The organism is Bradyrhizobium sp. BTAi1 (assembly GCF_000015165.1).
GTDB lineage: Bacteria > Pseudomonadota > Alphaproteobacteria > Rhizobiales > Xanthobacteraceae > Bradyrhizobium > Bradyrhizobium denitrificans.
This window is the reverse complement of the sequence record NC_009485.1, coordinates 8,157,187-8,264,687: the sequence shown is the minus strand read 5'-3', so window position 1 is coordinate 8,264,687 and position 107,501 is coordinate 8,157,187. Positions and strand designations below refer to the sequence as shown.

General features: G+C 61.7%; 98 protein-coding genes and 2 pseudogenes. 73 read left to right on the top strand and 27 right to left on the bottom strand.

Features of this window, described 5'->3' with window-relative positions; all coding sequences use genetic code 11:
• Positions 1-784 precede the first annotated feature (784 nt).
• The gene (rpsT, locus tag BBTA_RS36830) at positions 785-1,051 is read right to left on the bottom strand and encodes a 30S ribosomal protein S20 (protein ID WP_012047584.1); all 267 of its coding nucleotides are present in this window, start codon (positions 1,049-1,051) and stop codon (positions 785-787) included.
• A 360-nt stretch (positions 1,052-1,411) separates the two neighbouring features.
• Between rpsT and BBTA_RS36825 the strand changes: the two genes are divergently transcribed.
• From BBTA_RS36825 to BBTA_RS36815, 3 genes are all read left to right on the top strand, one after another.
• Complete coding sequence (locus tag BBTA_RS36825; RefSeq protein WP_012047583.1) at positions 1,412-1,729, top strand: hypothetical protein; 318 nt, start codon at positions 1,412-1,414, stop codon at positions 1,727-1,729.
• A 185-nt stretch (positions 1,730-1,914) separates the two neighbouring features.
• The gene (msrA, locus tag BBTA_RS36820) at positions 1,915-2,571 is read left to right on the top strand and encodes a peptide-methionine (S)-S-oxide reductase MsrA (RefSeq protein WP_012047582.1); all 657 of its coding nucleotides are present in this window, start codon (positions 1,915-1,917) and stop codon (positions 2,569-2,571) included.
• A gap of 347 nt (positions 2,572-2,918) precedes the next feature.
• A complete protein-coding gene (locus BBTA_RS36815) occupies positions 2,919-3,635 on the top strand; it encodes a polysaccharide biosynthesis/export family protein (protein WP_012047581.1) in 717 nt (238 codons plus the stop codon).
• A 187-nt stretch (positions 3,636-3,822) separates the two neighbouring features.
• Here the strand turns inward: BBTA_RS36815 and BBTA_RS36810 are convergent, their stop codons facing one another.
• Together BBTA_RS36810 and BBTA_RS36805 are read right to left on the bottom strand one after the other, a co-directional pair.
• Positions 3,823-4,494, bottom strand: a complete 672-nt coding sequence (locus BBTA_RS36810; RefSeq protein WP_012047580.1) for a dienelactone hydrolase family protein — start codon at positions 4,492-4,494, stop codon at positions 3,823-3,825.
• Between the two features lie 40 nt (positions 4,495-4,534).
• The gene (locus tag BBTA_RS36805) at positions 4,535-4,915 is read right to left on the bottom strand and encodes a hypothetical protein (protein ID WP_148221573.1); all 381 of its coding nucleotides are present in this window, start codon (positions 4,913-4,915) and stop codon (positions 4,535-4,537) included.
• A gap of 258 nt (positions 4,916-5,173) precedes the next feature.
• Between BBTA_RS36805 and BBTA_RS36800 the strand changes: the two genes are divergently transcribed.
• The 4 genes from BBTA_RS36800 to BBTA_RS36785 all read left to right on the top strand — a co-directional run bounded on the left by BBTA_RS36800 (position 5,174) and on the right by BBTA_RS36785 (position 10,681).
• Entirely contained in the window at positions 5,174-5,662 is a 489-nt protein-coding gene (locus tag BBTA_RS36800) for a (2Fe-2S)-binding protein (protein WP_012047578.1), read from the top strand.
• The gene (locus BBTA_RS36795) at positions 5,659-7,941 is read left to right on the top strand and encodes a molybdopterin cofactor-binding domain-containing protein (protein WP_012047577.1); all 2,283 of its coding nucleotides are present in this window, start codon (positions 5,659-5,661) and stop codon (positions 7,939-7,941) included. Before BBTA_RS36800 ends, BBTA_RS36795 begins: the two co-directional genes overlap by 4 nt.
• Before the next feature lie 214 nt (positions 7,942-8,155).
• On the top strand, positions 8,156-9,265 hold the full coding sequence (locus BBTA_RS36790) for an HD domain-containing phosphohydrolase (RefSeq protein WP_012047576.1): 1,110 nt from the start codon (positions 8,156-8,158) through the stop codon (positions 9,263-9,265).
• 114 nt (positions 9,266-9,379) lie between these two features.
• Positions 9,380-10,681, top strand: a complete 1,302-nt coding sequence (locus tag BBTA_RS36785; RefSeq protein WP_012047575.1) for a cytochrome P450 — start codon at positions 9,380-9,382, stop codon at positions 10,679-10,681.
• An 8-nt stretch (positions 10,682-10,689) separates the two neighbouring features.
• Here the strand turns inward: BBTA_RS36785 and BBTA_RS36780 are convergent, their stop codons facing one another.
• Entirely contained in the window at positions 10,690-12,264 is a 1,575-nt protein-coding gene (locus BBTA_RS36780) for an AMP-binding protein (RefSeq protein WP_012047574.1), read from the bottom strand.
• 156 nt (positions 12,265-12,420) lie between these two features.
• On the opposite strand from BBTA_RS36780, the gene BBTA_RS36775 reads away from it, so the two are divergent.
• A complete protein-coding gene (locus BBTA_RS36775; RefSeq protein ID WP_012047573.1) occupies positions 12,421-13,245 on the top strand; it encodes an RnfABCDGE type electron transport complex subunit D in 825 nt (274 codons plus the stop codon).
• Positions 13,242-14,570: a DUF2330 domain-containing protein gene (locus tag BBTA_RS36770; protein ID WP_012047572.1), complete on the top strand. Its 1,329-nt coding sequence runs from the start codon at positions 13,242-13,244 to the stop codon at positions 14,568-14,570. Before BBTA_RS36775 ends, BBTA_RS36770 begins: the two co-directional genes overlap by 4 nt.
• Positions 14,571-14,586: 16 nt before the next feature.
• Here BBTA_RS36770 and BBTA_RS36765 read toward each other — a convergent pair whose 3' ends face one another.
• A complete protein-coding gene (locus BBTA_RS36765; protein ID WP_012047571.1) occupies positions 14,587-14,997 on the bottom strand; it encodes a VOC family protein in 411 nt (136 codons plus the stop codon).
• 112 nt (positions 14,998-15,109) lie between these two features.
• Between BBTA_RS36765 and BBTA_RS36760 the strand changes: the two genes are divergently transcribed.
• From BBTA_RS36760 to BBTA_RS36735, 6 genes are all read left to right on the top strand, one after another.
• Entirely contained in the window at positions 15,110-16,084 is a 975-nt protein-coding gene (locus BBTA_RS36760) for a tripartite tricarboxylate transporter substrate binding protein (RefSeq protein WP_012047570.1), read from the top strand.
• A 140-nt stretch (positions 16,085-16,224) separates the two neighbouring features.
• The gene (locus tag BBTA_RS36755; RefSeq protein WP_012047569.1) at positions 16,225-16,521 is read left to right on the top strand and encodes a DUF3551 domain-containing protein; all 297 of its coding nucleotides are present in this window, start codon (positions 16,225-16,227) and stop codon (positions 16,519-16,521) included.
• Between the two features lie 128 nt (positions 16,522-16,649).
• A complete protein-coding gene (locus BBTA_RS36750; protein WP_012047568.1) occupies positions 16,650-17,267 on the top strand; it encodes a hypothetical protein in 618 nt (205 codons plus the stop codon).
• Complete coding sequence (locus tag BBTA_RS36745; protein WP_012047567.1) at positions 17,254-17,634, top strand: transcriptional regulator; 381 nt, start codon at positions 17,254-17,256, stop codon at positions 17,632-17,634. The genes BBTA_RS36750 and BBTA_RS36745 overlap by 14 nt, the downstream gene beginning before the upstream one ends.
• Before the next feature lie 38 nt (positions 17,635-17,672).
• Complete coding sequence (locus BBTA_RS36740) at positions 17,673-18,416, top strand: di-trans,poly-cis-decaprenylcistransferase (RefSeq protein WP_012047566.1); 744 nt, start codon at positions 17,673-17,675, stop codon at positions 18,414-18,416.
• Positions 18,417-18,499: 83 nt separating this feature from the next.
• A complete protein-coding gene (locus BBTA_RS36735) occupies positions 18,500-20,446 on the top strand; it encodes a tetratricopeptide repeat protein (protein WP_012047565.1) in 1,947 nt (648 codons plus the stop codon).
• A 9-nt stretch (positions 20,447-20,455) separates the two neighbouring features.
• On the opposite strand, the gene BBTA_RS36730 is transcribed toward BBTA_RS36735, so the two are convergent.
• Both BBTA_RS36730 and BBTA_RS36725 read right to left on the bottom strand, forming a co-directional pair.
• A complete protein-coding gene (locus BBTA_RS36730; protein ID WP_012047564.1) occupies positions 20,456-21,634 on the bottom strand; it encodes a hypothetical protein in 1,179 nt (392 codons plus the stop codon).
• Between the two features lie 162 nt (positions 21,635-21,796).
• A complete protein-coding gene (locus BBTA_RS36725) occupies positions 21,797-22,219 on the bottom strand; it encodes a GFA family protein (protein ID WP_041751168.1) in 423 nt (140 codons plus the stop codon).
• 224 nt (positions 22,220-22,443) lie between these two features.
• On the opposite strand from BBTA_RS36725, the gene BBTA_RS36720 reads away from it, so the two are divergent.
• The 7 genes from BBTA_RS36720 (at position 22,444) to BBTA_RS36690 (ending at position 31,379) form a co-directional block, all read left to right on the top strand.
• Complete coding sequence (locus BBTA_RS36720; protein ID WP_012047562.1) at positions 22,444-23,460, top strand: AraC family transcriptional regulator; 1,017 nt, start codon at positions 22,444-22,446, stop codon at positions 23,458-23,460.
• Positions 23,457-23,669: a hypothetical protein gene (locus tag BBTA_RS36715; RefSeq protein WP_041751167.1), complete on the top strand. Its 213-nt coding sequence runs from the start codon at positions 23,457-23,459 to the stop codon at positions 23,667-23,669. The genes BBTA_RS36720 and BBTA_RS36715 overlap by 4 nt, the downstream gene beginning before the upstream one ends.
• A gap of 126 nt (positions 23,670-23,795) precedes the next feature.
• Positions 23,796-24,896 carry an HlyD family secretion protein gene (locus BBTA_RS36710; protein ID WP_041751166.1) on the top strand — a complete coding sequence of 367 codons (1,101 nt, stop codon included), beginning with the start codon at positions 23,796-23,798 and terminating at the stop codon, positions 24,894-24,896.
• A complete protein-coding gene (gene rbbA, locus BBTA_RS36705; protein WP_012047559.1) occupies positions 24,893-27,640 on the top strand; it encodes a ribosome-associated ATPase/putative transporter RbbA in 2,748 nt (915 codons plus the stop codon). Before BBTA_RS36710 ends, rbbA begins: the two co-directional genes overlap by 4 nt.
• 3 nt (positions 27,641-27,643) lie before the next feature.
• Entirely contained in the window at positions 27,644-28,774 is a 1,131-nt protein-coding gene (locus tag BBTA_RS36700) for an ABC transporter permease (protein WP_012047558.1), read from the top strand.
• 224 nt (positions 28,775-28,998) lie between these two features.
• A complete protein-coding gene (locus BBTA_RS36695) occupies positions 28,999-29,250 on the top strand; it encodes a hypothetical protein (protein WP_244424282.1) in 252 nt (83 codons plus the stop codon).
• A gap of 770 nt (positions 29,251-30,020) precedes the next feature.
• Positions 30,021-31,379, top strand: a complete 1,359-nt coding sequence (locus BBTA_RS36690) for a hypothetical protein (protein ID WP_012047556.1) — start codon at positions 30,021-30,023, stop codon at positions 31,377-31,379.
• 29 nt (positions 31,380-31,408) lie between these two features.
• On the opposite strand, the gene BBTA_RS36685 is transcribed toward BBTA_RS36690, so the two are convergent.
• Both BBTA_RS36685 and BBTA_RS36680 read right to left on the bottom strand, forming a co-directional pair.
• Positions 31,409-31,969, bottom strand: a complete 561-nt coding sequence (locus tag BBTA_RS36685; RefSeq protein WP_012047555.1) for a hypothetical protein — start codon at positions 31,967-31,969, stop codon at positions 31,409-31,411.
• A 92-nt stretch (positions 31,970-32,061) separates the two neighbouring features.
• Positions 32,062-33,651: an ATP-binding protein gene (locus BBTA_RS36680; protein ID WP_012047554.1), complete on the bottom strand. Its 1,590-nt coding sequence runs from the start codon at positions 33,649-33,651 to the stop codon at positions 32,062-32,064.
• 264 nt (positions 33,652-33,915) lie between these two features.
• Here BBTA_RS36680 and BBTA_RS36675 point away from each other — a divergent pair, with 264 nt between their 5' ends.
• From BBTA_RS36675 to BBTA_RS36610, 14 genes are all read left to right on the top strand, one after another.
• Complete coding sequence (locus BBTA_RS36675; RefSeq protein ID WP_012047553.1) at positions 33,916-34,377, top strand: nuclear transport factor 2 family protein; 462 nt, start codon at positions 33,916-33,918, stop codon at positions 34,375-34,377.
• Positions 34,378-34,396: 19 nt separating this feature from the next.
• Positions 34,397-34,945 (top strand): TetR/AcrR family transcriptional regulator, encoded by a 549-nt coding sequence (locus tag BBTA_RS36670; protein WP_012047552.1) that lies wholly within the window; start codon positions 34,397-34,399, stop codon positions 34,943-34,945.
• A 137-nt stretch (positions 34,946-35,082) separates the two neighbouring features.
• A complete protein-coding gene (locus tag BBTA_RS36665) occupies positions 35,083-36,279 on the top strand; it encodes an acyl-CoA dehydrogenase family protein (RefSeq protein ID WP_012047551.1) in 1,197 nt (398 codons plus the stop codon).
• A 302-nt stretch (positions 36,280-36,581) separates the two neighbouring features.
• A complete protein-coding gene (locus BBTA_RS36660; protein WP_041751790.1) occupies positions 36,582-36,902 on the top strand; it encodes an STAS domain-containing protein in 321 nt (106 codons plus the stop codon).
• Positions 36,903-37,022: 120 nt separating this feature from the next.
• On the top strand, positions 37,023-39,098 hold the full coding sequence (locus BBTA_RS36655; RefSeq protein ID WP_012047549.1) for a chemotaxis protein CheA: 2,076 nt from the start codon (positions 37,023-37,025) through the stop codon (positions 39,096-39,098).
• Entirely contained in the window at positions 39,098-39,565 is a 468-nt protein-coding gene (locus BBTA_RS36650) for a chemotaxis protein CheW (protein WP_012047548.1), read from the top strand. The genes BBTA_RS36655 and BBTA_RS36650 overlap by 1 nt, the downstream gene beginning before the upstream one ends.
• Before the next feature lie 19 nt (positions 39,566-39,584).
• Positions 39,585-41,690: a methyl-accepting chemotaxis protein gene (locus BBTA_RS36645; RefSeq protein WP_041751788.1), complete on the top strand. Its 2,106-nt coding sequence runs from the start codon at positions 39,585-39,587 to the stop codon at positions 41,688-41,690.
• Between the two features lie 62 nt (positions 41,691-41,752).
• Positions 41,753-43,582 (top strand): methyl-accepting chemotaxis protein, encoded by a 1,830-nt coding sequence (locus tag BBTA_RS36640; protein ID WP_012047546.1) that lies wholly within the window; start codon positions 41,753-41,755, stop codon positions 43,580-43,582.
• A gap of 41 nt (positions 43,583-43,623) precedes the next feature.
• On the top strand, positions 43,624-44,112 hold the full coding sequence (locus tag BBTA_RS36635; protein WP_012047545.1) for a chemotaxis protein CheW: 489 nt from the start codon (positions 43,624-43,626) through the stop codon (positions 44,110-44,112).
• Positions 44,093-44,977 carry a protein-glutamate O-methyltransferase CheR gene (locus tag BBTA_RS36630; RefSeq protein WP_049795537.1) on the top strand — a complete coding sequence of 295 codons (885 nt, stop codon included), beginning with the start codon at positions 44,093-44,095 and terminating at the stop codon, positions 44,975-44,977. Before BBTA_RS36635 ends, BBTA_RS36630 begins: the two co-directional genes overlap by 20 nt.
• A gap of 13 nt (positions 44,978-44,990) precedes the next feature.
• Positions 44,991-46,085: a chemotaxis response regulator protein-glutamate methylesterase gene (locus BBTA_RS36625; RefSeq protein WP_012047543.1), complete on the top strand. Its 1,095-nt coding sequence runs from the start codon at positions 44,991-44,993 to the stop codon at positions 46,083-46,085.
• 640 nt (positions 46,086-46,725) lie between these two features.
• Entirely contained in the window at positions 46,726-48,306 is a 1,581-nt protein-coding gene (locus tag BBTA_RS36620; protein ID WP_041751165.1) for a sugar ABC transporter ATP-binding protein, read from the top strand.
• Entirely contained in the window at positions 48,303-49,295 is a 993-nt protein-coding gene (locus BBTA_RS36615) for an ABC transporter permease (RefSeq protein ID WP_012047541.1), read from the top strand. The genes BBTA_RS36620 and BBTA_RS36615 overlap by 4 nt, the downstream gene beginning before the upstream one ends.
• A 102-nt stretch (positions 49,296-49,397) precedes the next feature.
• The gene (locus BBTA_RS36610) at positions 49,398-50,546 is read left to right on the top strand and encodes a substrate-binding domain-containing protein (protein ID WP_148221571.1); all 1,149 of its coding nucleotides are present in this window, start codon (positions 49,398-49,400) and stop codon (positions 50,544-50,546) included.
• A gap of 72 nt (positions 50,547-50,618) precedes the next feature.
• Here the strand turns inward: BBTA_RS36610 and BBTA_RS36605 are convergent, their stop codons facing one another.
• Positions 50,619-51,413, bottom strand: a complete 795-nt coding sequence (locus BBTA_RS36605; protein WP_012047539.1) for a DeoR/GlpR family DNA-binding transcription regulator — start codon at positions 51,411-51,413, stop codon at positions 50,619-50,621.
• A 221-nt stretch (positions 51,414-51,634) separates the two neighbouring features.
• Between BBTA_RS36605 and deoC the strand changes: the two genes are divergently transcribed.
• The 11 genes and pseudogenes from deoC (at position 51,635) to BBTA_RS39440 (ending at position 65,721) form a co-directional block, all read left to right on the top strand.
• Complete coding sequence (gene deoC, locus BBTA_RS36600; RefSeq protein ID WP_041751164.1) at positions 51,635-52,663, top strand: deoxyribose-phosphate aldolase; 1,029 nt, start codon at positions 51,635-51,637, stop codon at positions 52,661-52,663.
• Positions 52,664-52,665: 2 nt separating this feature from the next.
• The gene (locus BBTA_RS36595; protein ID WP_012047537.1) at positions 52,666-55,053 is read left to right on the top strand and encodes an aldehyde dehydrogenase family protein; all 2,388 of its coding nucleotides are present in this window, start codon (positions 52,666-52,668) and stop codon (positions 55,051-55,053) included.
• Between the two features lie 81 nt (positions 55,054-55,134).
• The gene (locus BBTA_RS36590; RefSeq protein ID WP_012047536.1) at positions 55,135-55,590 is read left to right on the top strand and encodes an RbsD/FucU family protein; all 456 of its coding nucleotides are present in this window, start codon (positions 55,135-55,137) and stop codon (positions 55,588-55,590) included.
• Positions 55,591-55,595: 5 nt separating this feature from the next.
• On the top strand, positions 55,596-56,519 hold the full coding sequence (locus BBTA_RS36585; protein ID WP_041751786.1) for a ribokinase: 924 nt from the start codon (positions 55,596-55,598) through the stop codon (positions 56,517-56,519).
• A gap of 8 nt (positions 56,520-56,527) precedes the next feature.
• Positions 56,528-57,403, top strand: a complete 876-nt coding sequence (locus tag BBTA_RS36580) for a carbohydrate ABC transporter permease (protein ID WP_041751785.1) — start codon at positions 56,528-56,530, stop codon at positions 57,401-57,403.
• Positions 57,400-58,437 (top strand): carbohydrate ABC transporter permease, encoded by a 1,038-nt coding sequence (locus BBTA_RS36575; protein ID WP_012047533.1) that lies wholly within the window; start codon positions 57,400-57,402, stop codon positions 58,435-58,437. The genes BBTA_RS36580 and BBTA_RS36575 overlap by 4 nt, the downstream gene beginning before the upstream one ends.
• A 48-nt stretch (positions 58,438-58,485) precedes the next feature.
• Entirely contained in the window at positions 58,486-59,925 is a 1,440-nt protein-coding gene (locus BBTA_RS36570; protein WP_244424281.1) for an extracellular solute-binding protein, read from the top strand.
• An 83-nt stretch (positions 59,926-60,008) separates the two neighbouring features.
• Positions 60,009-61,100, top strand: a complete 1,092-nt coding sequence (locus tag BBTA_RS36565; protein ID WP_012047531.1) for an ABC transporter ATP-binding protein — start codon at positions 60,009-60,011, stop codon at positions 61,098-61,100.
• Positions 61,101-61,603: 503 nt separating this feature from the next.
• Positions 61,604-62,959, top strand: coding sequence for a site-specific integrase (locus tag BBTA_RS36560; protein ID WP_012047530.1), 1,356 nt, complete (start codon positions 61,604-61,606; stop codon positions 62,957-62,959).
• An 842-nt stretch (positions 62,960-63,801) separates the two neighbouring features.
• A protein-coding gene (locus BBTA_RS39445) for an IS5 family transposase (protein ID WP_085972663.1) occupies positions 63,802-64,559 on the top strand; the annotation gives its coding sequence in 2 pieces (ribosomal slippage) (positions 63,802-64,141 and positions 64,141-64,559; 759 coding nt in all).
• 100 nt (positions 64,560-64,659) lie between these two features.
• Positions 64,660-65,721: pseudogene (locus tag BBTA_RS39440) on the top strand (IS630 family transposase).
• 311 nt (positions 65,722-66,032) lie between these two features.
• Here the strand turns inward: BBTA_RS39440 and BBTA_RS36535 are convergent.
• From BBTA_RS36535 to BBTA_RS36500, 8 genes are all read right to left on the bottom strand, one after another.
• Entirely contained in the window at positions 66,033-66,482 is a 450-nt protein-coding gene (locus tag BBTA_RS36535; RefSeq protein WP_049795450.1) for a hypothetical protein, read from the bottom strand.
• Position 66,483: 1 nt separating this feature from the next.
• Positions 66,484-66,825 (bottom strand): DUF5335 domain-containing protein, encoded by a 342-nt coding sequence (locus BBTA_RS36530; protein WP_041751162.1) that lies wholly within the window; start codon positions 66,823-66,825, stop codon positions 66,484-66,486.
• Between the two features lie 51 nt (positions 66,826-66,876).
• Positions 66,877-68,196 carry a pitrilysin family protein gene (locus BBTA_RS36525; RefSeq protein WP_012047523.1) on the bottom strand — a complete coding sequence of 440 codons (1,320 nt, stop codon included), beginning with the start codon at positions 68,194-68,196 and terminating at the stop codon, positions 66,877-66,879.
• Positions 68,197-68,203: 7 nt separating this feature from the next.
• Positions 68,204-69,496 carry a pitrilysin family protein gene (locus BBTA_RS36520; RefSeq protein WP_049795449.1) on the bottom strand — a complete coding sequence of 431 codons (1,293 nt, stop codon included), beginning with the start codon at positions 69,494-69,496 and terminating at the stop codon, positions 68,204-68,206.
• 127 nt (positions 69,497-69,623) lie between these two features.
• A complete protein-coding gene (locus BBTA_RS36515; protein WP_244424279.1) occupies positions 69,624-71,027 on the bottom strand; it encodes a DegQ family serine endoprotease in 1,404 nt (467 codons plus the stop codon).
• 14 nt (positions 71,028-71,041) lie between these two features.
• Positions 71,042-71,545 (bottom strand): Hsp20/alpha crystallin family protein, encoded by a 504-nt coding sequence (locus BBTA_RS36510; RefSeq protein WP_041751161.1) that lies wholly within the window; start codon positions 71,543-71,545, stop codon positions 71,042-71,044.
• A gap of 19 nt (positions 71,546-71,564) precedes the next feature.
• Positions 71,565-71,948: an Hsp20/alpha crystallin family protein gene (locus tag BBTA_RS36505; RefSeq protein WP_012047519.1), complete on the bottom strand. Its 384-nt coding sequence runs from the start codon at positions 71,946-71,948 to the stop codon at positions 71,565-71,567.
• A gap of 16 nt (positions 71,949-71,964) precedes the next feature.
• On the bottom strand, positions 71,965-72,405 hold the full coding sequence (locus tag BBTA_RS36500) for an Hsp20/alpha crystallin family protein (RefSeq protein WP_012047518.1): 441 nt from the start codon (positions 72,403-72,405) through the stop codon (positions 71,965-71,967).
• A 278-nt stretch (positions 72,406-72,683) separates the two neighbouring features.
• On the opposite strand from BBTA_RS36500, the gene BBTA_RS36495 reads away from it, so the two are divergent.
• From BBTA_RS36495 to BBTA_RS36425, 14 genes are all read left to right on the top strand, one after another.
• Positions 72,684-73,298 (top strand): HdeD family acid-resistance protein, encoded by a 615-nt coding sequence (locus BBTA_RS36495; RefSeq protein WP_012047517.1) that lies wholly within the window; start codon positions 72,684-72,686, stop codon positions 73,296-73,298.
• A 151-nt stretch (positions 73,299-73,449) separates the two neighbouring features.
• Positions 73,450-74,361, top strand: a complete 912-nt coding sequence (locus tag BBTA_RS36490) for a DnaJ C-terminal domain-containing protein (RefSeq protein ID WP_041751160.1) — start codon at positions 73,450-73,452, stop codon at positions 74,359-74,361.
• Positions 74,362-74,712, top strand: coding sequence for a chaperone modulator CbpM (locus tag BBTA_RS36485; protein WP_041751159.1), 351 nt, complete (start codon positions 74,362-74,364; stop codon positions 74,710-74,712).
• Positions 74,713-74,745: 33 nt separating this feature from the next.
• Positions 74,746-76,626, top strand: a complete 1,881-nt coding sequence (gene ftsH, locus BBTA_RS36480; protein WP_041751158.1) for an ATP-dependent zinc metalloprotease FtsH — start codon at positions 74,746-74,748, stop codon at positions 76,624-76,626.
• 3 nt (positions 76,627-76,629) lie between these two features.
• Positions 76,630-77,367, top strand: a complete 738-nt coding sequence (locus BBTA_RS36475; protein ID WP_012047513.1) for a rhomboid family intramembrane serine protease — start codon at positions 76,630-76,632, stop codon at positions 77,365-77,367.
• Between the two features lie 21 nt (positions 77,368-77,388).
• Positions 77,389-78,219 carry an ATP-dependent Clp protease proteolytic subunit gene (locus tag BBTA_RS36470; protein WP_012047512.1) on the top strand — a complete coding sequence of 277 codons (831 nt, stop codon included), beginning with the start codon at positions 77,389-77,391 and terminating at the stop codon, positions 78,217-78,219.
• Between the two features lie 53 nt (positions 78,220-78,272).
• Positions 78,273-78,761, top strand: a complete 489-nt coding sequence (locus BBTA_RS36465; RefSeq protein ID WP_012047511.1) for a phosphate-starvation-inducible PsiE family protein — start codon at positions 78,273-78,275, stop codon at positions 78,759-78,761.
• Positions 78,758-79,198: a thioredoxin TrxC gene (trxC, locus tag BBTA_RS36460; protein ID WP_012047510.1), complete on the top strand. Its 441-nt coding sequence runs from the start codon at positions 78,758-78,760 to the stop codon at positions 79,196-79,198. Before BBTA_RS36465 ends, trxC begins: the two co-directional genes overlap by 4 nt.
• A gap of 33 nt (positions 79,199-79,231) precedes the next feature.
• Positions 79,232-79,888, top strand: a complete 657-nt coding sequence (gene dps, locus BBTA_RS36455) for a DNA starvation/stationary phase protection protein Dps (protein WP_244424277.1) — start codon at positions 79,232-79,234, stop codon at positions 79,886-79,888.
• A gap of 122 nt (positions 79,889-80,010) precedes the next feature.
• Positions 80,011-80,934, top strand: coding sequence for an HPF/RaiA family ribosome-associated protein (locus tag BBTA_RS40490; protein WP_012047507.1), 924 nt, complete (start codon positions 80,011-80,013; stop codon positions 80,932-80,934).
• A 37-nt stretch (positions 80,935-80,971) separates the two neighbouring features.
• Positions 80,972-81,391: an Hsp20/alpha crystallin family protein gene (locus BBTA_RS36440; RefSeq protein ID WP_041751155.1), complete on the top strand. Its 420-nt coding sequence runs from the start codon at positions 80,972-80,974 to the stop codon at positions 81,389-81,391.
• A complete protein-coding gene (gene lon / locus BBTA_RS36435; RefSeq protein ID WP_012047506.1) occupies positions 81,388-83,748 on the top strand; it encodes an endopeptidase La in 2,361 nt (786 codons plus the stop codon). Before BBTA_RS36440 ends, lon begins: the two co-directional genes overlap by 4 nt.
• A 5-nt stretch (positions 83,749-83,753) precedes the next feature.
• The gene (locus tag BBTA_RS36430) at positions 83,754-84,362 is read left to right on the top strand and encodes a MarC family protein (RefSeq protein WP_012047505.1); all 609 of its coding nucleotides are present in this window, start codon (positions 83,754-83,756) and stop codon (positions 84,360-84,362) included.
• 82 nt (positions 84,363-84,444) lie between these two features.
• Positions 84,445-86,133, top strand: coding sequence for a cation:proton antiporter (locus BBTA_RS36425; RefSeq protein WP_041751154.1), 1,689 nt, complete (start codon positions 84,445-84,447; stop codon positions 86,131-86,133).
• Positions 86,134-86,225: 92 nt separating this feature from the next.
• On the opposite strand, the gene BBTA_RS36420 is transcribed toward BBTA_RS36425, so the two are convergent.
• Positions 86,226-87,011: a TIGR00730 family Rossman fold protein gene (locus BBTA_RS36420; protein ID WP_012047503.1), complete on the bottom strand. Its 786-nt coding sequence runs from the start codon at positions 87,009-87,011 to the stop codon at positions 86,226-86,228.
• Between the two features lie 228 nt (positions 87,012-87,239).
• Between BBTA_RS36420 and dnaK the strand changes: the two genes are divergently transcribed.
• Genes dnaK through BBTA_RS39430 form a run of 4 tightly spaced genes read left to right on the top strand, consistent with a single transcriptional unit; the run spans position 87,240 to position 92,788 of the window.
• Positions 87,240-89,126 carry a molecular chaperone DnaK gene (gene dnaK, locus BBTA_RS36415; RefSeq protein WP_041751153.1) on the top strand — a complete coding sequence of 629 codons (1,887 nt, stop codon included), beginning with the start codon at positions 87,240-87,242 and terminating at the stop codon, positions 89,124-89,126.
• Positions 89,127-89,177: 51 nt separating this feature from the next.
• Entirely contained in the window at positions 89,178-91,766 is a 2,589-nt protein-coding gene (clpB, locus tag BBTA_RS36410) for an ATP-dependent chaperone ClpB (protein WP_041751152.1), read from the top strand.
• Positions 91,767-91,777: 11 nt separating this feature from the next.
• The gene (locus BBTA_RS39435; RefSeq protein ID WP_111355638.1) at positions 91,778-92,317 is read left to right on the top strand and encodes a nucleotide exchange factor GrpE; all 540 of its coding nucleotides are present in this window, start codon (positions 91,778-91,780) and stop codon (positions 92,315-92,317) included.
• Positions 92,318-92,323: 6 nt separating this feature from the next.
• Positions 92,324-92,788 (top strand): ETC complex I subunit, encoded by a 465-nt coding sequence (locus BBTA_RS39430; protein ID WP_083780748.1) that lies wholly within the window; start codon positions 92,324-92,326, stop codon positions 92,786-92,788.
• Between the two features lie 289 nt (positions 92,789-93,077).
• Here BBTA_RS39430 and BBTA_RS36405 read toward each other — a convergent pair.
• The 3 genes and pseudogenes from BBTA_RS36405 to BBTA_RS36395 all read right to left on the bottom strand — a co-directional run bounded on the left by BBTA_RS36405 (position 93,078) and on the right by BBTA_RS36395 (position 95,302).
• Positions 93,078-93,618: pseudogene (locus BBTA_RS36405) on the bottom strand (Hsp20/alpha crystallin family protein).
• 103 nt (positions 93,619-93,721) lie between these two features.
• Positions 93,722-94,375: a BON domain-containing protein gene (locus BBTA_RS36400; protein WP_012047499.1), complete on the bottom strand. Its 654-nt coding sequence runs from the start codon at positions 94,373-94,375 to the stop codon at positions 93,722-93,724.
• A gap of 264 nt (positions 94,376-94,639) precedes the next feature.
• On the bottom strand, positions 94,640-95,302 hold the full coding sequence (locus BBTA_RS36395) for a BON domain-containing protein (protein WP_012047498.1): 663 nt from the start codon (positions 95,300-95,302) through the stop codon (positions 94,640-94,642).
• 205 nt (positions 95,303-95,507) lie between these two features.
• Here BBTA_RS36395 and ligD (BBTA_RS36390) point away from each other — a divergent pair, with 205 nt between their 5' ends.
• The 4 genes from ligD (BBTA_RS36390) (at position 95,508) to BBTA_RS36375 (ending at position 99,023) form a co-directional block, all read left to right on the top strand.
• A complete protein-coding gene (gene ligD, locus BBTA_RS36390) occupies positions 95,508-96,509 on the top strand; it encodes a non-homologous end-joining DNA ligase (RefSeq protein WP_148221569.1) in 1,002 nt (333 codons plus the stop codon).
• The gene (ligD, locus tag BBTA_RS36385; RefSeq protein ID WP_012047496.1) at positions 96,510-97,463 is read left to right on the top strand and encodes a non-homologous end-joining DNA ligase; all 954 of its coding nucleotides are present in this window, start codon (positions 96,510-96,512) and stop codon (positions 97,461-97,463) included. It begins immediately after the preceding gene.
• On the top strand, positions 97,423-98,025 hold the full coding sequence (locus tag BBTA_RS39425; protein ID WP_083780747.1) for a DNA polymerase ligase N-terminal domain-containing protein: 603 nt from the start codon (positions 97,423-97,425) through the stop codon (positions 98,023-98,025). The genes ligD (BBTA_RS36385) and BBTA_RS39425 overlap by 41 nt, the downstream gene beginning before the upstream one ends.
• Before the next feature lie 164 nt (positions 98,026-98,189).
• Positions 98,190-99,023 carry a universal stress protein gene (locus BBTA_RS36375; RefSeq protein ID WP_041751148.1) on the top strand — a complete coding sequence of 278 codons (834 nt, stop codon included), beginning with the start codon at positions 98,190-98,192 and terminating at the stop codon, positions 99,021-99,023.
• A 79-nt stretch (positions 99,024-99,102) separates the two neighbouring features.
• On the opposite strand, the gene BBTA_RS36370 is transcribed toward BBTA_RS36375, so the two are convergent.
• The 4 genes from BBTA_RS36370 to BBTA_RS36360 form a co-directional block, all read right to left on the bottom strand.
• Positions 99,103-100,941, bottom strand: a complete 1,839-nt coding sequence (locus BBTA_RS36370; protein ID WP_083780745.1) for an alpha/beta hydrolase — start codon at positions 100,939-100,941, stop codon at positions 99,103-99,105.
• A gap of 133 nt (positions 100,942-101,074) precedes the next feature.
• Positions 101,075-101,623: an NADPH-dependent FMN reductase gene (locus BBTA_RS39420; RefSeq protein ID WP_012047493.1), complete on the bottom strand. Its 549-nt coding sequence runs from the start codon at positions 101,621-101,623 to the stop codon at positions 101,075-101,077.
• 186 nt (positions 101,624-101,809) lie between these two features.
• The gene (locus BBTA_RS36365; protein ID WP_012047492.1) at positions 101,810-102,466 is read right to left on the bottom strand and encodes a hypothetical protein; all 657 of its coding nucleotides are present in this window, start codon (positions 102,464-102,466) and stop codon (positions 101,810-101,812) included.
• A gap of 169 nt (positions 102,467-102,635) precedes the next feature.
• Positions 102,636-103,115, bottom strand: coding sequence for a hypothetical protein (locus BBTA_RS36360; RefSeq protein WP_244424274.1), 480 nt, complete (start codon positions 103,113-103,115; stop codon positions 102,636-102,638).
• Between the two features lie 270 nt (positions 103,116-103,385).
• Here BBTA_RS36360 and BBTA_RS36355 point away from each other — a divergent pair, with 270 nt between their 5' ends.
• The 3 genes from BBTA_RS36355 (at position 103,386) to BBTA_RS41515 (ending at position 106,857) form a co-directional block, all read left to right on the top strand.
• Positions 103,386-103,988 (top strand): BON domain-containing protein, encoded by a 603-nt coding sequence (locus BBTA_RS36355; RefSeq protein ID WP_041751146.1) that lies wholly within the window; start codon positions 103,386-103,388, stop codon positions 103,986-103,988.
• A 119-nt stretch (positions 103,989-104,107) separates the two neighbouring features.
• On the top strand, positions 104,108-105,163 hold the full coding sequence (locus tag BBTA_RS41520) for an HAD-IC family P-type ATPase (RefSeq protein WP_244424272.1): 1,056 nt from the start codon (positions 104,108-104,110) through the stop codon (positions 105,161-105,163).
• A complete protein-coding gene (locus tag BBTA_RS41515; protein ID WP_244424271.1) occupies positions 105,160-106,857 on the top strand; it encodes an HAD-IC family P-type ATPase in 1,698 nt (565 codons plus the stop codon). Before BBTA_RS41520 ends, BBTA_RS41515 begins: the two co-directional genes overlap by 4 nt.
• Positions 106,858-106,968: 111 nt before the next feature.
• Here BBTA_RS41515 and BBTA_RS36345 read toward each other — a convergent pair whose 3' ends face one another.
• Entirely contained in the window at positions 106,969-107,226 is a 258-nt protein-coding gene (locus tag BBTA_RS36345) for a hypothetical protein (protein ID WP_041751145.1), read from the bottom strand.
• On the opposite strand from BBTA_RS36345, the gene BBTA_RS36340 reads away from it, so the two are divergent.
• Positions 107,225-107,449: a hypothetical protein gene (locus tag BBTA_RS36340; protein ID WP_041751144.1), complete on the top strand. Its 225-nt coding sequence runs from the start codon at positions 107,225-107,227 to the stop codon at positions 107,447-107,449. The two genes, BBTA_RS36345 and BBTA_RS36340, sit on opposite strands and share 2 nt — an antisense overlap.
• Positions 107,450-107,501 lie beyond the last annotated feature (52 nt).

The following is a 107,501-nucleotide window of genomic DNA, read 5'->3' as shown; positions in this document are numbered from 1 at the left end:
ACCGGCCATCGCTTTGGAAAGCGTCGCCAACGCGCACACCGCCGCCGATTTGCACGTCCGCCCCGTTTCTAAAACCGCGCTGGTCTCAAGATCGTGGGCGCCGCGAGTGGATTAAAGAAATACATCATCCGCCGGGACTCGCAATCCATTTGATCGGAGCAGTCGTGACGAGTCTTTGCACCGCTTGCCGCATCGCGTCGCGCGTTAAGAAAGCAAGGTTTTGAATCATCGCGAGGAATCTCGGATGTGACAAACAACATCGTCTGCCCAAAATTTCTTCATAATTTTTTTACGTTGCCCCCGAGCGCGCCCGCTTTTCCAATCACTTGGTCGCGCTATGCGCTTAAGTCATTTTCGAAGCGAAGTTTTTTGCGATTACTTCAAGCGGGTAACTCCCGCCGCACAGCGTGCGCGAGTTGAACCTCGGATTGTGTGCTCTTGACATCGATGCGCATGCACAATGCAGATTCGCGATTGTTTCAGGTGAGGCAAAATTGTCACCGCGTAGAACTACGGAACGCAGGCGCGTAGGACTACGGAACGTGTCAGGTCTGCGCGACAGCACCGCTGTTGGGATGCGCGAGCTCGGTGCAGCGTCCCAATCTGGTTCACACGATCGCATTCAGGTGTGACGCGCGCCTGACATGCGCTGGCGGCCGGCTGCAAGGGGGCGAGACAGAGAGTGCGCCAAAGACAGAGTACACAAAGACAGAGAGCGCAAAAGAAAAGCCCGGCGTGAGCCGGGCTGTTGCATCTTGATTAGTTCGTCAGTCGCTCGAACGGTTCACTTCGCGAGCTTGGCGATCTGGTGCGTGAGGCGCGACACTTTGCGGCTCGCATTGTTCTTATGAATGATGTTGCGCTGCGCGGCGCGCATCAGCTGCGGCTCGGCGTTGGCCATCGCCTTCAGCGCAGCTTCGCGATCGCCCTTCTTGATCGCGTCTTCGACGGACCGGACCGCGCCGCGCATCTGGGTGCGGCGCGACTTGTTGATGATGGTGCGGCGGGCAATCTTGCGCGTCGCTTTCTTCGCGGAAGTCGTATTGGCCATGCTCTCAAATATCCTTCGCCGGCGAGCAGTCGCCGCTCTTGCGGGTACGCGCGCGGCCCGCCTGACGCGGTCCCATCGACGCGGTGGTTGTTCGGACGCCTCTCTGAGAATGCCACGACCGAAGCGGATCTGCTCGGTGGACCGGCGCTGCTCAAAGAACAGCGGCGGCGGGATTGCGCCCACCGCCAGTGGGGCACCTTATAGGCGCAGCCCCGCCGAGCGTCAACGGTCTCTGCGACCCCCGCTGCCGCCGAAACCGCGTAAAACGAGCTTCTAAACCCCTGACGAGGTTGAATTTCCCGAGGGGGCCCGCTATGGCCTTGCTGCCCTTCGGGGCAGCTGAGAGAGGGCAGGTGAGGCATGATCCGCGGTTTTTTCCGGCTGGTGGGGCTGTTGCTGCTCGCCGGGAGCTTCATCTTCGTCGTCTATGACGGTGCGCGCTGGGTGGCCGACCAGACCCTGCAATTCACCCGCTTCGGCCAGCTCTGGAACGACGTCCACCAGTCGAGCCAGGCCGCGTTCCGGGCCTGGGTGGACGCCAAGGCCCCGTTCCTGTGGGAGTGGATCGTCAAGGTGCTGCTCGACCAGCCTGTTTTCGCCGTCCTTGGCCTGCTCGGCATTCTCCTGATGCTCCTGTTCCGGCCGCGCCGGCCGTTGATCGGCTATTCGCGCGACTGAGCGCGGCGGTTCGCCGCGTCCGGCGACCGGCGGGCGGGCGGAACCCTGGGCCGCGGCGCTGCGTCTGGCGTAACGGCGCTACTGCCCGGCGCGTAGAGCTCTATATATCCAGAACGATATCGGCCATCCTGCCCGCGGGCTCTCTCTCCCCCTGCGGAAACCCATGGCCATGAGCGGAGACATCCATGTTCTTCATGCGCAAATCCCCTGTCTTGCCGACCGCCGCCGACGCGCTGCCCGGCCGTACCCAGCCGATCCCGACGGCGCCGACCCATTTCGTCAATGGCCGCCGGCTCTTGCCGCCCTATCCCGCCGGCCTTGAGCAGGCCGTTTTCGGGCTCGGCTGCTTCTGGGGCGCCGAGCGCAAATTCTGGCAGCTTGGCGACGGCGTCCACGTCACCGCCGTGGGCTATGCCGGCGGCCACACGCCGAACCCGACCTATGAGGAAGTGTGCTCGGGGCTGACGGCGCATACCGAGGTCGTCCTGGTGGTGTTCGATCCCAAGGTCATCTCCTATGAGCGCCTGCTGAAGACGTTCTGGGAGAGTCATGACCCGACCCAGGGCATGCGCCAGGGCAACGATGTCGGCACGCAATATCGCTCGGCGATCTACACTTTCAGCGATGCGCAGCGCGAGACGGCGGACGCGTCGAAGGCCGCCTATGAGACAGCGCTCCGTGCCAAGGGGCTCGGGGCCATCACGACGGAGATCGCGCCGGCAGGCCCGTTCTATTTCGCCGAGGATTATCATCAGCAATATCTGGCGAAGAATCCGGCCGGCTATTGTGGGCTCGGCGGCACCGGCGTGGCGTGTCCGATCGGCGTCGGTGTCACTGCCTAGACGAACATTTCGAAAGTCTCGGTCCTGTTGAGATGGACATGTCGACCTCCGCTGTCGTCATCCGCGAAGGCCTTCGCGGAGCATGACCGCGTTACAGGCGGCGAGAGCTCAAATCAGCACTGGCCGCCGATCCTGAGGAAACGCTCGTTGCGTTTCAGCGGCGCGTTGCCGTGACATGGGATGCCCTCTCCGGCCTCGTGGAGAGGGTTTTTCTCGTAAGGCCTATTGGCTCGCGTCGCGCGGCCTCGTCCAGGCGCAGTTGCGCGCGGCGCAGACGACACGCGCCAACGATTTGTTAACCTTAACCGCGCATCACTAGGGCACATCCTCCTTCAAGGATTGTTCGAGTGCGCGCGTTTTTCGTTCCAGTCATTGCCGCCTTTTCCGCGATCCTGCTGTCGGGCTGTATGCACACGGCTTCCCCCGTCGCCGTCGGCCAGCCGCACAGTGATCTCGATGCAATGGCCTATGGGATGCCTTCCTCCGACCCGGTTGCCGCCACCGGGCAGGGTGGGGCCATCCCGGCGCTGCGCAACGCGTTCGCCGCCGCCCCGCGCGGTGGCGCCTATGTCATGCCTGCCGGCTACACGCCGCCGCGGTATGATGCTGCGTACCATCTCGATGCCGGCGACCGGCTGCGCGTCGTTGTCTACGGCCAGGAGGGGCTCACCAACACCTACGCGATCGATGCATCCGGCGCGATTACGATGCCGCTGATCGGCAGCGTGCCGGCGCGTGGCCGCACCACGGCCGGCCTCGCCGCCGAGATCGCGGCCAAGCTGCGCAACGGCTACATTCGTGAACCATCGGTCGCGGTCGAGATCGAAGCCTATCGCCCGTTCTTCATCCTGGGCGAGGTGCAGGCGCCTGGCCAATATCCCTACGTTCCCAACATGACGGTGGAGAGCGCGATCGCGATCGCCGGCGGCTTCTCGCCGCGCGCGCGACGCGACGTGGTCACGCTGACCCATACCGATGCGTCAGGCGTGGCCCGCTACGAGGTGCCGTTGGGCACCTCGCTCAAGCCCGGCGATACGATTCAGGTCGGCGAGCGCTGGTTCTGATCTCGGCAGCCATTCGGGGCGACCGCGGAGCGTGAACCGGAAGTGCGTGATCGCGGGTCCCGCTATGCGGCGGCCGTGAGCGACCTCAGCCTTTGCCTTCCCGTTATTCCGAGCGAAGCGCTATAGAGTCAGGTTGAGGCTCTGGAGTGCGTCGTCGCTTCGCCCCTCGCAATGACGGCGGCCGTCCTCAACGCAGATGCTGCGCGAAGAAGGCGAGGCTGCGCGTCCAGGCGAGATCGGCGCTCGGCTTGTCGTAGCTCGCGCGCTCATCGCAGCCGAAGCCGTGCTGGGCGCCGGGATAGACGAAGATCTCGACGTCGGGGCGCTTGGCCTTGATAGCGTCGACGTCGGCCAAGGGAATGCCGGCATCCTTCTCGCCGAAATGCAGCTGGGTGGGGACAGTGGGCTTGTCATCGGCGAAGCGCACGATGGCGCCGCCATAATAGCCGACCGCGGCCTTCAACCCGGTCAGTTTGGTCGCCGCCGCATAGGCGATGCTGCCGCCGAGGCAAAAGCCGATGATCCCGACCGCGGCCACATCCTTCACCGCGTCGATCGCGGCCTGGGTGTCGCGCAGCATGGCAGGCCAATCCGGATTGGCGACGAATTTCCGCGCCACGGCGATTTCATCAGGGGAGTAGCCTGACGTGAAGTCGGGTTCGATGCGGTCGAAGATCGCGGGTGCCACCGCGACATAGCCTTCGGCGGCGAGCCGGTCACAGACATTGCGGATGTGATGATTGACGCCGAAGATCTCCTGGATGACGACAAGGGCGCCCTTTGGCGTTCCCGCCGGATCTGCCCGGTAAGCGCCGAGCTGAAAGCCGTCTGCCGCAGCGAGCTTGATGTCCTGTCCCACGTTCTGTCCTTCCAACTATGAGTCCAAACCTGCGCGGCGTTTACCGCCACATCCAATTGGTGCCGTAATCCTCTTTCCAGCCGCTCAGCCGTCCGTTCCGGAACTTGAGAAACAGGCGATGACGATGCGGCACCAATCCGCTGCCTCCGAGATTCCGCAAGGCGAGATAGGTCTCGTTGCCGGGTGATCCCTTCACGTAGATCAGCGGCTGCGCCAGCGCGCGTGATGTCTCACCGACATCCATTCCGAAGGCAAGCGGCGACAGGTTGGATAACGTCGCTGTGAAAGGCGCGCGGCCGCCTGGCGAGGAACCCGCCTCGTGCGCGTCAGCGGGATTCGCGATTAGCAGATCCGTGAGCAGCACCACGGACGACAGCATGGCGATGCTGAGACGCGGCGGTCTGTGCGCGGGTGTTCTCATGGACAGGCGTCTCCTTCGGCAGAACGCGGCCGACAGCCGCCGTTCTTAGCCTGTGCGGCGTCGCGATCCCAGCGCTTCCGCGCCGCACAAGGCGGATTGCCGATTCATTTCGCACGGCGTTGTTCCAAATTCCGTTGCGTCCCCCTCGCAACGCGATCATTCTTATGATGGCTGGCATCTATCCGGTGGGTGCCAGGGATCTCGACAAACCGAACTTCGCCGTAAGCGAAGTCGCACGCCGGGCGGGGAAGAAACCACATGCCTAATCTCACCATCAATGGGCGGACCATGTCCGTCGACGCGGCGAATGACACGCCGCTGCTATGGGTCATCCGCGAGCAGTTGCAGATGACCGGCACCAAGTTCGGCTGCGGCGCCGGGCTGTGCGGGGCCTGTACCGTGCATGTCAATGGCGAGGCGGTGCGCTCATGCCAGACCATGGTCGGCGACGTCACCAACAAGAAGATCACCACCATCGAGGGACTGTCGCAGAAGGGCGACCATCCCTTGCAGAAGGCGTGGATCGCCGAGCAGGTGCCGCAATGCGGCTACTGCCAGTCGGGCCAGATCATGCAGGCGGCCTCGCTGCTGGCCAAGACCACGAGCCCGACCAAGGAGGAGATCGTCGCGCATATGGACGGCAATCTCTGCCGCTGCATGACCTATTCGCGGATCCAAAAGGCGATCCAGCGCGCCGCATCCGAGATGCGCACCGCGTCGAACACCAGCGACCGGAGGGCGACATGAACCAGCACGTCAAGGCAGCGCCGTCGATGGCGCCCGATCTCAGCCGCCGCTCCTTCCTGGTCGGCACCGCCGCGACCGGCCTCGTGCTTGGCTATGCCGGCCTCGCCGATGGCGCGCTCGCCGCAACGACACCTGCGAGCTTCGAGCCCAGCGTCTGGTATTCGATCGCGCCGGATGGCCTGGTTACCGTGACCTGCGGCAAGGCCGATATGGGTCAGCACATCGCCTCGACGATGGCGCAGATCATCTGCGAGGAGCTCGGTGCGGCCTGGAAGGACATGCGCGTCCAGCTCGCCTCCAACGATCCGAAGTTCAACGATCCCGTGCTCGGCGCCCAGATCACCGGCGGCAGCTGGAGCACGATGATGAACTTCGACGCCATGAGCCGCGCCGGCGCCGCCGGCCGCATCGCGCTGACCGAGGCCGCCGCATCAGTGATGGGCGTCACGGCGAAGGAACTCGTGGTGCGCGACGGCGTCGTGATGCATCCGAAGTCGAAGAAGCAGATGAGCTATGCCGAGATCGTCAAGAGCGGCAAGATCACCAAGAGCTTCACGGCCGACGAGCTGAAGGCGCTGACCTTGAAGACCCCCGATCAGTACACGATGATCGGCGTCTCGGTGCCGCAGCTCGACATTCCCGCCAAGACCAACGGCACGGCGAAATACGGCATCGACACGATGCTGCCGGGCATGGTCTACGGCAAGGTGGTGACGCCGCCGGTGCGCTTCGGCGCCACCGTCAAGTCCGTCGATGACAGCGAGGCCAAGAAGGTCCCGGGCTTCATCAAGGCGGTCGTGCTCGACGACAAGACCGGCTCCACGTCAGGCTGGGTGGTCGCGGTGGCCTCGACCTTCGCCAATGCCAAGAAGGCCGCGGACGCGCTGAAGATCAGCTATGACAAGGGTCCGTATGCCAATGTCAGCACCGACAGCATCATCACCGAGGCGATGCGGCTGCAGGCGCAGGACGATGCCGGGCAGTTCTTCGTCAAGGATGGCGATGCCAATGCGGCACTGGCGGGCGCCGCGAAAGTGCTGGAGGCGGAGTACACCACCAGCATCAACATCCACGCGCCGATGGAGCCGATGAACGCCACCGCCGAGTTCAAGGGCGACATCCTGCACATCTACTCCGGCAATCAGTTCGCGACCCGCTCCGGCGCGATCGCGGCGGGCGCCGCCGGGATCGATCCGAAATATGTCGTGATGCACCAGGCCTGGCTTGGCGGCGGCTTCGGCCGCCGGCTCGATGCCGACATGATGGTGCCGGCGGTGCAGGCGGCGAAGGCCGTGGGCAAGCCGGTCAAGGTGATCTATTCCCGCGAGAACGACATGACGATGGACTACTCGCGGCCGCTCACCTACCAGAAAGTGAAGGCCGGGCTCGACAGCAATGGCAAGCTCATTGCTCTGAGCCACGACGTCGTCTCGGCCTGGCCGACGGCGCGCTGGGGCATCCCGGACTTCCTGACGCCGTCGGTCGACAAGAAGGGCCCGCTCGACTCGTTCACGGTCAACGGCGCCGACTTCTTCTACACCGTGCCCAACCACCATGTGCGCGCGATCAAGAACGAGCTCGCGCATAATGCGACGCCGTCCGGCCAGCTCCGCTCGGTGGCGCCGGGTTGGACGTTCTGGGCGGTCGAGAGCATGATCGACGAGATCGCCGCCGCGTCCGGCCAGGACCCGGCGCAGTTCCGTATCGCGCTGCTCGACGGCAAGGGCAAGAACGATGGCGGCGCGCAGCGGCTGCGCAACACGCTGCTGGCGGCGATGGGCCTGTCCGGCTACGGGTCGAAGAAGCTGCCGAAGGGCGAGGGCATGGGCGTCGCCTGCGTGTCGTCGCAGGAGCGGGCGTCCGCGAGCTGGACGGCCTGCGTCGCCCATGTCGCGGTGGCTGACAACGGCGCGGTGACGGTGAAGAAGCTCACCGTGGCGACCGACGTCGGCACCCAGGTGCATCCCGACAACATCCGCGCCCAGGTCGAGGGCGCGGCGCTGTGGGGATTGTCGCTGGCGATGTACGAGAAGGCGACGTTGAAGGATGGCGGCATCGAGCAGACCAACTTCGACAGCTACACGCCGCTGCGGATGAGCCAGGTGCCGGAGGTCGCGATCGCCGTCATCGCCAATGGCGAGAAGGCGACCGGCGTCGGCGAGCCCGCGGTCACCGTGGTCGCACCGGCGCTCGGCAACGCCATCTACAACGCCTGCGGTGCCCGCCTGCGCTCGCTGCCGATCACCGCGGAAGCGGTGAAGGCCAACATGAAGGCCTAGCGCATCGGGCGTGCACTGCTTGATCTGGGAACCGCCGGAGGCCGTCTCCGGCGGTTCTTGTTTGTCGGCACCGCCGATGAATACTGCGAAAATCGGCCGATGCTCTTAACGTCCCGCTTACCGGAAAGCAGACAGCTTGAACGAACCGGTTAAGCCGCGACGAACCCGCATCCGGATAGGGTGCATGCGCAGCAAACCGCAGGGGCGAGCACGTATGAGCGCGACAGCCAAGCAGACCGCGACCGAGACCGCGACCAGGCGTCATCTCCTGCTCGCCTCCGATCGCGGCGACCAGAGCAGCGAGCTGGCGCGCATCCTGCGCTCGGTGGGCGATGTCGAAATGATGGCGACCACGGAGATTCCGGAAAATCCCGGCAACCGCTTCTCCGGCGTGATCGTCGACATCAATCTGCGCTCGCCGGAAAGCGTGCAGCGCGTGCGCAAGAAGCTTGCGTCGCGCGCCTATAGCGAGGTGCCGCGCCTGTTCGTGCTGGCCGAGGCGCTGCACCATGCCACGATGCAGGCCTGGGCGCTCGGCGCCACCGATACGATCGCACGCCCGTTCAGCCCGGCCGACGTGCTGCAGCGGATCCGCTCGGCTCTGCCCGCCGATGATGGCTATGACGAGACCGATCGCGGCAAGCTGCTCAATCGCGGCGTCGAGGCCGCGCAGGCGGTGATGGTCAAGATGTTCGAGAAGCTGCCGGACGGCGTCGCGCTGACCATGGCGGACATCGTCGCCGCCGAGAGCAAGATCCTGAAGGCCATCAAGCACTCCTCGCTGCGCGAGTGGCTGACCATCGTCGGCTGCCACCACAACGACACCTATCGGCACTGCTTGTACGTGACCGGCTTTGCGGTCGGCTTCTCGATCCATCTCGGGATGCGCGAGGAAGACCAGCGCCGCCTGGTGCGCGCAGCGCTGCTGCACGATGTTGGCAAGGCGTTCATTCCGGTCGCCGTGCTCGACAAGCAGGGCAAGCTGACTGCCGAGGAGATCGCCATCCTGCGCCAGCATCCGCGTCGCGGCTATGAGGCGCTCGCACGGCAGGGCGGCTTCCCGCCGGAGATGCTGGACGTGATCCTGCATCATCACGAATTCCTCGACGGCTCCGGCTATCCCGATGCTCTGCACAATGAGCAGATCAGCGACATCGTGCGCCTGACCACCATCGTCGACGTCTATGCCGCGCTGATCGAGAACCGGGCCTATCGGCCGGCCTTCTCGCATGCGCGCGCGTTCTCGATCATGGAGAGTATGGGGTCGAAGCTCGACCAGCAGCTGCTGCAGGCGTTCCGTCCCGTCGCCATGGGCGCCCACTGACCGGATCGCGCCGCGCGCATCCGTTGACCCTCTCCGCAGCCGCTGGACGCAAGTGCGGCCGGCGCGCGGTCCGTTACTCTTGCCGCAATAAAGACAATAGGCGGGAGAGACGGGATGGGCGCAGCCGCATCGGCCGACGAAGCGATTCCCCAGGACATCGCGGCCGCGCTGGTCGATCCGGCGTGCTACGCCGATCACCGCATCCATGATGCCTATCGCTGGCTGCGCGCCAACAATCCGCTCGGCCGCGCGCAGCTCGACGCGTTCGATCCGTTCTGGGTGGTGACGCGGCATGCCGACATTCTCGCGATCAGCCGCCAGAACGACCTGTTCCACAACGCGGACCGCGCCACGACTCTGACCAACAAGGCCGTGCTGGAGCGCGTCCACAAGATCACCGGCCAGCCCAATCTGGTGCGCTCGCTGGTGCAGATGGATGCGCCGGATCATCCGAAATATCGCGCGCTGACGCAGGGCTGGTTCATGCCCGCCAATATCGCCAAGTTCGAGCCGCGCATCCGCGAGATCGCCCGGGCCACGGTCGATCGCATGGCCGCGAAGGCCGCGGCCAATGGGGGCGTCTGCGATTTCGTCGCCGATGTCGCGCTCGGCTATCCCCTGCACGTCATCATGGAGATTCTGGGCGTGCCCGAGGCGGATGAGCCGCGCATGCTCAAGCTGACGCAGGAGTTGTTCGGTCCGCAGGACCCGGACACGGCACGGGTGCGCGAGGCGCTGTCGGCCGAGGTGTTCGCGGCGATGCTGCAGGCCGTTGTGGCCGACTTCGCCGCCTATTTCCAGCGCATCACCGAAGACCGCCGGGCCCATCCCCGCGACGATCTCGCCACCGTCATCGCCAATGCCAAGATCAACGGCGAGGACATGCCGCTGCATGACCGCACCAGCTACTACATGATCGTTGCGACCGCAGGCCATGACACGACCTCGTCATCGACGGCCGGCGCGATCTGGGCGCTGGCCGAGGACCCCGCGCAGTTCGCGCGTGTCAAGGCCGATCCCGAGCTGATCCCGGGGCTGGTCGACGAAGCGATCCGCTGGATGACGCCGGTCAAGCATTTCATGCGCAGCGCCACCGCGGACACCGAGCTCGGCGGCCGGCGGATCGCCAAGGGCGACTGGCTGATGCTGTGCTACGCGTCCGGCAATCGCGACGAGGCCGTGTTCGAGGAGGCCGACAGGTTCCGCTGCGACCGCCGGCCGAACCGGCACGTGGCCTTCGGCTATGGCGCGCATCTATGCCTGGGGCAGTACCTCGCCAAGCTCGAGATGCGTATCCTGTTCGAGGAGCTGCTGCCGCGCCTGAGCGCGCTGTCGCTGGCCGGTCCGGTGAAGATGACCCAGGCCACCTTCGTCAACGGACCGAAGACGTTGCCGATCCGTGTGACGATGGCCTGAGGCCGCGCTCAGTCGAGCAGCTTGCGCAACTCGGCTTTCGCGACCTTCTCAAGTGTCGAGCGCGGCAGTTCGTCGACCAGCCTGACCTCGCGCGGCACCTTGAAGTCGGCGAGTCCCGCGCGGCAGGCCGCCAGCACCGTTTCAGGCAATTGGTCGCGCGGAATGCCATCCTGCGCGATCACGAACGCGACCGGCACCTCGTCGAGCATCGGGTGCTTTTTGGCGACCACAGCAGTCTCGCGCACGCCTGGCACCGTGATGATCACCTGCTCGATCTCGGACGCCGCGACATTCTCGCCGCCGACCTTGAGCATGTCCTTGGTGCGGTCGCCGAACTTGATGAAGCCGTTCTCCAAACGTGTGACCCGATCCCCGGTGAGGAAGAAGCCGTCGGCATCGAAGCTCGTCCGCGTCGCCTCCGCGTTGTAGAGATACTCTGCAAACAGCGACAGTCCGGGAACGCCCTTGATGGCGAGGTTGCCGGTGCCGCCGACATCCGTCGGCCGGCCGTCATCGTCGGTGATGCGGATGGTGTATTCCGGCGCGGCGCGGCCGATCGACATCGGCGTGTTCGGCTGGTCGATGTCGCCGACAATGCCGTGGGTGATGGTCTCGGTCATGCCCCACCAGCCGATGATCTTGATGCCGAACTTGGCGAACGCCATAGGCTCGGACATCGCGGTGCCCCAGAGCCGGAATTTGTGATCCCTCGGCACCTCCTGGTCGAGCAGGGCCTTCATGCAGAACGGGATCGTCGAGGTCCAGGTGCAGCCATGCTCCAGCGCCACGGGCCAGAACCGGCTGGCCGAAAAGCGCGGCTGGATCACGCAGCTGGCACCGACCCACAGGCTCGCGAGCATCGAATAGGCCAGCGCATTGGTGTGGAACAGCGGCAGATAGGTCTGGTGTACGTCGTGCTGATGCAGGTCCTGATGCACGGCGTTGACCTTGGCGCCCCACAGCGCATTGGCATGCGTCCACAGCACCGCCTTGGGCCGCGATGTCGTGCCTGACGTGTATTGCACGCTGCAGGGGGCGAAGGGATCGACCGGCCGCCGCGGCCGGTCGGCGCTGTCGGCGAACAGCGTTTCGAAACGGTCGCCTACGCCGACGGCGGCCGTTTCCGGCTGCCCCGGATCATGCGAGATCACCGCAAGCCAGCGGATGCCGCGGCAATGCGCCGAGATCATCTCGGCATAGGCTGGCTGGGTGATCGCGGCCACGGCGCGGCAATGCTCGGCGAAATAGCTCATCTCCGCGGCGGCGGAGCGCGTGTTGGTGGTCACGGCAAGCGCGCCAAGCTCGACACAAGCGAACCAGGCGAGCATCGCCTCGACGCAATTGTCGAGATGGATCAGCACGGCATCGCCTGGCTTCACACCGCGCTTGACCAGGCCGGCTGCCAATGCGCCGACCCGTTCATGAAACGCGCCGTAGCTCCAATGGCGCGCCGGGGCATCGAACGGCGCCCAGATCAGGAAGGGATGGTCACGCCGGGTCTCGCTGCGCAGCTTGAGCAGCCACGGCACGTCCATGCCGTCGAACGGCGTCACCGTGCCCCGCGCCATGCTGATTCCGTTCATCTGTCCTCCCGGTCATTGATATGCGGGCACTGCCGGCCGCTTGATGTGGTCTTGCAGCGTCTTTTGCCATTCCCCGCCTCTGCAATCAAATCGGGATTGAACCCGCCTCTCGTCGCGCGCGACCAATGGCGCGGCAAAACGCGCCCGGAGGTTTGCATGCTGACCTGGCCACGACCATGGCGGTTGCCCGATGCTCGCTATTTCCAGATCGCGGCATTGGCGACACTGCTGGCGGTCAATGTCGCGATCATCGATTTCGGGGCGCGTCCTGCGGCAAGCCTGATCGCTGTTGCGACGGCGCTGCTCACACAGGCCGTCGGCTGCCGCCTCTCCGGTGTGCCGTTCGATGCCAAGTCGCCCTTGATCACCGGCCTGTCGCTCAGCCTGCTGCTTCGCGCCGATGCGCTGTGGCTGCATGCCGCCGCGGCCCTGATCGCGATCGGCTCGAAATTCGTGCTCCGCGTCGACGGCAAGCACGTCTTCAATCCCGCCGGCTTTGCCATCGTGGTGCTGCTGTTCACGACGCGCGGCGTGTGGATCTCGCCGGGCCAATGGGGCGCCGAGATCTGGTTCGCAACCCTGGCCGGCTTGTTCGCGATTCTGGTGCTCAGTGCCTCGCACCGTGTCGATATCGCGATCTATTTCTTCGCCAGCCACGCCGCACTGCTGCTGCTGCGTGCCGCCTGGCTCGGCGATCCCATCGCCATTCCGCTGCACCAGTTGCAGAGTGGTTCGCTGCTGATCTTCACCTTCTTCATGATCTCCGACCCGCGCACAACGCCGGATTCGCGCGTGGGCCGCCTGCTTTTCGCGGTCACGGTGGCCGTCGCCGCGCACTATCTGGCTTTCGTTCTGCAGATGCGTCCGGCGCTCTATGTCGCGCTGATCGCGCTGTCGCCGCTCACGCACGTGCTCGACCGGCTCGTGCCGGCCGCGCGCTTTTCCTGGCGTCCTTCCGTTCCGAAAGGAGTTTCGACATGACCCTGCGCATCGACAAGATCTTCCGGACTTGTGTCGCCACGGCTGCGATCCTGGCCCACGCGGCCGTGGTCCCGGCCAATGCCTTCTGCGGCTTCTACGTCGCGCAGGCGGATGCCAAGCTGTTCAACAAATCCTCGAAGGTGGTGCTGGCCCGGGATGGTGAACAGACCTCGATCACCATGGCCAGTGACTTCGAGGGCGACGTGAAGGAGTTCGCGGTCGTCGTCCCCGTGCCGACCTTCATCGAACGCAAGCAGATCGGCGTGGTCGAACCGAAGACGATCGACCATCTCGACAGCTATACCGCGCCGCGGCTGGTGGAGTATCACGACGAGGATCCGTGCCATCCGATCATGTACCGCATGGCTCCTGGCGCTCCGATGCCGTCCGCGGTTGCAAGAGGCGAGGCATCCCTGTCCCGCCAATACGGCGTCACCATCGAGGCGAGCTACGACGTCGCCGAATACGACGTGCTGATCCTGTCGGCGCAGGAGAGCGACGGCCTGACGCGCTGGCTGACCGACAATGATTATCGCATTCCGCAAGGTGCGGAGGCCGTGCTCGGCAGCTACATCAGGCAGGGCATGCGGTTCTTCGTCGCCAAGGTCAATGTCGAGCGCATGAAGGCGGTCGGCAACGGCACCCTGCGTCCCCTGCAGGTGCGCTACCAGAGCGCCAAGTTCATGGTGCCGCTGCGGCTCGGCACGGTCAATGCCGCAGGGCCGCAGGATCTCATCATCTACGCACTCACCAGGAGCGGCCGCATCGAAGCCGCCAACTACCGCACCGTGAAGATCCCCACCGACATCGACGTTCCGCTCTACGTCAAGAACGAGTTCGGCCCGTTCTACAAGGCGGTGTTCGAGCGCGCCGTGGCGCGCGAGAACATGCAGGCGGTGTTCGTCGAATATGCCTGGGACATGGGATGGTGCGATCCCTGTGCCGCCGATCCCATGAGCAACAAGGAACTGGCCGAGCTCGGGGCGCGCTGGATCGGCAGCAGCGACGACACGGCGTTCAGCGCCGTGCGCCGCGGCGGCGGCTCCGATGCCTTCGTGACCCGGCTGCACGTCCGCTACGACGCCAAGACGTTTCCCGAGGACATCGTGTTCACGGAGACCAGGGACCGCAGCAACTTCCAGGGGCGCTACGTGCAGCATCATCCGTGGCGCGGCGAGGCCAAATGCGACGCGGCCAGGTCCTATCAGGACAGACTTACCGCGCGCTTCGCCAAGGAGGCGACCGATCTCGCCGCATTGACCGGCTGGCCGCGCAGCGAGATCGTCGCCAAGATGGCGCAGAGCGGCGAGGGCGAATTGAAGTGACGCGCAGCCCTCGGGCTCAGTCCTGGTACGACGAGATTTCGATCAGGCTGCCGTCGGGATCGCGACAATAGACCGAGCGCAGGGTGCCGCGGGCTCCCTGCCGGGCGATCGGGCCCTCCTCGATGGTGATGCCCAGCGCGTCCAGATGGGCGACGACCTCCTCGGGAGTGCTGGTGGTCAAAAAGCAAAGATCGTCACTGCCGGCCATCACGTGATCGGCGGTGAACCAGTCCACCTTGTCCGCGTCCTTCGGTCGCACGTTGATCTTCTGGCTGCCGAAATGCAGCGACGTGCGCTTGGCCCGGCCAGGGCCCGGATCGGACACCTGCAGTGTCATGCCCAGGACTTTCTGATACCAGGCGGTCGTGCGCTCCACATCGGCGACATTGATGACCAGATGGTCGAGTGCGTCGATCTTGACCGGCATGGCCTGCTCCTCCCCTGGTGACACGTCGAACTCGCCGTCGTCGCGGGAGTCTGTTACACCATTCTTCGGCGGTCCGCGAATGGACGCTCAACGATAAACGTCGAGGAAACGCATGATTTCACGTCGCCGCGCATTAGGCCTGCTCGCTTCCGCCGTCCCATCCGTCGCTGCCGTACGCTTCGCATCGGCCGCGGAATATCCGGCCCGCCCGGTGCGGTTCGTGGTGGGTTATCCGCCGGGCGGGGCGACCGATATCCTGGCGCGGCTGATCGGACAGCGCCTGTCCGAGACGCTTGGTCAGCAATTCGTGGTCGAGAACAAGCCGGGGGCCGGCAACAATATCGGAACCGAGTCGGTGGTGAATGCGGCCGCCGACGGCTATACGGTGCTGCTGGTCAACCCGGCGAACTACATCAATGCCAGCCTCTACACGAACCTGAAGTTCAACTTCGTGCGCGACATCGCGCCGGTCGCCTCGTTCAATCGCGTGCCCAACGTGATGACCGTCAACAACGATATCAAGGCCAAGACCGTCGCCGAATTCATCGCCTATCTCAAGGAAAACCCGGGCAAGGTGAACATGGCGTCATCCGGCAACGGCACCTCGGTGCATCTGTCCGGCGAGATGTTCATGGCCATGACCGGCACCAAGATGCAGCATGTGCCGTATCGTGGTGCGGCGCCGGCCATCACCGACATGCTCGGCGGCCAGGTCCAGGTCATCTTCGACAACATGCCGTCGATCATCCAGCATATCCGCTCAGGCTCGCTGCGCGCCCTCGGCGTCACCACCCAGGAGCGCTCGGCGCAATTGCCCGACGTGCAGGCGATTGCCGAAACCGTGCCGGGCTACGAGGCGAGCGCCTTGTTTGGAATGGGCGCGCCGAAGAATACGCCGAAAGAGATCATCGAGAAGCTGAACAAGCAGGTGAACGTCGTTCTCGCCGAGCCCGAGATCAAGAAGAAGCTGGTCGATCTCGGCGGAGAGCCGTTGATCCAATCGCCCGATCAGTTCGGGGCGCAGATCGTTGCCGAAACCGACAAATGGAAAAAGGTCGTCGAGTTCGCCGGCCTGAAGCTTGACTGACGCGACGGGAAGCTGGCTCGAAACATGGCGTGCCGCATGCGCGACACGTCATCGCCTTGTTTGACGACGCGCTCCGCCGATTTGTCGTTTTTTAACCATGCCGATGTGTTGCAACCTGCTCGCCTCAGGAGGAACAGATCATGCGCAAGGTGATGATGATGGCGGCCGGCCTCGTCGGCGTTGCATTGGTCAGCGGCGGCGGTGCCGCACCGGCCTTTGCCGGCCACGATTATCCCTGGTGTGTGCAGGGCAGGGGCGTCGGCTATCCCGGCGAATGCTCCTACGAAACCTTCGAGCAATGCCGCGCCAGCGCCTCGGGACGCAGCGCCGGTTGCGGCATCAATCCGCGCGTCGCGTTCGATCCCGCGCGCCGTGGCCCCTCCGTCTATGTCGACATGCCGCCGCCGCGCCGTGTCCACCGCTATAATTATTACTGAGGTTCCGAATGCTGTGCGACGGGATGATTCCCGGCGGTCGGCCGTGACGACGGGCTTGCCTCAACTTTGCGGTCATGTATACTTTGTATTGCAAAGTTAATCGCGCCGGCCACGGCTTCAGGTGAGACATGCGCGACCTCGACAAGGCGCTGGCGGATATCATCGCGATCCGCAGCCAACTGGCAGCAGGCACCGCGTTTCGCGGCTACGGGCCGGCGACGATGGCCGCCACGGCGGTGGTGGCGCTCGCCACGGCCGCGATTCAGCAAGTGGTGTTGCGCGACTCGGCCGCGGATCCACTGCTGTTCCTGCTCGGCTGGGCGGCGGCTGCCTGCATTTCGCTGTCCATGATCTGGGTGGAGATGCGCGCGCGCTCGCGCCGCCATCATTCCGGTCTCGCCGACGCGATGATCCATCAGGCGGTCGAACAGTTTCTGCCCGCTGGCATCGCCGGGGTGCTGCTGGCCGTGTTGTTGTGGAAGTTCGCGCCCGAGGCGCTGTGGATGCTTCCCGGCCTGTGGCAGATCCTGACATCGCTCGGCGTGTTCGCCTCGGTGCGCTCGCTCCCGCGCACGGTCGCGCTGGCCGGCGCGTTCTATTTCCTGGCCGGCTTTGCGGTGTTGCTGCTCGGCAGCGTGAGCCACGCGTTGTCGCCCTGGACCATGGGCCTGCCCTTTGCGGTCGGACAGGCGCTCATGGCCGGCATTCTCTATTTTGCGACCGGAGATTCCGATGTCGAAGACTGACGGCGGTGCGCCGTTTTCCTATGACGGCCTTGATCGTGTCATCCATGAGAAGGCGCGACTCGGCCTGCTGACGTCGCTGATGGCGCATCCGAAGGGCCTCGCCTTCGCCGATCTCAAGCAATTGTGCGGGCTGACCGACGGCAATCTTTCGCGTCATCTGCAGGTCCTGCAGGAGGCCGGCCTCGTCGAGGTCACCAAGGGGTATGAGGGCAACCGTCCGCACACCACGTGCCGGCTGACCAAAGCAGGCCGGCGCCGTTTCCTGGACTACCTTGCGGTGCTCGAAAGGCTCGTTCGCGATGCGGCGGCTGCGGCCGGCAAGGAGCCTTCGCCATCCTCGGTCGGGTTCGTCCCGGGCCGCGCCTGAATCTCTCATTTGCGTTTTTTTTGACCTGGAGCTTTGCAATGCAAAGTCGGCTGCAACTCAAATCGCCTGCTGTGGTGGACGGCCTTCACGTTGGCATCATCATGGACGGCAATGGCCGGTGGGCGACACGCCAAGGGCTGTCCCGGCTGCGCGGACACGAAGCCGGCGTCGAGGCGATCCGCCGTGTCGTCGAGGCCGCCCCGGATCAGGGCGTCGGCACGCTGACGCTCTATGCGTTCTCCAGCGACAATTGGCGGCGACCCCGGACGGAGGTCATGGGTCTGATGGCGCTGCTGCGGGTCTATCTCGCCAGCGAGGTCGAATCGCTGGTGCGCAACGGCGTCCGTCTGTCCGTGATCGGCCGTCGCGACCGCCTGCCCGGCGGCATTGCCGATGCCATCGGCCGCGCCGAAGCGGCCACGCGCGACGGCACCACCCTCCATCTGCGTATCGCCGTCGACTATTCGGCGCGCGACGCGATCCTGCATGCCGCGGCAAAGGCGCGTGACGTCGATGCGCTCACGCGGGAGGCCTTCTCCGATCTCGTCACCGGCGAAGCCGGCCTGCGGGATGTCGACCTGATCATCCGGACCTCCGGCGAACAAAGGTTGTCGGATTTCCTGCTCTGGGAAGGCGCCTATGCCGAGCTGCACTTCACCCAGCGGATGTGGCCCGATTTCGATGCCGAGGATCTCGCCCAGGCGCTGACCTCGTTCCGGGGCCGCGAGCGCCGGTTCGGGGGTCTCGACGCGGTGCCGCTTGCGCCCGCGCCGACTCTTTGATTGCGCGCGAGAGCGCAATCCACAATCTTTCCGCGCATCGGGGAATCATCTACCGCTGGTCCCGCGAGCGCAGAGAATCCGAGATGAAGCACAAGCCGCGGCGGCCCGTCGGCAAATCTCCGGGCAAACCCGGGTCGTCCCATTCCCAGACGACGGCTGATGCCCTGTGCGCTGCCGCCGTGCGGCTGCTGCGAGCTGGCGACCTGGTGCAGGCGGAGGACTCCTGCCGTCGCGCGCTCAGCCTCGATGCCGGCTCCGTCGATGCGCTTCGCGCGATGGGCCAGGTCTGTCTCGCGCTCAAGCGCTTCGATGATGCGATCGAATGGTTCGCTCGGGCGATCAGGCTCGACATCTCCGTACCGGAGTCCCTGATCGGTCTTGCCGAGGCGCTGCGGTCGGCCGGCCGGCTCGACGACGCCATCAAGGCGTATGATCGTGTGCTGCAGCTGCGGCCGGATGCGCAGGACTGCTGGGACGCGCTCGGCGAGCTGCTGCAGCGGACTGGCCGGTATGCCGAGGCGGCGCTGGCCTGCGATCGCCTGTTGCAGCTCGCGCCCGATCGCGCAACGACGTGGTTTCGTCTCGGCGAGGTGCTCGAAGCTCAGGACCGCCGTGACGAGGCGGCCCTGGCGTTCGATCAGGTGCTGAAAGCCACGCCCGATCATGTCGACGCCGCCAACAAGGCCGGCGCGGTTCATTTCGATGCCGGACGCTATGACGAGGCGATCGCGCGGTTCGACCGGTCGCTCGCCGTCCGTCCGGACCAGGCCGGCGTGCTCTGCCTCAAGGCCATCGCGCTGCGGCGGCTGCGCCGCTACCAGGATGCGCAGCCCTGCGGGCAGCGCGCGCATGTGCTGGCACCGCATGATCCCGACATCGCCAACAGCTATGGCTGCATCCTGCAGAATCTCGGCCGGCACGACGAGGCCGTCGCCGTGTTCGACAAGGCCATCGCGCTGCGGCCGCAGACCGCGGAGTTCTATAATCACCGCGGCACCTCGCTGGCCGAGCTGCATCGCTTTGATGAGGCGTTCGCGAGCTTCGATCGCGCCGTGGCGCTGAAGCCGGATCTTGCCGATGCGCATTGGAACGCCGCGTTGTTCCGGCTGCTGACCGGCGATTTCGCTCGCGGCTGGGCCGCGCGCGAATGGGGGCGCCAATGCCGCGCGGTCGGCTTCGTCGAGCGCAGCTTCGACGTGCCGCTGTGGCTGGCTGACGCGCCGCTCGCGGGGAAGACGATCCTGCTGCATAGCGACGAGGGGCTGGGCGACACGATCCAGTTCGCGCGCTACGCCACGCTGGTCGCCGCGCAGGGCGCGCGCGTCGTGCTCGAGGTCGACGCGGTGCTGCAGCCGCTGTTGTCGGGGCTGAATGGCGTGGCCCAATGTCTTGCCCGCGGCATCGATGCCGTGCCTGCGATCGACTATCATTGCCCGTTGTCGAGCCTGCCGCTCGCGTTTGCGACCGGCCTGGACACCATCCCGGCCGTGCCGCGCTATCTGCCGCCTGCTCCGGCAGAGCGGCTGGCGGCGTGGGAGCAACGGCTCGGCCGGCACGACAAGCTCCGGGTCGGCTTGGTGTGGTCCGGCAATCCCGCCCATCTCAACGACCACAATCGCTCGATGCCGCTGGCCACGTTGGAGCCGTTGCTGGACCGCGATGTGCGCTTCATCAGCCTGCAGAAGGAGCCGCGCCCGCACGACAAGGTGCAGCTCGAGCGGCGTAGCGACATTCTCGATCTCACCGCCGAGATCCGCGATTTCGTCGACACATCCGCGCTGATCGACAGCCTCGACCTCGTCATCACCGTCGACACCAGCGTTGCGCATCTCGCCGGCGCGCTCGGCAAGCCGACCTGGATCATGCTGCCCTATACGCCGGACTATCGCTGGCTGCTCGGGCGGGACGACAGTCCCTGGTATCCGAGCGTACGGCTGTTCCGCCAGGACGCGCGCCGCGACTATGTCGATGTCGTCGCCCGGATCGCTGAGGCGCTTGTGGCGCAGGCCGCAGGCTTCACCCCCGAATAGATCCGGCGGTCAGTTCGTCCGCAGCCCGATCGAGATCTCGTGGACGCGCCGCGTCAGCTCGGCGACGCTGCGCCATCCGGTCTTCTCCCGTGTTCGTTTCAGATGGGTGTAGACCGTGGTGACTCTGACGCCGCGCCGCGCGGCGTATTCGACGGCCGTCATGCCGGTGCTCAACGCGCAGGCGAGCTCCGCTTCCGCTCTGGTCAGGCCATGGAGCTCCTGGAGCATGCGTGCAGCAACACTCTCCCGCAAGGGGTCGTGCACCAGCATGATCACGGCGGCGTCGGAGCCGTCGGCGCGCAGCCGCGGATGCCGCAACGCGCGCAGCGAGACGGTGCAGGGCGGCAGCCCGTCGGCGCGCGCGGCCACAAAGTCGGTCACCGCGTCTGTCTCAGCACGTTCGCTGGCGCGCGCCGCCGTGGCGAATGCGCGCGCATAGCGGCTGCGGAGATCTGCGGAGCTGAAATGAATTCCGCGCTTGTCGACCCGGAACAATCCGCTCTCGGCCGAGATCGCCTGCAGGCTCGGATTGAGGTACACGGTCTCGCCCTTGGCGCCGAGCAATGCGACGCCATCCTTCAGAAGATCGAGCGCGCTCGTCGTGGCATCGCGGCCATAGGCGGCGGCAAGCCGGCTCCGCATCCGGTAAGCGCGCTGCAAATGAGGCGCCAGGCGCTGCATCAATTTGATCTCGGCCGCACTCACATGACCCTGCGCCGCTGTCCTCTGCACGGTGAAGGCGACGAGACTTTGCGGCGATTGCTCCAGCACCACCGAGAGGAAATAACGAAGCCCGGCGCGCGGCAGGAACTCGGCATAGAACGGATCGCGGTTCATGGCACGCTCATCCATGACCTGATAGTCCCAGCACAGTCCGCCTTGCTGCTGGCTCAGCGCCACCGGCAGGCGCGGATTGCGTGGCGCGAAATGCGCGAGATAGTCGTCGCCTTCGGCCGATGCGACGCCGCTGCTCTGAAACGTCACCGGCCGGCGTGCCGCCTTGTCGATCACTTCGAGGGTCGCGCCTTCGGCGCCCATCAAGATCTTGACCGACTCCAATGCGGACTCGATTCCGTCCGGCTCCGTAAAGCCGTGATAGATGGCGTCCAGCGCCTGCGCATAGAGTTCGCTCCGCACGGTGACCTCGCTGCGCTGGCCCAGGCCAGCCGTGCCGGTCTGAACGGTCAACCCTGTCGCGATGAGTTCATTCCCTTCATGGGTCGCCAGGGAGCGCGCGAGGGTTCAACGAATCCCGATCGCGGCACGCGGTGCGATGGCCAGGCTTGTCCAGGTCATCCGTTGTGAGGCCCCGGATGCGATCGTGCCTCGGAGCCTCCAGCTTGCGCCCGGCTATTCTGTCATCGTCTCGCCGGAACCGCCAAATTCGCGCGGAAAATCCTTCAATTTCGGCAAGCCATCGCGCACCGGCAATACGGTCTCCGCGTAGTTGACGTGCACCGCCGGCTGAAATTCCAGCTCCGGCAGCGTCGCCGCGAACACGTCGATCAGTCCGAGCGGCGGATGCGTGGTCATGAGATGGCCGCCGCATTTGGCGCAATATTGCCGCTGGCTCAGCGGCGTCTTCTGGAACATCGCGAGATGTGTAATCCCGGACGTGATTCTGACAGCTTCCGGCTTCCAAAGGCTGAAAGCGTTGACCGGTCCGCCGGACCATGACCGGCAGGAGCGGCAGTGGCAATAGCCCATCGCCTCGGGCGCGCCGGACACTTCGATTTCGACCGTTCCGCAAAAGCATCGTCCAGACAGCATCATCCTCGTCCTCATCAGTTGTGAGACGGGCGAACGGCATCATTCCAGGGCGGATGCGTCTTGGGCCGCAACGACCATCATCAGGGTTCGCACGACCGCACGTGATCCAGTTCACATTCGACGCTCGTGTCACGTGAGCCGTCCCCTGATCGGAGGACGCCCGTTGCATCGCCTCGGCGCTATCGATCCCCGCATGGCATTTCAGTGCAAAGGTCGCGGGTGATTGCATGTCAGACCTCAATTCTCGCATTGTCGAATTCTCGACCGACCATGTTCCGGAGCATGAGCGGGCGGCGCTCTGGCGCGAGCACTACGGTCAGGTGATGCTGCGCGTCGATTTCGAGCCCGCGCCGCAGGTCGTCTTCAAGGCGCGCAATCGCGCGATGACATTGCCCGGCCTGCAGCTGTTCGATGCCTGGGCCACTCCGGCGCGGGTCTCGCGATCCGGCTGCTACCTGGCCCACGGCGCCGACAACGTCATTCTCGCGATCAATCGCAACGGCGTCGCCTTCGTGGCATCGGGGAACGAGAGCTGCGAGTTGCGCGAAGGGCAGGCCGTCCTCCTGAGCGGTGCCGATCCGTGCGCGTTCCATCGCGCAAGCCCCGGCCGATCGTTCACGCTGCTTGTTCCACGTATGGCGATCGAAGCCGCCGATGTCAGCGTCGAGGACGCCATCATGCGACCGATTCCAGCCGACCGGGGCGCGCTGCAGTTGCTCGACCATTATGCGAGCTTGCTGATGAGCAGCGGGGACGCAATCGAGACCCAGCTGCTCAATCTCTCGATACGTCATGTGCAGGATCTGCTGGCCTTGGCGATCGGTCCGACGGCTGATCTGGGCGACACGATGCGTGCGAGAGGCTTGCGCGCCGCGCGGCTGAAGCTCGCCAAGGCCTTCATCCTTGCCAACAGTGCCCGTCACGATCTCTCGATCGTCGTCGTGGCGGACAAGCTGAATGTGACGCCGCGCTATGTGCAGCGCCTGTTCGAGATCGACGGCACCACCTTCTCCGCCTTCCTCTCCGGGGTCCGGCTGACCAATGCGCATCGCATGCTGTGCGATCCCGCCTGTCGTTCGCTGGCGATCGCGAGCATCGCCTATGACGTCGGCTTCGGCGACCTGTCGCATTTCAATCGCTCGTTCCGCCGCCAATACGGGCTGACGCCGCGCGAGGTCCGCGGCGATCGCGTCTGCGGCCGTGCCCTTCGTTTGAACGCATGCTCTGGCGGAGCCGTCGAATGACCTCCAAGACGATCGCGTTGAAAATTCTCGACAGTATCTTCATTGCAGCCAGCACCTTTCTTCTGCTGCTGGTCGCGGGTCTGCCGGCCGAGTGGATCATGGCTCTGCTCGACATGTCGCTGCGCGAATTCCAGGCATTTGCGCTGTTCGTCATCTTTGGCAGCCTGATCCTGATCCATGCGATCGCGACCTCGGACTCCGCGCCCTAACTCAAACGTGATCACGATCGCTGCGGCTGGACCGCAGCGGCGCGATCGCTGTTGAGCTGTATCAATGGAGTTCCCTTCGGCTGTGGCAAACGAAGCGCCTGCTCCGGGAAAGAGAGGCGTTGGTGCATGGATCAGCAGGAAACCGAGAAAGTGGCCGATCTGGCGCCGCTGAACCGGCAGCCGGCTAAGCCGCTGGCATCGGCGCATGGCGCCGCATTGCCGGTGGTCGCGGCCCATGCGGTCCCGCCGAAACGAAGATGGTGGCCACTTCTCGTGCTGATGATTGTGATCGGTGGCGCTGGAGGTGCCGGTTATGTCTGGTGGCAGCGTCTGCATCCGCCGCTGCCGATCGGCATCAGCATGAGCAACGGCCGGATCGAGGCCGACGAAATCGACATCGCCACCAAATATGCCGGACGTGTCGCCGAGCTGCGCGCCGATATCGGCGACCTCGTCGAGGCTGGCCAGATCGTCGCACGGATGGACACCAGGGAGCTGCAGCAATCGCTGTCGAAGGCGGGAGCCCAGGCCGAGCAGGCGCAGCACGTGGTGGATCAGGCGCGCGCCAATCTCGTCCAATTGCAGACCCAGAAGACGCTGGCCGAGCAGGAGATGGAGCGCACCCGCAGCCTGCTGCAGAACGGCTGGACGACCAAGGAACTGGCCGATCAGCGCCAGCAGGCGCTCGGCGCCGCCACCGCCGGCCTTGCCGGTGCGCAGGCCAAGGTGGCGGAAGCGGAGCGGGCTCTCGAAGCGGTCCGTCACGACGTCGCGCTCTACACGGTTCAGATCGCCGACAATTCCCTGATCGCGCCGAAGGCCGGCCGCATCCAATATCGCCTCGCCAATATCGGCGAAGTGCTCGGCGCCGGGGGCAAGGTCTTCACCATGCTCGACGTCAATTATGTCTATATGGACGTGTTCCTGCCGACCGAGGAGGTCGGCAAGATCAAGGTCGGCAGCGAGGCGCGTATCGTGCTCGATGCCTATCCTGATCGTCCCATTCCGGCCAAAGTGTCGTTCGTCGCAAGCCAGGCGCAGTTTACGCCGAAGACCGTCGAGACCCGCAGCGAACGCGACAAGCTGATGTTCCGCATCCGCGTCCGCGTCGATCAGGACAGGCTGGCCGCGCATGCTGATGCCGTGCGAAGCGGGTTGCCCGGCGTCGCGTATGTCAAGTGGAACGCTGACCTGGCGTGGCCGGCGCGCCTGCAAGCCGCGCCATGACCTCTGGCGAAAGCCCGGTCGCGGTCGTCAGAGAGGTCTCGCAGCGCTACCGGGATGTCGTGGCGCTCGATAACGTCTCGATCGCGATTCCCGCGGGATACGTGGTCGGACTGATCGGACCGGACGGCGTCGGCAAATCCTCGCTGCTGTCAATCCTGGCCGGCGCGCGGGCGATCCAGAGCGGCCAGGCGGTCGTGCTCGGCGCCGACATGGCCGACCGGCGCGCGCGCGAACAGGTCTGCCCGCGCATCGCCTACATGCCGCAGGGGCTCGGCAAGAATCTCTATCCTGATCTGAGCGTGCGTGAGAACATCGCGTTCTTCGCCCGTCTGTTCGGCCAGACCAGAGCCGAGCGCGACTGGCGCATCGCCGAGCTGATGGAGGCGACGGCGTTGTCCGACTTCGCCGACCGGCCGGCGAAAAAGCTCTCCGGCGGCATGAAGCAGAAGCTCGGCCTGTGCTGCTCGCTGATCCACGATCCGGACTTCCTGATCCTGGATGAGCCCACCACCGGGGTCGATCCGCTGTCGCGGCGCCAGTTCTGGGATCTGATCGACCGGCTGCGCGCGCGCAGCGCCACCGGCATGAGTGTCATCGTCGCCACCGCCTATATGGAGGAGGCCGAGCGGTTCGACTGGCTGATCGCGATGAATGAGGGGCGCATTCTGGCGACCGGTACGCCGGCCGAGCTCAAGGCGCAGACCGGTGGAGGCTCGATCGAGGCGGCCTTCGTCGCGCTGCTGCCGCAGCGGCCGGATGGTCGCTCCGCCGACATGCCGGAGAAATCCGAGCTCGATGGCAGTCAGGAGACGGTCATCGTCGCGCGCGACCTGACCTGCCGGTTCGCCGACTTCACCGCCGTCGACGGCGTGAACTTCCAGATCCGCAAAGGCGAGATCTTCGGCTTCGTCGGATCGAATGGCTGCGGCAAGACCACGACGATGAAGATGCTGACCGGGCTGCTGCCCCCGAGCGCCGGCGAGGCGCTGATTTTCGGCCGCTCGATGGAGGCCGGCAATCATGAATCGCGCAGCCGCGTCGGCTACATGTCGCAGGCCTTCTCGCTGTATGGCGAGCTCACCGTGCGGCAGAACCTGGTGCTGCATGCGCGGCTGTTTCATCTGCCGTCGGCGGAGGCCGAGCGGCGGATCGCGGAACTGATCGACCGCTGCGATCTGACCGAGCACATCGACGGTCTCGCCGCGGACCTCCCGCTCGGCATCCGCCAGCGGCTGTCGCTCGCGGTGGCGATCGTCCACAAACCGGACCTGCTGATCCTCGACGAGCCGACATCGGGCGTCGACCCCGTCGCGCGCAATCAATTCTGGCGGCTGCTGATCGAATTGTCGCGCCAGGACGCCATGACGATCTTCGTCTCCACGCATTTCATGAACGAGGCAGCCCGGTGCGACCGCCTGTCGCTGATGCATGAGGGGCGCGTGCTGGCAACGGACACGCCCGACGGCTTGATCCGGGCCAAGGGCGTGCAGACGCTCGAGCAGGCGTTCATCGCCTTTCTCGAACAGGACGCCGGCGTTGCCGACCCGCCGGTCACATTGACGCAAGCGAAGGCGGATCCTGATCCGATCGATCGCCCCCGGGATGGCCAGCGTCGGTCGGCCTTCAGCCTGCGGCGGCTGCTCGCCTATACGATTCGCGAAGGTCTGGAGCTGGTTCGCGATCCGATCCGGTTGATGTTCGCGTTGTTCGGAACGGCGTTCCTGATGATCGTGATCGGCTTCGGCATCTCCACCGATGTCAATAATCTCACCTTTGCCGCGCTCGATCGCGACCAGTCGCCGGAGAGCCGGGCCTATCTCGCGGAGCTGCGCGGCTCGCGCTATTTTGTCGAGAAGCCGCCGCTGGCCGACTATGCCGAGCTGGAGCGCCGCATGAAGAGCGGCGACATCAAGGCCTCGATCGAGATCCCGCCCGACTTCGGCGCTGACATCAAGCGCGGCCGGCCGGCCTTCGTGTCGGCCTGGATCGACGGCGCGATGCCGTTCCGGGCCGAGACCATCCGCGGCTATCTCGAGGGCACGCATCAGCTCTATCTCTCCGACCCCGCGGTCAAGACGACGCAGCCGCAGGCGGCCTCGCCGGTCAATGTCGAGATCCGCTTCAAGTACAATCAGGCCTTCGACAGCATCTATGCGATGGCCCCGAGCACGATCGCGCTGTTGCTGGCGCTGTTTCCGGCAATCCTGATGGCGCTCGCCGTGGTCCGCGAAAAGGAGCTCGGCTCGATCACCAATCTCTATGTCACGCCGGTGACACGGCTCGAATTCCTGCTCGGCAAGCAGCTTCCTTATGTTGCGGTCGCACTGGTCAACTTCGCCGTCATGTATGTGATGGCCATCGTCCTGTTCAGGGTTCCCCTCAAGGGCGCTTTTCTGCCGCTGCTGGTCGGCACCTTCGTCTACGTCTTCACCACCACCGGCTTCGGCATGCTGATATCGACCTTCTGCCGAACCCAGATCGCGGCGCTGTTCGGCACCGCGATCCTCACGGTGCTGCCGGCAACCCAGTTCTCGGGCATGCTGGTGCCCGTGTCGTCGCTGTCCGGCGTGGCCCGGGTGATCGGCATGGGCTTTCCGATGACCTACTATCGCCCGATCACCGTCGGCACCTTCACCAAGGGGCTCGGCTTCGCCGACGTCGGCGCCGACATCCTGGTGCTGCTCGTCTTCATTCCGGTGCTGACCGGGCTCAGCCTTCTCATGCTGCCCAAGCAGGAGCGCTGAACCATGGTTCGCTCGCTGTCCAATATCTTCTGGCTCGGCACCAAGGAGCTGCGCAGCCTGTTCGGCGACGTCGTGCTGATCGGGCTCGTGATCTACTCGTTCACGGTGGCGGTGATCAGCCAGGCGCAGAGCAGCTCCCAGGAGCTGCACCGCGCCTCGATCGCCGTCGTCGACGAGGACAATTCCGAGCTGTCGCGCCGCATCGCAGCTGCATTCCTGCCGCCTTATTTTCAGCGCCCCATCTCCATCACCCAGCGCGAGGTCGAGCCGCTGATGAACAGCGGCCGCTTCACCTTCGTCCTCGACATTCCGCCGAATTTCCAGCGCGACGTTCTCGCCGGGCGCAAGCCGTCGGTGCAGGTCAATGTCGACGCCACCGCGATGATCCAGGCCGGGATCGGCTCGGGCTATGCGCTCCAGATCATCACGACCGAGGTGGCCTGGTTCGTCGCCCGCTCGGAGGTCCCGGTGCAGGCGCCGGTCAATCTGGTGACGCGGATCGCCTTCAATCCCAACATCACCACCGCCTGGTTCGAGGGCGTGATGGGCATCATCAACAGCGTCACCATGCTGGCCATCATCCTGGCCGGCGCGGCGCTGGTGCGCGAGCGCGAGCATGGCACGATGGATCATCTCCTGGTGATGCCGCTCTCGCCCTTCGAGATCGCGATGTCGAAGATCTGGGCCAATGCGCTGGTCATCGCGGTCGCCGTTGCAGTGGCTCTCTACGTCGTCGTGCGTTGGTATCTGCAGGTTCCGATCAACGGGTCTGTTCCGCTCTTTCTCTCCGGGACAGTGCTCTATCTGTTCTTCGCCACCGCCGTGGGTCTTTTTCTCGGCACCATCGCGCGATCGATGCCGCAACTCGGCCTGCTCTACATCCTGGTGGCGGTGCCGATGAACCTGTTGTCCGGTGCGATGACGCCGGTCGAAAGCCAGCCGGTCTGGCTCGCCACGATCATGCAGGCGTCGCCGTCGACCCACTTCGTGTCCTTCGCGCAGTCGATCCTGTATCGCGGCGCCGGGCTCGATGTGGTCTGGCCGCAATTTCTGGCGGTGGCCGGCATCGGCGCGCTGGTCCTGGCGCTCACCTTGCGCCGCTTCCGGGCGGCCATCGCTGCGGCTGGCGCGTGACGGGAAAGCCACGACGGCGATTGCCAGCGCGACAGGGTTTCCAGCGCGTAAACGCTCCGGCTCCGCCGACCCTGCGGGGCGATCGTCCAGCGCAATTTCCAGCGGATCTGGCGGCAACGCTTCTCCAACCATGCCGATTACCTGCCTGCGCCGATAACGATTTGGAAAATCGCGCTGGTGCACCGTCGGCACGTCCTGAGGGGGACGGAGAGGGGAGAGCCATCATGATGAATGGGGAAGCGGTTCTGGAAAACGTGCGGCGCTATCGCACCGTCGCCTCCTTGTATCGGCAGACCGCGGCGTTTCGGCCGCATCAGCGCGACTCGCTGCTGGCGCAGGCCGCAGAATGGGAAGGCCGCGCCGTCGCCGAGCTCGAGGCCTATTTCCTCGCGCGTCAGGCGCCGCTGCAAGCACCGGCGAACATGAACCATCATGCGCCGTCCTCCGCGCCATCGCGCTGGCACATGGCTGCGTAGCTCCCAGGCGAAAGCATTTCACTCCCGCGGCGCGCTCCGCGCCCGAGTTGTGCTGACGATGGACCCTCCGCAAACGAGAGGGGCAGGGAAGACCAGGCACCGACCGGTGCCTGTGGCCCCCGTGCGTGAAGACATGCACGGGGCAGGAACCACAGGTTCAGCCGGCAATCCCGGCCCTCCCTGCGCGATCGGCTACGGCTTATACGTGCTCTCCTCGGTGCACCGGGCTTTCTGGCCACCGTATCAGCGACGACGCATGCGTGTTGCGCTGAAGACACCAGCATCGGGGTGCCAGGACCACACGACTTCACCGTCCGCAACGAACCGTTCGTCGGCAATCCCGAAGGGACTGCAGCGATCCGTCGCGGCCATCGCTCCCCGCCTCGCGTGTCGTGACGACCGCGATACGCCCTCTGCCCGAGGCGGTCTGGGCCCAGCAGACATTAAATTCCGGAAAAACGAAAGAAGAATGTTTCCGTGCTGCCGTCTGGACAGCAGTCATGGACTTGAGCCGGAATGCAAAATCAGGGTTTTGCCGCATGCGCCTTTCGTCCTTGAAACGGCCGAGCAGACGCGCGGCAGCGCTTCGGACGGCCCGACGGGCGACTCACTTGCGCGGCAAGTACCGAAGCGGGTTGTTCGGCGGCCTCGTCGCAGGGCGTGGGTCGTTTCGCGCCGGCAAGGCTGGCGCGAGACTTGCTCAGACTGAGCCGGCCGGCGGCTCCGGCGACGCAGGGACTCGGATGAGATCGCTCGGGCGCGACCGCAGCATGTGTGCATGGGACGATTTCACCCAGTCGGCGACGGCCGCGCGGCGCTCGCTGGCGCAGGCGCGATCGGGGCAGATTCCGCCGTTCCTGATGCTGTCGGTGCCCGGAATGAGCGCGCGCGAGCATCGTCGCTGTTCCGAGCTGTGGGTGCGGGATCGCGTCGCGGCCAGCGTGCCGGAACGAACGCGGCTGAACTTCCGCTTCGACCTGGGGGTTCGCGACAAGCTTCGTGTCGGATACCTTTCAAACGACTTCCACGACCACGCGACCGCCCATCTCCTGATCGAGGCGCTCGAAGCCACTGACCGGACGCGCTGCGAGCTGCACGCCTTCTCGTTCGGGGGCAATGATCATGGCGCGATGCGCAGCCGGCTCAGCGGCGCGTTCGAGGTCTTTCACGACATCACGGCGTCCACCGACAGTGACGCCGCCTCGGCGGTTCATGCGGCGGCCATCGACATCCTGGTCGACCTCAAGGGCTTCACCCGGGGCGCGCGGACCGGGATCATGATGCTGCATCCGGCGCCGGTTCAGGTGAACTTCCTCGGCTATCCCGGCACGCTCGGCAGTGGCATCTGCGACTACATCATCACGGATCCGTTCCTGACGCCGTTGGCAGCGGCCGCCGATTACGCGGAGAGCTTTGCCTATATGCCGCATTCCTATCAGCCGCATGGCCGGGCAGCGCTCGGCCGGCTGCCGAGCCGCGCCGAGGCGGGTCTGCCGGAGACAGGCTTCGTGTTCTGCTGCTTCAACCAGGCCTACAAGTTTACGCCTTCCGTGTTCGACCTGTGGTGCCGCCTGCTCGCAGCGACCCCCGACAGCGTGCTGTGGCTGCTGGCCTCCGACCAGGCGCAGGGCAATCTGCGCGGCGAGGCGCTGCGCCGGGGCGTGTCGCCGGATCGCCTGGTGTTCGCGCCGCAGATCGGCCAGAGCGAGCATCTGCGGCGGCTGCAGCTCGCCGACCTCGTGCTCGATACCGCGCCGTACGGGGCGCACACCACGGCGAGCGACGCGCTCTGGGCCGGCGTGCCGATCGTCACCTGCGCGGGCGACACGCTGGCCTCGCGGGTGGCCGGCAGCCTGCTGCATGCGGTCGGTCTTCCCGAGCTCATTGCGTCCGACGAGGCCGATTACGTCGCGGTCGCGCTGACGCTTGCGGCTGAGCCGGACCTGCTGCTGGCGGCCAAGGCCCGGCTCGCGCGCAACCGCCTGACGGCCCCGTTGTTCGATGCGGCCGCCTACGCCCGATCGCTGCACGACCTCTACGAGCAGATGTGGAACCGGTGGCGGCGCGGCGCTGGACGAGAGCCGATCTGGGCCGCGGCGGCGCCGCCAGGATCACCGCGGCCCGGCTGATCTGAGATGGGCCGCCTCCAAAGGACGGCTCACTCCGTGGCCATGCGCGCCGCGGCGAGCAGGCCGATCAGGGCGGTGAGGGCGGCGACGCTCATCGCATTGATCGACACCAGCGAAACGTAGCTGGCCTCGGCGACGCGCATCACCGGCTCGCCGAGCCGGGAATCGATCAGCAGATAACACACGAACGGGAGCGCGAGCAGCGGCAGCGATCGGATGCGTTCGTCGGGACGAAATAGCATGGCGCCGAGCAGGGCGCAGGGAATAAGAAACAGCTCGACCCCGCTCTGCGCGCCGAACAGCTTGACGCAGAACACGGTGTTTGCGGTGCCGGCCAGCACCATCAGGGCGCGGCCGGCAAACGGGTTGCGTCGCGCCAGCACAGGCACGGCGGCGAAGAACGGCGTCGTGAGCAAGGTCACCCAGGCCGGCCACGCTGCGGCGCCGGCGATGGCATGTAGATATAGCGGATAGAATGGCTGGTTGGAGACGATGACCAGCGCCACCTTGGCGGCGATGTCGGATTGCGGATCGTCGGCTGATGCATAGGCCTGAACGGCGGCCAGCCAGCGTCCGAACAATTTACCCATTCACGCTTACCTCAGGTCTGCAGATCGTCTTGGAGCCGCGGTTTGGAAACGGGTCCGGATGCCAGCCGGATCATCCGTCGCCGGAATGGCAATCATGAGTTCAACGCGGTGCGGATCATACGCGCGAGATCGGCGCTCTGATAAGGCTTGGTGAGCAACAGCACGCCGGCATCGAGGCGGCCGTGATGGACGATCGCATTCTCCGTATAGCCTGAAGTGTAGAGCACCCTGAGATCCGGGCGTCGCCTCACCGCCTCGATCGCGAGCTGGCGGCCATTCATGCCACCGGGCATGATGATGTCGGTGAACAGCAGGTCGATGCGCGTGGCACTGTCGATGATGGCGAGCGCCTCGTCCGCCTTGCTGGCGGCCAGCGTGGTGTAGCCGAGCCGCTTGATCTGGGCGGTGACGTATTCGCGCACAAGCGAATCGTCCTCGACGATGAGGATCGTTTCGTCGCCACGCTCCATCCCCGCGGTGCTCGTCTCGGACAGCAGCAGATCGGAATCGGCGGTGGCCTGCGGCAGATACAGCTTGACGGACGTGCCATGTTCCGGCTCGCTGTAGATCTTGATATGGCCGTTGGATTGCTTGACGAAGCCGTAGACCATGCTCAACCCGAGACCGACGCCCTTGCCGACATCCTTGGTGGTGAAGAATGGCTCGAACACCTTGTCGAGCAGATTCGCCGGGATGCCCTCGCCGGTGTCGCTGACCGCGATCATCACATAATTGCCCGGGACCACTTCCGGGTTCATGCGCGCATAGGCGGCATCGAGCAGCACGTTCTTGGTTTCGAGGGTCAGCTTGCCGCCATTGGGCATCGCGTCGCGGGCGTTGAGCGCGAGGTTGAGGATCGCGGTCGACAGCTGGCTCGGATCGATCATGGCCGGCGCCGAATCGTGCGCCAGCATGGATTCGATCTCGATCTGCTCGCCCAAGGTCCGCCGCAGCAGGCGCGCGGTATCAACCACCAGGCCGTTGATGTCGACGCTGCGCGGCTGCAGCGGCTGACGACGGGCGAAGGCGAGCAGGTGCTTGGTGAGATCCGCGCCGCGGGCGGCGGCCGAGTTGATCAGGCTGGTGATCTGCACCAGCTGCGGACGGTCCTTCACGGCCTCGGCCAGGATCTCGATGGTGCCGGTGATCACGGTCAGGATGTTGTTGAAGTCGTGCGCCACGCCGCCGGTGAGCTGGCCGATCGCTTCCATCTTTTGCGCCTGCCGCACCTGGGCTTCCGTCGCCTCGATTTCCTGGAAGCGCTTGACCATGGCCTCGGCCGTGCGCCGCTGTCGCGTCTCCTCCTCCAGCTGCGCATAAGCGAGCCGCAGCTCGGCGCGCGACGGCATCGTCAGGACGCGCGGCAGCATCAGCAGCAGCGCCGCCGCGATGCCGACCGAGATGAAGGCGAGAAAACCCTTGGTCGCGGCCTCCAGCACGTAGGCCGGGATCCAGATCGTCAGGACCTCGATCAGTCGCGTCATTCCGCAGATGCTGACGAACAGGGCAAAGGCCCAGAAAATGTAGCTGAACTGAAAATCCCGGCGCCGGTAGACGATGTAGGCGAGCACAAACGCGATCGCGAAGAAGGCGAATGAAATGAGGAGATCTGAGACCGCATTCACCCAGATCAGTTCTGGCGTCCACAGCAAGCACTCGCCGTGCGGCGTGAGCGTCGTCATCTCGAGCCATCCCCATACGTGCGATCGGTAGGTCGTGTCGTCCCCGCGACCCAGCCGGTTCCCTCAGCAGATCAGCCAATTTCCGTTCAGCACACAAGCGTGCTCAGCGCCGTCGCCGCAGATTGGTAGAGCGGCACCGCGATCAGGGCCGGCGCGTTCGTCACGCGACCGAAGCGCGCCCATCAACCGCACATTGTCTGCGGCGGCTTGACGCAGTGTACCGATTGGTACATGATATCCCGAATAGTACAGAAGGAGACGATGATGGCCGCTCTTGCCCCACCTTTCACCCTGCAGACCGCCACCCAGAAGGTGCGCTTGGCGGAAGACGGCTGGAACAGCCGCGACCCCGAACGCGTGTCGCTCGTCTACACGCCGGATAGCCGTTGGCGAAACCGCGCCGAGTTCGTCAACGGCCGCGCCGAGATCGTCGCGTTTCTGACCCGCAAATGGGCGAAGGAGCTCGACTATCGGTTGATCAAGGAAATCTGGGCCTTCACCGACAATCGGATCGCAGTGCGCTTTGCCTATGAGTGGCACGACGACAGCGGTCATTGGTATCGGTCCTATGGCAACGAGAACTGGGAATTCGATGCGCACGGGTTGATGCAGCGCCGCTTCGCCAGCATCAACGATCTGCCGATCATGCAGAGCGAGCGCAAATTCCATTGGCCGCTCGGACGGCGGCCGGACGACCATCCCGGTCTGACGGAATTGGGATTGTAGACCGCGAGATCGCCGCGCCATGCGGACGCTCCATGAGCGCGCCGACGTCATCCCGCTGATCGCCGAGGTGTTTCGCGAGTTCGGCTTCGAGGGCACCTCGCTCAGCCGCATCACCGAAAAGACGGCGCTGGGCAAGGGCAGCCTGTATCACTTCTTTCCCGGCGGGAAGGAGGAGATGGCGGGCGCCGTGCTCGCGCATGTCGACGCCTGGTTCGAGCGCGAGGTCTTCGCCCCGCTGCGCGACGATCCGCCCGATGTGGCGATCGCTCGCATGTGGCGCGCCGTCGATGATTATTTCCGCTCGGGGCGACGTGTGTGCCTGGTCGGCGCCTTTGCGCTCGACGAAACGCGAGACCGTTTCGCCGCGGTCATTGCCGGCTATTTCACGCGCTGGATCGCGGCCCTGCGCGATGCGCTGGTGCGACGCGGCTGGGAGGCGCGGGCGGCCAATGACAGCGCCGAAGAGGCCGTGCTCGGCATCCAGGGCGCGTTGGTGCTGGCGCGCGCGATGCGAGACGACGCCGTGTTCGGCCGCGCGCTGGCGCGGCTACGGGCGCGGCTCGCATGATCCGCGGCCGCCAGCGGCCCTGACCGTGGGCGCTTTGGCTTGACAGACGGATTTTCGCGCGAATATTTTAGGTTTAAAATAATTGCCCGGAATGCCGCCTGCGGCGGTACGGGTCCAATCCAGCAGCGAGGCAGACCATGAGTTCTTCGGCCAAGGTGATTCCGCGCGACTGGCTGGACTGGCCGTTTTTCGAGCCGCGTCATCGCGCGCTGTGCGAATCGCTCGACCGCTTCGTCATGTCCGGCAGCCTCGATGAGGTTGATCACGGCGATGTCGATGCCTCTTGCCGCAAGATTGTGCGGGCGCTGGGCGCGGCCGGGCTGCTCGACAGTGCGGTCGTGGCGCCCGATGCGGACGCTGCCGCCATCGACTCGCGCGCGATCTGCCTGTCGCGTGAAACGCTCGCTTATGCCGACGGCCTCGCGGACTTCGCCTTCGCCATGCAGGGGCTGGGCTCCGGCGCGATTGCGCTCGGCGGCTCGCCCGCATTGCGCGCGCACGTTCTGCCCAAGGTGCGGGCCGGCGAATGGCTGGCCGCCTTTGCGCTGTCGGAGAAGGACGCCGGCTCCGACGTCGCCGCGATGGCCTGTGCGGCGCGGCTCGACGGCGATGATTACGTCATCGACGGCGAAAAGACCTGGATCTCGAATGGCGGCATTGCCGACGTCTACACGCTGTTCGCCCGCACCGGCGAGGCGCCGGGCGCGCGCGGCATTTCCGCCTTCGTCGTCTACCCGGATGATCCCGGTTTCTCGGTCGCCGAGCGCATCGAGGTGATCGCGCCGCATCCGCTGGCCACTCTGCGGTTACGGAATTGCCGCATCCCCGCGAGCCGCCGCCTCGGCGCACCCGGCGGCGGCTTCAAGCTGGCGATGCAGACGCTCGACATCTTCCGCGCCTCCGTCGCCGCAGCCGCGCTCGGCTTCGGTCGCCGCGCGCTCGACGAGGCGCAGGCGCATGCGCAGACCCGGCGCATGTTCGGTGGCACGCTGTCCGACCTGCAGATGACCCAGGCCGCGTTCGGCGAGATGGCCACCGACACCGATGCTGCCGCGCTGCTGACCTATCGCGCGGCATGGCGTCGCGACGTGCAGAAGCTGCCGACCACGCGCGAGGCGGCCATGGCCAAGCTCGCAGCCACCGAAACAGCTCAACGCGTGATCGACCGCGCCGTGCAGATGTTCGGCGGACGTGGTGTGCGCAAGGGCGAGATCGTCGAGAGCCTGTATCGCGAGATTCGCGCGCTGCGCATCTATGAAGGCGCGACCGAGGTGCAGAAGCTCATCGTCGCCCGCGAATTCCAGAAAGCCCGGGCGGGGCTCGTTCGCACGTGATGCGTCGAGCTCCGGCCGTCGGTCCGCCAACGGAATAGTCCGCCGGCGCGCCCATCCGATGAGATGTCGACCGGCCCGTATTCGATCTCTCGCGTCGAACTGATAGCCATCAGCGATGCGTCCCACCGGTGAGGCGGCGTGCGACAGCGCTGCCGAATGCACGCGAATGAGCATAGTTCGCTGTTGGATCACCCGTGGTATTCCGGGGAAGAGCGATTCTCGCCCGGAATCGCGAAGCATTTTAGCGAATCCCTAAGTTCCGCCTTCGCACGATCCCGCCGCAATGTTCGCGCTGTGAGGTGATCGTGTCCGAGTACCTGAAATCCAAAGAGGCCGTAAAACTACCGGCCGACTGCAGCATTTCAGCGATCCGCGAAGTCTATGAGATGATCCGGACCGCCCTCGCGCAGCGAGGCGAACTCGAGATCGACGGCTCCTGCGTCGATCGGGCCGACGTGACATCCATTCAGTTGCTCATCTCGACAGCCAAGACCGGACGTGAGCGGGGACAGGCCGTGGCCCTCATGGCGCCGTCGCAGGTTCTGCGCAGCGTCATTCGGCGCGCCGGCTTCCCCGGTGACGCCGAAGCCGGCCATCACTTCACGACGAAGGATGTCGGATGATGGCATGCGGCACACTCATCGTCATCGCGCCAGGCGCCAGACGCGCAGGCTCGGCCCATTCGACCGTCACTCCCTGCGTGCCGGACCACGTTCTGTCAGCTCCAGCCGGCCGGTGCGCGCATGAGCAAGCCTGATTGGACGCAGGCCTTTCGCCTGGAAGCAACCGAGCTTCTCGAGACGCTGGAAGGTGCCCTGCTGGACCTTTGCGAGCGCCCCGACGATCGTGATCTCGTCGACTCCGCCTTTCGCGCCCTGCACACGATCAAAGGATCGGGCGCGATGTTCGGCTTCGAACGGGTCGCGGCCTTCACGCACGAATTCGAGACCGCTTTCGACAAGGTCCGCAAGGGCGAGATCTCGCCCACGCGCGAGCTGATCACGGTGGCCTTGTCGGCCAAGGACTATATTCGCTCGCTGATCGAATCGCCCGACGGGACCGATGCGATCATCGGCGACGCCATCCTCGACGATCTGCGCAAATTCGTTGCGCCGGCTGAGCCGCACGAGGCGAGCGCGGTGCCGCCGCCCAGCGCGCCGCCGGTCGCTGCCGCTGCGGCCGCTGAAAGCGGCGCCGCCGCGGTCGGCTGGCGTCTTCATCTGGAGTTCGAGTCGCATATCCTGAGGAACGGCTCCAATCCGCTCAACTTCCTCGACGATCTCAGCAAGCTCGGTCCCTGCTTCGCCGTTGCTCTGACCGACGAGATCCCGCTGCTCGATGCGCTCGATCCGGAGGAGTGCTATCTCAAATGGGACGTGACCTTGCATTCGGACTGCAGCCGAGAGGTCATCGACGACATCTTCATGTTCGTCATCGACGAGATGGTGCTGTCGGTGACGCCGCTGGCGCAGTCCGAGCTGCCGGCCGCCGACCAGCATCCGACGACGGCGCCAGACGTGAACGTCTCCACCGCTCCCGCCGCCACCGCTCCGTCGCGGTCGCCGGCCTCGCATTCGCCTCCCTCGATTTCGTCTCCCTCGGAGCCGCGTCGCGACGAGCAGAAGCGCGGTGACGACCGCGCCACCGCGACCGTGCGTGTGCAGGCGCGGCGCCTGGATGAGATGATGGACCGCGTCGGTGAGCTCGTCATCGCCCAAGCGCGGCTCAGCCAGCTGGCCGCGACGAGTTCGGATCCATCCGTCAAGCTGATCGCCGAAGAGATCGAGCGCCTCGCCGGCAGCCTGCGGGATACGACCATGGGCGCCCGCATGGTACCGATCGGCTCGGTCTTTGGGCGTTTCCGCCGACTGGTCCACGATCTTTCGCTGGAGCTGTCGAAGCCGGTCGACCTCGTCACCTCGGGCGAGGACACCGAGCTCGACAAGACCATGATCGAATGCCTGGCCGATCCTTTGGTGCATCTGATCCGCAACGCCATCGACCACGGCATCGAAGCGACGGCGGCACGCGTGGCCGCCGGCAAGACGGAAAAAGGGCGTATCGAGCTGCACGCCGTCCATTCCGGCGCGCAGGTTCTGGTCACGGTTCGCGACAATGGCGCGGGTCTCAACACGGCGCGCATCCGCGCCAAGGCCGAGGAGCAGGGGCTGATCGCACCCGGCGCCGAGCTGCCCGATGCCGACATCCACCAGTTCATGTTCCATCCGGGCTTCTCGACGGCGCAGACCATCTCCGCGCTCTCGGGGCGCGGCGTCGGCATGGATGTGGTCAAGCGCACGATCGAGACCATGCGCGGGTCGATCGATCTCTCGACCAGGCCGGGCGAGGGTACGACCGTCACGCTGCGGCTGCCGCTGACGCTCGCCATCATTGAGGGCCTGCTGATCCGCGTCGGCGAGGCCCGCTACATCATCCCGCTGTCGGCCGTGGAAGAGTGCGTCGAGCTGACCGCCGAGGACCAGCGCGCGCGCGGCCGCCACTTCCTCAACATCCGCGGCGATCTCGTGCCCTATCTGATGCTGCGCGACATTCTGCAATCGACCGTCTCGCCCGACACCTACCAGAAGACGATCATCGTCTCGACCGGCGAGACCCGCGTCGGGCTGGTTGCCGACCAGATCATCGGGAACCATCAGACCGTGATCAAGTCGCTGTCGAAGCTGCATTCCGATGTCACGATCTTCTCCGGCGCCACCATCCTCGGCGACGGCACCGCCGCGCTGATCCTCGACGTCGCCCAGCTCGTGGGGCTCGCCCAGGCCCATGCCGACAAGCACCATCTGAACGAGGCCGCCTGATGACGGGACAAGCCGAACACGCCTCAGCCGATCACGCGCGGATCCTGCAGGTCGTGATGATCGGTCTCGGCGACGAGAAATTCGCTCTCGACGCCGCGATTGTTCGCGAGATCATCGATCCTGTTCCGGTCACGAAGGTCGCCGGGGCCAAGCCGTTCGTGCCGAGCATCATCAATGTCCGCGGCAACATCGTCCCGCTGGCTGATCTCCGGCTTCGCTTCGGGATGCCTCTGACCGACGCCTCGGCGGATACCAGGATCGTGGTGATCGAGATCCCGATCGACGATGAGCCCGTCCTGGTCGGACTGATCGCCGACAAGGTCTACGAAGTCACCGAGATCTCCCACGCCGACACGCAGCAGACGCCGCGCGTCGGTGTGAACTGGAAGCCCGAATTCATTCGATTCATCACCAAGTGGCGGGACGAGTTCGTCATCGTTCCCAACATGGAACGCATCCTCCACTAGAGCCCAAATCGAGGCAATGATGAGATTTACGATCAAGGCAAAGCTTGCCAGCGCCTTCGGTGCGATCATCGTCCTGTCGGGGGTCACCGGCGGGCTGGCCTATATGAAGCTGACGCAATTTGCGGAGACGACGTCCAGCCTCGTGCACCGTGCGGAGCGCATCGACAAGATCGGCCAGTTGCAGAACTACGTGCTCGATCAGACGCGGCAGGAGCGGGATGTCGTTGCGGCGGTCACCGAGGCCGAGGTCACGAAAATCACCGAGGAGATCAAGCGTAATCGTGCCGAGGTCAAACGGCTTCGCGACGAGGTCCATGCGACCGCGACCGAGACAGGACGGAAGCTGCTCGACAAGTTCTCGGCAGCCTATGACAAGATGGACGCGACCGAAGACGAGGTCATCAAGTTTTCGATCATGAACTCGAACAATCGCGGCTTCCAGCTGTGGACCGCGGAAGGCGTGCCGATCCTGAAGGAGTTCACCGCGGTGCTCGACGGCCTGGCGGCCGAGGCGGGCCGCGCAGCTCCGTCGATCGAGCGCAGCAACGCTCTTCTGGCTCTGGAAACCATCCGGACCCAGAGCGAGGCCGCCCAGAAGCACCTGTCGCTGTCGTACTACGTGACGAGCCTGGATGACCTCAACGCGACGATCAAGGCGCTGTTGATCGACATCGATGCGTTGCGGGCCGCCACGCAGCGCGGCAGCGCCGCGCTGAGCGCCGCCGGCCTGTCGCCCTCGGCCCTCACGGCCCAGACGGATCGTCTGGCCAAGATGTTGACCCAGGTCGGCAATATCGTGAAGGAAGGCGGCAATATTCGCGGCGGCATGCTGGCCTCGACCGATGGCAAGGCGAATGCGGATGCCGCGATCGCGACCTCGGGCGACTACATCACTTATCTGCGCAAATCCATGTCGGAGCAGGCCGCCGAGGCTGACCAGGAGGCTTCGCGCGCCAAGATGCTGATGATGGGGGCCGTCATCGTGTCGCTGCTGGTCGCGGTGGGCTCGGCGCTGTGGATCGCGCTCGGCATCAGCCGCGCGCTCGGCCGCGCCGTCGGGCTGGCCAGCGCGGTCGCCGGTGGCGATCTGACCCAGACCGCCCAAGTGTCGAGCAACGACGAAGTCGGTGATCTCGTCAACTCGTTGAATCAGATGGTCGAGAAGCTGCGCCAGATCGTCAGCGATGCGCTGACGGCCGCGGACAACGTCTCCGCCGGCAGCCAGCAGCTGTCGGCCAGCGCAGAGCAGTTGTCGCAGGGCGCCAGCGAGCAGGCGTCGTCGGCTGAAGAGGCATCCTCCTCGATGGAGGAGATGGCCGCGAATGTGAAGCAGAACGCCGAGAACGCCAGCCAGACCGAGAAGATTGCGGCGCAGTCAGCCGCGGATGCAGAGGCCAGCGGCGCTGCCGTCGGCCGTGCGGTCGAGGCGATGCAGACCATCGCCGGCAAGATCACCATCGTGCAGGAGATCGCGCGGCAGACCGACCTGCTGGCGCTCAATGCGGCGGTCGAGGCCGCACGTGCCGGAGAGCACGGTCGCGGCTTTGCAGTGGTCGCATCAGAGGTTCGTAAGCTTGCCGAGCGCAGCCAGGCCGCGGCGGCCGAAATTGGCCAGCTCTCCAGCGAGACCGTCAAGGTGGCGCAGGACGCGGGAGCAATGCTGGCGAAGCTCGTGCCCGACATCAAGAAGACTGCGGAACTGGTGCTCGAGATCACCGTAGCCTGCCGCGAGCAGGATCTCGGCTCCGCCCAGATCAATCAGGCCATTCAGCAGCTCGATCAGGTCGGGCAGCAGAACGCCGGCGCCTCGGAGCAGGTGTCCGCGACATCAGAGGAACTCGCGTCGCAGGCCGAGCAGTTGCAGTCCGCCATCGCGTTCTTCCGCATCGACTCCGCGACATCACCGCCGAGGGCGTCCCGGCCGCAGGAGGAGCCGATCGAGCGTGCGGTCGTTCAGCTGCGCAGCAAGGCATCGGCGATGGCCACGGCCGAGCGCGGCGTGCAGACGCCGGCACCGAAACCCAGGCGGGCTCGCGCCGTGCGCGTGGCCGGAGGCGGCTCGGGCTTCGCATTCAACCTCAACAGCGGCACTGATGATCGAGATGATGAGTTCAAGCGCTTCTGAGAAATCCGGCGCAACCGTACCAACCATGACATGAGCAGAGTGAATTCCCGAGGGGGTCAAAGATGAGATTCACGGTCAAGGCGAAACTGGCGGCGTCGTTCGGCGCCGTGATCCTGCTGTCGATGATCGCAGGCGCAGTGGGCTATACGAAACTGTCCGACACGATCGCGACCACGGAGAGCATCGTCGCGGCGGCCGGCCGCATGGAAAAAGCCATGGAGCTGGAGACGACGCTGCTGCTCCAGGTCCGGGCGGAGAAGAACGCGCTGCTGACCGCGACGGATGCGGAATTCGATCGCTTCACGACCGAAAACGCGACGCTGCGCGGGACGATGAACAAGGTCAAGGATGAGATCTACGCCGGCGCGACCGAGAACGGACGCAAGCTGCTGGATCAGTTCGCCACGCAATATGCGGTGTTCAACGCCACGCAGGAAGAGACATTCAAGGTGGGCAAGGCCGATCGCGCGAAGGGCGCGGTTGCCTCGATGACGGAGGGTCGCAAATCTGTCGGGCAGGCCACGAACGCGCTCACCGACTATGTGCATTATGTCCAGGGACTGATGTCGTCGCGTGCCGAACAGGCGCGGGCGGATGGCGCCCGTGCTCAGATCCTGCTGATGAGCGTGGTCGGCGTCGCGCTCGTTCTCGGCGTCGCGGCCGCGCTGTGGATCGCCATCAACGTCAGCCGCGGCCTCAGCCGTGCCGTTGGTCTCGCCGAGGCGGTGGCGATCGGCGATCTCAGCCAGACGATCGCGCATAAGAGCAACGACGAAGTCGGCGACCTCATCACCTCGCTGAACGCCATGACATCGAACTTGAAGCAGATGGCGCACGTGGCGGACGAGATCGCCAACGGCAATCTGATCATCGAAGCCAAGCGGATGTCCGACAAGGACACGCTCGGCTTGGCGCTGGAGCGGATGGTCAGCAAGCTGCGCCAGATCGTATCGGAGGCATTGACCGCGGCGCAGAACGTCTCCGCCGGAAGCCAGGAGCTCTCGGCCAGCGCGGAACAATTGTCTCAGGGCGCGACCGAGCAGGCGTCTTCGGCCGAAGAGGCATCGTCCTCGATGGAGGAAATGGCGGCCAATGTGAAGCAGAACGCGGAGAACGCCAGCCAAACCGAGAAGATCGCCGCGCAGTCCGCCAAGGATGCGGAGGCCAGCGGCACCGCCGTCGGCCGCGCCGTCGAGGCGATGCAGACCATTGCCGGCAAGATCACGATCGTGCAGGAGATCGCGCGCCAGACCGATCTGCTCGCGCTCAACGCGGCGGTCGAGGCCGCGCGTGCCGGCGAGCATGGCAAGGGTTTCGCGGTCGTCGCCTCCGAGGTCCGCAAGCTCGCCGAACGCAGCCAAGCTGCGGCCACCGAGATCGGCCAATTGTCCACCGAGACCGTCAAGGTCGCGCAGGATGCCGGCGCGATGCTGGCGAAGCTCGTTCCCGACATCAAGAAGACTGCGGAGCTGGTGCTTGAAATCACCGTCGCCTGCCGCGAGCAGGATGTGGGTGCGGCTCAGATAAACCAGGCGATCCAGCAGCTCGACCAGGTCGGCCAGCAGAACGCCAGCGCCTCGGAGCAGGTGTCGGCCACATCGGAGGAGCTTGCGGCGCAGGCCGATCAGCTGCAATCCACCATCGCTTATTTCCGCATCGACGGGCGCACCGTGGAAAACGACGCGGACAGCTCTGCGCCGATCGATGCCGCCGTCAGCCAGCTGCGGACCAAGGCCGCCAGCATGGCTGCGGCCGACCGGGGCGCCAAGAAGCCTGTTCCAGGGCGGGCCAAACCGGCGCGGGCGGTGAAGGCCGCCGCCGCCGGCGGTGGCGGCTTCACCTTCAGCCTGGATGACGGCGAAGACGAACGCGACGCGGATTTCCGGCGTTAGTCCGGAGGGCGTGTCGGAGAGGACAGGGAACAGGACACAGCATGGCCGAGACCTCACAATATCTCACGCTTGGTCTGGCGGGAGAAACATTCGGCATCAGCATCCGCAATGTCCGCGAGATCCTCGATATGCGGCCGATCTCGCGGCTGCCCCACGCACCGCATTTCCTGCTCGGGATGATCGACGTGCGCGGCAGCGGGTATCCGATCGTCGACCTCCGGCTGAAGCTCGATTTGCCGAGCACGGCCGCGACCGAGGCGACCCGGATCATCATCCTCGATGTGCCCGTCGGCGACCGCCTGGTTGGCGTGGGCTTCGTCGCCGATTGCGTGTTCGAGGTGACCGACATCGACGAGAGCTCGGCCGAACCCGCGCCCGAGGTGGGAGGCCGCTGGAAGTCCGACTACATCGCCGGGATCGGACGCAAGGGCGACAAATTCGTCATTCTGTTCGATCTGGCCAAGCTGATGGCCCATACCAGCCTGCCTGCCGCTGCCGCCCGCGATGATCATGCCCCAGCCGCAGCTTGAGGTCCGCTGGGCGGAGACATTCGATAGCTTCGGGTCGCTGTCTGAACCGCATTTCCGTGCGCTGTCGCAGCTCATCGAAGCGCAGGTCGGCATCAAGCTTCCGCCCGCGAAGCGGTTCATGCTCGAAGGACGGCTGCAGAAGCGCGTGCGCGCGCTCGGTCTCTCCAGCATCGGCGAGTATGTCGATGCATTGTTCCACGAGGATCAGTTCGAGGACGAGTTGGTCCATCTGATCGATGTGGTCACGACCAACAAGACCGACTTCTTCCGCGAGCCGGCCCATTTCGATTTCCTGCGCCACACCGCGATTCCCGAGCTGATGAAGCTGCGGGGAGGCGCCGGTCGCGTGCACGGCCTCAAGCTCTGGAGTGCCGCAGCCTCGACCGGGATGGAAGCCTATACGATGGCCATCGTGCTCGATGACATGGTGCGCAGCGGATTGCGTGCCGAGTTCCGGATTCTCGGAACCGACATTTCGAATCCCGTGCTGCGGATGGCACAAAAGGCGATCTACGACATCGAGGCCCTGACCCCGGTGCCGGAGCCGCTGGCCAAGCGCTATTTCCTGCGCTCGCGGGATCCCTCGCGGGCCGAGTGCCGGGTGGTTCCGGAATTGCGCAGCCGCGTCAACTTCCAGCGCATGAACCTGATGGATGCGACCTATCCGGTGGATCGCGACGTCGACGTCATCTTCTGCCGCAACGTCCTGATCTATTTCGACAAGCCGACTCAGCGTAAGGTCGTCACCCGGCTGTGCTCGCATCTGCGGCCGGGGGGGTTCCTGTTGGTGGGACATTCCGAATCGATGGTTCAAAGCATTGTCCCGGGCCTCAAGCAGGTTCGGCCGACGATCTTCACGGTCTAGGCGAGGCGATCACATGACCAGGCAAAAGGTGCGTGTGCTGATCGTGGACGACTCCGCGTCGGTCCGCCAGATCATGACGTCGATCCTCGGCGAGGATCCCGACATCGAGATCATGGGCACCGCGGCGGATCCGTTCGCCGCTGCGCGTCGGCTGGAAAAGGAGCTGCCGGACGTCATCGTGCTCGACATCGAGATGCCGCGAATGGACGGCCTGACCTTCCTGCGCAAGATCATGGCGCAGCGGCCGATCCCGGTCGTCATCTGCTCGGCCGGGACGGAGGAGGGGTCGCAGTTGACGTTCGAGGCGCTCGAGGCCGGCGCGGTCGACATCGTGCCGAAGCCGCGCGTCGATACGCGCCAGGCGCTGGTCGAGGCCTCGGCACGGCTGCGTGACGCGGTCAAATCGGCGGCGCGCGCACGGGTGCGGCCGCGCAACGAACGCCGCCCGGTGATCGAGAAGAAGCTGACGGCGGATGCGATCATGCCGCCGCCGGTGGAGATGCGCGCACGCCCGAAGACCGAGCGAATCGTCTGCATCGGTGCATCCACGGGCGGCACGGAAGCTCTCTCCGATGTGCTGGAAGCGCTGCCGGCGGACTGTCCTGGCATTCTCGTCGTCCAGCACATGCCGCCCGGCTTCACGGCTGCCTTCGCCCGCAGGCTGGACGGCATTTGTGCGATCCACGTCAAGGAAGCCGAGGATGGCGAAGCGGTGCAGGCCGGCTGCGCCTATATCGCGCCCGGTGCCCGCCATATGCTGCTGCAGCGCTCGGGCCTGCGCTACCACATCGCGATCAAGGACGGCCCCCCGGTCTCGCGTCACCGCCCCTCGGTCGACGTGTTGTTCCGCTCCGCTGCGCAATATGCCGGGCGCAATGCGCTCGGCGTGATCATGACCGGCATGGGCGACGATGGCGCGCGCGGCCTGTTGGAGATGCGCAAGCTCGGCGCCGCCACACGTGCGCAGAACGAGGAGAGCTGCGTGGTGTTCGGGATGCCCAAGGAGGCGATCGCCTGCGGAGCCGTCGAGAAGGTGGTGGGGCTCGATCAGATCCCGCGCGAGATCATGGCCTGGCATCACGCCGGGCAGGTGGCGTCGGCGGAATAGAGCGGGCGCGGTCGGCGAGCCGAGCGAGCGCCGAGCCTGTCTGGCAAAAATCAGTCGTCTGCCGTGCGCAGACGAGTGTGCCAGGCGCGCGGCGTTCGAAAGACAGCGATGCGACGTTCAACGAACCAACAAGAGATCCGCTCCGCCTGAGAGGTCGGTGCCGACCTGGCTCTCTTTATCGGCGCCGCTCGAGGTGACCCTCGGCGGCGAGCACCTTGCCGTCAAACGACCAAAGATCGCCCGATCACGCGCCTCGCAGCAGCCGAGGTGATCCGTGACAGGGGCGCATCGTCCCACATCGTCACTTGCTGGCTCTGCAGGTTCCGGGTCCTGGGAGTTCCGGCTTCAGCCGCTGTCAGCGCGCAAGAGGCTGGTGGCGCCTCTGCAGGGTGACGCGGCAGGCCCGTAACGACAAGCCTCCCGGAGGTCGCTCGATTCCGGCTCGGCTGACGTCGGCTCCTCCCCCCTGAGGCGGCATTCGCAAACGCACAAACTGCATGGAGCCCGCGGTCAATCGCTGCGGCGATGCGATCGGCCATTGACAGGCCATCCGATATGATAGAATTATAACATATAACGTTGTAAAAATAACAATATGTCACCATCGTACCAGCATCGCGCGGGGCGGCGGGAGGAAAGCGTGGAATTGTCCGGTTCGGTTGCAGCAGACTCTCTGCCGTCGACCGCGCTTGTGAGGGTGAGTGCCATCAACAAGCGCTTCGGCGGCGTGCGAGCACTTCGCGACGTCAACCTGGAGGTCCGGGCCGGCGAGGTGCATGCGCTGCTCGGCGAGAACGGCGCCGGCAAATCCACGCTGATCAAGATTCTCAGCGGTGTTCATGCCCTCGACAGCGGCACGATCGAGATCGCCGGCCGGCGGGTGGAATTCGACAGCCCGGCGAAGTCGCGCGCCGCGGGGATCGCCGTCGTCTATCAGGACCTCAGCCTCGTCGAATCCTTGAGCGTTGCGGACAATTTGTTGCTGGGGCGCGAGCCACGCGCGGCTCTCGGCTTCGTCAGGCAGCGGGCGCTGATGGCCAGGGCCGAGGCCTTCCTGACAGAGCTCGGCATTCCCCTGGATCCGAGAGCGACCGTCGGCTCACTCCCGTTCGCCTACCGTCAGATGACGGAGATCGCAAAGGCGCTGCTGGGCGACGTTCGGCTTCTGATCCTCGACGAGCCGACCTCCTCGCTGACATCGGATGAAGTCCGGATCCTGTTCGACGCGATCGGAAAGGCGACGCGCCGCGGCGTCGGCGTCATCTATGTGACCCATCGGCTCAACGAGGTGTTCGAGATCTCGCAGCGTGTGACTGTGCTGCGCGACGGCGCCGACGCCGGCACCTTCGTCACCGCCGAGACAGACATGAAGCGGCTGGTCAGCGCCATCGTCGGAACCGCTCGTTCGGCATCGATGAGCTCGCGCGCCGAGCCTGCCGCGCCGCGCAAGATAGATCCGTCGCCGGTGTTGTCATTGTCGAACGTCTCCAACGATCGGCTTCGCGCCATCGATGTTTCCGTGCTGAAGGGCGAGATCCACGGACTCGCCGGATTGATCGGCAGCGGACGTACGGAGATTCTGGAGACGGTGTTCGGCCTGCGGCCGCTCGAGAGCGGCACGATCGAGATCGATGGCCGGCGATGGCGGCCGAGCGGGCCAGCCGATGCGATCGAACAGGGCGTCGCGCTGGTGCCGGAAGACCGGCACGTGCAGGGGCTGGTTCTCGACCATTCGATCGAGCGAAACGTCACACTGCCGCGGCTTCCGCATTTCTCGCGCTGGAGCTGGATGCAGCGGCGCGCTGCAGCCAGACGTGCGGAAACCGCGGTCGCCAGGCTTGCGGTGAAAGCGCAGGGCACCTCTAGCCCGGTCAGGACGCTCTCCGGCGGCAACCAGCAGAAGGTCGTGTTCGGAAAATGGAATGATCCGCGGCCCCGTGTGCTGCTCCTGGACGAACCGACGGTCGGCGTGGACGTCGGTGCACGCGAGGACATCTACGCCGTGATCCGGAATGCCGCCCGCGACGGCAGCGGGGTTCTGGTCGTCTCGTCCGACCTCGTTGAATTGATCGCGCTCTGCGACCGCATCTCCGTGATCGTCAACGGGCGCGTCGCTCGCACGCTCACGCGCGGCGAGATCGATGATGCCGAGGAGCTGCACCATCTCCTCCAGATGTACCAGGCCTCCGCGCCGGGCCACTTGCAAGAGCTTCCCGCATGACCGAACTGACTGCACCCAACATCGTCGCTTCGTCGACCCGGTCCGACCGGCGCCGCAGGATTCTGCAGAGTCTGCTGCGGGGCGAGCGGCCCTACATGCTGTACATCGCCTTCGTGATCCTGCTGGTCGTGTTCAGCCTGTCGTCGCCCTGGTTCCTCTCGGTCGACAACTTCCTGAATATCGGACGACAGACGACGCTGGTGTCGATCATTGCGGTCGGGATGACCTTCATCATCATCGCACGTCAGATCGATCTCTCCGTTGCATCGACGCTGGCGCTGTCGGGCATGGCGGCCGCTCTGGCGATGAGCCAGATCAACAACAGCTGGATCGTGGGGGCCGTGGCCGGGCTCGGCACCGGCGCGCTGGTCGGACTGCTCAACGGCATCCTGACCACGCAGCTATCGATCCCGTCCTTCCTGGTGACGCTGGGGTCGCTCAGCATGGCACGGGGACTGGCGATGATGGTGACCAACACCAAGCCGGTCATCATCACCAACGAAACCTATTTCGCGATCTTCGGCGAAGGCACATTGCTCGGCATTCCGGTTCCGATCGCCTGGACCTTGGCAGCAATGATCGTCGGCATCCTGCTGCTGCATTACAACGTGTTCGGCCGCCGTATCTATGCGGTCGGCGGCAACCCGACCGCGGCGCTCTATTCCGGCATCAACACCAAGCTGATCACGACCGCCGCCTTCGTCCTGACCGGCACGCTGGCGGGGCTCGCCGCGCTGGTGCTCTCCGCGCGTTCGCATGCGGCGCGGCCCGACGTCGTGCAGGGCATGGAGCTCGACGTCATCGCGGCGGTGATCCTCGGCGGCTGCAGCCTGTTCGGCGGGCGCGGCTACATCCTGGGGACGCTGTTCGGCAGCTTGATCATCGGAACGCTCAACAACGGCCTGGTCCTGCTCGGCGTGAGCTCGCCGATGCAGCTCGTGATCAAGGGCGCGATCATCGTGGCCGCCGTTGCTTTCACGAAACGCTAATCAAGGTCTCGCGCTGCGTCTGAGCCACAAGCTCATCGCGCGGCGTGGGGAGGGGCAAGGTCGCTCGCCCTCCGACAATCCGCGACCAACATGGAGGAAACGATGACACCAATCTTGCGACAAGCCTTGCCTTTGACCGTGTTGATGGCTGCGGCCGTCTCCGCGATCTCCCCGGCCCGCGCCGACGTGCCCGCGACCTGCGTCAAGGGCGTCGATCTCGCAAAGCTCGGGCCGAAATCGATCGTGGGCCAAGGGCCGCACGGCGAGAAGGCGGCGTCGCCCGAGGTGCTGGCGCTGTCGGAGGCCGATGCCGCGAAGATCAAGGAGAAGCACTTCAAGGTCGGCATCTCGATGCAGACGGTCAACCTCGACTGGTCGCAGCTCCAGATCCAGGGCATCACGGATACGCTGAAGAAGTACGGCGTGACCGTGACGGGCGTCGCCTCCGCCGAATATCAGGTGGATAAGCAGATCGCCGATATCGAGAACACCATCCAGCAGCATCCGGACGGGATCATTTCGATCCCGGTCGATTTCACCGCGACGGCGCCGACCTACAAGAAGATCGCCAAGGCGGGCATCAAGCTCGTGCTGATGGACAGCATCCCGACCGGCCTGAAGCACCCCGAGGAATATGTCACGATGGTCTCGGCCGACAGCCAGGGCAACGGCCAGATCGCGGCCCAGATTCTGGCGTCTTGCGTGCCGCAGGGCGCGACGATCGGCCTCGTGAATTTCGGCGTCGACTATTTCAGCACCAACGAGCGCACCAAGGGCGTGCGCGAGTGGATGAAAGCAAACCGGCCCGACATTAAGATGAAGCAGGTTGATTTTACCGATCCGCCAAAGGTCTCGCAGATCGCGGGCGACTTCCTGACCGGCAATCCCGACGTCAAGGGACTGTACGCGGTGTGGGATCAGCCGGCACTCGACACGCTGAGCTCGATGCGGGCCCAGGGCATCGACATTCCGATGACGACGGTCGATCTCGGCCTGCAATCGGCAATCGAGATTGCCAAGGGCGGTCCGCTGAAGGCGACCGGCTCGCAGCGTCCCTATGACCAGGGCGTCGCCGAGGCACTGGCGATGATGAATGCGCTGTTGGGGAAGGAAACGCCCGGCTGGATCGGCGTGCAGTCGCTGCCGGTCACCCAGTCGAATGTGCTGGAATCCTACAAGACCGTCTTCAAGAAGGAACCGCCGCCCGAGCTGGTGGACGCTTGCAACAAGGCAAAGCCGGCCTGCAACTGAGTTCGCAATAGCGATGCGCGGTTCTACGGAGCCGCGCATCATTCAGCAGAGCTGATCGGGCGACCCGCCGCTTCAGGCTGCGCCGGTGACGTATTCGACCGGAAGGCCGCGGAAGTGCTTGCGTGTCTCTGATGGCACCGCGCCGCCGACGATGATGCGCGAGAACGAGCTCACGTCCGAGAAGAATGCCGGCTTGAGGCTGCCGAGCTTGCTGGCGTCGACCACCAGGATGCTCTCCATCGCAGTGGCGATCACAGCCTGCTTGATGGCGACCTCGTGAAAGTTCGAGCAGCTCGCGCCGCGGGTCCAGTGCAGGCCGCCGGCCGAGATGAAAGCCTTGTTGACCCCGAGCCGCCGCAGATAGGACAGGCCGTCGTCCGACGAGAACGACTGCGACGACGGATGGTAGAGCCCGCCCATCAGCATCACCTGCGTTGCAGGCCGGCGGGTGACGATCGTGACGACGTTCAGCGAATAGCAGATCACCGACAGGGGCATGTCCTCGGGCAGGCAATCCGCCAGCGACTGCATGGTGGTGCCGCAGTCGATGAAGATGGTGTCGCCTTCCTTGATCGAGGCGGCTGCGGACCGGCAGGCCAGGCGCTTGTCCTGCGTGTGCTGGTCGATTTCCTGCTCGAATGCGTACTTGATGCCGGTCGGCGACGCCGCGTTGACGACATAGCCGCCGAGCAGGGCGAGCGCCGCCTCCGGACCGGCAAGGTCGCGCCTGACCGTCATCTCCGACACCTTCAGCAAGTCGGCGGCGTCCTTCAGATGCAGTGCGCCGCTTGTCTCCACGGCGCGCCGCAGCCGTTGCAGACGCTGGACGCGGGACTCGCTGGAACGTGCGGTCGGTGTTTCAGCCATCTTCTTCGTCACCGCGCTTGCTTATCTGGTTGACAATGATCTTACAATGATGTGAGTTTAGCAACGTCGAAATGTTACAATAATAACATATGGTCCGGCAGCCAGGTCCTGCGCGCGATGGCGGGCAGCAGAGGCGAAGGATGGGAGGAGCGCATGTTGCAGTGGGCACATTCAGTCAATCCGGCGCTTCTGCCGATTCGCTAGCACCGCACGGCGTACCGATGGCGCAGGGCGTCTTGAGACCAAATCCATCCGCAGTGCCGGTGCAGCCGCATGGGCGGGATCATAATCACACGCATGCCATTGCGCGCAACAGCGGCCGCGCGCTGGAGATGGATTGGGTCGACGAGATCAGGATCAATCTGTCCGCCGCCGAGCGCCGCGTTGCGAGTCTGCCCGGCCGGCGTACCGTCAAGAAGGATGCGCAGGCAGCCTGGCTGCTCAAGGCGATCACCTGCATCGACCTGACGACGCTCAACGGTGACGATACGACCGAGCGCGTGAAGCGTCTTTGCGCCAAGGCGCGCGCGCCGCTGCGCGGCGATCTCCTCGCGGCCCTCGGCTTTGCCGGGCGCGGGCTGCACACGGGCGCGATCTGCGTCTATCACCGCTTCGTCGCGACCGCGGTGGAGGCGCTCGACGGCTCCGACATTCCGGTCGCCGCGGTCTCGACCGGATTTCCTGCAGGTCTCATCCCGCACGATCTGAAGCTCAAGGAGATCGAGGCATCCGTCAACGACGGTGCGCAGGAGATCGACATCGTCATCACGCGCGAGCATGTGCTGACCGGTGATTGGCGCGCGCTCTACGCCGAGGTGCGGGATTTCCGCGCTGCCTGCGGCGCTGCGCATCTGAAGACGATCCTGGCGACCGGCGACCTGAAGACGCTGCGCAACGTCGCCAAGGCGTCGATGGTCTGCATGATGGCCGGTGCCGACTTCATCAAGACCTCGACCGGCAAGGAGGGCGTCAACGCCACGCTGCCGGTGACATTGGCGATGCTGCGCATGATTAGGCTCTATGAGGAGCGCACCGGATTCAAGATCGGCTTCAAGCCCGCCGGCGGAATCTCGACCGCGAAGGACGTTCTCAACTACCAGTTCCTGATGAAGGAGGAGCTGGGGCGCGACTGGCTGGAGCCGGAGCTGTTCCGCATCGGCGCATCCAGCCTGCTTGCCGATATCGAGCGCCAGCTCGAGCATCACGTCACCGGCCGCTACTCGGCCTTCAACCGTCATCCCGTGGGCTGATCATGAGTATCGCGCATTACTTTGACACCATGGACTATGGTTCGGCGCCCGAGGCGGACGGCGAGGCGCGCGCCTGGCTGAAACGGCACGAGGCGACGTTCGGGCATTTCATCGCCGGCAAATTCGCAGCCCCCGCTTCGGGCAAGCATCTGGCGACGATCGAGCCGGCCACCGGCAAGCCGCTGGCCAGGATCGCGCAAGGCGTCGCCGCCGATGTCGAGGCCGCCGTCGGCGCCGCGCGCGCGGCGCAATTGCCATGGGCAAAGCTCGGCGGCCATGGCCGTGCCCGCCATCTCTATGCCTTGGCGCGCATGCTGCAGCGTCACGCGCGACTGTTTGCGGTGCTGGAGTCGATCGACAACGGCAAACCGATCAGGGAAACCCGCGATCTCGACGTGCCGCTGGCCGCGCGCCATTTCCTGTATCACGCCGGCTGGGCGCAATTGCAGGAGCGCGAATTCGCCGATCATGTCCCGGTCGGCGTCATCGGCCAGATCATCCCGTGGAATTTTCCGCTGCTGATGCTGGCCTGGAAGATCGCGCCGGCGCTGGCGGCCGGCAACACCGTGGTGTTGAAGCCGGCCGAATTCACCTCGCTTACCGCGCTGCTGTTCGCGGAGCTGGCGGCGGATGCGGGCCTGCCGCCCGGCGTCTTGAACGTGGTGACGGGAGACGGCGCCACCGGCGCCTTGCTGGTGGACAATCCCGGCGTCGACAAGATCGCCTTCACCGGCTCGACCGAGGTCGGTCGTCTGATCCGGCAATCGACCGCAGGCAGCGGCAAATCGCTGACGCTCGAACTCGGCGGCAAGTCGCCGTTCATCGTGTTCGAGGATGCCGATCTCGACGGCGCCGTGGAGGGCGTGGTCGATGCGATCTGGTTCAACCAGGGGCAGGTCTGCTGCGCCGGATCGCGGCTGTTGCTGCAGGAGGGGATCGCAGAAACGTTCCGCAGGCGTCTGATCCGCCGCATGGAGACGCTGCGCGTGGGGCCACCACTCGACAAGACGATCGACATGGGCGCGGTGGTTGCGCCGGTGCAACTCGAGCGGATCAAGGCGCTGGTCGAGACCGGTGTGAAGGAGGGGGCCGAGAAATATCAGGCATCCGGAGCCATCCCCGCTGAGGGCTGCTTCTATCCTCCGACTTTGCTGTGGAACGTGCATCCGTCCTCGACCGTGGCCATCGAGGAGATCTTCGGACCCGTGGTGGTCGCGATGACGTTCCGCACGCCGGATGAGGCGGTGATGCTCGCCAACAACACGCGCTACGGGCTTGCGGCCAGCGTGTGGAGCGAGACCATCGGCCTGGCGCTCGATATCGCGCCGAAACTTCAGGCCGGCGTGGTCTGGGTCAATGCAACAAACTTGTTTGATGCCAGCGTCGGCTTCGGCGGCTGCCGGGAGTCCGGCTTCGGCCGCGAGGGTGGCCGGGAAGGGATCTACGAATATCTCAAGCCGAAGGCATGGAGCGGCCGGACAGCGCGCGCCAAGCTGCCGCCGCTCCCCGAAGCTTCGACGGAGGGCGCTGGGTTCGGCACGCCGTCGATCGACCGCACCGCCAAGCTGTTTCTCGGCGGCAAGCAGGTCCGCCCCGATGGAAATTATGCGCGCGCGGTGCTGTCTCCGAAGGGGAAGCCCCTGGGTGAAGTCGGCGAGGGCAATCGGAAGGACATCCGTAACGCCGTGGCCGCCGCGCGTTCGGCCGAAGCGTGGGCGCGGGTGACGGCGCATAATCGCGCCCAAATCCTCTACTACCTTGGCGAGAATCTGTCGGCGCGCAGCGACGAGTTCGCGCGGCGGATCGGCGAGTTGACCGGCGTCTCGCCGGCAAAGGCGCGCGCGGAGGTCGAGGCGAGCATCGAGCGGCTGTTCAGCTATGGCGCCTGGGCCGACAAATATGAGGGGACGATCCACACACCGCCGCTGCGCGGCGTCGCGCTTGCCATGCACGAGCCGATCGGCGTGGTCGGCGTGGTCTGTCCTGACGAGGCGCCGCTGCTGGGCTTCATCAGCCTGGTGGCACCGTTGATCGCGATGGGCAACCGCGTCGTCGCGGTGCCGAGCGAGCGGCACCCGCTGGCAGCCACCGATTTCTATCAGGTGCTGGAGACATCCGACGTGCCGGCAGGAGTCGTCAATATCGTGACAGGCGAGCGCGATGCACTGGCAAAGGTTCTTGCCGAGCACGACGATGTCGACGCACTCTGGGTGTTCGGCTCGCAGGAGGCCTCGACAATGGCGGAGCGGCTGTCGGTCGGAAACCTCAAGCGGACACTGGTCGACCACGGACTGGCGCTCGATTGGTACGACAGGGCGGCCAGCGAGGGCCCGATCCTGCTGCGCCACGCGGTTCGGGTGAAGAATATCTGGATTCCCTATGGAGACTAGAATCGTCACCTTGCGGTGAGATGGATTGGCATCCGGACCGTCAGAGTCCGGGCAATTTTTAAAGACGAGGGAGGACACACCATGCTCAAGGGCATCAATCCACTGCTCAATGCCGACGTGCTTTACGCCTTGCGCGCGATGGGGCACGGGGATCGTCTTGTCGTCTGTGACACCAACTTCCCTGCTGACTCCATTGCGCGCCAGACCACATTCGGCGAGTTGCTCCGCATCGATAACGTCAGCACGGCGAAGGCGATCGAAGCCATTCTTTCGGTGATGCCGCTCGACACCTTCGTGGACGATGCCGCGATACGGATGGAGATCGTCGGCCAGCCCCAGGAGGTGCCTCCGGTCCAACGCGAGGTCCAGGCCGTGATCGACCGCGCCGAGGGACGCTCCTGGCCGCTGGTCGGGGTCGAGCGCCACGCCTTCTATGAGCAAGCCAAGCGAGCCTATTGCGTGATCGCCACCGGCGAGCGGCGCTTCTACGGCTGTTTCCTGTTCTGCAAGGGCGTCATTGCCCCGGACGCTGAGTGACGATCATGAGCAAGAGTGGCGTCGCCGTTCTCGGCATCTTCGTCGTCGATCTGGCCTTCCGGGCCGGCAACATGCCTGCGATCGGCGAAACCATCGCAGGCTCGGGATTTGCCATGGGACCGGGCGGCAAGGGATCGAACCAGGCCGTCGCGGCCGCGCGCGCGGGCGCGGAGGTGACCTTCGTCTCGCGGATCGGCGCCGATGCCTTCGGTGAGCTTGCCGTCAAGACGTGGGAAGCCGAGGGCATTCGGCCGCGCGTGTCCAGGACGGCGGACGCGCCGACGGGCGCCGCCTTCATCTATGTCCACGAGACGCGCGGCGACAACGCCATCATCGTGGTGAGCGGAGCGGCCGATGGTCTCGGCGCGGCGGATGTCGATGCCGCGGCGGAGGCGATCCGCAGCAGCCGCGTGTTCGTGACCCAGCTCGAACAGCCGGTCGCCGCAGCGCAGCGCGGGCTCGAGATCGCGCGGGCTGCGGGCAGCATCACGGTGTTCAACCCGGCTCCGGCGACCGCGTTCGACGACCGCCTGTTTGCATTGTGTGACTACGTTGTTCCCAACGAGACCGAAGCCGAGGCGCTGACGGGGATCGCGGTGAGCGATCTTGCCGGCGCGCGCCGGGCGGGAGACGCGCTGCTGGCCAAGGGGGCCGGGACCGCGCTGATCACCTTGGGTGAGCGTGGCGCACTGTTCCATGGGCGAGATCATTCGTTGCACGTGCCGCCATTTGCCGCCGGTAAGGTGGTCGAGACGGCCGGTGCAGGCGATGCCTTCGTCGGCGGCTTTGCGGCCGCGCTGGCGGGCGGCGCCGATCCGCTGGAGGCCGCGCGCTTCGGTTCGGCGACGGCCGGAATTTCCGTGACGCGTGCCGGGACTGCGCCTGCCATGCCGCGGCGGGCGGAGATCGAGGCCTTGTTGCAGAAGTGATCGGCGCCATGCTGCGGAATGATCCCATCAAGCATGTCTTCATCTGGCCGGCGGTGCTCGTCGTGCTGGCGATTTCGATCTTTCCGCTGATCTACTCGTTGACCACGAGCTTCCTCAGCTATCGGCTGATTCCGCCGATTCCGCCGCGCGTGGTGTGGTTCGGCAATTATGCCTCGCTCTTGCAGGAGCCGCGTTTCTGGAATGCGATCCTGACGACGACGCTGATCGCCTTCATCGCTGTCGGGTTGCAATATGTGATTGGTTTCGGCGTCGCGCTCGCGCTGAATGCGCGTGTGCCGGGCGAACGGCTGTTTCGCGTCGCCCTGCTGCTGCCGATGCTGCTGGCCCCTGTTGCCGTCGCACTGGTGGCCCGCATGATCTTCAATCCGACCATGGGACCGCTCAACCAGCTGCTGTCGATGTTCGGCCTGGCGAACCTGCCGTTCCTGACCAATGGACATTGGGCGCTCGCCTGCATCATCGCGGTCGAGATCTGGCAGTGGACGCCGTTCATCATCCTGATGATGTTGGCCGGCCTGCAAACGCTTCCCGAAGACGTCTACGAGGCCGCTGAGCTCGAGAATGCCAGCGCCTGGCAGCAGTTCTGGGGCATCACGTTTCCGATGATGCTGCCGATCTCCGGCGCGGTCGTGTTCATCCGCCTGATCGAAAGCTACAAGATCATGGACACCGTGTTCGTGATGACCGGCGGCGGACCTGGCGTGGATACCGAGACACTGACATTGTTCGCCTATCAGGAGGGCTTCAAGAAGTTCAATCTCGGCTACACGTCCGCGCTCAGCTTCCTGTTCCTGATCGCCATCACGATCATCGGCGTCACCTATCTGGCCCTGTTGCGGCCGCATCTGGAGAAGCGGCGATGAGCCGGCGGGGCCTCACCGGACTGTCGAGCTGGAACCGGCGCCTCGTCGCGGTCGGCGTGTTTGCATGGTGCCTGATCACGACGTTCCCGCTCTATTGGGTGGTGGTGACCGCCTTCAAGACGCCGCCGGGAGTGGTCGGCGGCCCGACCTACATCCCCTTCGTCGATTTCACGCCGACCCTCGAGCCCTTCATCGATCTCTACCAGGGGGTCCGGGGTGAGTTCTTCCGGACGTTCCTGAACTCGACGATCGTCGGCCTGTCCGCCGCGGCGATCGCCACCGCGATCGGTGCGATGGCGGCCTATGCTCTGGTGCGGTTCGAGTTCAAGGTTCGGTTCGGCGCAGGCCTGATCTTCTTCCTGCTCGCACTCGGCGCCTATCTGCTGTTCAACAACACTCTCGGATTCACCCGGCCGCAGGCGCTGCTGCTGGCGTTTCCGATCGCGCTGGTCGCTGCCATCATCGCCAACCGGCTGCCGTTGCCGGGCCCGATCCTCGGCAATGAGGACATCCTGTTCTGGTTTGTGAGCCAGCGCATGTTCCCGCCGATCGTCACGGCCTTTGCGTTGTATCTGCTCTACAGCGAAATTGGCCGGCTCGGCTTCCAGCTCGTCGACAGCTATCTTGGCCTGACGCTGTGCTACGTCGCGTTCTCGCTGCCGATCGTCGTCTGGCTGATGCGGGACTTCTTCGAGGCGATCCCGATCGAGGTGGAGGAAGCCGCGATGGTCGACAACGTGCCGAGCTGGCGCATCTTCCTCGGCATCGTGGTGCCGATGTCGATGAACGGGCTGCTCGCGACCTTCATGATCACGCTCGCCTTCGTCTGGAACGAGTTCCTGTTCGCGCTGTTCCTGACCAATTCCAGATGGCAGACGCTGCCGATCCTGGTGGCGGGACAGAACAGTCAGCGCGGTGACGAATGGTGGGCGATCTCCGCCGCGGCGCTCGTCGCCATCGTTCCGATGATGATCATGGCGGGCCTGCTCAGCCGCATGATGCGGTCGGGCCTGCTGCTCGGGGCAATCAAATAGCAAAAATCATCTAGGGAGGACTGGACGATGTTACGACGGACGTTTCTGATGCTGACCACCTCGCTCGCGATGGCTTGCGCCGCGAGCCAGGCGCATGCGGCCTGTAGCCCGGATTACTCCGGCGTCACCCTGACGGTGGCGACGCAGACCGGACCGTATATCGCCTCCGCGCTCAAGCTTGGCGCGGACGAATGGACCAAGAAGACCTGCGGCAAGGTCAATGTCGTCGAGTTTCCGTGGTCTGAGCTCTATCCGAAGATCGTCACGTCGCTGACCTCCTCGGATGCGACCTTCGATCTGGTCAGCTTCGCCCCGGCATGGCTGCCTGACTTCGTTCCCTATCTCAGCGAGATGCCCAAGGACATGCAGTCCGGCAAGGATTGGGACGATATCGAGCCGGCCTATCGCGAGCGCCTGATGGTGTGGGAAGGCAAGATCTATTCGCAATCGATGGACGGTGACGTCCACACCTACACCTATCGCACCGACCTGTTCAGCGATCCCAAGGAGAAGGACGCGTTCAAGGCCAAATACGGCTATGACCTGGCGCCGCCGAAGACCTGGAAGCAATATCTCGACATCGCGGAGTTCTTCCAGCGTCCGGATAAGGGACTTTGGGGCACCGCGGAAGCCTTCCGTCGCGGCGGCCAGCAGTTCTGGTTCTTCTTCAGCCACGCCGCCGCCTACACCAACAATCCGAACTATCCGGGCGCGATGTTCTTCGACCCCGAAACGATGGATGCCCAGATCAACAATCCCGGGTGGGTGAAGGGGCTGGAAGAGTATATCCGCGCGTCCAAGCTCGGACCGCCCAACGCGCTGAACTTCTCGTTCGGCGAGGTCAACGCGGCGGTCGCCGGCGGCCAGGTCGCGGAATCGATCGGCTGGGGCGACACCGGCGTGATTGCGGCCGACCCCAAGCAGTCGAAGATCTCAGGCAAGGTCGGCTCTGCGGTGCTGCCCGGCTCCGACGAGATCTGGAACGCGAAGACGAAAAAGTGGGACAAGTTCCCGGCGGTCCTGCCGGCGCCCTTCATGGCGTTTGGGGGCTGGCAAGTCGGCGTCCCGAACGCGGGCAAGAATCAGAAGGCGGCCTGGGATTTCGTGAAGACGCTGACGAGTCCCGAAGTCTCCGGTCAGGCGGCGATCACCGGCGGCACCGGCGTCAATCCCTACCGCAAGTCGCACACCGCGAATCTGGAATTGTGGAGCAAGATCTTCTCGCCGGCGGAAGCGAAGGAGTATCTCGGCGCGCAGGCCGAATCCATCAACGGCAAGAATGTCGCGCTCGACATGCGTCTGCCCGGCTATTTCTCCTACACTGAGGTTGTGGAGATCGAGCTTGGCAAGGCGCTTGCGGGCCAGACGACGCCGCAGGCCGCGCTGGACGCGATTGCGAAGGAATGGAATCGCCTGACCGACGAGTTCGGCCGCGCGAAGCAACTTGCCGCCTATCGCGCGGCGATGGGGCTTCCGCCCAAGAAGTAGTGTTCGCTGAGGCCTGCCCGGATGACGCGTGAGCCTCATCCGGGCGGGTTGGCCGTCGACAGAGAGGACGGAAAAAGGATTCCATGGCGCGCGTCGAGATCGAGAACGTCAGCAAGGCATACGGGCCCTACAAGATCATCGAGGGGCTCGATCTGAACGTGGCCGACGAGGAGTTCGTCGTGCTTGTCGGCCCGTCGGGCTGCGGCAAGACCACGACGTTGCGGATGATCGCGGGGCTGGAGACGGTCACCGGCGGAACCATCCGTATCGGCGAGCGCGATGTGACGCAGCTGCGTCCCGGCCTGCGCAATTGCGCGATGGTGTTCCAGAACTATGCGCTCTATCCGCATATGACGGTCGGAGAGAACATCGGTTACGGCATGAAGGTACGCGGCGAGCCACGCGCCAGTATCGCGAAAGCCGTCCAGGAGGTGGCGCGGGTGCTCGAGCTCGAGCAATATCTCGACCGCCGGCCCAAGCAGCTCTCCGGCGGGCAGCGCCAGCGCGTGGCGATCGGCCGCGCCATCGTGCGCAGTCCGGACGTGTTTCTGTTCGACGAGCCATTGTCGAACCTCGATGCCAAGCTCCGCATCGAGATGCGGACCGAGATCAAGTCATTGCATCGCCGTCTCGCCAAGACGATCGTCTATGTCACGCATGATCAGGTCGAAGCCATGACCATGGCCGATCGCGTCGTGGTCATGAATCGCGGCCGGATCGAGCAAGCGGCCGATCCGATCACGATCTACGAGAAGCCCAGCAATCTCTTCGTGGCGGGCTTCATGGGCGCGCCCAGCATGAATTTCGTTCACGGCGAAATCCTCGCCCGCGATGGCGCGCTGGTGTTCACCGAGCCGTCCGGGACGGCGTTGACACTGCCGAAATCCCGGGAGGCCGCCTATGCAGGCAGCGTCGGCAAGCCGGTCGTTCTCGGCGTGCGCCCCGACCACGTGCTGCGGCAGGACGCCCCGGCGGGCGCTTCCATCCGCCTGCTGGTGAAGGACGTTGAGCCGCTCGGGCCGCATACGCTGGTGATCGGCACTCTCGGCGCCTTTCCGTTCACGGCGCAGATGCCGGTGGGGGTGGCTGCGGCGCCCGATCAATTCATCGACGTCGCTCTCGACCTGGAGCGAACGCACCTCTTCGACAAGGCGACGGGGATGGCCATTCCCTGAACGGCGGCACCGACGCGGCGGTCCACATCGCCATCGCTCGCGAAGAACGCCGTAAGGGGTTCTGCGTGGGGCGCTGGGCGCCGGATCTGGCCTGGAACGACTTGGCCGGCGCTGCGGGACCGTGGTGTCTGATCTGGACTTGGCTCATGCCGTGTCTGGACGCAGGCTCGCCATGCAAACGGCTCCTCCCGTGTGACCAGGGTGTGACCGGCTGGTCTGAGGAGCTTTTGAGGAGCTGCCGCCAACGCTCTAAGGCGTTGGCAAATCGAGAGAAACACTGGCGCACCCGACACGATTCGAACGTGTGACCTTTGCCTTCGGAGCAATTTAGGCTGCCTATCCGAAAAACGCGATAGGGCACGCCATGATACGCCATACACTTGAAGCTGCTGGATTTTTTGAAACGGCGGCACGACACATGTATCCGAATGTTTGCCCTGGCTTTCCTCCTGCTGCTTACGTGATGCTTACGCGGGAGCGACCGCTCATCCGGGAGGAGTGCCTTGCCTAAACTCACGAAGAGAGTCGTAGACGCGGCAGAGGTACGCGAAAAGGACTACGTCATCTGGGATGACGAACTGCCCGGCTTTGGGCTGCGATTGTTCACCACCGGCAAGCGAAGCTACGTCATTCAGTATCGCGCTGCAGGCCGTTCGCGCCGCTACACGATTGGACTCCATGGCGTCTGGACGCCCGAGACAGCGAGGCAGGAGGCGAAGGTCCAACTCGGCCGCGTGGCGAAGGGAGATAATCCCGCTGAGGAGCGCGAGCTTGACCACAGGGCCATCACGGTCAAAGAACTGTGCAATTTATATCTAAATGACCTCAGCGCCGGCCTGATTTTGGGTAAGCGAGGACGTCCGAAGAAGCCAACGACAATCGTAACTGACACAGGGCGTATCCATCGGCACATCGTCCCGATCATCGGAACGCGGCGAGTCAAGGACCTGACCAAAGCTGACGTCGGTAAGGTCTTAAAGGACATCATGGCTGGAAAGACACGCACCACAGTCAAAACAAAGAAGCTGCGGGGTAAGTCCATCGTACGCGGAGGGGTCGGCACGGCAACTCGAACTGTCGGTCTGCTCGGAGGCATCCTGACGTATGCCGTCGAGGCCGGCATTATCGAGACCAACCCGGCTCACGGTATCCGCAAGCCTAAAGACAGGGTACGAACGCGCCGCTTGTCGGAGGCGGAGTACCGGACTCTTGGCCAGCTCTTGCGAGAGAAAGGCGAGCAAGAGAAGTATACGACGACCGTGGACATTGTTCGTCAAATCGCGCTGACGGGATGCCGGCGCAGCGAGATCATTCAGCTGAGATGGTCGGAGGTCGATACCGAGGCAAGCTGCTTGCGGCTCGAGGACAGCAAGGAAGGCGAATCGATCCGGGCTATCGGCTTGCCCGTCGTGGAATATCTCGAACGTCGGCGTGCATGCGCGGTCGGCACATACGTTTTCCCTGGGCAAGGCGAGGACAACGCATTCGGCAGCTTTCCGAACCATTGGAAGCAAATCTTCAAGAAGTCGCCGCTTGCCGACATTACGCCGCACGTTCTGCGCCATAGCTTCGCGAGCATCGCAAATGATCTGGGCTTCACCGAAGTGACGATAGCCGCGCTCGTAGGGCACGCCAAAGGATCCGTTACGAGCAAGTACATTCACACACTAGATACGGCGCTGATCATGGCTGCGGACACCATCGCAGGCTATATCCAAGGCCTCCTGGACGGGGTGACTTTCAAGCAGACGGCTTACGCAATCGATCGTGATTCCCGGAAGGCGTCGCTTGCGCGCTTCTTCCATGCGGCTGTAGGCGATTGTCGGATGAAGAATGAGGAAGCGCCCCTGGCGGCGTAAGGTGAATGATGGCGAGCTTGTGGGGCCGGTCTAGCTAGTCGCCGCTCGCATTTCTCGAATTGGACCAGAGCCGCGAGCCGTTGCCGCTCTCAATAGCACTGCATCAGTTTCCAGCAGCGGACAAAATGCCGTGCGGCAAAAGTCATTGCCGCACGTCGGCATACGCTATCAGTTCGGGATCCACCTTTGCCGGGTAATCGAAAGTACCCTGACAGGCGTCTCCGTGAGCGGCGAGCGTGACTTTGCCTAACCCCGATATGGTTCAAGCGCGAGGTGAGCGGGGGGGCCTAGGGTTCATGCTTAGGCCGCCAGCAGCTTGGGTATACGGATGAGGTTGTAGGCAAGGATTGAGAAGATAAAGATGCGAATCGATCTCGTTAAATCGAGCCGACAACGTGCCGAGCACCTTATTCACCAGCACCAGGATCGCCCTCAATGGGTGATCCAGCGCGAACCGCTCCTCCAGCCGAATATACGAAAAAAGCCCCTCCGACCTTCGTTGCTCGCCCCGCATCGAAAATCACCCCGTCGTTTCAAACAACGGAATCAGGATCAGCCCTCGCAGTCGAGACAGTTTTTTCAGCAGCCTGCTAGTGCAAATGCGAGCCCTGAACTAACATTCCAACCGGACCCCTCCACTGGAGGCCGGTCAAAATCAAATCCGCGCTCCTCTGAAAAAGTGGATTGGTAAGTCAAGAGCGCCGCACTCCTTTGCCGTTTGTCGCCTCTGGTGGTCATGTTGCTCATGGGGCGGTATGCTTATGATAACTAGGGTCAAAACTCATTAATTCTTGTGCGCTGACAATACGAGCCTGATTCGAATTTGAAAGGGGATCGGGATCATGCGCGGCAATCCTTTTTGGCTGAGCGACGAGCAGTGGAAGCGGATCGCCCCCTGTCTGCCGACAGATGTGCGGGGTGTTGAACGCGAAGATAATCTCCGTGTCATCAGCGGTATTGTGCATGTGCTGAAAAGCGGCTGCCGCTGGTGCGATTGCCCGCCCGAGTACGGCCCTTCGACGACGATCTATAATCGCTTTGTGCGCTGGGCCCGGCGGGGCATCTGGGAAAACATGTTCCGGGAGCTTGCTGCGAGCGGACGTTCCGCCGACACGCAGATGATCGATTCCACGCACATCAAGGCGGATCGCTCGGCGGTGGACGGAAAAGGGGGGAGCAGAAGCAGGCTATTGGCCGCTCGCGCGGAGGGCGCAACACGAAGATTCATGCACTCGCTGATACTAAAGGACGCCTTCTCGCCATCCTCCTGACGGGAGGCGAAGCGCACGATTGTCCGGTTGCGGAACGCCTGATCCGCCGCGTGAAGCCACCCAAACGGATGCTCGGCGACAAGGCCTATGACAGTGCCGAGCTGCGCGAAGAGCTGGACGAGCACGGAACCAGGCCGGTCATCCCCAATCGCTGCAACAGAAAGCAGCCATTCAGCTTCAGCAAACGGCTCTACAAGCTTCGCTGGCGCATCGAGAGCGCCTTCAACAGGCTGAAGGACTTCAGACGCATCGCAACCCGCTACGACAGGCTGGCCAGAAATTATCTGGCATCTGTATGCCTCGCTGCAGCTCTTGTATGCTGGATTTAATGAGTCTGAACCCTAATACCGGGTCCCTGAAATTATGACTCTTGGTCGATTCCCAGATTGAGGCGGGTCAGATTCACTGGGTGAACCAAGGAGGTCCGTCATGTTGGCTCCGATACCGTTGCGCCGCGATTTCGATGGCTCACAGCTTCGCGCTCTGGCTAGGAAGACCAAGGACGGGCCTGAAGCTCGGCGGCTTCTGGCGCTTGCCACGATTTATGGTGGCGCAACACGCACCGAGGCGGCCAAGACGGCGGGGTCGGCCTTCAGATCGTCCGGGACTGGGTGTTGCGCTTCAACGCGCGAGGGCCTGACGGTCTCCTGGGACGGCAAGTCGCTGGGGCAGCCATCCAAGCAACGACAGCCAACGCCAGGCGCTGGTCCGCATGATCGAAAGCGGTCCGATCCCGGCGGTCCATGGCGTGGTGCGTTGGCGGCTGATCGATCTGGCGCAATGGATATTCGAGGAATTCCGCATCACGATCGCCAAGCAGACGCTCAGCCGGGAGCTGCGCGCTATGGGCTACCGCAAACTCTCCGCCCGACCGCGCCACCAAGCGCAAGCAGCGGGCGCCATCGAGGATTTTAAAAAAGCTTCCCCACCCGTCTGGAGACGGTCGCGCGCCAGAAGGGCGTCGGCTGCGACACGATAGGAATCTGATTCGCCGACGAGGCCCGCATCGGCCAGAAGAACAAAATCACGCGTCGCTGAGCCAAGCGTGGCACCTGCCCCAGCGCGCCACGCGACCAGCGGACTGCTTCCACCTATATCTTCGGCGCGATCTGCCCCTAGGAGGGCAAGGGCGCGGCCTTGATCCTGCCGGCCTGCAACAGCGAGGCGATGAACCTGCATCTTGCGGAGATCGCCAAAACCGTTACGCCTGCTGCCCATGCCATCCTTCTGGTCGACCAAGCTGGCTGGCATGTGTCGAAGCGCTTCGTCGTGCCGGCCAATATCACCATCATTCCGCTGCCGCCAAAATGCCCTGAACTCAACCCGGTCGAAAACATCTGGCAGTTCATGCGCGACAACTAGGCTCTCCAACCGCGTCTTCAAATCTACGACGATCTCGTCGACCATTGTTGCGCGGCCTGGAACAAGCTCGTCGATCAGCCCTGGCGCATCATGTCAATAGGACTGCGCCAATGGGCACACGAGTTCTGATCAACGAGACTTGGTATAACTCCAAGGAGATAAGGAAATAATCATGAGTGCCCATGATCATATCTCGCTCCGCGCTCTTCCACGCTGGGGGGCTCCGTCGCGATGATGGCGGCAGGCAGGCGAAGAATTAGCGCAAACCGTTTTTATTCGATCGCGTACTTAGTTGAAAGCTAAGCCTTGTATCTGGCCGCAATTTTCGTGCGCGCCGCCAGCTATCGGTTCACCATCCTTGCTCCGTTGTGCCATTATTTTTACCTTCGCGTGCGCAAGTCTCAAAAAGAGATCGCGGCGACGAACGATTGGCCACCATGCTATAAAAAGGTCTCGATCGGCTTCCAGTTGGCAACCCAGCCGAAAATAATCAGACTTTCCTCGAACACGCGGTTGAATGGTGTCGGAGCGTTGGCGTGAATCGCCTGACTTGCCACGATCGCGGCCGTGAGCACGGTTAGTCCGACTGCGAGCGATCGCCACCCAATTCGAAACGTCTCACGAAGCTCAAATGCAGCTTGTTCGGCACGATGGGCAAAATGCTGGTTGATTCCAATCGGAATCTCTTGGGCAAGTGGCTGACTGAATCCGGCTTGGGACAAATAGATCAAAATATGGACGGTCGCCGACCGGGGCAGGTCGCGCGCCCAACTCACGATAAAGTCTTCGGCGTCTCGATCAAGATCCCTCTCGCGAAATGGAAAGGGATCAAGGGTGTGAAAGAGCTGCGAGATATCCTCGACACGAACCTCTATCGTGTTGTCCGGCATGTCATCTTTCCGGCGGAGGCAACATCAGCGGATCCATCAGTTTGACGATTTGCTTTCGGCCTTCTCCATCGACAATTTCCAAGTTTGCAAGGCCGGCTGCTCCCTCGTCCGCAGCTAAGCTCCGGGGCTTATGGATGATGTGATCGAGGCCTTCGAGCGCCACTTCAATGATATCGTCCTTCGGATCATAAGTAATGCCAAAGATGAGAATCTGCTTGGCGACGATTTGGTCCCCTATCGGAAGACCCGCAACCTCAATTTCTGCCCGCTTTCCCTCTAGGCCATTGGAGATTCGATCGCAGTAAGATTTCCATTCGCTCTTTTGAAGTTGACGGACAGGCATTTGTTTCATGCTCCTCTAGCGGCGACACTCTCGTTTATTTTCGACATCAAATCAAAGGCCATTAGGTTCGCCCGCAACGGCGAAAGTCAGGGCATCAGTCGAAAACACCTTTCTGGCCGTACGTCTCACTAATTCCGGATCAATTGACTCGATCCTATTGCGCCATTGCTGAATGTAATCGATACCTTGCATCATACGTTGGACAGCAAGAAGTCTTGAAGAAATAGCGGACGTGCCGTCCATCGATACGGGCAACATGTCCTTGAGATAGGACTTCGCCGCTGTGATTTCTTTGTCTGAAATCTCTCCTTGGGCCATACGGCGCCACTCCGCCTGAATTGTTTCGATCGCTGGCTGTGTCTTGACGTTTTCCGTCGCGAACCGACCGATGAGAAGATCGGCTTGCGAAAGTGTCTCCGGGGCGGTGCGAATTGAGTACACGAGTCCCCGTCGTTCTCGCAGTTGAACGAACAATCGCGATGTCAGTGTCCCGCCTCCCAGGATGTGATTTAGCACGAGCAGGGGAAGGTATTCGGCCGAGGTCGGAGAAATGCCCGGTTGGCCGAAAACACATGCGGATTGGGGAAAGGGCAGACGCACAATGGCAGGCGCAAATGTTCGATACTCGGCCTTTGCACGAGCGTCGATTCCTCGACCCTTCGACCCATTTGGGAAACCACGATCAAGCAAATCCGATAATTCAGCGGCATTCACGTCGCCCGCTGCTGCCACAACGAGTTTCGAGTTCGTTAATCGAGACTGAAAGTTTTGCAAATCAGCCGACGTGATGCGGCCATTTGCTTCACGAGAGCCGAGCGGAGGATACTTATACGGATGTTCCGGGAAAGCAGCCTCCCACCACGCGCGTGAGGCGACATAAGCTGGATCGTTGTCAAGGCGCGCGAGATCAACGTCCCGTTTGATCCTGACCCGCTCGATGGCTTCAAGATCGAAGCGCGGCTGCAACAAAGCCAATCGGAGCAAATCGAATGCACGATTTCGATGCTCGCGTGCGACCTCGAGGTGTCCGACCAGCGCATCTCGGTCTGCGGCAAAGGATAGCGTAGCTCCGATATCCGCGAGTTGTTCCTGAAATGCCTTGGCATCAAATACACCGGCGCCCTCGGAAAGCATCTGAGCACCGAAATTGGCGAGTCCTCGTTTGTCATCAGGGTCAGACGCAGAGCCGGCTCCGATGAGGGCAAAGTCGACGACAATGATGGGAAGCTGCCGAGAGTCCGACAGCCAAGCCACGATTCCGGAGGAACTGTTGACGGTATGTATGTCCAAGGGAAACGCCTGGTGAGTTTGCAAAAACATAAAAGTGGTCACCCATAGGAGATGCGAGGCGCTTTTTAGCCGCACAGACATGCTTCATTCACCTTTCGGTCAACAAAAACGATGTTACCGAGCGCGTTGGTTGGAAGAGATCGTGAGCGACAACTGCGATCTCTTCGGCGGTGACGGAGGAAATCAAATCTTGTCGTTGTTCGATGTCATTTAGCGCCGCTCCAGTCATGAGAGCAGATCCAACTGTAAGTGCGGCTTTGTAGGTTCCATCGCGGGCTTGCAAGCCAGCCATGATGAGCTTCTGTTTTGCGCGCGTCAGATCGGCAGGGGCCGTTGAAAGAGTCTTTGCGACAGTATTGATCTCCTCGTCGATTGCGCCCCCCAACTGTTCCATTGTAACACCCGGCTTAGGAATCGCGTTGATCGCGAACATCGTTTCGTCGATCGCAGCGGGGTCGTAGCTCGCGGACACGTCAGTCGCCAATCCGCGCTCCATCACCAGACGACGATGAAGAATACCGGTCGCTCCGCTGCCAAGGAGTTCAGCCAGAACTTCGATTGCAGCGGTCTTGGACCGATTTTCCGTTCCATAGGACGGAGCCAAATACAGACGAAGCCATAAGGGACGGCCCGCTCGCTGGTCCTTCATGATGACGCGCCGTTCCGCGAGCGAGGGCGGCTCGGTGGCGCGCTTACGCGTTACGGCGTGAGCAGGTAGCTTCCCATAGTGCTTGGTCGCGAGACGCCTGAGCTGCTCAAAATCGATGTCGCCGGAAACGACGAGCAACGCATTACTAGGCCCATACCACCGACGATAAAAAGAAAGTGCATCCTCTTGAGTCCAAGAGCGAATTTCATGCATCCAGCCAATGACAGGAATTCCATAACGATGGTTGAGAAAAAGCGACGCAAGGGCTTGTTCGAGAAGCAATGCTTCCGGTTTGTTATCTGTACGCAAGCGCCGTTCTTCGACGATCACCTCCCGTTCGACAGCGACTTGTTGCGGAGTGAGCGCGAGATTGACCATGCGGTCGGCCTCAAGCTCCATGACTCTCTCAAGGTGAGCAGAGCCTACGGTCGCGTAGTAGGCGGTGAAGTCATAAGACGTAAATGCGTTCAGCTCGCCTCCAACCTCACCGATGAAACGGGCATAGGAGTCACCCGGATTGGCTGGCGTCCCCTTGAACATCAGATGCTCGAAAAAGTGAGCAAGACCCGATTTGCCCGGCTCCTCGTCGGCTGAGCCGACGCGATACCAAAGCATATGAGTGACGATCGGGAGACGGCGATCGGGGACATAGATGACCTTCATCCCGTTCGGCAGTTCGAAGGTCTGGGCATTTAGCGATTGTGCCTGAGCGATTGTCTGCAAGCTGCTCATGGTCGCATCGCCAATTGTAAGCGCCCAAACACAAACGACAGCCGTAAGCGACAATTTTCGAAGCGCAACGATAGCGCGCCAGCCTCTCGCCGATAACCTCCAAGAGGACATAGCCGATGCGCTCTGCCTACGTGATCAAGATAAAGAGCGACATGTCTCCACGCAGCACATCGAGCGCGGCGACACGGCCTGCCTCCTGCAGGGCGGCCTGGAATTCAGCCACATTGCGGACGGGTTTGCGGTTGACGGCGACGATCACATCGCCGGCGCGCAAGCCGCGCGCGGCTGCCGGGCTTCCGTCCTCAACCTCGGCGACCACGACGCCCTGGACCTTGCCGTACATAGGCATACCCGGACCGATGTCGCGAACAACCGCGCCGCGTAAACGCGGGATCGTTGTGCCCTTGTCGGTCTGTAAAGCGGCCGTTTGAGGAGAGGCCGAGCTTCGCTCGACGCGCGCTCGCAGCCGCCGCTCTGCGCCGTTTCGGAGGACTTTCAACTCGACGTCCTCACCGACGCGGGTCAGTCCAATGCGGTTACGCAGGTCGGATGCGCCGCGCACCGGCCGCCCGCCGAGGGCGGTCACGACATCTCCGGCCTTGACGCCGGCTTTGTCGGCCGCCGAACCCGGCTCAACCTGCACGACGACCGCGCCTTCAGCCGTCGCGGGTACGCCTATCGCCTTCGCAATATCCGGCGTGATATCCTGCACCACGAATCCGAGCCTACCGCGTTGGACTTCGCCGTAGCGAATGAGCTGATCCATGACGGAGCGAGCCATGTTGCTCGATACCGCAAAGCCGATTCCGACATTTCCGCCGGAAGGTGCAATGATGGCCGTATTGATCCCGATCAGTTCGCCACTGAGGGACACCAGGGCCCCACCGGAATTGCCCGGATTGATCGAGGCGTCGGTCTGAATGAAGTCCTCATAGCCTTCGGCATTGATGCCGCTACGCCCGAGCGCGCTCACAATGCCCATAGTAACGGTCTGCCCGAGGCCGAAGGGGTTGCCGATGGCGAGGGCGTAATCTCCGACTCGGACCTTGTCGGAGTCGGCAAGCGGGAGCTGGGTCAGCCGATCAGCTTCGATTTGCACCAGCGCAATGTCGGTTGCGGAATCGCTGCCGATGAGCTTTGCCTTGAACTGTCGGCGGTCGCGCAACGTAACGACGATTTCGGTCGCCTTGTCGACCACGTGATGATTAGTGATCACGTAACCCTTACCGACGTCGACGATGACGCCTGAACCCGCGCTCATCTGCGGAGGAATCTTGTCGGGATCCGGCAACTCAAAGAAGCGACGGAAGAACGGATCCCGGAGCAGTGGATTATCCTGCACCGGCGACCGCGACAGCACGGAAATATTGACTACCGCGGGCGCCACTTTTTCGACCAGCGGAGCGAGGGTTGGCTGCGACGGAACGAGTGCTGCCTGTTGCGCGACTGCGGGAGCACTCCCGATCACGGCGGCAAAGCACAGGGTCAGAAGGACAGTTCGCACGTGCATTCTCATCGCAGCCACCTTCATTGAGGGCTTCTGGATCAAGCGCGCCGCACAGTAATCCGCTTTGTGGCGGCCGCAGCTTCCGGCTTTTTTGCAAGCTTGACGGTCAAGACACCATTCTTGAACGTGGCGTTGGCGGAGTCGAGATCGATGGTATCGGGCAGCGGCACGACTCGTTCGATCGAGCCAAAGGTCCGTTCCTGGAGATAATAGTCTTTCTCCTTCTTCTCGACCTCTGATTTTTTCTCGCCGCGAATCGTCAGCACGCCTTCAGCGAGGCTGATATCGATGTCTTTTTCGTCTATGCCGGGGAGTTCCGCCGTCACCTCGATTTCCTTGTCGCTCTCCGAAACATCAACGCTCGGCATTGAGATCGACCACGCGGACGACGTGGACGGCCAAGGCAGATCGAATCCCCGCCAGAAACTGTCGAAGGCCCGATTGATATCGTTTTGCAACGATTGGAGCGGCTGGCTTTGCTCGCGCCGAACCGGCACCTGCCGTTTGCCCCAGTTCCAGGGGATAAGATCGCGGATATTCATTGGAGTCCTCCTTGAACGGTCACGCCGCGCGGACATTGATCTTTTTGGCCGGGGATGGCGTAGCCTTCGGCAGCGTCAAACGCAGCACGCCATCCTTGAATTCGGCGTCGATCCGATCGCCGTCGACCAATTCCGAAAGCGTGAATGCTCGTTCGTAGTTACCGTCCTCGTACTCGGCATGGACCAGCGTATACCCTTGAGGCGCGAAGGGCTTGGAACTCGCGGTGATGGTCAACGTCCGCTTGTCCAGCGTGACGTTGAGGCTCTGCGGATCGGCACCCGGCATTTCCAGCAGCATGACCACCGCATCGTTGGTCTCGTAGATATCGGCAGCCGGGAGGAATGTCGGAGCCTGGCTTACAGTCTCGGTCTGCGCTTTAGCGCCTGATGTGTTGTCGGTCATGGAGAACCTCCCTCGTTCACGCCGGGTTGATCTTGATCTGGCGGGGCTTGTCGGCAGGCGGCCGCGGCAGTTCGAGAATGAGAACTCCCCGCTCGAAGCGTGCGGAGGCCTTTTCGGAGTCGACGCGGAAAGGAAGAACCAGTGTTCGGGCGAATGCACCCACCGTGCGTTCTTCCCGGTGAACCGTCGCGTCCTTGCCAGGCGCCGCAGGCTCGCGCTTTCCGCGCAGCGTCACCGTATCCTGGTGCACCGTAATGTCGATTTGGTCGGGCGCGACGCCCGGAATTTCCGCGGTGATGATGGCGCCGTCCGCCCCCGCCCAGACGTTGACGGGCGGGTACTCGGCCGGGACGGCAAACCTGAAGCCGCCGAAGGTGCGGTTCATTTCTTCCTGAAGTCGGCGCATATCGCGGGCCACGTCGGGCCACCGGCCGCCGAGCGCTAGATCAGTGAGCATGGCTAAAACTCCCTTTATCCCCTTCAGATCAACCGATAGCGCCCTCACGCATCGGCGCCTTGACATCAAGGCTGCATTTGCGTGGCTCAGCATTGACGGTCGTCAATGTGGCGCACCGAACGGAATGCCATCAATGATCAATGGCCAAGCGCATCAGGCTTGCATATTGTAGCACTTCGCCAGTCCGAGGGTGAGCCGGCTCACGATCACTCTAGCAACGGTCAAGTCTGGCAGCTTCGATGAGACTATTCGGCAGGTTGGTTTGAAAGGGCCTAATCATGAGCTACCAGAGTTTCGCAGAAAAAGACGTCAACTATGACGACTCCGGCCGTCGGCTGTTGTGCTCGTTGAGCACCAATTGGTGGGCATTTGTAATTCGCGGCGTTTTGGCGTTGATTCTCTCTGCTCTGGCATTCTGGATGCCAACACAGGCGTTGCTGGCGTTTACGCTCGTTTTTGGTGCTTTCTCGTTTGCCGACGGTGTGTTGGTCTTGATCGCGGCAGTGTACAATGTCCGCAAAGGCGAGCGCTGGGGATGGCTTGCCTTCAGCGGCATCCTGGGCGTTCTAACTGGCATTGTGGTGATCGTCTGGCCGCTCACGGCTACCTTGGCGCTCGCGTCGTTTTTATGGGCGAGCATTGCGGTCTGGTCGATTTTCACCGGAGCCTTTGAAATTTTCGCCGCTATACGCCTTCGTCATGAAGCCAGGGGCGAAATCTGGCTAATTCTTAGCGGAGCGATTTCGGTTGTCCTCGGAGGCATTGTCGTTTGGCTCTTCTTGACCAAGCCTGTTGAAACTTTTGTGGCCGCCGGTTGGCTGCTGGCGACCTACGCTTTGTTTTCTGGCATCATTCTCACGATCCTGGGGCTGAGGCTGCGCCGACTGCGCTGATGGATTAGGTCGAGCCCGCGGATCCCCGGAGTGCGCCGCTCGTCTGGCGGCTTTGCGTCGAGCCCCCGACCGTAGCAGAATTAGCTTGTGCGCATCGGCTCTGCAGACCGGGCCGGTCACGGAAAACCACATATTGGTTCGGGGGCCCCGATTGAACGCAGATCCCTACAACGTCCTCGGCGTCAAGAAGGACGCTAGTCAGGACGACATTCAGAAGGCCTACCGCAAGCTTGCCAAGAAGCTGCACCCCGACCTCAACCCCGGCAACAAGCAGGCAGAGGAGCAATTCAAAGCCGTTTCAGCGGCTTACGATCTCCTGAGCGATCCGGAAAAGCGCGCGCGATTCGATCGTGGCGAGATCGACGCCTCGGGCCAGGAGCGGCCGCGGCAGCGCTACTATCGGGATTTTGCCGGCGGGGCGGCCGGTGACCATCCTTATGCATCATCAGAAGGATTTTCCGATTTCAGCGACGAGGGTGATCTTTTTTCCAGCCTGTTCGGCCGGGGCGGCCGGATGAACCTGAAGATGCGCGGGCAGGATGTGCATTACCGCCTGCCCGTCGAGTTCCTGGAGGCGGTCAATGGTGCGACGCGACGCATCACGCTCTCGGACGGCTCCACCGTCGATGTTACCGTCCCGCCCGGCGCGCGTGACGGCCAGCTTCTGCGGCTTGCCGGCAAGGGGGGCGCGGGGATCGGCGGCGGTCCGCCGGGCGACGCGTTTGTTGAAATTGTTGTGAAGCCACATCCGCTGTTCACGCGCAAAGATGACGATATCCATCTGGAATTGCCGGTCTCGCTCACCGAAGCCGTGCTGGGCGGTAAGATTTCCGTTCCCACACCGACGGGAGCCGTGTCGATGAACGTCCCAAAGGGCTCCAACACGGGCACGGTTCTGCGCCTGCGCGGCAAGGGTGTCGCGCGTTCGAACGGGACGCGGGGGGACGAGTATGTGAAACTAAAGGTGGTCCTGCCGGAGAAGCCCGATCCCGAGTTGGAGAAGTTCGTTCAAAGTTGGACCGCTGGCAAAGCCCACGATCCCCGCCGCGGCATGGAGGCGTAGATGCTCCATATCCCAGAATTTGTTTTGCGCTTGAAGGTGAGCCAGGACGTTGTCGAGACCTGGGTTGAGGAAGGATGGCTACGCCCGCAAAGAACCGACCAAGGACTGGCCTTTACGGAAATGGACATGTCCCGCGCGCAAATGATTCGCGATTTGCGCGAAGATCTGGGCGTCAACGAAGAAGGCATCGCCATCGTTCTCGATCTGATCGACCAGATGCACGGTCTCAGAAAGACGCTGCGCGAATTGTGCGAAGCCGTCGGCGTCCAGTCGCCCGAGCTGCAACAACGTATCCTTGCCGATATGCGCAGCCGGCGGCCGATACCGATGAAAGGCCCGGAGACCCCATGAGCACGCTCGATCCGTTACCATTTGGGACGCGCCATGCAGTTCAGTAAGGAAACGACTTTCAACATCTGGTATGTGGTTGCGGCCGTTTTCGGCGTTCTGTTGATTCAGCATTTCTGGATCGAGAGCCAGCGCGTCGAGCCGATCCCCTATAGCGAATTCGAGCGTTATCTCGATGATGGAAAGATCAACAACATCGTCGTCGGCAATCAGTTCATCCGCGGTTACTTCAAAGAGCCGCGCGACGGTCGCACGCAATTTGTGACCACGCGGGTCGATCCGGCTTTGGCCCAGAAGCTTGCTGAAAAGGGCGTGCGCTTTACTGGGGCCGTCGAAAGCACCTTACTTCGCGATATCCTCTCATGGGTTCTGCCCATCCTGCTCTTCTTCGGCCTGTGGATGTTCGTGTTTCGGCGAGTAGCGGAGAAGCAGGGGCTGGGCAACTTTCTGCCGATCGGCAAGAGCAAGGCCAAGGTCTATGTCGAGAAAGATATCAAGGTCACGTTCAACGACGTCGCTGGCGTCGATGAAGCCAAGGAAGAACTGAAGGAGGTCGTCGCCTTCCTGCGGGCGCCGCAGGAATACGGCCGGCTTGGTGCGCGTATCCCGAAGGGCGTCCTTCTGGTGGGACCGCCGGGTACGGGCAAGACGATGCTGGCACGCGCGATCGCGGGCGAGGCCGGCGTGCCGTTTTTATCGATCAACGGCTCCGAATTCGTGGAAATGTTCGTCGGCGTTGGTGCGGCGCGCGTGCGCGACCTGTTCGAGCAGGCAAGAAGCATGGCACCCTGCATCATTTTCATCGACGAGCTGGATGCGCTGGGCAAGGCGCGCGGCGCATTTCCGGCCGTCGGCGGTCACGACGAGCGCGAACAGACGCTCAATCAGCTTCTGGTCGAGCTCGACGGCTTCGATCCGGCGCAGGGCATCGTACTTCTGGCCGCCACCAACCGCCCGGAAATCCTCGATCCCGCTCTGTTACGCGCCGGCCGCTTCGATCGACAGGTTCTCATCGACCGTCCCGACAAGACCGGCCGCGTCCAAATTCTGAAGGTGCACATGCGGAAAGTGACCTTGGCCGAGGATGTCGACCCAGAAAAGATCGCAGCTCTGACCACGGGATTCACTGGTGCCGACCTCGCCAATCTGGTTAACGAGGCCGCCCTCCTGGCCACCCGCCGGGGCGCGTCGGCGGTTGCCATGCAGGATTTTACGGCCGGCATCGAGCGCATCGTCGCCGGTCTGGAAAAGAAGAATCGGCTGCTCAACCCGAACGAGCGAAAGGTTGTTGCCTATCACGAGATGGGCCATGCGCTGGTTGCACTCGCGATTTCCAAAACTGATGCCGTTCACAAGGTCTCGATCATTCCACGCGGGGTAGGCGCGCTTGGCTATACGATCCAGCGGCCGACCGAGGACCGCTATTTAATGACCCGCGACGAACTCGAAGCCAAAATCGCTGTTCTGTTGGGCGGGCGTGCTGCCGAGAAATTGGTGTTCGGAAAGCTTTCGACCGGCGCCGCCGACGATCTCGCCAAGGTGACCGACATTGCCCGCAATATGGTGGTGCGCTACGGCATGGACGAAACCCTCGGCTATGTCGTGTACGAACCCGAACGGCCTTCCTTCTTGGGCAATGTGCCAGGACAGGCGCCGAGCGAGCGTCAATTCAGCGAAACGACGGCTGAAGCGATCGACGCTGCCGTGAAATCGATCGTCCATGCCGTGTTCGATCGGACAACCGTAATCCTTACCGCCAACCGTGATGTTCTGGAGCGCTGCGTCAAATCCTTGCTCGAAAAAGAGACGTTGAACGAAGACGAACTGCGCGAGCTTACCCGCGATCTGCGTTCGCCTGGCACTCAGGCCATGGCCGCGCCGGCCATGACGGCCGCCGCTCAAGCCGCGAGGGCATGACCGATGTTTCCGATCCAAAATGGCGTTCCGCACCGCAGCGCACCTTTTGTCACCTGGAGTCTGATCGCCACAAACGTGGCCGTGTTCCTCTACCAAGTCAGTCTCTCGCCGCCAGCACTCGATCGATTTCTCGTGGACTACGCGCTTATTCCGGGACGTTATTTCGTTCCTCTGCCTTTCGTGCCCGAACCCACGCTTTCGGATTATCTGCCGTTTGCAACCAATATGTTCCTGCATGGCGGATGGCTGCATCTGATCTTGAACATGTGGACCCTGTTTCTGTTCGGGCCGACGGTCGAAGATCGAATGGGAGGAGCCCGTTATTTGCTTTTCTATTTGTTTTGCGGGATCGCGGCCTCGACAGCGCATGCGTATTTTAATGCAACATCGTTTGTTCCGGCTTTGGGCGCCTCCGGTGCGATCGCCGGCGTCATCGGCGCCTTCGTCCGTCTCTTTCCGCTGGCGAATTTGATCGTCGTCATTCCGATCTTCTTCTTTCCGTTCTTTTTTGAAGTTCCGGCACTCTTGTTCGCCGGACTGTGGTTTTTGATGCAATTCGTGCAAGGAACGATCGAACTTGTCAGTCCTTCGGCGGGCGGAGGTATCGCGTGGTGGGCGCATATCGGCGGATTCATCGCGGGGGTGTTGCTGACATCCGTTTTGACGCAGCCGCGGCGAACTTATCGGAAATACTACCTTGACGAGGGAATCTATGGTTTCACGCCCAATGGCCGACGCTGAGCAATCCGGAGATCTGCCTTCATGAGCATCAACGACATCTTCTGGCTGTTCTTCATGTTCACTATGCTGCAGCCGTTGCTTCGGCAACGCATGCTGGAGGCCATGCGAACGCGAAAGATCGCGCAGATCGAGCGGGATCGGAACTCGCGCGTCATCCTGCTTGTGCATCGGCAAGAAACAATGCGGCTGCTCGGCTTCCCGCTGATGCGTTACATCGACGTGAACGACTCCGAGGATGTGCTTCGCGCCATTCATATGACCGATGACGATGTGCCGCTCGACATCGTGCTGCACACGCCGGGCGGACTGGTGCTGGCTGCGTTGCAGATCGCGCGCGCCATCCGCGCGCACAAGGCGAAAGTGACCGTTTTCGTGCCTCATTACGCGATGTCCGGCGGTACGCTCATTGCACTCGCAGCCGATGAGATCGTCATGTGCCGGCACTCTGTGCTCGGCCCGATCGATCCGCAGCTCGGGCAATCGCCCGCGGCCTCTTTGCTTAAGGTGATCGAGCAGAAGCCGATTGCGGAGATCGACGACCAGACCCTGGTTCTTGCCGATGTCGGCCGCAAGGCGATTGCCCAGGTTAAAGCTGCTGCCAAGGAACTCCTGACGGATAAAATGCCCGAGGATAAGGCCGAAGCGCTCGCTGAAAAATTATCGACCGGACAATGGACGCACGACTATCCGATTTCGCCGACGGAGGCCAAAGACTTGGGCCTGCCTGTCAGCACGAACATGCCGGACGCAGTGCTCGAACTGATGACGCTTTATCCCCAGCCGGTACGGTCGCAAGGGGGCGGCGTCGAATATCTTCCGGTGCCGCGACAGAAGGAAGCGTTGCGAAAGTAACTTAAACAGGCGTGGTCAGAGAAAAGCCGGTGGCGCAGCGGACGGAGTCAACTATGAAATTGCTCGAACATTTGGACATCAAGACCACGCAATGGGAGGTCGCCAGCGTCTACGAGAAATTCGAGCAAGTGGTCGTTCTCATTCTGACCGGCTTGATCATCGTCGTTATCGCCTCCGCGGTCTGGCATCTGGCAATTAAGATCCTATTCGGCCTCGTCCTGGCCAGTTTTGATCCGACAGATCCTGCTGTTTTTCAGACAGTGTTTGGCATGATGTTTACCGTCATCATCGCCTTGGAATTCAAACATTCCATCCTAATCATGGTGAAGCGGGAACAAAGCGTCGTGCAGGTGCGCACGGTCGTCCTGATTGCCATGCTCGCGGTGATCCGGAAATTCATCATCATCGATTTGTCATCCGCTACGGCCAATCAAATGTTTGCGCTGGCGGCGGGCGTCATCGCTCTTGGCGCCGTCTATTGGCTCGTGCGCGATCAGGACCGAAAGGCCGAGATCGCAGAGCGTGAGAGGCCGGCAACATGAGTCAACACGTCACGCATATCGTTTGTCCTCATTGCGATGCCGTCAACCGCATCCCTGCGGACAAGCCGGCCAAAGAGGCCAAATGCGGCCGCTGTCATCGTGCGCTCTTCGACGGTCATCCGGCGGAGGTCATCGGCGAACGGCTGGAGAAGCATATCAAGTCAAATGAGATACCGGTCGTCGTCGATTTCTGGGCGCCGTGGTGCGGACCATGCCGCATGATGGCGCCGGCCTACGAGCGCACTGCGGGACAACTGGAGCCGAACGCGCGGTTGCTGAAGTTGAACACCGAGAATGATCCAAGCGCTGCGGAGCGTTACGACATAAGATCGATTCCCACCCTGATTATGTTTCGTAACGGCCAGATCGTAGATCGCGTGAGCGGCGCCATGGATGAACGCCGCCTTCAGCAATGGATCGTGTCGCACGCGCATTGAGTGCCTTAACGCGCTAAAAATGAGAGTATGCAGATGGCAAGGAAACCTGAACCGGATCCTCCTGAAACCGATGACGATCCTGTCCTTGAAGCGGACATCGAGTCGTTTCCCGCCAGCGATCCGCCGGGCTGGATTCCGGCGCGAATCGGTCCTGCGGTGCCCATCCCGGCCGAAAAGTTGTCAAGCAAGCGACTTCAGGAGGTAACCATGCATGACACCCGAATCGATTTTCCATCCAACGTTCGTGGAACCGCCATCGGATTGCTTCAGGCACGATTGACGGACGCCGTCGACCTCGCAAGCCAGGCCAAACAGGCTCATTGGAACGTCAGGGGACCAAGCTTTATAGCGCTGCACGAACTGTTCGATCAGGTCGCAACGACCGTGCGTGAGCATGCAGACATAATTGCCGAACGAATCGTAGCGCTCGGCGGCACGGCAGAGGGCACGGCGCGCGTTGCCGCCAAACAATCGACGCTTAAGGAATACCCACTCGAGATTATCGATGGGCGCGCCCATGTTTCCGCACTTGCTGATGCACTCGCTGCGTTTGGCGCGAATGTCCGTCGCAACATCGACGAGGCGGTTGAGGCGGGCGACCAGGGGACGGCCGACTTATTCACTGAGGTCTCCAGAAGTATCGACAAAACATTGTGGTTTGTCGAGGCCCATGGTCAGGCCAAGGCGTGATCTTTCGTGAAAAGACTGCAGGCGCTGAAGGAGACACCGTGCGCCTGCCCCTTGCGGCTCAGCGCCGCCAACAGGTGATATGACTGTTTTCGTTCAACCGGCCAGCGGAGACGCCCCTGTCCATGACAGCAGACTTAGGTCAAAACGCCAGTCACTTCAGCTGGAATATCGTCACGCGCAACCTGCACGGACACCCGTTTTTGCGAGAGAAACTTTACAGCAAAATTCGCGCTCTCGAACAGCATCTGCAACGTTTTCCCCCGGATGCTGTGCATCTTCTTATTGAACTCGACCGGCACGCGCGCAAGGAGGAGCATCGGGCCGTTCTTACGCTCCGGCTGCCGTCGCACATCTTGCATGCTGACAAGTCGGCAAAGTCAGCTATCACCGCATTGACGCATGCGGTAAAGGCGCTTCTGCAAGAACTAAAGGCTCTCAAAGAGAAGATGCGGGAAGAGCCGCAATGGAAACGCAAAGCGAGGCGCAAGAAGCTGTCATTTGCGTCCGGACCAAGCGAAGGTGGCGCGGTACCGCAAAGCGCCGCCGAAATCCGCGAAGCTTTCGTTGAAGGTCACCGCAGCCGGTTGACACGGTTCGCGCGCAGAGCTGTCAATCGCACTCCTAGCCAAGATGAGTCAGTCACCGATCGAGAGCTTGCGGAATTGGTTGGGGAGGCAAAAGACAAGCTTGCGGCTTTATCGAAGCGCCAAAAGCTGACAAATGATCGCGCGCAGCTCTATCGCCTCGTCCGCAAGGCCATCGCACAGCGCGGCAGCGGCTCGCGAAAAGGGCATCCTCCGATCGCGCCCTCATCGCTTACCGGAGAAGCCTCTCCGAAATCCGGTTTGTTGTCGGCGATGGATCAGGTGCTAGCTACGTTATCCCCTTTCGAGCAAGAAGTGTTCGATTTGCATTACGTCGAAGGCTTTGAGACGGACGAGATCGCGATGGTCACCCGAAAGCCAGAGAAACAAGTCAAGGATGCTCTTGATGTCATCGAGAATCAAATTCGTCGGAGTCTGCGCTCGGAGCCGGTTGAGACATAGGAAGACAGCACCGAAGCGGTGTTAGGGGGTCAGATCCATGGCATTTGGCGAAATCGAGCGGTGGATGTGGGCGGATGCTTGTGAGCTCCTGGCTCGCGCGGAGCGGCTTCATCGTCAATTTTTCACGCCTCTTGCCGTCGAAGGCACAATCGGTTGGTCGCCGCCCGTTGACTTATATGAGACGGAAAGCGAATTCATTGCACTGATCGCGTTGCCCGGGGTGGCTCCGGGCGACGTCGAGATTGGGCTTTTCGGGCGGACGCTTGAAGTTCGCGGGCATCGCCGAATGCCGGCATTGGTCAGAGGCGCGGCCATTCATCGGCTTGAGATTCCTCAGGGACGTTTTTTGCTTCGATTCACGCTTCCCGAAGCGGGCGCAGCACTCGCGGCGCAGGGTTTTGAGGATGGCTGTCTCCTTCTCCGTCTCGCCAAATCGGCACAAGGCGCAAAAAGATGAACGAACAAGTCTCGCCATCAAGCCAGAGCAACACCAAGCTCCCGCCGGGCGCACTGATCTTGCTGCCAGTGCGCAATATGGTGTTGTTTCCCGGCGTCGTGATGCCGCTGACGGTGGGGCGGCCACGCTCCCAGGCTGCCGCCCAGGAAGCATTGCGCGGTGAGCGGCCGATCGGCATCGTGTTGCAAACCGATCCGACAGTCGACGAACCGGGCGATGAGCAGCTTCATCGTATCGGCACAGTCGCGGAAATTCTGCGCTACGTGACGGCGCCGGACGGCACCCATCATCTGATCGTCCGCGGCACTCGCCGGTTTCGCATTCAAAGCTTCTTGCCAGGATATCCCTTTCTGACCGCGCAGGTGGAGGAAATCGGGGAATCCGAAGTTCTGACGCCGGAAATCGAGGGCCGGGTGCAATTGCTGCGACAGCGGGCGCACGAGGCCATGCAGCTCTTGCCGAATGTCCCGGCCGAGCTTGTCGCAGGACTTGACGGGGTTCAGTCGGCCTCGGCGCTGGCCGACTTCGTCGCCAACCTGATGGACATCAAGCCGTCTGACAAGCAGGACATTCTCGAAACATTCGACGTCAAAACGCGGCTTGAAAAAACGATTCGGTTCCTGACCGAGCGTATTCAGGTGCTCCGTATCAGCAAAGAGATTGGCGAGCAGACGCAGGAGACACTCAGTACGCAGCAACGCGAGCACATCCTGCGCGAGCAGATGCGGCAGATCCAGCGCCAGCTCGGCGAGTCCGACGATCGTTCCGCCGAGCTCGAAGAACTGAAGCGCGCTATCGAATCGGCAGGCATGCCGAAGGAGGTCGAGGATCAGGCCAAGAAGGAGCTGCGGCGTCTCGAACGGATGCCAGATGCCGCCGGCGAGTATTCCATGATCCGCACCTATCTCGACTGGCTCATCGAATTGCCCTGGTCAAAACTGGCCGACGAGAGGATCGACATTCAAGAAGCGCGCCGCATCCTCGACGAAGACCACTACGATCTCGACAAGGTCAAGAAGCGCATTCTCGAATATCTTGCGGTGCGCAAGCTTAATCCGGATGGCAAAGCGCCGATTCTCTGTTTCGTCGGCCCGCCGGGCGTCGGCAAGACCTCGCTAGGTCAGAGCATCGCCCGGGCGACCGGACGTCCCTTCGCGCGCCTGAGCCTCGGCGGCGTTCACGACGAGGCGGAGATTCGCGGGCATCGCCGAACCTATATCGGTGCGCTTCCTGGGAACATCATTCAGGCTATTCGCAAAGCGGGCGCGCGCAATCCGGTCCTGATGCTCGATGAGATGGACAAGCTTGGCGCCGGGTTTCACGGCGACCCTTCGTCGGCCCTGCTCGAAGTGCTCGATCCCGAGCAGAACCGCACTTTCCGCGATAACTATCTGGGCCTACCCTTCGACCTATCGAAAGTGCTGTTCATCGGAACCGCCAATATTCCGGACAGCATTCCCGGCCCCCTGCGCGATCGCATGGAGATGATCTCGGTCCCCGGTTATACGGAAGATGAAAAACTGCAGATCGCCAAGCGCTACCTCATCAAGCGACAGCTCGATGCTGCCGGCTTGAAGGCCGAGCAATGCGACATTTCCGACGAGGCGCTCCGGGGGATCATCCGGTATTACACGCGCGAGGCCGGCTGCCGCAACCTGGAGAGAGAAATCGGCGCGCTCTGCCGCCACGCCGCGATGCGTATTGCCGAGGGCAAAGACACCGCGGTCAAGATCGGCGAGGCGGACCTGCCAACGATTCTCGGGCCCCATCGCTTCGAGGACGAGGTCGCGATGCGCACCAGCGTCCCGGGCGTCGCCACCGGACTTGCCTGGACGCCGACCGGCGGCGACATCCTGTTCATTGAGGCAGCGCGCGTGCCCGGAAGCGGCAAGCTCATTCTGACGGGGCAACTTGGTGACGTGATGAAGGAGAGCGCGCAAGCCGCGCTCAGTCTTGTCAAATCGCGCGCCGAGAGCCTCGGCATCGATCCTGCCCAGTTCGAAAAGTCGGATATTCACGTTCATGTGCCGGCAGGCGCGATTCCGAAGGACGGCCCGAGCGCGGGCGTTGCCATGTTCATCGCCTTGACCTCGCTTCTGACCGCCCGTACGGCACGAGGCGACACCGCGATGACAGGCGAGATTTCGCTCCGTGGACTGGTTCTGCCGATCGGCGGCGTCAAGGAGAAGGTCCTCGCTGCGGTGCGGGGCGGCATTGAAACGGTCATGCTTCCCGAACGAAACAGAAAGGATCTCGAAGATATCCCTCCTGATGCGCGACAACGGATCAAATTCGTTTGGATGCGGACCGTCGATGACGCAATCGCGGCGGCGCTTGAACCGCCTAAGGGGAAATAGCTCGCGTGCCGTCGACGCTGGAATTCGTCATTACGACCTTCGTCACATTTTTTGTGGTGATCGACCCACTTGGCATTCTCCCGATCTTCATGGCCTTGACCGGAAAAAAGAGTGTCGCGATCCGACAACAAATTGCAGTTCGCGCCGTCCTTCTTGCTGGCCCGATTTTGATCGTGTTTGCGTTCGCCGGCGATACTGTTTTTCGCTTTCTGGGCATATCGCTCCCGGCGTTTCGAATTGCCGGCGTCCCAGCGGACTACGGACTGCAACCGAGGCCGAAGAAGACGAGGCAGAGCAAAGCACGGACGTGGCGGTTTTTCCACTTGCAGTACCGCTCTGCCGGTCCGGGCGCAATGACCTCCGTCATTCTTATTATGGGAAAGGCAGGCAGCGATTTCCTGATTCAGCTTATCGCAATGTCTACCCTCCTCTCTGTGTTGCTGCTTTGCCTATTGGTCTTCCTTTTTGCATCGCGACTGATGGCCGTGCTCGGATTGACGGGCGTCAATGTCATAGGGCGCGTTTTTGGGATCGTGCTTGCGGGACTCGCCATTCAATATATGCTCGACGGGTTTGCCGCTTATATTGCAATTCTGAAACCATTTGACGCGTGAAGCCTATCGGCCAGCGGTCAGTCTGCAGATCGATCGCAGGCTCACAATTCGTCGTGGAAGCACGGCTTGTGCGATAAAACGTATGCAAGACCTTCTCGCTATATCGGTCGTGTTGATCGCCGCAGCTGCGATTGCGGCTGGTCTATGCGCTCGAATGCGAATTCCAACCCTCCTTGGTTATATTCTAGCCGGGGTCATAATTGGCCCATCGGTCGGAAGGCTCGTGCAGCCCGGCGACGCATTGACGTTTCTCTCAGAAATCGGCGTCATTTTGCTGATGTTCACGGTCGGTCTCGAACTGTCAGTCGCCGAACTATGGGCAACACGCTGGCGTGTTCTTTCGGCCGGCGGGCTACAGTTTGCTTTGGGTAGCGTCGCATTCGGAGGAGTAGCGTATTTGCTCGGCGCCTCTCCAAGTGCGGCCGTCATGGTCGGGGCGGCCGCAGCGGTGTCATCGACGGCGATCTGCGCCAAACAATTGGCTGATCAGGGCGAGCTTACCACGCGCCATGGCCGAACCAGCGTGGCCGTTCTGCTATTCCAGGACATTGCAACCGCTCCTCTTCTCGCGGCGCTTCCATTGCTAGCCAGTAGGACCGAGGCTGGCACCCAAATTGCGATTGAAGTGGTTCGAATTCTGGCGATCCTCGGCATCATCGTCCTGGTGGGAAAACCGATTCTTTATCGGTCGTTGGCATGGGTTGCCCGTCACGGTCATTCTGAAGCCTTTCTGCTCGCTTCAATCTTGCTCGTTCTGATAACAGCGTGGATCAGCCATTATCTCGGAATTGAGCCTGCTCTGGGGGCATTCATTGCGGGTCTTGTTCTAGGGGAGAGCGACTTCCGACATCGCATCGAAGACGACATTCGTCCCTTCCGGGATTTAATGGTTGGATTGTTTTTTATCACGACTGGAGTGCAACTCAATCTTGCTCTTGTCACGCAATCTCCGCTCAGCGTGATTTTTTGGCTGTTCCTGCTGGTGCCAATCAAAATTGTTATCAGCGCGATAGCACTACGTCTCGCGAAGCTCGGTTCGCTTGATGCCGGACGAGGGGCAATCATCCTGGGCCACGGGGGCGAATTCGGATTGCTGCTCGTGAGCTTGGGAATCAGCGCAGACTTTCTGCCCGCAACCATCGGACAGCCAGCGATGATCGCGATCGCAATATCCATGGCGCTGGCGCCGCTTTTGATTCGAGAACATGATCGGTTAGTGCAACACATATTCCGCGCCCACCGGCAACCACACCACCCTCAGCTCGAGGAGCTGGAAGGATTTGATCAGTCGAAGGACCTACAACAGCACGTGCTCGTTTGCGGTGCCGGCTCCCTTGGCCGGATCGTATCGAGAGCGCTCTTGAAAGCCGGCATATCTCATCTTTTGTTCGAAACGCGCTACGAGCCATTTGTGCAAGCGAAAGAGTTGGGATTGCCCGTCATTCTCGGAGATGCGAGCCGGCTCGCGACTCTGGAAGCGGCTGGTGTGGAGCGCGCCCGGGCGGTTGTCGTCACCTTCCACCAGCACCGACCGGCATTCAGGATACTTCGTGCGTTGCGGCATCGCTTTCCAAACCTGGCTTTGATTGCCAGCGCGAGAACCGAAGCAGCGGCGGAGGAGCTTCAGCTCATCGGGAACGTCAACGTGTTTCATGAACATATTGCCGCTGGGCTGGCGCTTGCGAGGCAATGTTTGCAGGAAGTAGGATTGCCCCGCGATCGTCTTGAGGTATTATTCTCGCAAATGCGCCGGGAGCTCCACACCGAATGAATATCAGTCGGGGTTATCGCGCAACTGAATAGGACTTGTTGCTCATCCCAATGGGTGCCTCGCGACCGGGTGTAGAGGCCGCAAAGAAATTGTCATGGAGAGTCCTGACGTGGCGAAAAGGCGCATAACAGATGCTCCTTGAGCAACGCCCACGCTTCTTCCGCATCGTCGGCGAACATAAACAGGCTCGTGTCCTGAGGCGCGATCATGCCTTCCGACACCAAGACATCAAGATTTAGAAGCGAGCGCCAGTAAGAGTGATCGAAAAGAAGAATTGGAATTTGTGAAATTTTGGCGGTTTGCTTCAACGTCAATATTTCAAACATCTCATCCAGAGTGCCAAATCCTCCGGGAAAGATTACGAGCGCATTCGCTCGCATCGCGAGATGCATTTTGCGTATAGCAAAATACTGGAATCGAAATGTCAGCTCGGGTGTCGAATAGGCATTGGGCTGTTGTTCGTGAACGAGCGTGATGTTGTAGCCGATGGAAGGGGCATCGGCATCACATGCGCCTCGGTTGGCGGCCTCCATCAAGCCCGGTCCTCCACCGGTCGCAATTACGTTATCGCGGACCGGGCCATTTGATCTCTTTGCGCCGCCACGTTCCGAAACGATGCGGGCGAATTCGCGAGCTTGCCGATACCAGGTCGCATGCCGGGGAGGCCCATTTTCACGCACGCGTGCACTGCCGAACACGACGACCGTCGAGCGCACGCCCCACGCGCGCAGAGCCTCTTCCGCTTTGGCGTACTCAAGTTGAAGCCGGATACCGCGTGTCGACTCTCCAAGAATGAAGTCCTGGTCGAGCGCGGCGAGCTGATAGGTCCGAGACTGAAGCTGTTTTCTATTGTCGATAGGGGTCGTTTGCGCTGTCATCCGGTAGTCCTTCTTAGTGGCACGATGAAATTCGCGTTTTTGCCGAGCCCCGGTCCGGAAATCCGGTTGCCGTCTCGGGAAATCCGACGCAGGATGCTGATCGAAAGATCGGAATGTTGATATCCGTCAACGTGATCGGGCAGCATGTCGGTTGAAATACAAGTAACGCCGAGATCCGGCTAGGCGTCGGGCTGATTTAACTCGTCCCCGGAACGAGAGGAGAACGTGATGGCAAAGGCGATCGGGATCGATCTGGGAACGACCAATTCCTGCGTTGCCGTGATGGAAGGCAACCAGGCGAAAGTGATCGAGAACGCAGAAGGCGCCCGCACCACTCCCTCCATGGTGGCCTTCACCGATACGGGGGAGGTTCTCGTCGGGCAACCCGCCAAGCGCCAAAGCATCACGAATCCCGAAAATACGATCTTCGCCATCAAGCGCCTGATCGGTCGCCGGTACGACGATCCGATGACGCAGAAGGACAAGGGCATGGTGCCCTATAATATTGTGCCAGGCCCCAATGGCGATGCCTGGGTGGAGGTCCGCGGCAAGAAATATAGCCCGAGTCAGATCAGCGCATTCATTCTTACGAAGATGAAGGAAACCGCGGAGGCCTACCTTGGCACCAAAGTAACCGAGGCGGTCATTACGGTTCCTGCCTATTTCAACGATGCTCAGCGCCAAGCCACCAAGGACGCGGGGCGTATCGCCGGACTCGACGTGCTGCGCATTATCAACGAGCCGACCGCGGCAGCATTGGCCTATGGTCTTGAAAAGAAGGGAACCGGCAAGATCGCTGTGTACGATCTCGGTGGCGGAACCTTTGATATTTCAGTTCTCGAGGTTGGCGACGGAGTATTCGAGGTCAAATCGACGAACGGTGACACGTTTCTGGGAGGCGAAGACTTCGACAAGCGGATCATCGATTACTTGGCGGATGAGTTCAAAAAGGAGAACGGGATCGATCTTCGCGGCGACCGGCTCGCCCTCCAGCGCCTAAAGGATGCCGCCGAGAAAGCCAAAATCGAGCTATCAAGCGCGACGCAGACCGAGGTCAATCTGCCGTTCATCACCGCCGACCAGCACGGTCCGAAGCATCTCACGATCAAGCTGTCGCGCGCCAAACTGGAAGCGTTGGTTGACGATCTCATTCAGAAGACGGTGCCACCATGTCAAGCGGCACTGAAGGACGCCGGGATCGCAGCCTCTCAAATCGACGAGGTCGTTTTGGTTGGCGGCCAAACACGCATGCCTAAGGTTCAGGAGACGGTGCAGAAGCTGTTCGGGCGCGAACCGCACAAGGGCGTCAATCCGGATGAGGTCGTGGCGGTCGGTGCGGCGATTCAGGCGGGCGTTCTTCAAGGCGATGTTAAGGATGTCCTTCTGCTTGACGTGACGCCGCTTTCGCTTGGCATTGAGACGCTTGGCGGTGTGATGACTAAGCTAATCGAGCGCAACACGACCATTCCGACCAAGCGCAGCCAGGTATTCTCGACCGCCGAGGACAACCAGACTGCGGTGACGATTCGCGTTTTTCAGGGCGAGCGTGAGATGGCGGCTGACAACAAGCTGCTTGGACAATTCGACCTGGTCGGGATTCCGCCTGCCCCACGAGGATTACCTCAGATCGAGGTTACTTTCGATATTGATGCCAATGGAATCGTCAACGTGTCCGCTAAGGACAAGGCAAGCGGCAAGGAGCAGACAATTCGCATCCAGGCTTCCGGCGGACTGACCGAAGCCGACATCCAGCGTATGGTCAAGGAAGCCGAAGCGCACGCCGAGGAAGACAAGCGCCGCAAGGAGCTGGTGGAGGCACGCAACCAGGCGGATGCCACTATCTACGGTGCGGAAAAGCGTCTCCAAGAGGTCGGCAATCAAGTTGCCCCGGATGCAAAGACCGCAGTCGAACAAGCAATTTCGGCTGCCAAGGACGCCATGGCTGGCGAGGATGTCGGCGGCATCCGGCAGGCGACCGAAAAGCTTGCGCAAGAAGCCATGCGCCTGCAGCCGACAGGCGGTGGAACCAGTACCTCCTCTGGTGCTTCTAGTGCCCCGGAGTCAGATGTTGTCGATGCCGAATTCGAGGAAGTGGACAAGCGAAAATCCGGTTAGCCGAGAGGTTTGTCTCTCACGAAACGTGTCGACAGGAACAAGAGTACCGCCATGCAGATCGAGAAATATACCGACCGGCTTAAAGCGCTGGTGCAATCCGCACAATCGCTCGCGCTACGAAGCGGGCACCAGCAACTCACGCCGGTTCATGTGCTGAAAGCGTTGCTGGACGATGAAGACCGGCTAGCCCTCAATCTGATCGATGCCGCTGCGGGCGCTGGGGCGAGTGCCCAGGTTAAACAAGCGGCCGAACAGGAGCTGCAAAGGCTGCCCAAAGTCGAAGGCAGCGGCGCAGGCCAGATTTATCTCGCTCCGGAGGCGGCGCGGTTGTTCGATCAAGCCGAACAGCTATCGCAGAAAGCCGGCGATGCCTACGTCACCGTCGAATATATGTTGATGGCTCTGGCGATGGCGAGCGGCGCCGTTGGCGACCTCCTCAAGCGCGCAGGTGTCACGCCTCAGGCGCTCAACAAGGCGATCGGTGACATCCGGAAAGGGCGAACCGCGGACACGGCATCGGCCGAACAGGGCTATGACGCGCTCAAGAAATATACGCGTGATTTCACCGAGGAGGCGCGTCAGAACAAGCTCGATCCGGTTATTGGTCGTGACGAAGAGGTCCGGCGCACCATTCAGGTGCTTTCGCGACGGACCAAGAACAACCCTGTTCTGATCGGCGAGCCAGGAGTCGGAAAGACGGCGATCGTGGAAGGCCTGGCGCAACGCATCGTCAAGGGTGATGTGCCGGAAGCCTTGAAAAGCCGTCGGCTGCTGGCGCTCGATCTTGGAGCGCTGCTGGCTGGGGCCAAATATCGAGGCGAATTTGAAGAGCGCCTCAAGGCCGTGCTGCAGGAGCTTAGCAGCGCGGGCGACGTCATTCTGTTCATTGACGAACTCCACACCCTGGTTGGCGCCGGCAAGGCGGAAGGGGCGATGGATGCTTCCAATATGCTCAAGCCTGCGCTTGCGCGTGGCGAACTGCACTGCATCGGCGCAACGACGCTGGACGAGTACCGAAAGCATATCGAGAAGGACGCGGCGCTCGCTCGACGCTTCCAGCCGGTGTTTGTTGGCGAGCCGTCGGTCGAGGAGACGATTTCGATCTTGCGCGGTCTCAAAGAAAAATACGAGGTCCATCACGGCGTTCGCATTACCGATGGTGCGATTGTCGCCGCCGCGACCCTGTCCAATCGCTACATCACCGATAGATTTTTGCCGGACAAAGCCATTGACCTTGTGGACGAGGCGGCTAGCCGCGTCCGCATGGAAGCCGATTCCAAGCCGGAGGAGGTCGACGAAATCGACCGCCGCATCATTCAGCTTAAGATCGAGCGTGAGGCCCTGAAGAAAGAGACAGATGAAGCGTCGAAGGAGCGCCTCAAGAAAGTCGACCAAGAAATCGCCGAGTTGGAAAAGAAATCGGCCGATCTCACCTCGATTTGGAAGGCGGAGAAGGAAAAGCTCGCCTCCGTGCAGAAAATCAAAGAGCAACTCGATCAGGCACGCAGCGAACTGGAGAGCGTGCAGCGGCGCGGCGATCTCACGCGTGCTGGCGAGCTTATGTATTCCATTATCCCGCAACTGGAGAAGAAGCTCGCCGAGACCCCCGCGCAAGGACGGATGTTCAAGCAGGAGGTAACCGCCGAGGAGATCGCAGAAGTCGTGTCGCGGTGGACTGGAATTCCGGTTGACAAGATGATGGAGGGCGAGCGCGAAAAACTGCTTCACATGGAAGATAAGCTGCGTGAACGCGTGGTGGGGCAGGACCAGGCCATTGTCGTCGTCGCGGATGCCGTGCGGCGAGCACGGGCCGGTCTTCAGGATCCCCATCGGCCGATCGGCTCATTCCTGTTCTTGGGCCCCACCGGCGTCGGCAAGACGGAGCTTTGCAAGGCGCTTGCGGAATTCCTGTTCGATGACGAACAGGCAATGGTTCGCATCGACATGTCCGAATACATGGAAAAGCATTCGGTTGCCCGACTTATCGGCGCGCCTCCCGGCTATGTCGGCTATGAGGAAGGAGGTTCCCTGACGGAAGCCGTCCGCAGGCGCCCGTATCAGGTGATTTTGTTCGATGAGGTCGAGAAGGCACACAGCGATGTTTTCAACATCTTGCTGCAGGTGCTCGACGACGGGCGGCTTACCGACGGACAAGGCCGCACCGTCGATTTCCGCAACACGATCATCGTGCTCACCTCAAACCTGGGGGCCGAATATCTGGCCGCGCTTCCCGAAGGAAAACCGGCCGAGGAGGCGCGCGAACAGGTGATGGAGGTGGTGCGGCGCTCCTTCCGACCGGAATTTCTCAACCGTCTCGATGAGATCATCTTGTTCAACCGGCTCGGTCGCAGCGAAATGAAGCGGATTGTCGACATTCAGCTTCGGCATCTGCAGTCGCTGCTGGCGGATCGCAAGATCACGCTCGAAGTCGACGACAAGGCGAAGACGTGGCTCGGCAACACCGGTTACGATCCGGTCTACGGCGCGCGACCGCTCAAACGCGTCATTCAGCGACAACTCCAGAATCCGCTCGCCAGCATGCTTCTGTCAGGAAAAATCAAAGATGGCGATACGGTCAAGGTAACCGTGCTTGATGGCCAGATTGCAGTGAACGGCTCCAAATTGGCGCAGGCAGCATAGGATCTGTGACGATGTCATCACCGCATAGCATAGAAGACGAGGCGGTTGCCACCGAAGCCACCGATGTCGCCACGCTTTTGTCCGAAAATGCTTCGTTGAAGGATCGTCTTCTGCGCGCGCTCGCCGACGCCGAAAATGCGAGGCGGCAAGCTGATCGGAAGGCTGAGGATACGCGCAAATTTGCCGTCGCAGAATTCGCACGCGAGTTATTGCCGGTTATCGATAATCTTCAGCGTGTGATCGAAGCAAGAAAAACGGTGCCATCTACACAGCATGATGCGTTATTGGAAGGCGTCGAGACGACCTTGCGACTATTTCTCCAGACGCTGGAGCGATTTGGCGTCAAGAAGATCGCTGCGTCCGGGCAACGATTCGATCCATCCCTGCATGAGGCGCTAATGGAAGCAGAGGACGCATCGCATCCACCGGGAATAATAACGCGAGTGCTGGAAGATGGTTATATGATCCATGACCGCTTGTTGAGGCCAGCACGAGTGGTCGTGTCAAAAAAGCACCCACCCACCGACCACGGGTCCATATTGCAAGATTGATACTTCATGTCGGCGGATCGCGATCACAATCGCTGCAAGGGATGGCCAAAGCTGCCTGGCACTGACATGGCCGTGCCGGGAAGCGTGCCGCCAGTGCTGATATACAGAACCGAACGCTCGGTGACCCAGTCTGCTCCGGGTCGGCGCCGTTGGATACTGGAGTTTGAGCGAAGCGCGGCGCCGTTCATCGAGCCGTTGATGGGATGGACCGGAAGCAGTGATCCCTTTGCTTCGATTCGTCTGGAGTTCCCAGATTGCGAAAGTGCCGTCGGTTTTGCGGAAAAGAATGGGTGGGACTATCGGGTGATCGATCCTCCAGCTCGAAAACCGCTGATCAAAGGTTACGCGGATCGGTTCAAATATGAGCTTGCCGATGCGATGGCTCGCGCCGCTCACGGCAGATCAAAATGCTCGGAACAATCGAGCATAACCAGGACAGAGTCTCCGAGCGGCTGGCCGAACCGGAAGTAGCCGCGTAGTCAGCCCGTTATTGCGATACTGAGCAGGAACAAGCCACGTCGATGTTTTATCGGTGTAGCCCGATGATAGGCGCAAGGCGCGTGAGAGCGGTTGCGGCTGTTCCGCCGGCTCACGAGCCCCGTTTGTACCGGGGCCACGATGTTCATGGACCATCAGCGGAGGTCCGTCGATCCGCGGAGGCGGCGTGCACCTCATCCGTGATTGGCAAGGGCACGCCAATGAGCCGCCGCGGCTTGCTCCGATCTGCCCAGAAAACACGGACAATTTGCAGGGATCGCCACTAAACGGCCTTCACTTCAATCTTCTTTTCCGGCTTCTGCGCCCCGGGTGCCTTCGGGCGCGTTACGGTGAGCACGCCCTTTTTGAAGCTGGCATCGATTTTGTCGGCGTCAACGCCCTCGGGTATTCGGAAGTGACGCTCAAACGAGCCGAAATGCCGCTCGCGTAGATGATATCCCGTTCTTTTCTTCCTTGTCCTCTTGTTTTTCGCCGCGGATGGTCAAGGTATTGTTGGACACTTTGACCTCGATATTCTTCTCATCAAGTCCGGGAAGCTCCGCGCTGATTTCGTAGGCATTGTCTTTTTCGACAACATCAACGGCCGGAGTTGCGGCCAAAGTCAGCTCCCGCCGCCAAAAAGGATCGGCATCGAAAAGCGAACGACGGAAGGGAAGGCGCCAGGAACCTCGATCAAACTCGTCGAAAAGGCGGTCAACCTCGCGGCGCAGGCTCTCAAACGGTCTCCACGTTTGAGCCAACGCTCCCTTCTCACTCGTTTTCGTTTCGCTTTGAACCGTCAGACTTTTTTCCGTTTCAGCCATGACTGAGCCCTCCTACGATGGTTGAGTATCTTGGTGTGTCATTGCAAAATAGACCCTCGGCCCACGTCCGCGTCGCCACAACTCAGCGTGCCGGCCGCCATACTTAATTGCTAACCGTGATGTGGTTTTCGACGTCGGTAACTGCCGGAGCGGCCCACGCGGCTCGTTCTGCTTCCTCTCGCTCCGCCCAGGAACGAACAGTACCTCTGAGAACGACCTTGCTTCCGCTTGTATCGACCGTAATGCGCTCAGCATCGACCTGGGCACTCCTGTGTAGCGCGGAAACAATGCGTCTTTTCACCTCCTTGGGAGCGATGTTGCCCTTCAGCGTGATCAGGTTGCTTATGCCCTTGACGCCGCGCAACCGGCGGATTGAGTTCGCCGCAATGCTTCGTTGGTAATCCCACCTGACCTCACCTTCGAGTGTGACCCAGCCCGCCTTTACGACAATCTTGATGTTCTCCCAGGAACCCGGCAGTTGAGCCTTGATTGCCGCGACGGCATCCCGGGCGATTTCCGGATCAGGCCTCTCCGTGATGCTCGGCAATCGCACCTCGATATCATTGGCGACTGCATGGACGCCTGTTACGCGCTTCGCTGCCACTTCAGCTTCCAGCTTTTCATTGTAGCTTCGCACAAAGCCCGTGAGCGTCACAACGCCATCTTTGACCGCAACCGCGATGTCTGTTGCTTCGATGGCCGGATCCCACCGAAGTTCTTCCTCGACGTCCCGTTTAACCTCGCGGTCATCGCGCATGGATAGCCCCTCTGAATACCGGTGCGGTAAAACTCTTAAGCATACGCTTTTTGTCAGACATTGACGCTAATCAATTTCATGATGGGCGCCGTTTTTACAAATCAGCGACGGGCGTTTGCCCCGCGGGGTCGAGCGCATCATTTGATTGGCGGCCATTCACTGTTCGGTCCGATCTCGCCCCAATCGCCCCAACTGACGCGCGCAGTTTGATCAAAATCGCTCCCGCCCCGTTGTCTCGGGACGGGAGCGACAAAGAAGCGCACACTACGGTGAGATCACGATGTTGTTGGTGACGCTGCTGACCCCAGGAGCGGCCCACGCGGAGCGCTCCGCTTCCTGCCGTTCCGCCCAGGATCGCACCGTTCCTCTCAAGGTGACCTTGCTGCCGTCGACGTCAACGACAATCTTGTCAGCGTCGACTTTGGCGCTGCGGACCAGCGCGTCCTCAATCTTGCGTTTGACATCGCTTGGACTTACGCGCGGCTTGACGTGAATGAGATTCGAAATTGACTTGATGCCCTTGATCGAGCGAACCGCACGCTCAGCCCATTCCTTTTGATAGAACCATTCCACGTCACCTTCGAGTGTCAGGTAACCGTTCTTTACGACGACCTTGATATCGTCGCCGGTGGTCGGCAAATCCCGCTTGATCGCCTTCACAGCCTCTTCGGCAATTTCTGGGTCGGTCCGTTCGCTGGCTAGCCGCACCTGAATGTCGTTGGCCACTCCTTTGACGCCGGACACCCGCTTTGCCGCTTTCTCGGCGTAGTAGGAGTCCATGTAGCTCTTCGTGAACCCCGTAAGGGTTACCACGCCATCCTTGACAGTAACGGCAATATGGCTGCTGTCGTCGATTGAAGGATCGTACTTGATCTCATCTTCGACATCACGCTTGATTGTTGAATCCGTGTGAAAAATGGAAACCATGGTGGCGTCTCCACGTTGAACCGGACAGGATTGTCCCATACGTTTTTTCACACAGCTTCGCAGCCAACCGGCTCTCCTGGTCAATATTATGCGCTCGAATAGGTGGATGATTTGCCACATGTCGTGACACCGCGGCCGGATCGCGGCGATCATGCAACTCATTCCTGGTGAGCACGGGCGCTGCCGCTGCATAGGATTAGATGTCATGGCAGGCATGCTTTCGGCCGCGCTACCTGAAGAGGTAAGGACCGGGGCACGCAAGAGGCGGCAACCAAGTTGGATAGCGCCGATGCTGGCGAGCTTGACGCAAGAGCGATTTTCCAGGGAGGACTGGCTCTTCGAACCGAAATGGGACGGCGAGCGCTGCCTGGTGTTCAGTCACGGCACCGAATTGGAATTGTTGTCACGTAACAGGACACGTCTGAATGAAAGATATCCCGAGCTTGCACCGGCATTCAATCAGTGTGCGATGAACTCTTTCATTGCTGATGGTGAAATCGTTGCATTCACGGGCGGCATAACGAGCTTCATGCAGCTCCAAAAGCGCATGCAGGTCGAGAATCCATCTCGCTCCTTGTTGCGACAGGTGCCGGTCTATATGTACCTGTTCGACCTTCTGTACTGGAACGGTTACGATTTGCGGCGCGTACCCCTTCGGCATCGTAAAGCACTGCTTCACGACGCATTCCCATTCGGGCGCCGATTGAGATTCACCGCGCATCGTGAGAAGGATGGCGAAGCCTATTACCGCGAAGCGTGCCGCAAGGGCTGGGAAGGGATTATCGCTAAGAATGGCAACAGCCAATATGTCTCAAAACGAACGCGAGACTGGCTGAAGTTCAAGTGTGAGCAAGGTCAGGAGTTTGTTGTCGGCGGATACACAGAGCCCCAGGGACATCGGATTGGCTTCGGGGATTTGCTGCTAGGAGTGTACCGAGACGAGCGACTTCATTATGCGGGAAAGGTTGGAACCGGATTCGATAGCGCGATGTTGAAAGTTCTTGCGCAGCGACTTCGAAGTATCGAAACGAATGTCTCGCCATTTGCCGACTACGATATCCCGCAACGAGGCGTCTACTGGGTCAAACCGGAGCTCGTCGCACAGATTGCCTTCACGGAATGGACCAAGGATGGCCGGCTCCGCCATCCACGGTTTCGCGGTTTGCGTGACGACAAGCTGCCGTCAGAAGTGATACGGGAGGGTTGAGTGGGCGCGAGCGAATTGCGATTGCGTGTTGAAGGACACGAAATAGCGGTTACAAACCCGGCCAAGTTGCTGTTTTCGGACGATCATATCAGCAAGTACGAGCTCATTGACTATTACCGGTGGGTGGCACCGCGGATGCTTCCGTTTCTGCGTGATCGGCCAATTGCCTTGGAGCGATATCCGAATGGCATCGGACAAGTTGGGTTTTTTCAGAAGTCTGTGCCCTCCTATTTTCCTGACTGGGTCAAAACGATTGAAGTTGAAAAGAAACAAGGAGGCGTAACCCGTCATGTGATCTGCAATAACGGGGCCGTGCTGGTGTATTTGGCAAATCAGGCATGCATCACGCCACATATATGGATCAGCCGGGTCGACAAGCTCGAATGCCCAGATCAAATGGTGTTTGACCTCGACCCTTCAGCCGATGCGTTCGACTGGGTTAGGGCAGCGGCATTAGCTCTCAATGAACTCCTTCAAGAATTGACGCTGTCGGCCTATGTCAAATCGACCGGTTCGCGAGGATTGCATGTCATCGTGCCTCTTAAGCGGACTGAGTCATTCGAGTCAGTGCGCGCCTTCGCTCGCGCGGTCGCGATGCGTGTTGTCATGGAGGAACCAAGTCAGCGAACTCTGCAGCAGCGCACTGGCTCGCGGCATGGACGCGTGTTCTTCGACATCAACCGCAATGCTTACGCACAGACCGTTGCGCCGCCGTATGCGGTGAGAGCGCGGCCCAACGCTTCGTTGTCGATTCCGCTCTTCTGGGAAGAGGTGCGCTCCAAAACATTGCGGCCGGATGGCGTAACTCTTCGAGACATACGCAAAAGGCTCGATGGAATGATTGATCCATGGGCTGACTTTTGGCGCCGCGCAAGCGCACTCGGGAGTGCACGGCGTAAATTGGAGTTGCTCGGTGTCTCTGTCAGAGTACCGCAAAAGGCGAAATTTCGCTAAAACGCCAGAACCGGCGGGGCGTTTGCGCGCCCGGCGCCGCGGGCGCCTATTTGTTGTACAGAAGCATTGTGCAAGCCGTCTGCATTACGATTTCAGGCTTGAGGTCGGCGGTGTGTTGGCATCATGGGCGATCCCCAAGGGCCCCTCGATGAACCCCAGACAGAAACGTCTTGCCCTCAGAACTGAAGATCATCCTCTGGAATATGCGACATTTGAAGGCGTAATCCCGGAGGGTGAATATGGTGCCGGCGTAGTGATGGTATGGGATAAAGGCGACTATCGCCCGCAACACGACAAGTCGATTGAGGTTCAGTTGGCTCGCGGCAAAATTGATCTTGTGCTTAGCGGCGTCAAGCTCCGGGGCGGATTTACATTGATACAGATTGCCGTCCGGTCCGGCAGACCTAATCAAGGAGATGCTTGGCTGCTGATTAAGCAAAAGGACGAATTCGCCGCCACTTCGTGGAATATCGAACAGGCGGCTCCTGATCGCTCAGTGATGACCGGACGCACTCTTGAGGAAATTGCGGAGGGTCGTTCGCGCCGACAGCGGGGACTTTGACCTGCCAAATATGTAGGTTGCAGTGGGGGTTGGCTAGCCCCCAAGACGAGCGGAACCGGCGGACCCCCGTCTTGACAGTCATCAAGGACTCGCGCTCGGCTCTCATGCCATCATGTTGTTGTCCTCAGTGGGGTGTGTTAACGCATCGATTCACGAGAACCCTGATGATCAAAGATGTATTCACTTGGCTCGACGGAAGCGTCTCGGACGAAATTCGTATGAGCGCCGCTCTCGATATCGTCCGGCAATTCGAAGGTCATGCGACAGGCTTGTTTTTTAGCGTATTACCTCCACCTCCAGCACCCATTGAAGGCGACCTCACAGGCGCACTTGGCATCGCGGCCCTGATGGATCAGGCGCGTGCCTCAGGCGATAAAATGGAAAAGACCATTGTCGACCGGTTAAAGCGGTACGGCGTGGCCATCGAGCTTCGCAGGTTCGACGTTCTAAGATCAGACATTGCAGATGTTGCCGCTCGCGAAGCGAGGTGCGCCGACGCCTTCGTCTTGATCAGACCAAACGGCTCGCAAGATCCCGATCGCCTCGTCGAGGGCATTCTGTTTGGATCAGGCCGGCATATTTTGTTGGTCCCCGAAGTCGAGCGCCCGAAATCCATTGTTTTCAACCGGATTTTGGTCGCGTGGAACGCGAGCCGCGAATCGACGCGGGCTGTGGCCGAAGCAATGCCCTATTTGCGGATAGCGAAGGACGTCTCGGTCGTGATGGTTACCGAAGAGCCTCGCAAACAGATGGAAGGATCCGTGGGTGACGCGATCAAAAAGCATTTGAAGCATCACGGCGTTGCGGCGGAACTCCATCGGGTCAAATGCCGGAACGGTAATGTAGGCGAAACATTGCTTGCGGAAGCCAAGAAAGCGAGAAGTGACCTGATCGTTCTAGGTGGATACGGCCATACTCGCCTTCGCGAGATGCTTCTCGGCGGTGTAACCTATCATTTGATGCACAATTCGCCGGTGCCGCTTCTCATGGCGCACTAATTAAACGAATACAAATTCAGGACGCAAGAGACGATCAAATGTTCCACACTCACGTTGTGGCGTTGTGGCAACAGTCGATCTAGCGTTCAAGTACATAGGTGCCGGGCGCATCGGCAATTGGCGCAAGGCCGGTTGCCGGGTTCCCGAGTGGAGGCGGCGCGATCCGCCCGGTCGAGTGACGAGCCAGCCAGGACTGCCACACAGGCCACCAGCTCCCTTCAAAGCGCGGTGCGGTAGTCCGCCATGTCTCAGGATCAGTATCGCGGTCGGCTGAATTCTTTGTCGCCATCTGGAAACTGCGATTCTTATGGCCAGGTTCACTGACGATACCGGCATTGTGTCCGCCTGTCGTAAGCACAAACGTAACATCCGTATCGGTCAAATGGTGGAGTTTAAACACAGACCTCCAAGGTGCGACATGATCTTTTTCCGTTCCGACTGCGAAAATCGGAACGAGAATGTCCGTCAGGAAGATCGTCCGACCGCCAACTTTATAGCGGCCGCTGACGAGATCATTATCCAGATAAAGATGGCGGAGATACTCAGAATGCATGCGATAAGGCAGTCGGGTCGCGTCGGCGTTCCATGCCATTAGGTCGTTCATCGGCGGCCTTACGCCCAATAGATAGCTCCGCAGCGCCCGCGACCAGATCAAATCGTTCGATCGGAGCAGATGGAACGCACCGGCCATCTGATGCGTGTCGAGATAGCCTTGCTCCCATGTTATGCCCTCAAGAAACGCAACTTCGCTCTCGCTGATGAACAATCCTAGCTCGCCAGGATCTGTGAAATCGACCAGCGTTGCCAGCAATGTGATGCTTGCGAGCTGATTGATCCCGCTTCGCGTCATCGCGGCCGCAGCGATCGCCAATAATGTTCCGCCAAGGCAATAGCCGACCGCGTGCGTTTTGCGATGATCGCAGATTTCGTCGATCGCCCTGAGTGCGGCGACTATGCCAAGTTCGCGATAGTCGTCCATACCAAGATCGCGATCCGATCCGGCCGGATTTTTCCATGAGATCATAAAAACCGTGTGCCCGCGCTCGACCAAATATCGAACAAGGGAATTGTGCGGGGAAAGATCGAGGATATAGTATTTCATGATCCATGCCGGGACGATGAGTACGGATTCGGCATAGACATCATCTGTAGTCGGCGAATATTGAATGAGCTCAATTAGGCGATTGCGATAGACCACTTTTCCCGGCGTAACGGCGACGTTCACGCCCACTTTGAATTGCTCGGCTCCGACCGGAGGCCTGCCGTCGACCAAACGCAGCCAATCCTCATGGAAATGCTGCATCCCATTAACCAGATTCAATCCGCCCTGCTGAATTGTAGCAGCGCTAACCTCCGGATTGAGCCATGGAATATTTGAAGGCGATATAACGTCAAGGAGCTGGCGAGTAACGAATTCGACCACCCGCTCGTGATGTTTGTCGACTCCGTCAATGTCGGTGGTGGCGTTGTGCCACCATTGCTGGTGCAACAAGAAGTTCTGATAAATCAATTTGTGCGGCCACTGTTGCCATTCCTCGGCAACGAAGCGGTCGTCCTGCGGAAGGGGATCGATACAGGGCGAAGGGTTGGATGCACTGATACATCGCATCCAATACAACCCGATTCTGCCCGCCTTCCGCCACGCCTTTTCGACAAGCTGTGCCTGTTTCCCCGGCGACATCCAAAGATGCCCGAACCAATCAAAGTACGCTTCCGATAACCCAACCGGACTTATGCCGGCGGTAAGCCGCCCAATACGAGCTTTAAAGACACGGTCGATACTTCGCCAGGCAACATCAGATGCTCGATCCTTGTCGTGGCTTGCATCCGCAGGCCGTGTGTGAAAATCCGCCTGGACAGGCTCCGTTGTCACCCGAGCTTCACCCTCAAGCGAAGGCGTTTTACTCGTGTCGTTCATGGCTAGCGCCCTAACAATCGTCAAGTCCTGGTTATCAAGGATGACTATAGCGACATATTCTCATTGGGACGATCCGAAGCGAGGCAATATTGATAGATGAAAATAGCATCATTCTGTCTATTTGATCGTACTTTCAATTGTATTTTGAAATCCATTCAGCGTAACGATTCATGAAAGTCTGAAGGAAGCTTTTTGTTGTTTCGTTGTTGATGTTGCCGTGCTCATCGATCAAACCCTGGGAGAAATGAATATACACTTCTGGCTGTCCGAGCGTCGGAACGTCAAGATAACCAAGCACACTGCGTAGATGGGCTTGAGCTACCGCGGTGCCGATCGCGCCTATCGAAGCACCCGCTATTCCGGCTGGCTTGCCAGCCCACAAATTTTTTCCATATGGCCGCGATACCCAATCTAGAACATTCTTAAGCGCGGTCGGAAGCGAGCGATTATGCTCAGGTGTCACGAACAGAAGGGCATTTGCTGCGGTGACTTGCAATTTCGCGCGCGATACCGATTCGGGCGGCGATTGATCGAGATCTTGATTGTATAGCGGCAGATCATCGATTCGGACGAAGTCGCAATCGAAGTCGCTCGGTGCGAGTTTTACCAAAGCCTTTGCGAGCTTCAGATTGATCGAATCCTTGCGGATACTTCCAACAATGATTGCAACTTTGCGAGCCATGAAAGCGATCCTCGTCGAATTTACAAGTCAATTGCCTCGGCTTATGTCCCATTTGGTCACTTCTCTTAAGCCGCCAGTCTACTCCTGCTCAAATAGAACTATATGACGCGGAGCAAGCATTGAATTGACAACAGTCAATGTTTCTCGTCAAAGAATCTTTTGTGAGGTCACACATTGACCTGCCAATCAAGTGTCACTTCTGTCATCGCCGAGCCACGGGTCAGGATTGATGGAAGACAGTGGAACGTCGGCCAAGGTCTTCTTCAGTTCCACCTCGTGAACGTGAACGTGCTCCGCGCCACACCGGCGCATGATTTCCTGCGCCTTATGTTCTGCTTCTGGGTCGCGAACGCGCACCAATATGACTAGACCGCTCATCTTCAACTCGTCCTCCAAGTCAATACTTTCCCCGGTACTGACAAGGCGATTTTTGATGATCTTGGCCAGCCCAGCCGCAGCAGCACCGCCGGCAAGCGCCGCAGCAGCTGCGGCAGCCAAAGCTCCACCTGATGCCACGATTGGGAGCGCGGCTCCCACGGTGCCAATCGTTATCAGGGTTCCGAATACCAAGGCGGTCGCGGTGGTTTCATCATCCGGTTTGATCAACTCACGTCGGGGGGCATCGGGATGCTCCGCCGCAACGACCGGCGCGGAATAGTACGCTCCCAGGGCGCGCATGACCGTCATTCGGCTCGCCATAAGGTCGATATCGCCTCGGTCGAATCCGGATCGAGTTAGATCATCCACGAGCCGATCAAGGCCTTCGCGGTTCTTAACCGTTCCCACCACCTCTCGAACACGGATCGTGTCTAGAACTTCATCCGCGGAACGATTATCGGTCATGAGATTACGTCCTGGTTATACTACAATTGGCCATCTCGGCCTGGCCGTACCAAGGATGTTCGGTTTGGCACATACCGCCATGACAACGATCAATATTGAGTCGCCTCAGCCTAAAGAAACAGCCGCAACAAATTGTCAGCGACGTGAATTGAGCTGAGGTTCGTGCCGCTCAATGCAACCGTGTGCGCTGATCGGCAGATTGCAAGACAAGCGCCTTGTATATCAAGGCAAAACCCTGCATCGCAAGCAGATACTGGCGCAACCGCGTCGCGAAATTGTGCGCCATCTGAAGCAGCTCCGGATTGCTGCGTTCAAATTCCGCAATCGCTTCCATCGTGAACGCTTCAGTGCCTTGTGTGTCGATTTCCCGCACCAGCCGCGCACGCGTTTCCTCGCTGACAGCAGGAAGCGGTGATAGATCGCCTGACGTCGGCAATCCCGGGACCAGCAGACGGAAGAATATCGCAAATCCCAACATGACCTTCTGCGAATCGCCGACGTCTGCGGCACACCGCGTCGCCATATCCAAAATTTCCGGATTGTGCCGCTTGAGATGCGCTACGACTTCTGCCGTACAGACATCCGGCCCGCGTGTGTCGAACTCGCGGGCAATTAACTCTCGAGTTTCTTCGGTGACACGCGGAAGCATGCTCATCTCGAATCGAGTTCGCCTTCAGTCTCCGTTCGCTAGCGCAAGCATTCGCTGTCTGCAATGCACATCGTCGCGTTTTCGACAGCGCGACATTGCGCACCCATCGTGGAATGAAGACAAGTAAATCATTCCCAACCCGGCGAAAAATTGACGATTGTCAGGGCTGATCCCTGACCTTTGACTATTCAATGAGGCGCCATACTGAGCCTTCCAGCATCAGCAAAGGCAAGTGTTCTAAGTTGGCGAGAATAAGAGGAGGTGTTGGCAATGCGGTCAGATCCCGACATCGAACAAGAGCTGAAACGACGCATTCAGTCCGATCCCGATACGAATAACGCCGACATTGCGACAACCGTCAAAGACCGGATCGTCACACTGACGGGCTTTGTGCGCAGCTTTCGTCAAAAACGGAAAGTGGAACTGTTGGCCAAAAGCATCGCGGGCATAAATGGCCTTGTCAATGACGTCCAGGTGCGCTTGCCATTATTGCAGCGTCGGCCCGATCCAGAAATTGCTCGGGACGCACTGGAAGCGATCAACCGGCGCTTGCCGTACTCGGGGGACCGAATACGCATCGTGGTTGAGGACGGGCTGATATGCTTGGAAGGTCAAGTGGAATGGGCCTACCAGAGCGAGGCAGCCGAGGAAGTTGCGGAAGCGGTACTTGGTGCCAGAGGCGTGGTCAACAAGCTAGACGTTCAGTCCTACGTTCAGTCCAGCGAGATCAGGCAGAAGGTCAGCCAAGCGCTCCTGGAGGCGGCGGCCTTCGACGCAAATAGCCGATCAAGTGAGTCCAATCACAACGAATTTATTTTGCTGGGAGCGGTTCGCTTTTGGGCAGAACGGGGTGCCCCCCGCCCATCAAGGTGAGCAGCAATCAATTCGATAATGCGCCGTCGCAGTTCGATGAACGCGGCAACGAAACACTTATGCGAATGACAAATAATGTATGATATATGATTTCAAGCTGAAGCCGTAAAGCAGCAGTCATGAATCGTGCAATATCGGGCGCGCCGTCGTCCACCCAACCGCGGGCTTCGCCTAAGTGGCATGCAATCTCCGGCGCCGATGCTGTCGATCGATTGCAGAGCCGATCGGGCGGCCTTACCGTTCTGGAAGCCAAGCAGCGTCTGGAACGGCATGGACTTAACAGGCTGTCGGGATCGCAACCACGCAGCGTCATTTCTCGGTTCGTAGCGCAATTCAACAATCTTCTGATCTACGTCCTGCTGATCTCCGCCGCCATAACTGCTCTGCTCGGCCACGGAATAGATGCAGGCGTCATCTCGGGTGTCGTTGTCATCAATGCCCTCGTCGGCTTCGTTCAAGAGGGTCGTGCAGAACGTGCTCTCGGCGCTATCAAAGCGATGATCAGCCCTCGTGCAACGGTTTTGCGCGATGGTCATAGACTCGCGATCGATGCGGACCAGCTAGTCCCGGGCGACATCGTCTTGATCGAAGCTGGAGATCGTGTGCCTGCGGATCTGCGGCTATTGCGGGCCCGGAATCTGAAGATTGATGAATCCGCTCTGACTGGGGAATCGATTGCGGTCGAAAAAAATGAGAAGCCCGTCAGCGAGCATGCGGCATTGGGAGACCGACGATGCATGGCTTATGCCGGTACGTTCGTCGTTGCGGGCCAAGGGCAGGGAATAGTGATTGCAACGGGTCTTGAAACGGAGATCGGGCACATCAGCTCGATGTTGCGAGCGGTCGAGACGCTCACTACCCCGTTGATCCGCCAGATCGATCATTTCGCTCGCTATCTTACCCTCGCGATCCTTGGCGTTTCATCCATCATGTTTATACTAGCAGTCTGGCTTAGATCATATCCATGGGTCGATGCGTTTATGATCGTGGTCGGCCTTGCGGTCGCTGCGATTCCGGAGGGACTTCCGGCGGTGATGACCATCACTCTTGCGATCGGCGTGCAAAGAATGGCCAGCGTCATGCCATCGTCCGTCTGCTGCCTGCCGTCGAAACGCTTGGGTCGGTTTCCATCATCTGCTCAGACAAGACTGGAACTCTCACCAAAAATGAAATGACCGTGCGGACAGTCGTTACAAAGGCCGGCTTCACCGAAGTTACTGGAACCGGGTATGACCCACGCGGAGCATTCCGGCAAGGCGATCGCGAAGTCGACGGCGTGGCGGATCCGGCTCTTAGAGAATTGGCATTGGCGGCATTGCTTTGCAATAACGCGGTGTTGCGCCGCACGGAAACTGGCTGGGCCGTCGATGGCGATCCGATGGAAGGCGCGCTCGTGTCGTTTGCGATCAAGGCAGGATACGACGCCGAGACGACGCGGCGTCAATTTCCTAGGACCGACGAAATTCCATTTGATTCTCGATATCGTTATATGGCGACGCTGCATCATGGCCACGACAACGGATTTGTGGCTTATGTGAAGGGCGCGCCTGAACAAGTGATTGCCATGTGCTCCAGCCAATACACATCGCAGGGACCAGAGCAAATCGACTTGGCACACTGGAACCGGATGGTTGACGTACTAGGCGCGAATGGCCAGCGCGTGCTGGCGCTGGCGAAGAAGCCGATGCCGCACAGCGCTCATGACCTCACATTTCGGGAGGTCGAACGGGATCTGGTCCTCATCGGTTTGGCCGGACTGATTGACCCGCCACGTGAGGAGGCCATTACCGCTGTCGCAGAGTGCGCAACCGCCGGTATTCGGGTCAAGATGATCACCGGAGACCATGCTGCGACCGCTACAGCCGTTGCGCGCCAACTCGGTCTGGAACGGCCAAACTCCGTCATCACTGGGGATCGGCTGGATTCCCTGGATGATGAGGCATTCCGTCTAGCGGTCAAAGGGACGACTGTTTTCGCGCGCACGACCCCCGAGCACAAATTGCGTTTGGTGGAGACGCTTCAGGCGGACGGCGCGATCGTTGCCATGACTGGAGATGGCGTCAACGACGCCCCGGCGCTCAAGCGAGCGGATGTGGGGATTGCCATGGGCCGCAAGGGTACCGAGGCAGCGAAGGAGGCGGCTGAAGTAGTGCTGGCCGACGATAATTTTGCCACGATCGTCGCCGCAGTCCGCGAAGGCCGCACGGTTCATGACAACTTGACCAAAGTAATCGGCTGGACTTTGCCCACGAACGCCGGTGAAGCCATGACGATCATCGTGGCGATCCTGATTGGTTTGACGCTACCTCTAACTCCAGTCCAAATTTTGTGGATCAACATGGTAACCGCGGTCGGACTCGGATTAACGCTCGCATTCGAGCCCCCGGAGCCGGACATAATGCAACGACCACCACGTGCACCGGACGCGCCAATCTTGACCGGACTGTTGCTGTGGAGGGTTATTTTCGTGTCGTTGTTATTTGCGGCAGGGGCGTTCGGCATGTTCTTCTGGGCTGAAAAACGTGCTCTGTCGATCGAAGAGGCGCACACCGTGGTCGTGAATGCCATTGTCGTTATGGAGATATTCTATTTGTTCGGAATGCGGCATCGCCGCGCGAGCGCTTTCACTTGGCCGGGCGTCCTCGGTACGCCGGCGGTCATAGCTGGAATCGCGTTCACGTTATCGGCCCAACTGCTGTTCACTTACGCACCATTCATGCAGACGATCTTCGCAACACGCGCGATCTCCGTTGCCGATGGGCTGCTCATCATAGCGACGGGCGTCGCGTTTCTGCTTATCCTTGAGCTTGAGAAGTTCATTATGCGCAGATTGCATCCACAGTTAGAAGCTGTGGGAATGACGGCATAGCGTGCCGCACCGTGCTGGGCATCGCACAATCTTCGCCGCGCAATCTCTTTGAATGTCACGCAGGAGCAGTCGATTGACGGCTGTCAGTGAGGTTTCCGCTTCCCGGCAAACTCAAGAGTGTCCTGTCGGATCGTGCGCGACGAGCAAGTCCTCGAGTTGAAGCAATTCGCGCAAGGCACCGATCGCCTCGGCTGCATCTTCAGCGCTGGCGGCCGATGAAAGGCGGCGGTGCAAATCCCTCCAGGCCGGCGGCCGCCCGCGCCGAAGTTCCTCTTCGACGAAGGCCCTGGCCTGAGAAAGCGTCGCCAGTCGCCGCGGCTTCGGCGTATCTTTGACGATGATCACCGGTTTGATTTGCAGTTCAATCATGGGGGGCATGCTCCATATGCTCCGCGGTGACGGTCGATGCGTGGGCGGAGTCGTTTCAGTTAATTTTTCCATCAACAACTTTTCGCAGTGTAAAATCAAAATGTTCGGGAGCGATCTTGATCTTGCGAAGCCACGCGCCGCCAAGGTTTTGCCACATTTGCGCCAGCACACTGCTCTTTTGATCGAGATCAACGATGAGAGTAGAATGAAATCAGAAGCTTGATTTTAAGTTATGGTACATGGGGCATCTGTCATGGTCACGCGTGCGGCAACCC

Coding starts and splice junctions, on each gene's coding strand:
- BBTA_RS36700 (WP_012047558.1), top strand. CDS start 27,644: ATGGTTCGCTCGCTGTCCAATATCTTCTGGCTCGGCACCAAGGAGCTG.
- rpsT (WP_012047584.1), bottom strand. CDS start 1,051: ATGGCCAATACGACTTCCGCGAAGAAAGCGACGCGCAAGATTGCCCGC.
- BBTA_RS36635 (WP_012047545.1), top strand. CDS start 43,624: ATGGCCGAGACCTCACAATATCTCACGCTTGGTCTGGCGGGAGAAACA.
- BBTA_RS36715 (WP_041751167.1), top strand. CDS start 23,457: ATGACCTCCAAGACGATCGCGTTGAAAATTCTCGACAGTATCTTCATT.
- BBTA_RS36710 (WP_041751166.1), top strand. CDS start 23,796: ATGGATCAGCAGGAAACCGAGAAAGTGGCCGATCTGGCGCCGCTGAAC.
- BBTA_RS36780 (WP_012047574.1), bottom strand. CDS start 12,264: ATGAACGGAATCAGCATGGCGCGGGGCACGGTGACGCCGTTCGACGGC.
- BBTA_RS36690 (WP_012047556.1), top strand. CDS start 30,021: ATGTGTGCATGGGACGATTTCACCCAGTCGGCGACGGCCGCGCGGCGC.
- clpB (WP_041751152.1), top strand. CDS start 89,178: ATGCAGATCGAGAAATATACCGACCGGCTTAAAGCGCTGGTGCAATCC.
- BBTA_RS36340 (WP_041751144.1), top strand. CDS start 107,225: ATGGGGGGCATGCTCCATATGCTCCGCGGTGACGGTCGATGCGTGGGC.
- BBTA_RS36470 (WP_012047512.1), top strand. CDS start 77,389: ATGAGCATCAACGACATCTTCTGGCTGTTCTTCATGTTCACTATGCTG.
- BBTA_RS41520 (WP_244424272.1), top strand. CDS start 104,108: ATGAATCGTGCAATATCGGGCGCGCCGTCGTCCACCCAACCGCGGGCT.
- BBTA_RS36825 (WP_012047583.1), top strand. CDS start 1,412: ATGATCCGCGGTTTTTTCCGGCTGGTGGGGCTGTTGCTGCTCGCCGGG.
- BBTA_RS39420 (WP_012047493.1), bottom strand. CDS start 101,623: ATGGCTCGCAAAGTTGCAATCATTGTTGGAAGTATCCGCAAGGATTCG.
- BBTA_RS36790 (WP_012047576.1), top strand. CDS start 8,156: ATGAGCGCGACAGCCAAGCAGACCGCGACCGAGACCGCGACCAGGCGT.
- BBTA_RS36360 (WP_244424274.1), bottom strand. CDS start 103,115: ATGCTTCCGCGTGTCACCGAAGAAACTCGAGAGTTAATTGCCCGCGAG.
- BBTA_RS36370 (WP_083780745.1), bottom strand. CDS start 100,941: ATGAACGACACGAGTAAAACGCCTTCGCTTGAGGGTGAAGCTCGGGTG.
- BBTA_RS36345 (WP_041751145.1), bottom strand. CDS start 107,226: ATGATTGAACTGCAAATCAAACCGGTGATCATCGTCAAAGATACGCCG.
- BBTA_RS36720 (WP_012047562.1), top strand. CDS start 22,444: ATGTCAGACCTCAATTCTCGCATTGTCGAATTCTCGACCGACCATGTT.
- BBTA_RS36685 (WP_012047555.1), bottom strand. CDS start 31,969: ATGGGTAAATTGTTCGGACGCTGGCTGGCCGCCGTTCAGGCCTATGCA.
- BBTA_RS36400 (WP_012047499.1), bottom strand. CDS start 94,375: ATGCGCGATGACCGCGAGGTTAAACGGGACGTCGAGGAAGAACTTCGG.
- BBTA_RS36675 (WP_012047553.1), top strand. CDS start 33,916: ATGGCCGCTCTTGCCCCACCTTTCACCCTGCAGACCGCCACCCAGAAG.
- BBTA_RS36615 (WP_012047541.1), top strand. CDS start 48,303: ATGACCGAACTGACTGCACCCAACATCGTCGCTTCGTCGACCCGGTCC.
- BBTA_RS36570 (WP_244424281.1), top strand. CDS start 58,486: ATGCTGACCACCTCGCTCGCGATGGCTTGCGCCGCGAGCCAGGCGCAT.
- BBTA_RS36495 (WP_012047517.1), top strand. CDS start 72,684: ATGAGCTACCAGAGTTTCGCAGAAAAAGACGTCAACTATGACGACTCC.
- BBTA_RS36735 (WP_012047565.1), top strand. CDS start 18,500: ATGAAGCACAAGCCGCGGCGGCCCGTCGGCAAATCTCCGGGCAAACCC.
- BBTA_RS36670 (WP_012047552.1), top strand. CDS start 34,397: ATGCGGACGCTCCATGAGCGCGCCGACGTCATCCCGCTGATCGCCGAG.
- lon (WP_012047506.1), top strand. CDS start 81,388: ATGAACGAACAAGTCTCGCCATCAAGCCAGAGCAACACCAAGCTCCCG.
- BBTA_RS36575 (WP_012047533.1), top strand. CDS start 57,400: ATGAGCCGGCGGGGCCTCACCGGACTGTCGAGCTGGAACCGGCGCCTC.
- BBTA_RS36610 (WP_148221571.1), top strand. CDS start 49,398: ATGACACCAATCTTGCGACAAGCCTTGCCTTTGACCGTGTTGATGGCT.
- rbbA (WP_012047559.1), top strand. CDS start 24,893: ATGACCTCTGGCGAAAGCCCGGTCGCGGTCGTCAGAGAGGTCTCGCAG.
- BBTA_RS36365 (WP_012047492.1), bottom strand. CDS start 102,466: ATGACCGATAATCGTTCCGCGGATGAAGTTCTAGACACGATCCGTGTT.
- BBTA_RS36695 (WP_244424282.1), top strand. CDS start 28,999: ATGATGAATGGGGAAGCGGTTCTGGAAAACGTGCGGCGCTATCGCACC.
- BBTA_RS36440 (WP_041751155.1), top strand. CDS start 80,972: ATGGCATTTGGCGAAATCGAGCGGTGGATGTGGGCGGATGCTTGTGAG.
- BBTA_RS36355 (WP_041751146.1), top strand. CDS start 103,386: ATGCGGTCAGATCCCGACATCGAACAAGAGCTGAAACGACGCATTCAG.
- BBTA_RS36650 (WP_012047548.1), top strand. CDS start 39,098: ATGACGGGACAAGCCGAACACGCCTCAGCCGATCACGCGCGGATCCTG.
- BBTA_RS36475 (WP_012047513.1), top strand. CDS start 76,630: ATGTTTCCGATCCAAAATGGCGTTCCGCACCGCAGCGCACCTTTTGTC.
- BBTA_RS36565 (WP_012047531.1), top strand. CDS start 60,009: ATGGCGCGCGTCGAGATCGAGAACGTCAGCAAGGCATACGGGCCCTAC.
- BBTA_RS36745 (WP_012047567.1), top strand. CDS start 17,254: ATGTCGAAGACTGACGGCGGTGCGCCGTTTTCCTATGACGGCCTTGAT.
- trxC (WP_012047510.1), top strand. CDS start 78,758: ATGAGTCAACACGTCACGCATATCGTTTGTCCTCATTGCGATGCCGTC.
- ftsH (WP_041751158.1), top strand. CDS start 74,746: ATGCAGTTCAGTAAGGAAACGACTTTCAACATCTGGTATGTGGTTGCG.
- BBTA_RS36375 (WP_041751148.1), top strand. CDS start 98,190: ATGATCAAAGATGTATTCACTTGGCTCGACGGAAGCGTCTCGGACGAA.
- BBTA_RS36750 (WP_012047568.1), top strand. CDS start 16,650: ATGCGCGACCTCGACAAGGCGCTGGCGGATATCATCGCGATCCGCAGC.
- BBTA_RS36740 (WP_012047566.1), top strand. CDS start 17,673: ATGCAAAGTCGGCTGCAACTCAAATCGCCTGCTGTGGTGGACGGCCTT.
- BBTA_RS36585 (WP_041751786.1), top strand. CDS start 55,596: ATGAGCAAGAGTGGCGTCGCCGTTCTCGGCATCTTCGTCGTCGATCTG.
- BBTA_RS36505 (WP_012047519.1), bottom strand. CDS start 71,948: ATGACCGACAACACATCAGGCGCTAAAGCGCAGACCGAGACTGTAAGC.
- BBTA_RS36680 (WP_012047554.1), bottom strand. CDS start 33,651: ATGACGACGCTCACGCCGCACGGCGAGTGCTTGCTGTGGACGCCAGAA.
- BBTA_RS36630 (WP_049795537.1), top strand. CDS start 44,093: ATGCCCCAGCCGCAGCTTGAGGTCCGCTGGGCGGAGACATTCGATAGC.
- BBTA_RS36770 (WP_012047572.1), top strand. CDS start 13,242: ATGACCCTGCGCATCGACAAGATCTTCCGGACTTGTGTCGCCACGGCT.
- BBTA_RS36485 (WP_041751159.1), top strand. CDS start 74,362: ATGCTCCATATCCCAGAATTTGTTTTGCGCTTGAAGGTGAGCCAGGAC.
- msrA (WP_012047582.1), top strand. CDS start 1,915: ATGTTCTTCATGCGCAAATCCCCTGTCTTGCCGACCGCCGCCGACGCG.
- BBTA_RS36775 (WP_012047573.1), top strand. CDS start 12,421: ATGCTGACCTGGCCACGACCATGGCGGTTGCCCGATGCTCGCTATTTC.
- BBTA_RS36595 (WP_012047537.1), top strand. CDS start 52,666: ATGAGTATCGCGCATTACTTTGACACCATGGACTATGGTTCGGCGCCC.
- BBTA_RS36515 (WP_244424279.1), bottom strand. CDS start 71,027: ATGAAGGTGGCTGCGATGAGAATGCACGTGCGAACTGTCCTTCTGACC.
- BBTA_RS36725 (WP_041751168.1), bottom strand. CDS start 22,219: ATGATGCTGTCTGGACGATGCTTTTGCGGAACGGTCGAAATCGAAGTG.
- BBTA_RS36795 (WP_012047577.1), top strand. CDS start 5,659: ATGAACCAGCACGTCAAGGCAGCGCCGTCGATGGCGCCCGATCTCAGC.
- BBTA_RS36500 (WP_012047518.1), bottom strand. CDS start 72,405: ATGCTCACTGATCTAGCGCTCGGCGGCCGGTGGCCCGACGTGGCCCGC.
- dps (WP_244424277.1), top strand. CDS start 79,232: ATGGCAAGGAAACCTGAACCGGATCCTCCTGAAACCGATGACGATCCT.
- BBTA_RS36805 (WP_148221573.1), bottom strand. CDS start 4,915: ATGAGAACACCCGCGCACAGACCGCCGCGTCTCAGCATCGCCATGCTG.
- BBTA_RS40490 (WP_012047507.1), top strand. CDS start 80,011: ATGACAGCAGACTTAGGTCAAAACGCCAGTCACTTCAGCTGGAATATC.
- BBTA_RS36525 (WP_012047523.1), bottom strand. CDS start 68,196: ATGTCTGTGCGGCTAAAAAGCGCCTCGCATCTCCTATGGGTGACCACT.
- BBTA_RS36420 (WP_012047503.1), bottom strand. CDS start 87,011: ATGACAGCGCAAACGACCCCTATCGACAATAGAAAACAGCTTCAGTCT.
- BBTA_RS36605 (WP_012047539.1), bottom strand. CDS start 51,413: ATGGCTGAAACACCGACCGCACGTTCCAGCGAGTCCCGCGTCCAGCGT.
- BBTA_RS36800 (WP_012047578.1), top strand. CDS start 5,174: ATGCCTAATCTCACCATCAATGGGCGGACCATGTCCGTCGACGCGGCG.
- BBTA_RS36755 (WP_012047569.1), top strand. CDS start 16,225: ATGCGCAAGGTGATGATGATGGCGGCCGGCCTCGTCGGCGTTGCATTG.
- BBTA_RS36645 (WP_041751788.1), top strand. CDS start 39,585: ATGAGATTTACGATCAAGGCAAAGCTTGCCAGCGCCTTCGGTGCGATC.
- BBTA_RS36785 (WP_012047575.1), top strand. CDS start 9,380: ATGGGCGCAGCCGCATCGGCCGACGAAGCGATTCCCCAGGACATCGCG.
- BBTA_RS39430 (WP_083780748.1), top strand. CDS start 92,324: ATGTCGGCGGATCGCGATCACAATCGCTGCAAGGGATGGCCAAAGCTG.
- BBTA_RS36590 (WP_012047536.1), top strand. CDS start 55,135: ATGCTCAAGGGCATCAATCCACTGCTCAATGCCGACGTGCTTTACGCC.
- BBTA_RS36640 (WP_012047546.1), top strand. CDS start 41,753: ATGAGATTCACGGTCAAGGCGAAACTGGCGGCGTCGTTCGGCGCCGTG.
- BBTA_RS41515 (WP_244424271.1), top strand. CDS start 105,160: ATGACCGTGCGGACAGTCGTTACAAAGGCCGGCTTCACCGAAGTTACT.
- BBTA_RS36465 (WP_012047511.1), top strand. CDS start 78,273: ATGAAATTGCTCGAACATTTGGACATCAAGACCACGCAATGGGAGGTC.
- BBTA_RS36765 (WP_012047571.1), bottom strand. CDS start 14,997: ATGCCGGTCAAGATCGACGCACTCGACCATCTGGTCATCAATGTCGCC.
- BBTA_RS36425 (WP_041751154.1), top strand. CDS start 84,445: ATGCAAGACCTTCTCGCTATATCGGTCGTGTTGATCGCCGCAGCTGCG.
- BBTA_RS36530 (WP_041751162.1), bottom strand. CDS start 66,825: ATGCCTGTCCGTCAACTTCAAAAGAGCGAATGGAAATCTTACTGCGAT.
- BBTA_RS36535 (WP_049795450.1), bottom strand. CDS start 66,482: ATGCCGGACAACACGATAGAGGTTCGTGTCGAGGATATCTCGCAGCTC.
- BBTA_RS36665 (WP_012047551.1), top strand. CDS start 35,083: ATGAGTTCTTCGGCCAAGGTGATTCCGCGCGACTGGCTGGACTGGCCG.
- BBTA_RS36520 (WP_049795449.1), bottom strand. CDS start 69,496: ATGAGCAGCTTGCAGACAATCGCTCAGGCACAATCGCTAAATGCCCAG.
- BBTA_RS39435 (WP_111355638.1), top strand. CDS start 91,778: ATGTCATCACCGCATAGCATAGAAGACGAGGCGGTTGCCACCGAAGCC.
- BBTA_RS36655 (WP_012047549.1), top strand. CDS start 37,023: ATGAGCAAGCCTGATTGGACGCAGGCCTTTCGCCTGGAAGCAACCGAG.
- BBTA_RS36580 (WP_041751785.1), top strand. CDS start 56,528: ATGCTGCGGAATGATCCCATCAAGCATGTCTTCATCTGGCCGGCGGTG.
- BBTA_RS36625 (WP_012047543.1), top strand. CDS start 44,991: ATGACCAGGCAAAAGGTGCGTGTGCTGATCGTGGACGACTCCGCGTCG.
- BBTA_RS36510 (WP_041751161.1), bottom strand. CDS start 71,545: ATGAATATCCGCGATCTTATCCCCTGGAACTGGGGCAAACGGCAGGTG.
- BBTA_RS36760 (WP_012047570.1), top strand. CDS start 15,110: ATGATTTCACGTCGCCGCGCATTAGGCCTGCTCGCTTCCGCCGTCCCA.
- BBTA_RS36395 (WP_012047498.1), bottom strand. CDS start 95,302: ATGGTTTCCATTTTTCACACGGATTCAACAATCAAGCGTGATGTCGAA.
- dnaK (WP_041751153.1), top strand. CDS start 87,240: ATGGCAAAGGCGATCGGGATCGATCTGGGAACGACCAATTCCTGCGTT.
- deoC (WP_041751164.1), top strand. CDS start 51,635: ATGGCGCAGGGCGTCTTGAGACCAAATCCATCCGCAGTGCCGGTGCAG.
- ligD (WP_148221569.1), top strand. CDS start 95,508: ATGGCAGGCATGCTTTCGGCCGCGCTACCTGAAGAGGTAAGGACCGGG.